The 113,449-nt window shown below is 65.1% G+C and carries 101 protein-coding genes and 8 tRNA genes (2 of these 109 only partly in view); 80 read left to right on the top strand and 29 right to left on the bottom strand.

From position 1 onward, the window contains the following. Positions 1-192: the end of a dihydrolipoyl dehydrogenase gene (gene lpdA / locus AB3X99_RS18175; protein WP_368617685.1), read on the top strand. It extends 1,590 nt beyond the left edge of the window; the window shows 192 of its 1,782 coding nt (coding positions 1,591-1,782); its start codon lies beyond the left edge, outside the window; it ends in the stop codon at positions 190-192. Between the two features lie 231 nt (positions 193-423). Here the strand turns inward: lpdA and AB3X99_RS18170 are convergent, their stop codons facing one another. Further along, positions 424-1,002, bottom strand: coding sequence for a phasin family protein (locus AB3X99_RS18170; protein WP_069265519.1), 579 nt, complete (start codon positions 1,000-1,002; stop codon positions 424-426). A 714-nt stretch (positions 1,003-1,716) separates the two neighbouring features. On the opposite strand from AB3X99_RS18170, the gene pbpG reads away from it, so the two are divergent. Continuing rightward, positions 1,717-2,901 carry a D-alanyl-D-alanine endopeptidase gene (pbpG, locus tag AB3X99_RS18165; RefSeq protein WP_069265520.1) on the top strand — a complete coding sequence of 395 codons (1,185 nt, stop codon included), beginning with the start codon at positions 1,717-1,719 and terminating at the stop codon, positions 2,899-2,901. A 163-nt stretch (positions 2,902-3,064) separates the two neighbouring features. Here the strand turns inward: pbpG and AB3X99_RS18160 are convergent, their stop codons facing one another. Further along, positions 3,065-3,865: an IclR family transcriptional regulator gene (locus AB3X99_RS18160; protein WP_028210073.1), complete on the bottom strand. Its 801-nt coding sequence runs from the start codon at positions 3,863-3,865 to the stop codon at positions 3,065-3,067. 191 nt (positions 3,866-4,056) lie between these two features. Here AB3X99_RS18160 and AB3X99_RS18155 point away from each other — a divergent pair, with 191 nt between their 5' ends. The 12 genes from AB3X99_RS18155 (at position 4,057) to iscX (ending at position 13,611) form a co-directional block, all read left to right on the top strand. Next, positions 4,057-4,779, top strand: a complete 723-nt coding sequence (locus AB3X99_RS18155; RefSeq protein ID WP_368617684.1) for a (Fe-S)-binding protein — start codon at positions 4,057-4,059, stop codon at positions 4,777-4,779. A 102-nt stretch (positions 4,780-4,881) separates the two neighbouring features. Further along, a complete protein-coding gene (locus AB3X99_RS18150) occupies positions 4,882-6,318 on the top strand; it encodes a lactate utilization protein B (protein ID WP_368617683.1) in 1,437 nt (478 codons plus the stop codon). Between the two features lie 159 nt (positions 6,319-6,477). Beyond that, on the top strand, positions 6,478-6,708 hold the full coding sequence (locus tag AB3X99_RS18145) for a hypothetical protein (protein ID WP_069265523.1): 231 nt from the start codon (positions 6,478-6,480) through the stop codon (positions 6,706-6,708). A gap of 107 nt (positions 6,709-6,815) precedes the next feature. Beyond that, positions 6,816-7,298 carry a low molecular weight protein-tyrosine-phosphatase gene (locus AB3X99_RS18140; protein WP_368617682.1) on the top strand — a complete coding sequence of 161 codons (483 nt, stop codon included), beginning with the start codon at positions 6,816-6,818 and terminating at the stop codon, positions 7,296-7,298. Positions 7,299-7,453: 155 nt separating this feature from the next. Next, entirely contained in the window at positions 7,454-7,987 is a 534-nt protein-coding gene (gene iscR, locus AB3X99_RS18135; protein WP_069265525.1) for a Fe-S cluster assembly transcriptional regulator IscR, read from the top strand. Positions 7,988-8,065: 78 nt separating this feature from the next. Further along, positions 8,066-9,289 carry an IscS subfamily cysteine desulfurase gene (locus tag AB3X99_RS18130; protein WP_069265526.1) on the top strand — a complete coding sequence of 408 codons (1,224 nt, stop codon included), beginning with the start codon at positions 8,066-8,068 and terminating at the stop codon, positions 9,287-9,289. 98 nt (positions 9,290-9,387) lie between these two features. Continuing rightward, positions 9,388-9,792, top strand: a complete 405-nt coding sequence (iscU, locus tag AB3X99_RS18125; RefSeq protein WP_028216879.1) for a Fe-S cluster assembly scaffold IscU — start codon at positions 9,388-9,390, stop codon at positions 9,790-9,792. 150 nt (positions 9,793-9,942) lie between these two features. Then, positions 9,943-10,266, top strand: a complete 324-nt coding sequence (gene iscA / locus AB3X99_RS18120; RefSeq protein WP_028210067.1) for an iron-sulfur cluster assembly protein IscA — start codon at positions 9,943-9,945, stop codon at positions 10,264-10,266. A gap of 106 nt (positions 10,267-10,372) precedes the next feature. After that, on the top strand, positions 10,373-10,921 hold the full coding sequence (gene hscB / locus AB3X99_RS18115; RefSeq protein ID WP_368617681.1) for a Fe-S protein assembly co-chaperone HscB: 549 nt from the start codon (positions 10,373-10,375) through the stop codon (positions 10,919-10,921). 64 nt (positions 10,922-10,985) lie between these two features. Continuing rightward, positions 10,986-12,857 (top strand): Fe-S protein assembly chaperone HscA, encoded by a 1,872-nt coding sequence (gene hscA, locus AB3X99_RS18110; RefSeq protein ID WP_368617680.1) that lies wholly within the window; start codon positions 10,986-10,988, stop codon positions 12,855-12,857. Positions 12,858-13,041: 184 nt separating this feature from the next. Next, positions 13,042-13,383, top strand: a complete 342-nt coding sequence (fdx, locus tag AB3X99_RS18105; RefSeq protein ID WP_069265529.1) for an ISC system 2Fe-2S type ferredoxin — start codon at positions 13,042-13,044, stop codon at positions 13,381-13,383. Positions 13,384-13,413: 30 nt separating this feature from the next. Beyond that, positions 13,414-13,611, top strand: coding sequence for a Fe-S cluster assembly protein IscX (gene iscX, locus AB3X99_RS18100; RefSeq protein WP_028204168.1), 198 nt, complete (start codon positions 13,414-13,416; stop codon positions 13,609-13,611). 90 nt (positions 13,612-13,701) lie between these two features. Here iscX and AB3X99_RS18095 read toward each other — a convergent pair whose 3' ends face one another. The 5 genes from AB3X99_RS18095 to AB3X99_RS18075 all read right to left on the bottom strand — a co-directional run bounded on the left by AB3X99_RS18095 (position 13,702) and on the right by AB3X99_RS18075 (position 20,593). Then, a complete protein-coding gene (locus AB3X99_RS18095; RefSeq protein WP_368617679.1) occupies positions 13,702-14,451 on the bottom strand; it encodes a glycine zipper 2TM domain-containing protein in 750 nt (249 codons plus the stop codon). 305 nt (positions 14,452-14,756) lie between these two features. Continuing rightward, complete coding sequence (gene lysS, locus AB3X99_RS18090) at positions 14,757-16,292, bottom strand: lysine--tRNA ligase (RefSeq protein ID WP_069265728.1); 1,536 nt, start codon at positions 16,290-16,292, stop codon at positions 14,757-14,759. A 209-nt stretch (positions 16,293-16,501) separates the two neighbouring features. Then, positions 16,502-17,606 (bottom strand): peptide chain release factor 2 gene (gene prfB, locus AB3X99_RS18085; protein WP_342925367.1). Its coding sequence is split into 2 segments (ribosomal slippage): positions 16,502-17,524 and positions 17,526-17,606, totalling 1,104 coding nucleotides; the frame shifts between segments, so codons are not numbered across the junction. Between the two features lie 119 nt (positions 17,607-17,725). Beyond that, positions 17,726-19,432, bottom strand: a complete 1,707-nt coding sequence (recJ, locus tag AB3X99_RS18080; RefSeq protein WP_368617678.1) for a single-stranded-DNA-specific exonuclease RecJ — start codon at positions 19,430-19,432, stop codon at positions 17,726-17,728. A gap of 33 nt (positions 19,433-19,465) precedes the next feature. Continuing rightward, on the bottom strand, positions 19,466-20,593 hold the full coding sequence (locus AB3X99_RS18075) for a regulator (RefSeq protein WP_368617677.1): 1,128 nt from the start codon (positions 20,591-20,593) through the stop codon (positions 19,466-19,468). A gap of 319 nt (positions 20,594-20,912) precedes the next feature. On the opposite strand from AB3X99_RS18075, the gene AB3X99_RS18070 reads away from it, so the two are divergent. From AB3X99_RS18070 to ftsB, 9 genes are all read left to right on the top strand, one after another. Beyond that, positions 20,913-22,166, top strand: a complete 1,254-nt coding sequence (locus AB3X99_RS18070) for a lipoprotein-releasing ABC transporter permease subunit (RefSeq protein WP_069265533.1) — start codon at positions 20,913-20,915, stop codon at positions 22,164-22,166. Then, entirely contained in the window at positions 22,159-22,890 is a 732-nt protein-coding gene (gene lolD / locus AB3X99_RS18065; protein WP_368617676.1) for a lipoprotein-releasing ABC transporter ATP-binding protein LolD, read from the top strand. Before AB3X99_RS18070 ends, lolD begins: the two co-directional genes overlap by 8 nt. A 21-nt stretch (positions 22,891-22,911) precedes the next feature. Beyond that, positions 22,912-23,700 (top strand): TatD family hydrolase, encoded by a 789-nt coding sequence (locus AB3X99_RS18060; protein WP_368617675.1) that lies wholly within the window; start codon positions 22,912-22,914, stop codon positions 23,698-23,700. Positions 23,701-23,790: 90 nt separating this feature from the next. Beyond that, the gene (locus AB3X99_RS18055; protein WP_368617674.1) at positions 23,791-26,409 is read left to right on the top strand and encodes a ComEC/Rec2 family competence protein; all 2,619 of its coding nucleotides are present in this window, start codon (positions 23,791-23,793) and stop codon (positions 26,407-26,409) included. Between the two features lie 71 nt (positions 26,410-26,480). Then, positions 26,481-27,284 (top strand): alpha/beta fold hydrolase, encoded by an 804-nt coding sequence (locus tag AB3X99_RS18050; protein ID WP_069265537.1) that lies wholly within the window; start codon positions 26,481-26,483, stop codon positions 27,282-27,284. A 139-nt stretch (positions 27,285-27,423) separates the two neighbouring features. Then, positions 27,424-29,085 carry a CTP synthase gene (locus AB3X99_RS18045; protein WP_069265538.1) on the top strand — a complete coding sequence of 554 codons (1,662 nt, stop codon included), beginning with the start codon at positions 27,424-27,426 and terminating at the stop codon, positions 29,083-29,085. Further along, on the top strand, positions 29,082-29,936 hold the full coding sequence (kdsA, locus tag AB3X99_RS18040) for a 3-deoxy-8-phosphooctulonate synthase (RefSeq protein ID WP_069265539.1): 855 nt from the start codon (positions 29,082-29,084) through the stop codon (positions 29,934-29,936). The genes AB3X99_RS18045 and kdsA overlap by 4 nt, the downstream gene beginning before the upstream one ends. A gap of 279 nt (positions 29,937-30,215) precedes the next feature. Then, the gene (eno, locus tag AB3X99_RS18035; RefSeq protein WP_028216897.1) at positions 30,216-31,499 is read left to right on the top strand and encodes a phosphopyruvate hydratase; all 1,284 of its coding nucleotides are present in this window, start codon (positions 30,216-30,218) and stop codon (positions 31,497-31,499) included. 101 nt (positions 31,500-31,600) lie between these two features. After that, on the top strand, positions 31,601-32,023 hold the full coding sequence (gene ftsB / locus AB3X99_RS18030; RefSeq protein ID WP_069265540.1) for a cell division protein FtsB: 423 nt from the start codon (positions 31,601-31,603) through the stop codon (positions 32,021-32,023). A gap of 96 nt (positions 32,024-32,119) precedes the next feature. Here ftsB and AB3X99_RS18025 read toward each other — a convergent pair whose 3' ends face one another. The 3 genes from AB3X99_RS18025 to AB3X99_RS18015 form a co-directional block, all read right to left on the bottom strand. Next, positions 32,120-32,479, bottom strand: a complete 360-nt coding sequence (locus AB3X99_RS18025; protein WP_368617772.1) for a hypothetical protein — start codon at positions 32,477-32,479, stop codon at positions 32,120-32,122. Positions 32,480-32,674: 195 nt separating this feature from the next. Further along, the gene (gene hslO / locus AB3X99_RS18020) at positions 32,675-33,637 is read right to left on the bottom strand and encodes an Hsp33 family molecular chaperone HslO (RefSeq protein WP_368617673.1); all 963 of its coding nucleotides are present in this window, start codon (positions 33,635-33,637) and stop codon (positions 32,675-32,677) included. Positions 33,638-33,703: 66 nt separating this feature from the next. Next, a complete protein-coding gene (locus AB3X99_RS18015; protein WP_069265541.1) occupies positions 33,704-34,228 on the bottom strand; it encodes a gamma carbonic anhydrase family protein in 525 nt (174 codons plus the stop codon). 188 nt (positions 34,229-34,416) lie between these two features. On the opposite strand from AB3X99_RS18015, the gene AB3X99_RS18010 reads away from it, so the two are divergent. From AB3X99_RS18010 to AB3X99_RS17965, 10 genes are all read left to right on the top strand, one after another. Further along, complete coding sequence (locus AB3X99_RS18010) at positions 34,417-35,337, top strand: ferritin-like domain-containing protein (RefSeq protein ID WP_368617672.1); 921 nt, start codon at positions 34,417-34,419, stop codon at positions 35,335-35,337. 60 nt (positions 35,338-35,397) lie between these two features. Continuing rightward, positions 35,398-36,297, top strand: a complete 900-nt coding sequence (locus AB3X99_RS18005) for an alpha/beta fold hydrolase (RefSeq protein WP_368617671.1) — start codon at positions 35,398-35,400, stop codon at positions 36,295-36,297. Between the two features lie 103 nt (positions 36,298-36,400). Beyond that, on the top strand, positions 36,401-37,231 hold the full coding sequence (locus AB3X99_RS18000; protein ID WP_342945880.1) for a 3',5'-nucleoside bisphosphate phosphatase: 831 nt from the start codon (positions 36,401-36,403) through the stop codon (positions 37,229-37,231). A 178-nt stretch (positions 37,232-37,409) separates the two neighbouring features. Beyond that, positions 37,410-38,048: an L-threonylcarbamoyladenylate synthase gene (locus AB3X99_RS17995; RefSeq protein WP_254315176.1), complete on the top strand. Its 639-nt coding sequence runs from the start codon at positions 37,410-37,412 to the stop codon at positions 38,046-38,048. 71 nt (positions 38,049-38,119) lie between these two features. Next, positions 38,120-38,785, top strand: coding sequence for a site-2 protease family protein (locus tag AB3X99_RS17990; protein ID WP_069265545.1), 666 nt, complete (start codon positions 38,120-38,122; stop codon positions 38,783-38,785). A gap of 4 nt (positions 38,786-38,789) precedes the next feature. Then, the gene (locus AB3X99_RS17985; RefSeq protein ID WP_069265546.1) at positions 38,790-39,992 is read left to right on the top strand and encodes a tryptophan--tRNA ligase; all 1,203 of its coding nucleotides are present in this window, start codon (positions 38,790-38,792) and stop codon (positions 39,990-39,992) included. Between the two features lie 8 nt (positions 39,993-40,000). Next, positions 40,001-40,633 carry a class I SAM-dependent methyltransferase gene (locus tag AB3X99_RS17980; protein ID WP_368617670.1) on the top strand — a complete coding sequence of 211 codons (633 nt, stop codon included), beginning with the start codon at positions 40,001-40,003 and terminating at the stop codon, positions 40,631-40,633. 44 nt (positions 40,634-40,677) lie between these two features. Beyond that, positions 40,678-41,583: a 4-hydroxy-tetrahydrodipicolinate synthase gene (dapA, locus tag AB3X99_RS17975; RefSeq protein WP_368617669.1), complete on the top strand. Its 906-nt coding sequence runs from the start codon at positions 40,678-40,680 to the stop codon at positions 41,581-41,583. 135 nt (positions 41,584-41,718) lie between these two features. Continuing rightward, complete coding sequence (gene bamC / locus AB3X99_RS17970) at positions 41,719-42,858, top strand: outer membrane protein assembly factor BamC (RefSeq protein WP_069265548.1); 1,140 nt, start codon at positions 41,719-41,721, stop codon at positions 42,856-42,858. Between the two features lie 11 nt (positions 42,859-42,869). Next, complete coding sequence (locus AB3X99_RS17965; protein WP_069265549.1) at positions 42,870-43,646, top strand: MBL fold metallo-hydrolase; 777 nt, start codon at positions 42,870-42,872, stop codon at positions 43,644-43,646. A 121-nt stretch (positions 43,647-43,767) separates the two neighbouring features. Here the strand turns inward: AB3X99_RS17965 and AB3X99_RS17960 are convergent, their stop codons facing one another. After that, a complete protein-coding gene (locus AB3X99_RS17960; RefSeq protein ID WP_042264929.1) occupies positions 43,768-44,466 on the bottom strand; it encodes a Bax inhibitor-1/YccA family protein in 699 nt (232 codons plus the stop codon). 303 nt (positions 44,467-44,769) lie between these two features. Between AB3X99_RS17960 and ndk the strand changes: the two genes are divergently transcribed. The 17 genes from ndk (at position 44,770) to AB3X99_RS17875 (ending at position 64,294) form a co-directional block, all read left to right on the top strand. Beyond that, positions 44,770-45,195, top strand: a complete 426-nt coding sequence (ndk, locus tag AB3X99_RS17955) for a nucleoside-diphosphate kinase (RefSeq protein ID WP_069265550.1) — start codon at positions 44,770-44,772, stop codon at positions 45,193-45,195. A gap of 147 nt (positions 45,196-45,342) precedes the next feature. Further along, positions 45,343-46,506: a 23S rRNA (adenine(2503)-C(2))-methyltransferase RlmN gene (gene rlmN, locus AB3X99_RS17950; protein ID WP_342925028.1), complete on the top strand. Its 1,164-nt coding sequence runs from the start codon at positions 45,343-45,345 to the stop codon at positions 46,504-46,506. A 200-nt stretch (positions 46,507-46,706) separates the two neighbouring features. Then, positions 46,707-47,897 carry a helix-turn-helix domain-containing protein gene (locus AB3X99_RS17945; protein ID WP_069265551.1) on the top strand — a complete coding sequence of 397 codons (1,191 nt, stop codon included), beginning with the start codon at positions 46,707-46,709 and terminating at the stop codon, positions 47,895-47,897. A gap of 112 nt (positions 47,898-48,009) precedes the next feature. Then, positions 48,010-49,329 (top strand): flavodoxin-dependent (E)-4-hydroxy-3-methylbut-2-enyl-diphosphate synthase, encoded by a 1,320-nt coding sequence (gene ispG, locus AB3X99_RS17940; protein WP_368617668.1) that lies wholly within the window; start codon positions 48,010-48,012, stop codon positions 49,327-49,329. A gap of 85 nt (positions 49,330-49,414) precedes the next feature. After that, the gene (gene hisS, locus AB3X99_RS17935) at positions 49,415-50,752 is read left to right on the top strand and encodes a histidine--tRNA ligase (protein WP_368617667.1); all 1,338 of its coding nucleotides are present in this window, start codon (positions 49,415-49,417) and stop codon (positions 50,750-50,752) included. Positions 50,753-50,831: 79 nt separating this feature from the next. Further along, positions 50,832-51,461 carry a tetratricopeptide repeat protein gene (locus AB3X99_RS17930; protein WP_342925031.1) on the top strand — a complete coding sequence of 210 codons (630 nt, stop codon included), beginning with the start codon at positions 50,832-50,834 and terminating at the stop codon, positions 51,459-51,461. An 87-nt stretch (positions 51,462-51,548) separates the two neighbouring features. Continuing rightward, positions 51,549-52,694, top strand: coding sequence for an outer membrane protein assembly factor BamB (bamB, locus tag AB3X99_RS17925; protein ID WP_069265554.1), 1,146 nt, complete (start codon positions 51,549-51,551; stop codon positions 52,692-52,694). 332 nt (positions 52,695-53,026) lie between these two features. Further along, complete coding sequence (der, locus tag AB3X99_RS17920) at positions 53,027-54,364, top strand: ribosome biogenesis GTPase Der (protein WP_324160615.1); 1,338 nt, start codon at positions 53,027-53,029, stop codon at positions 54,362-54,364. 162 nt (positions 54,365-54,526) lie between these two features. Further along, on the top strand, positions 54,527-54,763 hold the full coding sequence (gene hfq / locus AB3X99_RS17915) for an RNA chaperone Hfq (RefSeq protein WP_027793540.1): 237 nt from the start codon (positions 54,527-54,529) through the stop codon (positions 54,761-54,763). Between the two features lie 59 nt (positions 54,764-54,822). Further along, the gene (gene hflX, locus AB3X99_RS17910; RefSeq protein WP_083245311.1) at positions 54,823-56,007 is read left to right on the top strand and encodes a GTPase HflX; all 1,185 of its coding nucleotides are present in this window, start codon (positions 54,823-54,825) and stop codon (positions 56,005-56,007) included. Positions 56,008-56,105: 98 nt separating this feature from the next. Then, entirely contained in the window at positions 56,106-57,587 is a 1,482-nt protein-coding gene (gene hflK, locus AB3X99_RS17905) for an FtsH protease activity modulator HflK (protein ID WP_368617666.1), read from the top strand. A 13-nt stretch (positions 57,588-57,600) separates the two neighbouring features. Continuing rightward, positions 57,601-58,515 carry a protease modulator HflC gene (gene hflC, locus AB3X99_RS17900; protein WP_069265735.1) on the top strand — a complete coding sequence of 305 codons (915 nt, stop codon included), beginning with the start codon at positions 57,601-57,603 and terminating at the stop codon, positions 58,513-58,515. A 47-nt stretch (positions 58,516-58,562) separates the two neighbouring features. Beyond that, positions 58,563-58,754: a DUF2065 domain-containing protein gene (locus AB3X99_RS17895; RefSeq protein WP_368605037.1), complete on the top strand. Its 192-nt coding sequence runs from the start codon at positions 58,563-58,565 to the stop codon at positions 58,752-58,754. Between the two features lie 121 nt (positions 58,755-58,875). Then, the gene (locus AB3X99_RS17890) at positions 58,876-60,027 is read left to right on the top strand and encodes an ATP phosphoribosyltransferase regulatory subunit (RefSeq protein WP_368617665.1); all 1,152 of its coding nucleotides are present in this window, start codon (positions 58,876-58,878) and stop codon (positions 60,025-60,027) included. 179 nt (positions 60,028-60,206) lie between these two features. After that, complete coding sequence (locus AB3X99_RS17885; RefSeq protein ID WP_368617664.1) at positions 60,207-61,553, top strand: adenylosuccinate synthase; 1,347 nt, start codon at positions 60,207-60,209, stop codon at positions 61,551-61,553. Positions 61,554-61,576: 23 nt separating this feature from the next. Beyond that, a complete protein-coding gene (locus tag AB3X99_RS17880) occupies positions 61,577-62,146 on the top strand; it encodes a phosphoribosyltransferase (protein WP_028204126.1) in 570 nt (189 codons plus the stop codon). Positions 62,147-62,407: 261 nt separating this feature from the next. Next, entirely contained in the window at positions 62,408-64,294 is a 1,887-nt protein-coding gene (locus AB3X99_RS17875) for a potassium transporter Kup (protein ID WP_368617663.1), read from the top strand. A 96-nt stretch (positions 64,295-64,390) separates the two neighbouring features. Here the strand turns inward: AB3X99_RS17875 and AB3X99_RS17870 are convergent, their stop codons facing one another. Next, positions 64,391-66,742 (bottom strand): Tex family protein, encoded by a 2,352-nt coding sequence (locus AB3X99_RS17870; RefSeq protein WP_342945872.1) that lies wholly within the window; start codon positions 66,740-66,742, stop codon positions 64,391-64,393. A 366-nt stretch (positions 66,743-67,108) separates the two neighbouring features. Between AB3X99_RS17870 and AB3X99_RS17865 the strand changes: the two genes are divergently transcribed. The 3 genes from AB3X99_RS17865 to AB3X99_RS17855 all read left to right on the top strand — a co-directional run bounded on the left by AB3X99_RS17865 (position 67,109) and on the right by AB3X99_RS17855 (position 70,613). After that, complete coding sequence (locus AB3X99_RS17865) at positions 67,109-67,945, top strand: colicin transporter (protein WP_368617662.1); 837 nt, start codon at positions 67,109-67,111, stop codon at positions 67,943-67,945. An 87-nt stretch (positions 67,946-68,032) separates the two neighbouring features. Continuing rightward, positions 68,033-68,266 carry a DUF465 domain-containing protein gene (locus AB3X99_RS17860; RefSeq protein ID WP_028204122.1) on the top strand — a complete coding sequence of 78 codons (234 nt, stop codon included), beginning with the start codon at positions 68,033-68,035 and terminating at the stop codon, positions 68,264-68,266. A gap of 76 nt (positions 68,267-68,342) precedes the next feature. Beyond that, entirely contained in the window at positions 68,343-70,613 is a 2,271-nt protein-coding gene (locus AB3X99_RS17855) for an ATP-dependent DNA helicase (protein ID WP_069265563.1), read from the top strand. 166 nt (positions 70,614-70,779) lie between these two features. Here the strand turns inward: AB3X99_RS17855 and AB3X99_RS17850 are convergent, their stop codons facing one another. Continuing rightward, complete coding sequence (locus AB3X99_RS17850) at positions 70,780-71,055, bottom strand: hypothetical protein (RefSeq protein WP_081771656.1); 276 nt, start codon at positions 71,053-71,055, stop codon at positions 70,780-70,782. A 232-nt stretch (positions 71,056-71,287) separates the two neighbouring features. Further along, complete coding sequence (locus tag AB3X99_RS17845; protein WP_368617661.1) at positions 71,288-72,520, bottom strand: cupin domain-containing protein; 1,233 nt, start codon at positions 72,518-72,520, stop codon at positions 71,288-71,290. Between the two features lie 32 nt (positions 72,521-72,552). Between AB3X99_RS17845 and AB3X99_RS17840 the strand changes: the two genes are divergently transcribed. Beyond that, positions 72,553-73,098, top strand: a complete 546-nt coding sequence (locus tag AB3X99_RS17840) for a peptidylprolyl isomerase (protein WP_069265565.1) — start codon at positions 72,553-72,555, stop codon at positions 73,096-73,098. A gap of 7 nt (positions 73,099-73,105) precedes the next feature. On the opposite strand, the gene AB3X99_RS17835 is transcribed toward AB3X99_RS17840, so the two are convergent. The 4 genes from AB3X99_RS17835 to AB3X99_RS17820 all read right to left on the bottom strand — a co-directional run bounded on the left by AB3X99_RS17835 (position 73,106) and on the right by AB3X99_RS17820 (position 79,591). After that, complete coding sequence (locus tag AB3X99_RS17835; protein WP_368617660.1) at positions 73,106-74,590, bottom strand: hypothetical protein; 1,485 nt, start codon at positions 74,588-74,590, stop codon at positions 73,106-73,108. After that, positions 74,556-77,240: a DNA mismatch repair protein MutS gene (gene mutS / locus AB3X99_RS17830; protein WP_069265567.1), complete on the bottom strand. Its 2,685-nt coding sequence runs from the start codon at positions 77,238-77,240 to the stop codon at positions 74,556-74,558. The genes AB3X99_RS17835 and mutS overlap by 35 nt, the downstream gene beginning before the upstream one ends. A 96-nt stretch (positions 77,241-77,336) precedes the next feature. Next, entirely contained in the window at positions 77,337-78,635 is a 1,299-nt protein-coding gene (gene lplT, locus AB3X99_RS17825) for a lysophospholipid transporter LplT (protein WP_368617659.1), read from the bottom strand. Positions 78,636-78,790: 155 nt separating this feature from the next. Next, entirely contained in the window at positions 78,791-79,591 is an 801-nt protein-coding gene (locus AB3X99_RS17820) for an inositol monophosphatase family protein (protein WP_266227414.1), read from the bottom strand. Positions 79,592-80,073: 482 nt separating this feature from the next. Here AB3X99_RS17820 and AB3X99_RS17815 point away from each other — a divergent pair, with 482 nt between their 5' ends. Further along, positions 80,074-80,880 (top strand): RNA methyltransferase, encoded by an 807-nt coding sequence (locus tag AB3X99_RS17815; protein WP_141710715.1) that lies wholly within the window; start codon positions 80,074-80,076, stop codon positions 80,878-80,880. Between the two features lie 218 nt (positions 80,881-81,098). Next, the gene (gene cysE, locus AB3X99_RS17810; protein ID WP_368617658.1) at positions 81,099-81,923 is read left to right on the top strand and encodes a serine O-acetyltransferase; all 825 of its coding nucleotides are present in this window, start codon (positions 81,099-81,101) and stop codon (positions 81,921-81,923) included. A gap of 55 nt (positions 81,924-81,978) precedes the next feature. On the opposite strand, the gene AB3X99_RS17805 is transcribed toward cysE, so the two are convergent. From AB3X99_RS17805 to AB3X99_RS17790, 4 genes are all read right to left on the bottom strand, one after another. Further along, positions 81,979-82,776 (bottom strand): UDP-2,3-diacylglucosamine diphosphatase, encoded by a 798-nt coding sequence (locus tag AB3X99_RS17805; RefSeq protein WP_069265572.1) that lies wholly within the window; start codon positions 82,774-82,776, stop codon positions 81,979-81,981. A 33-nt stretch (positions 82,777-82,809) separates the two neighbouring features. Further along, a complete protein-coding gene (locus tag AB3X99_RS17800) occupies positions 82,810-83,304 on the bottom strand; it encodes a peptidylprolyl isomerase (RefSeq protein WP_069265573.1) in 495 nt (164 codons plus the stop codon). A 160-nt stretch (positions 83,305-83,464) separates the two neighbouring features. Further along, positions 83,465-84,049, bottom strand: coding sequence for a peptidylprolyl isomerase (locus AB3X99_RS17795; RefSeq protein ID WP_069265574.1), 585 nt, complete (start codon positions 84,047-84,049; stop codon positions 83,465-83,467). A 58-nt stretch (positions 84,050-84,107) separates the two neighbouring features. After that, positions 84,108-84,818 carry a M48 family metallopeptidase gene (locus tag AB3X99_RS17790; RefSeq protein WP_069265575.1) on the bottom strand — a complete coding sequence of 237 codons (711 nt, stop codon included), beginning with the start codon at positions 84,816-84,818 and terminating at the stop codon, positions 84,108-84,110. A gap of 274 nt (positions 84,819-85,092) precedes the next feature. Between AB3X99_RS17790 and cysS the strand changes: the two genes are divergently transcribed. The 7 genes from cysS to AB3X99_RS17755 all read left to right on the top strand — a co-directional run bounded on the left by cysS (position 85,093) and on the right by AB3X99_RS17755 (position 92,775). Continuing rightward, positions 85,093-86,490 carry a cysteine--tRNA ligase gene (cysS, locus tag AB3X99_RS17785; RefSeq protein ID WP_069265576.1) on the top strand — a complete coding sequence of 466 codons (1,398 nt, stop codon included), beginning with the start codon at positions 85,093-85,095 and terminating at the stop codon, positions 86,488-86,490. A 47-nt stretch (positions 86,491-86,537) separates the two neighbouring features. Next, a complete protein-coding gene (locus tag AB3X99_RS17780; protein ID WP_069265577.1) occupies positions 86,538-87,422 on the top strand; it encodes a DNA-3-methyladenine glycosylase in 885 nt (294 codons plus the stop codon). 128 nt (positions 87,423-87,550) lie between these two features. Then, complete coding sequence (locus AB3X99_RS17775) at positions 87,551-88,522, top strand: acetyl-CoA carboxylase carboxyltransferase subunit alpha (protein ID WP_028204107.1); 972 nt, start codon at positions 87,551-87,553, stop codon at positions 88,520-88,522. A 41-nt stretch (positions 88,523-88,563) separates the two neighbouring features. After that, positions 88,564-89,994: a tRNA lysidine(34) synthetase TilS gene (gene tilS, locus AB3X99_RS17770; protein WP_368617657.1), complete on the top strand. Its 1,431-nt coding sequence runs from the start codon at positions 88,564-88,566 to the stop codon at positions 89,992-89,994. Between the two features lie 436 nt (positions 89,995-90,430). Further along, complete coding sequence (locus AB3X99_RS17765; RefSeq protein WP_069265579.1) at positions 90,431-91,681, top strand: aspartate kinase; 1,251 nt, start codon at positions 90,431-90,433, stop codon at positions 91,679-91,681. Positions 91,682-91,904: 223 nt separating this feature from the next. Next, a tRNA-Ser gene (locus AB3X99_RS17760) sits at positions 91,905-91,998 on the top strand. Between the two features lie 414 nt (positions 91,999-92,412). Then, complete coding sequence (locus AB3X99_RS17755; RefSeq protein WP_342945862.1) at positions 92,413-92,775, top strand: hypothetical protein; 363 nt, start codon at positions 92,413-92,415, stop codon at positions 92,773-92,775. 146 nt (positions 92,776-92,921) lie between these two features. Here AB3X99_RS17755 and fabI read toward each other — a convergent pair whose 3' ends face one another. Then, on the bottom strand, positions 92,922-93,710 hold the full coding sequence (fabI, locus tag AB3X99_RS17750; protein ID WP_368617656.1) for an enoyl-ACP reductase FabI: 789 nt from the start codon (positions 93,708-93,710) through the stop codon (positions 92,922-92,924). A 201-nt stretch (positions 93,711-93,911) separates the two neighbouring features. Here fabI and AB3X99_RS17745 point away from each other — a divergent pair, with 201 nt between their 5' ends. The 5 genes from AB3X99_RS17745 to AB3X99_RS17725 all read left to right on the top strand — a co-directional run bounded on the left by AB3X99_RS17745 (position 93,912) and on the right by AB3X99_RS17725 (position 100,403). Beyond that, positions 93,912-95,741, top strand: coding sequence for an extracellular solute-binding protein (locus tag AB3X99_RS17745; RefSeq protein WP_368617655.1), 1,830 nt, complete (start codon positions 93,912-93,914; stop codon positions 95,739-95,741). Positions 95,742-95,770: 29 nt separating this feature from the next. Next, complete coding sequence (locus AB3X99_RS17740) at positions 95,771-96,808, top strand: microcin C ABC transporter permease YejB (protein ID WP_028204101.1); 1,038 nt, start codon at positions 95,771-95,773, stop codon at positions 96,806-96,808. Between the two features lie 34 nt (positions 96,809-96,842). After that, complete coding sequence (locus tag AB3X99_RS17735) at positions 96,843-97,916, top strand: ABC transporter permease (protein ID WP_368617771.1); 1,074 nt, start codon at positions 96,843-96,845, stop codon at positions 97,914-97,916. Further along, positions 97,913-99,532 (top strand): ABC transporter ATP-binding protein, encoded by a 1,620-nt coding sequence (locus AB3X99_RS17730; RefSeq protein ID WP_368617654.1) that lies wholly within the window; start codon positions 97,913-97,915, stop codon positions 99,530-99,532. The genes AB3X99_RS17735 and AB3X99_RS17730 overlap by 4 nt, the downstream gene beginning before the upstream one ends. 160 nt (positions 99,533-99,692) lie before the next feature. After that, positions 99,693-100,403 (top strand): C40 family peptidase, encoded by a 711-nt coding sequence (locus AB3X99_RS17725; protein ID WP_342945859.1) that lies wholly within the window; start codon positions 99,693-99,695, stop codon positions 100,401-100,403. Positions 100,404-100,502: 99 nt separating this feature from the next. Here AB3X99_RS17725 and AB3X99_RS17720 read toward each other — a convergent pair whose 3' ends face one another. Beyond that, a complete protein-coding gene (locus tag AB3X99_RS17720; protein ID WP_342945858.1) occupies positions 100,503-101,447 on the bottom strand; it encodes a patatin-like phospholipase family protein in 945 nt (314 codons plus the stop codon). A 477-nt stretch (positions 101,448-101,924) separates the two neighbouring features. Between AB3X99_RS17720 and gltX the strand changes: the two genes are divergently transcribed. The 9 genes from gltX (at position 101,925) to AB3X99_RS17675 (ending at position 105,219) form a co-directional block, all read left to right on the top strand. After that, on the top strand, positions 101,925-103,346 hold the full coding sequence (gene gltX / locus AB3X99_RS17715; protein ID WP_368617653.1) for a glutamate--tRNA ligase: 1,422 nt from the start codon (positions 101,925-101,927) through the stop codon (positions 103,344-103,346). A 245-nt stretch (positions 103,347-103,591) separates the two neighbouring features. Further along, positions 103,592-103,667 (top strand) — tRNA-Ala (locus AB3X99_RS17710). 55 nt (positions 103,668-103,722) lie between these two features. Beyond that, positions 103,723-103,798 (top strand) — tRNA-Glu (locus AB3X99_RS17705). A gap of 75 nt (positions 103,799-103,873) precedes the next feature. Further along, positions 103,874-103,950, top strand: a tRNA-Asp gene (locus tag AB3X99_RS17700). A gap of 71 nt (positions 103,951-104,021) precedes the next feature. Further along, positions 104,022-104,097 (top strand) — tRNA-Glu (locus AB3X99_RS17695). A gap of 99 nt (positions 104,098-104,196) precedes the next feature. Further along, positions 104,197-104,273, top strand: a tRNA-Asp gene (locus tag AB3X99_RS17690). Between the two features lie 82 nt (positions 104,274-104,355). Further along, a tRNA-Glu gene (locus AB3X99_RS17685) sits at positions 104,356-104,431 on the top strand. Between the two features lie 80 nt (positions 104,432-104,511). Then, positions 104,512-104,588: transfer RNA gene (locus AB3X99_RS17680), tRNA-Asp, on the top strand. A gap of 166 nt (positions 104,589-104,754) precedes the next feature. Continuing rightward, positions 104,755-105,219 carry a GNAT family N-acetyltransferase gene (locus tag AB3X99_RS17675; protein ID WP_028204095.1) on the top strand — a complete coding sequence of 155 codons (465 nt, stop codon included), beginning with the start codon at positions 104,755-104,757 and terminating at the stop codon, positions 105,217-105,219. A gap of 18 nt (positions 105,220-105,237) precedes the next feature. On the opposite strand, the gene AB3X99_RS17670 is transcribed toward AB3X99_RS17675, so the two are convergent. Continuing rightward, complete coding sequence (locus AB3X99_RS17670; protein ID WP_342945855.1) at positions 105,238-106,170, bottom strand: helix-turn-helix transcriptional regulator; 933 nt, start codon at positions 106,168-106,170, stop codon at positions 105,238-105,240. 115 nt (positions 106,171-106,285) lie between these two features. Here AB3X99_RS17670 and AB3X99_RS17665 point away from each other — a divergent pair, with 115 nt between their 5' ends. After that, positions 106,286-106,693: a gamma-glutamylcyclotransferase gene (locus tag AB3X99_RS17665; protein ID WP_069265589.1), complete on the top strand. Its 408-nt coding sequence runs from the start codon at positions 106,286-106,288 to the stop codon at positions 106,691-106,693. A 94-nt stretch (positions 106,694-106,787) separates the two neighbouring features. On the opposite strand, the gene aceB is transcribed toward AB3X99_RS17665, so the two are convergent. Further along, the gene (aceB, locus tag AB3X99_RS17660; protein WP_368617652.1) at positions 106,788-108,380 is read right to left on the bottom strand and encodes a malate synthase A; all 1,593 of its coding nucleotides are present in this window, start codon (positions 108,378-108,380) and stop codon (positions 106,788-106,790) included. A gap of 68 nt (positions 108,381-108,448) precedes the next feature. Beyond that, positions 108,449-109,222, bottom strand: coding sequence for a haloacid dehalogenase type II (locus AB3X99_RS17655; RefSeq protein WP_069265591.1), 774 nt, complete (start codon positions 109,220-109,222; stop codon positions 108,449-108,451). Between the two features lie 165 nt (positions 109,223-109,387). Here AB3X99_RS17655 and AB3X99_RS17650 point away from each other — a divergent pair, with 165 nt between their 5' ends. Next, positions 109,388-110,290, top strand: coding sequence for a LysR family transcriptional regulator (locus AB3X99_RS17650; RefSeq protein WP_069265592.1), 903 nt, complete (start codon positions 109,388-109,390; stop codon positions 110,288-110,290). Positions 110,291-110,482: 192 nt separating this feature from the next. Continuing rightward, positions 110,483-110,917: a universal stress protein gene (locus tag AB3X99_RS17645; protein WP_069265593.1), complete on the top strand. Its 435-nt coding sequence runs from the start codon at positions 110,483-110,485 to the stop codon at positions 110,915-110,917. 244 nt (positions 110,918-111,161) lie between these two features. Here the strand turns inward: AB3X99_RS17645 and aceA are convergent, their stop codons facing one another. Together aceA and AB3X99_RS17635 are read right to left on the bottom strand one after the other, a co-directional pair. Then, a complete protein-coding gene (gene aceA / locus AB3X99_RS17640; protein WP_342945852.1) occupies positions 111,162-112,469 on the bottom strand; it encodes an isocitrate lyase in 1,308 nt (435 codons plus the stop codon). 410 nt (positions 112,470-112,879) lie between these two features. Next, on the bottom strand, positions 112,880-113,449 hold the 3' end of the coding sequence (locus AB3X99_RS17635) for a DEAD/DEAH box helicase (RefSeq protein ID WP_368617651.1). 1,143 nt of this gene lie beyond the right edge of the window; 570 of the gene's 1,713 nt are visible here — the last part of the coding sequence; its start codon lies beyond the right edge, outside the window; it ends in the stop codon at positions 112,880-112,882.

Below are 113,449 nucleotides of genomic sequence, written 5' to 3'. Positions count from 1 at the left end.
GGCGGCGGCATCGTCGGCCTGAACGCGGGCGACCTCATCAGCGAAGTCTGCCTCGCGGTGGAAATGGGCGCGGATGCGACCGACATCGGCAAGACGATTCACCCGCACCCGACGCTGGGCGAGTCGATCGGCATGGCCGCCGAGCTGTACGAAGGCGTTTGTACCGACCTGCCGCCGCAGAAGAAGAAGTAAGTTCGTGCCGCGCGGCTCGTTGCGGCGCGCATGAAGAAACGGCGCACTCCGTGAGGGGTGCGCCGTTTGCTTTTGGGTCCTGCGGTATGTGCTACGAGAGGCGCCGGAGCGTAAAAAAGATTCCCGGTCGGCGACCGGGTAAGTGACATGCCGGGCGGCATGCCGGAGCGTTCAGGCCCGGCGCCCGGTGCGCCGCTGCTTCAGCGCACGCACCGGATCAAGCTACAACCTTCAGACCGTCTTCTTGGCCGAGGCCGAAGCGGCAGCCGAGCGCGACGCCTGGGCCGCAGCCTTGCTCGCAGCAGCGGTGGCGGCGTTGAAGTTGCTTTCCGCCATTTCCACGGCTTGCTTCGTCGCCTTGTGGACCGTTTCGTAGGTCGTGTTGGCGGCGTTGATGGCCGACTTGATCACGGCGACTGCGGTTTCCGAGCCGGCCGGCGCATTCTTCGCGACGTTGTCGACGAGCGATTGAACCTTGCGGTTCTGCTCTTCGTAGTGGGCTTCGGCGACCTTCGCGAACTCAGCCTGGGTGGCCGAGGCGATTTCATACACATGACGGCCGTACGACAGCAGCTTTTCGGTCAGCGGCTGGGCATAGCTCGTTTGCAGGGCCAGGAATTCCTGCGCGTCCTTCACCGACAGTGCGCGCTGGGCCTGTTCCTGCGATTCCGCCAGATTCGAGCGGACGGCCTGAAGATTCAATTCGACGAGCTTTTCCACGCCTTCGAATGCCTTGCCGGTGAGGCCGAACAGCGTTTCGAGGTTGGCTTTCTGGGCAGCGGCGAATTGCTCAGGGGTCAGCAGACTCATGTTTACGCTCCTGTATGTCGGCGGCCTTCGTGGGTCGCCTGAAGTAAGTGGCACGGCGCTGGTGCTCTGTCACTCGCTTTGTGCGTCGCAACATTGATTCGATTTTAGGATGCCCCAGAAGAAAGTCAAGGCTTTTTGGTGCGTCGCACAATGTCGATAATTTATTATTAAACAATCACTTATGCCCCACGCATGGCGCAACCGCGACAACGCGCCAATGCCCCGTTGCGCGGGGTTCGCCGCGAGTTGGAGGAGGCTGCGCGAAGGGTGGGGCAAGCGCGCAAAGGCGGGTTCTGGCAAGATGCGGCATGGATCGCGTGAGAGCGCCTATAGGATTTCACCTGGGTGCGTCCACCGAATTCCTGGATGGAACGTTAATGATCCATTGCGGTCGAACGCGCGTCGCGCGGCACGGCGGCACTGGTAGTCAGACAAATCTCACCTGTTTTTTCCTCAGTTCAAGTTCCTACGACGAACGCCGTTAACGCAGCAAGCGCATTTTGCGTGTGCCGCAAACGTTTTCAGCAAGCGGCGTCGCGGCGAGAGGAGTGGCTTGGCAATTGTCTGACTCCATCGAATGCGGGAAGTGCATTGGCCTGCTCAATCGAAGGTCATACTTCGGTTTAATGAGCGCCTATAAGTGCTTCAATTTGCGAATTTTTCGTGGTTTTACTACACTTGGCGAACGATCCCGCCGCTCCATCAAGAACACCAATGAAATCCGACAAGCTCCTGTCGTTCTCACTGATGCCGTCGTCGGTTATCAGCACCGCATTGTCGGTTGCTGTATCCGTCGCGATCGGTGCGACGCTCGTGGCGCCTGAGGGCGCCTTTGCTGCGTCGCAAGACGCTGCACCGGCCAAAACGGCCAAGGTGAATAAAGCCAGCAAGAAGGTTGCGAAGGCCGAGCCGGAAACGGCCAGGGCCAGCAAGAAGGCGGGCGCAACCCGTACCGTCGCCGCCAAGGAAGACGATGCGCGTCCGGTGGCCAGGAAACGCCGCGTCACTTATACGATGAACGGTCGCCACCACTCGGCGGTGCGCCGTGTCGCGTTCGAACCGCGCCAGCCGAGCGTCGGTCAGGCGTTCGGTTTGCACGATTCGCCCGACTCGCTGATGCTGCGCTCGGGCGTGGGGTACGTGGTCGACCAGAACACCCTCGAGCCGCTGTTCGACAAGAACTCGCACGCCGTCGTGCCGATCGCCTCGATCTCGAAGCTCATGACCGCGATGGTCGTGCTCGACTCGAAGGCGTCGCTCTCGGAACCGATCGAAGTCACGGACGAAGACCGCGACTACGAGAAGAACACGGGCTCGCGTCTTTCGGTGGGCTCGGTGCTCTCGCGCGAGGACATGCTGCATATCGCGCTGATGGCGTCGGAAAACCGCGCGGCAGCGGCTCTCTCGCGCTATTACCCGGGCGGTCGTCCGGCATTCATCGCGGCAATGAACGCGAAGGCGAAGCAACTCGGCATGACCGATACGCACTTCGAGAATTCGACGGGGCTTACGAGCCGCAACGTCTCGACCGCGCGTGACCTCGTGAAGATGGTGAACGCGGCGTACCAGTACCCGATGATTCGCCAGTTCTCGACCGATCGCAGCTACGACGTGTTCACGGGCAAGCGCAATCTTGCCTACAACAGCACGAATGCGCTGGTGCGCAATGCATCGTGGGACATCGGCCTGCAGAAGACGGGCTTCATCAACGAAGCGGGTGAGTGCCTAGTCATGCAGACGACGATTCACAACCGTCCGGTGATCATGGTCCTGCTCGATTCGAGCGGCAAGTACTCGCGCTTCGCGGATGCAACGCGCGTGCGCACGTGGCTCGACAATGGCGGCGCCGACCAGCAGCCGCGCATTACGAGCGCCGACGCAGGCGGCGCTGGGACCTAGATCTCAGCTTTTTCGGAATTACCCGACAAACGCCCCGCAACTGCGGGGCGTTTTGCTTTCTGGTGAGTGCCGTTCGTCCGATGTCGATACGTGAGGCACGCGGCAAGCCAAAAAAAAGCGGAGGGCACGCCTGCGCTCTTCCCGATTCTGCTGCGCCCTGCCTTCAGGCGGGCTGCGCGTTGCCTTCAGCAGGCTCCGGGTGATAGCCGAGCGACTCTGAAATCGTCAGCGCCGTCTTGCTCAACTGGCCGAGCCACGAATCCTGCAGGCGGTCGGCGGGCGCCGAGAGCGAAAGACCTGCCACCAGCTTGCCGGTGTCGTCGTAGATGCCGGCAGCGATGCAGCGCACGCCCAGTTCGAGCTCTTCGTTATCACGTGCGCAGAATTGCTGGCGTACGTGAGCGAGTTCGCGCTCGAGGCGTCCGAGGTCGGTAATGCTGTTGCGCGTGTGGCCCGACAGGCCGGTGCGTGTGGCGTACGCGCGCACGCGGTTCGCTTCGTCGGCGGCAAGAAAGAGCTTGCCGACCGAAGTGAGGTGCAGCGGAGCCCGGCCGCCAATGGCGCGCACCACCTGCATGCCCGAACGCTCCGAATAGGCGCGTTCGATATAGACGATCTCGTCGCCCTGACGCACGGAGAGGTTGACGGTCTGGCCCGTGAGACGGTGCAGTTCGCGCATCGGCGTAAGCGCCGCGTCACGTACCGAAAGCCGCGCTTTCACGAGGTTGCCGAGTTCGAGCAACCGCATGCCGAGCCGGTAAGTGCCGGGATCGGAGCGGTCGACGAGACGGCAACTCACCATATCGTTCAGGATGCGGTGCGCAGTCGAAGGATGCAGTTCGGTGCGCTGCGCAAGCTCCTTCAGGCTGACAGGGTCGCTGTGCGCGGCCAGCGCGTCCAGCAGGCGCATCATGCGCTCGATCACCTGAATCGAGGTCTTCGGATCTGGATGGGTGTCGCTCATGAGTTCAGATTCGTTTGACGCGTGAGGCGGAAAATGCATTGTATCTCGTATTGTGAAAGAAGTAAGCGCCAGGACCAAGGCTCGCGCTGCACTGCGGCATCGCGGGCGGCCGGCGAGGGCGATGCCGACCGGCGTTGGTCCCCGGCGGCGAAACAGCGGATAATCGGGGACGGTTTTCACGAGGAGTCCCCATGCGAGTCGGCTTGTTCGTCACCTGCCTCATCGACACGATGCGTCCGGAAATTGGTTTTTCGACGCTCAAATTGCTCGAAGAGGCGGGCTATGAAGTGGTCGTGCCGTCCGCGCAAACCTGCTGCGGCCAGCCGGCCTACAACTCCGGCGAGCGCGCCATTGCGCGCGATCTCGCGGAAAAGACGCTGCGCGAATTCGAGCAGTTCGACTATCTCGTCGTCCCTTCGGGTTCGTGCGGCGGGATGATCCGCGTGCACTACGGCGATCTGTTTCGCGACGACCCGGAATTGATGGCGCGCTATGGCAAGTTGCGCGAGCGCGTCTACGAACTCACGGATTTCCTCGTGAACGTCGCAAAGATCACGCTGCCGCAAGGGGAGTTCAGCGGGCCGGTGACGTATCACGACTCGTGTTCGGGGCTGCGTGAACTTGGGGTCAAGGCGCAGCCGCGCGCGCTGCTCGCCCAGCGCGGCATCGAAGTGCGCGAGATGAAGGACTGCGAGCACTGCTGCGGCTTCGGCGGCACCTTTGCGGTGAAGTATGGCGACATCTCGACGGCCATTGCAGACGAGAAATGCGCGAATGTTCAGGCGAGCGGCACCGGCGCGGTGGTGCTCGGCGATCTCGGCTGCATGTTGAATATCGAAGGGCGTTTGCGCCGCACCGGCGACACCGCCACGCGCGTGCTGCACATTGCGCAAGTACTGGCCGGCGACGTGTGACGCGCCGCCGGCTGCCGCCGCTCGTTTCGCACGGCAAGTGCATCTAGACGCAAAACTCAGCCCCAGACCTCGCCGAACATCGCTCAACCTCGCCCTCACGCCATGCAAGTCCAATCGATGCAGTTCAAGGCGCGCGCCGGTCAGAAGCTGGCCGATCAGCGTCTGCAGCACAACCTCAAGAAGCTCTCGACCAAGTTCGTCTCGGCGCGCGCCGAGGCGATCACCGCGATCGATTTCCCCGCCACGCGCGCGGCACTCAAGGCGCGGCGCAACCGTGCACTCGAAAATCTCGACGTCTGGCTCGAGCAGTTCGAGACCGAGGCGACGCGGCGCGGCGTGACCGTCCTGTACGCGGAAACGGCGCAAGATGCGGCGAAGCTGGTCGCGGACATCGCGCGGCGCCACGACGTGCGCAAGGTCATCAAGACCAAGTCGATGGTCTCGGAGGAGATGCGGCTCAATACGGTGCTCGCGGAGATGGGTGTGCAGTCCATCGAGACCGATCTGGGCGAGTACATCCTGCAGATCAACGACAACGAGCCGCCGAGCCACATCATTGCGCCGGTCGTCCACAAGGACAAGGACGAGATCGCCGATCTCTTCGCGAAGACGCACGACAAGCCGCGCCTGACCGAAATCCCCGACATGACCCGCGAGGCGCGCGAAGTCCTGCGCCCGCATTTTCTTTCGGCGGACATGGGCGTGACGGGCGGCAACTTCCTCGTCGCGGAAACCGGCTCGGTCGTGCTGGTCACCAACGAGGGCAACGAGGGCATGTGCACCGTGATGCCGCGCGTGCATGTGGCGGTGACGGGCATCGAGAAGGTGCTGCCTACGCTCGAAGACCTCGCCACCGCGATGCGTCTGTTGCCGCGTTCGGCAACGGGGCAGGCCACGTCGAACTACTTCTCGGTTCTCACGGGCCCGCGCGGACCCGAGGACCAGGACGGCCCCGAGCACATGTACGTCGTGCTCGTGGACGGCGGCCGCACCGGCCTGATCGGCGGCGAATTTCAGGAGATGCTGCGCTGCATCCGTTGCGGGGCGTGTATGAACCACTGCCCGGTCTATCAGAAGGTGGGCGGCCACGCGTATGGCTGGGTCTACCCCGGTCCGATGGGCTCTGTGCTCACGCCAGGCTACGTCGGCATCGAAAAGACACTCGATCTGCCGCAGGCCGCTACGCTGTGTGGCGAATGCAATAGCGTCTGCCCGGTGGGCATCCCGCTTTCGGACCTGCTGCGCAAACTGCGCGAGAAGCAGACGGAGCGGCATCTGCGTCCGTGGCGCGAGCGCGCGGCGCTGGCAGCCTGGGGCTGGCTCGCGCTACACCCAACCGCGTACGCGCTGCTCACCAAACTCGGGGTGCGGATACTCGAGCGCATGGGCGGGCAGACAAGGCTCATTCGCAAGCTGCCATTCGCGCGCGGCTGGACCAACGGACGCGACATGCCCGCACCGGTCGGGCGCACGTTTCGCGAGTTGTACGCGGCACGGCACACGCATCTGGACACGACAAGGCGCCCCGAACAGGCCTGACACTCCCAGATCGGTCAAGTCCAGGTTGCCGACTATTTAAGCTGGCGCAACAGTGTGTTCGTCCGGACCGGGTTTTTCCTGATTGCGACTCTCTATATCATCTCGACTGGCGATAGTGCGTCCGCACCTGTCGCTTCACAGTCGATAGAGAGTCGCATCATGAGAAAGAAAATAACGGTGTACTGGCCGCTGGCGCTGATCGTGCCGCTCGCGGTGATCGCATGGATCCATGCATGGAAGACCGCCGAGCAGCAAATGCCGCTCGCCGCCGATCAGGTTACGGCAGAACTCGCGCGCGCCGTGTCTTATGGTCTCGTGGGCAGCGAAGGCAAGACGCCGGTGAAGGCGATGAACGGCATCGCGACGCTGCCGCGCTCGAACGCGATCTGAGGATCGCGCTGGCGCCAACGCGCCGCGCAGCGTGTACCTCGTGCGCTTTGTATAATTTGAGATTCGCCCTCGCGCGCTGAACGCCTCTCGCTGCCCAGCCCCCACGAATGAAAAAGGTTTCCGTCTGCTTCGTTTGTCTTGGCAATATCTGCCGCTCGCCCACGGCCGAGGCCGTGATGCTGCGTCTCGTCGACGAGGCGGGGCTGGCCGGGCGCGTCGAGATCGATTCGGCAGGCACGGGTGACTGGCATATCGGCGAGGCGCCGGACGAGCGCGCCCAGCGCGCGGGCGGTCTGCGCGGCTACGCGCTCGCGGCGTTGCGCGCCAGGCAGATCGCCGCCGACGATTTTCGCCGTTTCGACCTGATCGTGGCGATGGACGACGCCAACGTCACCGCGCTTCAGGGCGTCTGCCCGGCGGGCGAGCGCGACAAGATCCGCCTGCTGATGGAATTCGCGCCGCAGGCCGAAACGCGCGTGGTGGTCGATCCCTATTTCGGCGGCGACGCGGGCTTCGAAACGGTGCTCGATCAATGCGAGGCCGCCTGCGCGGGCCTGCTTGCCGCGTTGCGTCCGCAACTGGCGGATTGAGATGTGCGGCGCGAATCCGCCGAACGTGGAAATCTCGCCGTTTTTTGCGATTCGCTGCGCACCTAATAACCCAGATCGCGACGTTGATACTTGACTAAACTAGTCATGTATTTATACTTGACGAAAATTGTCGAGAATTGCGGTTCCCATACATCATGAGACTCACCACCAAAGGCCGTTTCGCCGTCACGGCGATGATTGACCTGGCACTGCGCCAGGAGCAGGGTCCGGTGACGCTTGCGGGTATCAGCCAGCGGCAGCACATCTCGCTGTCGTACCTCGAACAGCTGTTCGGCAAGCTGCGCCGTCATGAAATCGTCGAATCGGTCCGTGGGCCGGGCGGCGGGTACAACCTCGCGCGCCGCGCGGAGGACGTCACGGTCGCGGACATCATCATCGCCGTGGACGAGCCGCTCGACGCCACCCAGTGCGGCGGCAAGGGCGCCTGCGAGGGCACCAAGCAGCACGACGGCCACTGCATGACGCACGAACTCTGGTCGACGCTGAACCAGAAAATGGTCGAGTACCTCGATTCGGTGTCGCTCAAGGATCTGGTGGACAAGCAGCGCGCCCGCGAAGGCGCCGCGCCCGCCGTCCTGCGCGATCGCCGCACCGAGGCGCCGGCGGTGGAGCCGGTCAGGGCGATGCCGCTGGGTCCGAACTCGATCTTCAACATGGCTGGCTCGTAAGTCCTTCGAGCGCCGCCAGAAAGCCGCAGTTGGCAATACACAGTACAGCGCAGCACACAAGATTCCCCGGAGCGATAGATGAATAACGACATTCCCCACCTGCCCATTTACATGGACTACAGCGCGACGACCCCCGTCGACCCGCGCGTGGTGGACAAGATGATTCCGTATCTGCGCGAGCAGTTCGGCAATCCGGCGTCGCGCAGCCACGCCTATGGCTGGGATGCGGAGCGCGCCGTCGAGGAAGCGCGCGAGCAGGTCGCCGCGCTCGTCAACGCCGACCCGCGCGAAATCATCTGGACCTCCGGCGCGACCGAATCGGACAACCTCGCGATCAAGGGTGCCGCGCACTTCTACAAGAGCAAGGGTAAGCACATCATCACGGTGAAGACCGAGCACAAGGCCGTGCTCGACACCTGCCGCGAACTCGAGCGCGAAGGCTACGAAGTCACGTATCTGGACGTCAAGGACGACGGCCTGATCGACCTCGAAGCGTTCAAGGCCGCACTGCGCCCCGACACGATCCTCGTTTCCGTCATGCACGTGAACAACGAGATCGGCGTGATCCAGGACATCGCGACGATCGGCGAAATCTGCCGCGAAAAGGGCATCATTTTCCACGTCGACGCTGCGCAATCGACGGGCAAGGCGCCCATCGACCTGCAAAAGCTCAAGGTCGACCTGATGTCGTTCTCGGCGCACAAGACCTACGGCCCGAAGGGCATCGGCGCGCTGTACGTGCGCCGCAAGCCGCGCGTGCGCATCGAAGCGCAGATGCACGGCGGCGGCCATGAGCGCGGCATGCGCTCGGGCACGCTGGCCACGCACCAGATCGTCGGCATGGGCGAAGCGTTCCGCATCGCGCGTGAAGAGATGGCCACGGAAAACGAGCGCGTGCGCATGCTGCGCGACAAGCTCCTGCGCGGCCTGAAGGAAATCGAAGAAACCTACGTGAACGGCGACATGGAACAGCGTGTCCCGCACAACCTGAACATCAGCTTCAACTTCGTCGAAGGCGAGTCGCTGATCATGGCGGTGAAGGACGTGGCGGTGTCGTCGGGTTCGGCGTGCACGTCCGCATCGCTCGAGCCGTCGTACGTGCTGCGCGCGCTCGGCCGCAACGACGAACTGGCGCACAGCTCGATCCGCTTCACGGTGGGCCGCTTCACGACGGAGCAGGACGTGGATTACGTGATCAACCTGCTGAAGACGAAGATCGCCAAGCTGCGCGAGCTTTCGCCGCTGTGGGAAATGCATCAGGACGGCATCGATCTGTCGACCATCCAGTGGGCAGCGCACTGAGCCAGGCGGCGAAGTCAGCAGCGAACAACGACCCGGCCGCAGCGCAAGAGCAGTCAACTGCGTGCAGCGCGGCAAACACGAATTGAAGGAGTGTGATCATGGCATATAGCGACAAGGTTCTGGACCACTACGAAAACCCGCGTAACGTCGGCTCGTTCGCCAAGGACGACGACGCAGTGGGCACCGGCATGGTCGGCGCGCCGGCGTGCGGCGACGTGATGAAGCTGCAGATCCGCGTGGGCGCGGACGGCGTGATCGAAGACGCGAAGTTCAAGACCTACGGCTGCGGCTCGGCGATCGCGTCGAGTTCGCTCGTGACCGAGTGGGTGAAGGGCAAGACGCTCGACCAGGCGCTCGACATCAAGAACACGCAGATCGCCGAAGAACTGGCGCTGCCGCCGGTGAAGATCCACTGCTCGATTCTCGCGGAAGACGCGATCAAGGCAGCGGTTGCGGACTATCGCCAGCGTCACACGACCGAAGCGAAGGCCGACGCGGCGTAAAGCGCAGCGCTGCGGCGTAGTAGATGCAGGACGGCGCCGGGCCGGAAAGTTCGGTGCTCTGGACTAACGATTCTGGATGCAGCAGGGTTGCGTCGCGACGCGAGGGAAGGCGAGAGCCCAACTGGCGGCGCGAGGCGCGGCGAAGATGCTATGGCAATTACGTTGACTGAAAAAGCGGCACAGCACGTGCAAAAGTACCTGACCCGTCGCGGCAAGGGCGTGGGCCTGCGTCTTGGCGTGCGCACGACGGGCTGCTCGGGCCTCGCGTACAAGCTCGAGTACGTCGACGAACTCGCGCCCGAGGACAACGTCTTCGAGAGCCACGGCGTGAAGGTCATCGTCGACCCGAAGAGTCTCGCCTATATCGACGGCACGCAGCTCGACTTCGTGCGTGAAGGCCTGAACGAGGGCTTCCGGTTCAACAACCCGAACGTGAAGGACGAGTGCGGCTGCGGCGAGTCCTTCCGCGTTTGAGCCCGCGTCGAGCGGTGAAAAGGCGGCCTGTGCCGCCTTTTTGATTTTGACGGCCCGCTGGTTGGCCCTCTCAGCCCTTCACAGCTCCACAAGAACGTTCCAGCCGATGAACACGCCTTCCACGCCTTCCCGGTCGCTCTCCGACAGCCACTTCGTGCTGTTCGGCCTGCCCGAGCAGTTCGCGATCGATGCGAACGCGCTCGACCATGCCTACCGCACGGTGCAGGCGCAGGTGCATCCCGACCGCTTCGCCGCGGCCGGCGAAGCGCAAAAGCGCATCGCCATGCAATGGGCCACGCGTACGAACGAGGCGTATCAGACGCTGCGCGATCCGCTCAAGCGCGCGAAGTATCTGCTGCATCTGCGCGGCATCGACGTTGGCGCGGAGAACAATACCGCGATGGAGCCCGCGTTCCTCATGCAGCAGATGGAGTGGCGCGAGGCGATCGAAGACGCGGTCGGCGCGAAGAACGTCGATGCGCTCGACGCACTCGCGGGCGAGCTGCGCGACGACGAACGCGTGCGCTTCACGAAGCTCGCGGCGCTGCTCGACAGCGGCTCGAATCAGCCCGCAGCCGAGGCGGTGCGCCAGCTCATGTTCATCGAGCGCGTGGCGGGCGAAATCGACTCGCAGATCGAGCGGCTCGAAGGCTGAAACCGGGCGCGCAAACGCATATCGGGCGCCTGGCGCCCATCAGGTTAAAAAGCAGATCACACAGATGGCCTTACTGCAAATCTCCGAACCCGGCATGGCGCCGGCGCCGCATCAGCGGCGACTCGCCGTCGGCATCGACCTCGGCACGACGAACTCGCTGGTCGCCGCGGTGCGCAGCGGCGTGCCCGACGTGCTGCCCGACGAAGACGGGCACGTGCTGCTGCCCTCCGTCGTGCGCTATCTCGCGAACGGCGGCCGCCGCATCGGCCGCACGGCGAAGGCGCAAGCCGCGACCGACCCGCGTAACACGATCGTGTCGGTCAAGCGCTTCATGGGCCGCGGCAAGTCCGAGGTCGAAGGCGCGGCCAACGCGCCGTACGACTTCGTCGACGCGCCGGGCATGGTGCAAATCCAGACGATCGACGGCGTGAAGAGCCCCGTCGAAGTCTCGGCGGAAATTCTCGCGACGCTGCGCCAGCGCGCCGAAGACACGCTCGGCGACGAACTCGTCGGCGCCGTCATCACGGTGCCGGCGTATTTCGACGAAGCGCAGCGCCAGGCGACCAAGGACGCCGCGCGTCTCGCCGGCCTGAACGTGCTGCGTCTGCTCAACGAGCCGACCGCGGCGGCGATCGCGTACGGGCTCGACAACGGCGCCGAAGGCCTCTACGCGGTCTACGACCTCGGCGGCGGCACCTTCGACCTGTCGATCCTCAAGCTCACGAAGGGCGTGTTCGAAGTGCTGGCGGCCGGCGGCGATTCGGCGCTCGGCGGCGACGATTTCGACCATGCGCTCTTTGCCTGGGCGCTGGAGCAGTCCGGCATCGAGCGCGCGGCGCTCGCGCCCGAAGACGTGCGCCTGTTGCTCGACCGCGTGCGCGATGCGAAGGAAGCGCTCTCGTCGGCGCCCGAAGCGCGCATCGAGGCAACGCTGTCGAGCGGCCGGCAGATCGCGCTGACGATCGACGAGCCGCGCTTCGAAGCGCTCACGCAAGCGCTCGTGCAGCGCACGCTCACGCCGACGAAGAAGGCGCTGCGCGACGCGAAGGTGGCGGCGAAGGACGTGAAGGGCGTGGTGCTGGTCGGCGGCGCGACGCGCATGCCCGTGATTCGCCGCGCCGTGGAGCAGCACTTCGGCCAGGCGCCGCTCACGAATCTGGACCCCGATCAGGTCGTCGCGCTGGGCGCTGCGATCCAGGCCGACCTGCTGGCGGGCAACCGCGGCGGCGAAGACGACTGGCTGCTGCTCGACGTCATTCCGCTGTCGCTCGGCGTGGAGACGATGGGTGGCCTCGTCGAGAAGATCATCCCGCGCAATTCGACCATTCCGGTCGCGCGTGCGCAGGACTTCACGACCTTCAAGGACGGCCAGACGGCCATGGCGATTCACGTCGTGCAGGGCGAGCGCGAGCTCGTCGCCGACTGCCGCTCGCTCGCCCGTTTCGAGCTGCGCGGCATTCCGCCGATGGCGGCGGGCGCGGCGCGCATTCGCGTGACTTACCAGGTGGATGCGGACGGTCTCTTGTCCGTGTTCGCGCGCGAGCAGCTCTCGGGCGTGGAAGCCTCGGTGGTGGTGAAGCCGTCGTACGGCCTTGCCGACGACGACGTGGCCCGCATGCTCGAAGACAGCTTCAAGACCGCCGAGGTCGACATGCGCGCCCGCGCGCTGCGCGAGGCACAGGTCGAGGCGCAACGCATCATCGAAGCGACGAACGCCGCTTTGGGCGCCGATGGCGAATTGCTCGACGACGCCGAGCGCGCGCAAGTCGATGCGCTGATCGCCGCGCTCGCACAAGTGGCGCAGGGCGAGGACGCTGGTGCGATCGAAGCCGCCACCAAGGCATTGTCCGAAGGCACCGACGAGTTTGCCGCGCGCCGGATGGACAAGGGCATCAAGCGCGCGCTGGCGGGCAAGAAGCTCGACGAGATCGGCTAAAAGCTCGGCCAGGAGCGCGCCTGCAGCCTCAACAGCTTAAAGGCGAATGCGTCGTTAGCAAACGGCGCACGCGTGCGTGCTTTCCCGATGTGGCTGAGCGCGCACCGACAGTAGAATGGGCACATGCCGCCGTCGGAGGCGGGGCATGCGCCCGATATGAAAGTTATTGGATACGGAAATCACAATGCCTCAAATCGTGGTGCTGCCCCATGTCGAACTGTGCCCTGAAGGCGCGGTCATCGACGCCAAACCGGGCGAGAGCGTGTGCGACGCGCTGCTCGAACACGGTATCGAAATCGAGCACGCATGCGAAAAGTCGTGCGCCTGCACGACCTGCCACGTGATCGTGCGCGAAGGTTTCGATGCGCTCGTGCCTTCCGAGGAAGACGAAGACGATCTCCTCGACAAGGCGTGGGGCCTCGAGCCGACGTCGCGGCTGTCGTGTCAGGCCATCGTGCCGGAGAACGACGACCTGGTGGTCGAGATTCCGCGTTACTCGATCAACCACGCGAAAGAAAACCACTGAGCCACTGAACACCAGGAGGAGCGCGCAGCCATGAAATGGACCGATACGCAGGACATCGCGATGGCCTTGACGGACACCCATCCCGAAGTGGATCCGCAGTACGTGCGCTTCACCGATCTGCACCGCTGGATCACCCAGCTCGACGGTTTCGACGACGACCCCGAGCGCTCGAACGAGAAGATTCTCGAAGCGATCCAGGCCGCGTGGATCGAAGACGCGGACTACTGATTCCCGGTACGCCCGGCAGGCAGACGAGAAAAAGGCGATTTGCCAGTGCGGCAAATCGCCTTTTTTATTGCGCGGCCAGCGTGAGTGCAATCATCCCGCGACGAGCGTGCCGTTCTCGACACGCACGCGCTCGCCTTGCTGGAACGGCGGCGCTTCGTGATACGTGAAGTAGCGCATCTTGCCGTTCTCCATGCGCACGCGCACCGAATAACTGGTCGTGCTGCGCAGGTGTTTTTCGACCGAGTTGCCGGCGAAGCCGCCACCCAGTGCGCCGAGCAGCGTCATGGCCGTACGGCCGTTACCCGAGCCGAACTGGTTGCCGACCACGCCACCGGCTACCGCGCCGCCGACTGCGCCGATACCGGTGCCGTGGCCTTCATGCTTGACCTCGGAAATCGCGACGACCGTGCCACAAGTCGAACAAGCGGGGTGGGCCGGCGGCGCTTCCTGGGCGTATTGCTGCTGCGCAGGTTGCGCCGGCTGGACAGGCTGCTGACCATACTGTTGCTGCGCCGGGGCGACGGGCACGGCCGCCTGCTGTTCAGGCTGTGCCGGCGCCTCTTGCGGCTCGGCGGGCGCATTCTGCCCGTTCTGCGCATATTGCGAGGCCTGCACCGGCTTCGTCGAGTCGACCACCTGCGGCTGTGAAGCCGTCATGGCCGTCATGGCCGTCTGACCCGTCTGAACCTGGGCGCTCTGTTCGGCGGTGCTGGAAGCTTTCGGGAAAACGCCGGTGATGGCCGCTGTGGCCGCAAGGCTCGCGACGATGACGGCTGCCGCCGCGGTTGCGATCAGCGGATGGAGGCGGCGTTTCGGTGTGGTCGGATCGGTTGTGTTCATGACAGGCTCCGTCTTTGGCAGAGTTGGCTCTCTTGTGAGACCCAGTTTGAGCCAATCCAGGTCTCTGAGCGTTTCATTTTGTAACCCCGCGCGATGGGTGCGGGCAGACGCCGAGGGCGTGATCGTCGGGCAGCGTTGCACAGCGCGGTTTTCCACGAGGGCGCAATCGACGTACCCGTCCCGGCCGCTGCGCTCGCCGGCAGATTTTACCGATGGTTACAAACGCATGCGCTGAAAGGCCCCAAAGAAAGGGGGCGCATACGGTGTCAACCGCATGCGCCCCGTCATGTCAGGCAGGGGTCTGCTCAGTCTTCGCGGCGCAGGTGCGGGAACAGGATCACGTCGCGGATGCTTGCGCTGTCCGTGAGCAGCATGATCAGACGGTCGATGCCGATGCCGCAGCCGCCCGTCGGAGGCATGCCGTATTCGAGCGCGCGGATGTAATCGGCGTCATAGAACATCGCTTCTTCGTCGCCGGCGTCCTTTTGCTCGACCTGCTTCTTGAAGCGCGCGGCCTGGTCTTCCGGATCGTTCAGCTCCGAGAAGCCGTTGGCGATCTCGCGGCCCGTGATGAACAGTTCGAAGCGCTCGGTGATGCCCGGCAGCGTGTCCGAGGCGCGCGCGAGCGGCGAGACTTCGACGGGGTAGTCGATGATGTAGGTCGGTTCCCACAGCTGCGACTCGGCCGTCTCTTCGAAGAGCGCCAGTTGCAGCGAGCCCACGCCTGCGTTCAGGAAGGCCGGCTGGTTCGCGTCCACGCCGAACTTCTTGAGTTCCGTGCGCAGGAAAACGGCGTCGGCAAGCTGCTCGTTCGTGTATTGCGGCGCGTACTTCTGGATCGCCTGCACGATCGTCAAGCGATGGAACGGCTTCGAGAGGTCGAGTTCACGGCCCTGATACGTCAGCACGGCGGTGCCGCTCGCGTCGATGGCGGCTTGGCGGATCAGCTGCTCGGTGAAGTCCATGAGCCATGCGTAGTCGGTGTACGCAGCGTAGAACTCCATCATCGTGAATTCCGGATTGTGACGCGGCGAAACGCCTTCGTTACGGAAGTTCCGGTTGATCTCGAACACGCGTTCGAAGCCGCCCACGATCAGGCGCTTCAGATACAGCTCGGGCGCGATGCGCATGAACATCTGCATGTCGAGCGCGTTGTGGTGCGTGACGAACGGCTTGGCGGCCGCGCCGCCCGGGATTGGGTGCAGCATCGGCGTTTCGACTTCCATGAAGCCCGAGTCGGCCATGAAGCGGCGCACCGAGGAAATCGCCTTGGTGCGCGCCTGGAAGGTCTGACGCGCTTCCGGCGTGACGATCAGGTCGACATAGCGCTGGCGATAGCGCATTTCCTGGTCGGCGAGGCCGTGGAACTTGTCGGGCAGCGGGCGCAGCGCCTTCGAGAGCAGACGCAATTCCGTGCAGCGCACCGAAAGCTCGCCCTTGTTGGTGCGGAACAGCACGCCCTTGGCCGCGACGATGTCACCGAGGTCCCACTTCTTGAACGCGTCGTAGGTGGCCTCGCCCACGTCGGCGGGCGTGATGAAGAACTGGATCTGGCCCGAGCCGTCGCGCACCGTGGCAAAGCTCGCCTTGCCCATCACGCGCTTGAGCATCATGCGGCCGGCGATCGCCACTTCGAGCGGATTGGCCTCGAGCGCGTCCTTGTCGGTGTCGGCGTAATCGCGCGCCAGGTCGGCGGCGTGGTGGGTGGGGCGGAAGTCGTTCGGATAGGCGACGCCTGCCTCGCGCAGCGCGCGCAGTTTCTCGCGGCGCTCGGCGATGATCTGGTTGTCGTCGAGTTCGGGCGCGGCGCTGGGCGCGTTCTGCTGGGTCGGTTCGGTCATGATGGCTCGGAGTTCTTTGATTCGCAGGTGTTTCGGCGAGTTTTCGGGGCTGCGGCCCCGGCATGGTCCTTCGCGGGACACCGCGCGCATCGCGCGCAGATAAGTGGACTTCGGTTCCTGCTGCGCGTCGCGCGCCTCGCTCGAAGCGGGCGGCGCAGCAGGAGAGGGCGGCATGCGGTTAACTGCTGCGCCCGTGGCGTGCGGCAAGCTTACACGCCCTGTTTCAGGCTCGCGCTGATGAAGGCGTCGAGATCGCCGTCGAGCACGGCCTTGGTGTTGCTGATTTCGACGTTGGTGCGCAGGTCCTTGATGCGGCTGTTGTCGAGCACGTAGGAGCGGATCTGGTGGCCCCAGCCCACGTCCGACTTGCCCGCTTCGAGCTTGTCCTGTTCCGACTGGCGCTTGCGCATCTCGGCTTCGTACAGGCGCGACTTCAGCATGGCCATGGCTTCGGCGCGGTTGCGGTGCTGCGAGCGGTCGTTCTGGCACTGCACGACGATGCCCGACGGGACGTGCGTGATACGCACGGCGGAGTCGGTCTTGTTGATGTGCTGACCGCCCGCGCCCGAAGCGCGGTACGTGTCGATGCGCAGATCGGCCGGATTGACTTCGATCTCGAACGAGTCGTCGATCTCCGGATACACGAACACCGACGAGAACGACGTATGACGCCCGCCCGACGAGTCGAACGGCGACTTGCGCACGAGGCGGTGAATGCCGGTTTCGGTCCGCAGGAAGCCGTAGGCGTATTCGCCTTCGACCTTGATCGTCGCGCTCTTGATGCCGGCCACGTCGCCTTCGGACTCTTCGAGCACTTCGGTCTTGAAGCCCTTGCGTTCGCAGTAGCGCACGTACTGGCGCAGCAGCATGGACGCCCAGTCGCAGGCCTCGGTGCCGCCGGCGCCGGCCTGGATGTCGATGAACGCGTTGTTCGGATCGGCCGGATTCGCGAACATGCGGCGGAATTCGACGTCGGCTACGCGCGCTTCGATCGCGTGAGCGTCGGACTCGATGGCGACGAGCGTGTCCTCATCGCCTTCTTCGCGCGCCATTTCGAAGAGATCCTGGGTGTCGCGCGTGTCGTTCTCGATGCCGTCGAGCACGTGCACCACGCCCTCGAGCAGTTTCTTTTCCTTGCCGAGACCCTGGGCGTGCTTGGAGTCGTTCCAGACGTTGGGGTCTTCGAGTTCGCTGTTGACTTCGACGAGCCGTCGGGCTTTTACGTCGTAGTCAAAGATACCCCCGTAGCTCGCCCGCGCGCGTGCGCAGGTCCGCCAAAAGGGCTTCGATCGCGTTGAGACGTTCCGCTTCCATTTGTATCGTGATCCGGCGTGTAAAACATTGAATTATAGCCGATTGGACCCGGATCAAGGGCGGCGCGGGCGCTTCCGGCGGCCCGCGCTTTTCAGTGCAACGTGCAGTTCAAGGCGCGCTTAGAGCGCAGCGTGCTCAACCACGAGCTGCACGCGCGACACGCCATTCCAGGTGTCGCGCACGAGCCGGTAGGCGACCGTGGTGTGCTGCGGCAGCGATTCGGTGTGGTTGAACCAGATCGCGTTGAAGCGCTGGCGCCCGCGCAGCAGTTGCAGTTTGAGGTGCTTGTCCTTCACGAGCGCCTGCGAGGCCACCTCGAATTCCCCCGAAAACACGGGCGCCGGGAAGCCCTGGCCCCACACGGCGGCATCGAGCATCTCGACGAAATCGGGCGTGAAGTAGGCGTCTTCGAGATCGCCGTCAGTTTCGACGGTGCGCGCGAGCGCCTCTTCGGTGAGCCACTCGCGGCCCACGCGCTCGAAGGCGGCGGCAAAGCGCGGCACGTCGGCGGCGGCGATCGTCATGCCCGCGGCCATCGCGTGGCCGCCGAACTTCTGGATCAGACCGGGCTCGCGCTTGCTGATCAGATCGACCGCGTCGCGCAGATGGAAACCGGGGATCGAACGGCCCGAGCCCTTCACGAGCTCGCCGTCGTCGTCGGCAGGCGCGAAGGTGAACGAGGGGCGGTGAAAGCGCTCCTTGAGCCGTCCCGCGACGATGCCGATCACACCCTGGTGCCAGCTTTCGTTGAACAGCGTGAGCGTGGCCTTGCCTTGCGGATCGACGTCGGCGAGATCGGCGAGCGCCTGCTGCTGCATGCCGGCTTCGATCTCGCGGCGTTCGCGGTTCATGCCGTCGAGCTGCTGCGCAAGCTCCCAGGCGCGGCCCACGTCGTCGGTGGTCAGGCACTCGATGCCGAGCGACATGTCCGAGAGCCGGCCGGCCGCATTCAGGCGGGGGCCGAGCGCGAAGCCGAAGTCGAAGCCCGACGCGGTTTTCGCGTCGCGGCCCGCCGCGCGAAAGAGCGCGGCGATCCCCGGCTGCATGCGGCCGTTGCGCACGCGCTGCAAGCCTTGCGCGACGAGCACGCGGTTATTGCAGTCGAGCTTCACGACGTCGGCGACGGTGCCGAGCGCGACGAGATCGAGCAGGCCGTCGAGACGCGGCTCGGGCTTGCCGTCGCTGAACGCGCCGCGCCTGCGCAGCTCCGCACGCAGCGCGAGCAACGTGTAGAACATCACGCCCACGCCCGCGATGCACTTGCTCGGAAACTCGCAGCCCGGCTGGTTCGGATTGACGATGGCGCGCGCGTCGGGGAGCGTCTCGCCGGGCAAGTGGTGGTCGGTGACGAGCACCTCGATGCCGAGTTCGTTCGCGGCTTCGACGCCTTCCACGCTGGCGATGCCGTTGTCCACCGTGATCAGGACGTCGGGTGGACCGCCCTTGCGTTGCGCGGCGAGTGCGACGATCTCGGGCGTGAGGCCGTAGCCATACTCGAAACGGTTCGGCACCAAGTAGTCGATCTGCGCGCCGAACATGCGCAGGCCGCGCACGGCCACGGCGCAGGCCGTCGCGCCGTCGCAATCGTAGTCGGCGACCACGAGCATGCGGCACTCGGCTTCGAGCGCGTCGGCGAGCAGTTCGGCGGCCTCGTCGAGGCCCTTCATGCCGGTGGGCGGAATGAGGCGCGCGAGGCCGGTTTCGATCTCGTCGGGCTGGCAAACGCCGCGCGAGGCGTAGAGGCGCGCGAGCACCGGATGCAGGCCGTGGCGCACGAGCGCTTCGGTGTCGGCGGGCGAGCAGGCACGGGTGACGATTCGGGTCATGCGTGAGCGCGGAAAAAAGAAGTCATTCGGGAATCATTCGATAAAAAGCGACGCGAACAGGCGGCGTCGCCAGAACTTGCGCAAATCGCCGCGCGTGATGGACAGCGTGACCGAGCCCGTGTCGCCGCATAGCGTGAGATCGAGCGCGGCGAGCGCGCCCGTTTGCAGCGCCGTGAGCGCCGGCGCGAACCAGTCGCGCTCAAGTTGAGCGAACGCGGCGTTCCAGCGACCCCAGTCCTGCTGGATGAAGGCCGCCGAGAACGGATCGAGCTCGACGAGCGTCGCGCCCGTGCCCGAACCGTTGTTGAGCGCGGCTGCGAGCGCGGCAAAGTTCGCGGGCGCGGCATCGACTTGCGCCTTCGCGGCGAGCGCCAGGCCGCGCGTGGCGGCCGCATCGGAGCGCACGCGCGCATAGGGGCTCGTGACGGTGCGCAGCGCGCCCTGGGCGTGGAACCAGATCGAATTGACGGCGGGCAGACCGCGCGCTTCGCGGGCCTCGTTCACGGGATGCTCGAACCACGCCATCTGCACTTCGTTCTGCACCTTCATCCAGGCGCGCGAACGCTGGCCCGAATGGGCCTCGCGCGGCAGCCAGATCTCGATGTTGCGGCCGCTCGCGCGCAAGGGCGACGCGCCCGCGAGCGTGCCGAACGCTTCCGACGAGAGATACCAGCGCTGCGGCGTCGGCGCCTCGATGCGCACGCCCAGTTCTTCGATCAGCGGGCGGGCGACAGTGTAGAGCGTGGCGGCGTCGGCGTCGGCGAGTTCGAGCGAGGCGGGGTCGATCAGCACCAGATGATCGTGCGCGATGCGCACGTGCACGGGCTGCACGCACGCCCAGGTGGCGTCGCCGGGCGTGCCGCCATCGGCGAGCAGCATGTAAGGCGCAAGCGGCGCTTCGTCGTCGGCGGCCGGCGCGGAGTTTGCGCGGTTCGCGCTCGCCGGACCGAGCGCGCCGAACTGGCGCGCGACCCAGCGCTCGTGCGGCAGCGTACGCTGGAAGTCCTCGCCGATCACCTGCTCGCCGAGTGTCGCGCGCGCAACCAGTTTCGCGAGCGCCGGGTATTCGAGGCCCGCGAGCGCGGTGGAGGCGGCCGCGGCGGACGGCAAGGCAAAGGGGACGAGGAAATGGAGTCGGTCGGCGGGCATGATGGTGCGCATTGTACTTCGGCGCTACGTGCGCCGGGCGGCCCTCGGGCGTGCCGCAACGGCATCGCCTCGACCCGTTATGCTGGTGCTGCGGCACTTGTGGGCGAATTGCGGCTCGAAGCAGAGGGCGGGCAAACGCCTCCCGGGGGCTGCGGTTCTCACGCGGGAAAGTTCACGGGGAACTCCGTCGAATATCCGTGACCCGCCGCCAGTGTGGCAAACTTCGCGGTTGATCGCCGCCCAACCCGGCACGATATTCTCCGGCCGTCCGGCGCACTGGCCCCAGGGTCGATACGGCGCCGGAGCGCAACGAAGACGCAAAAGGATTCGCTTGAAACTTCCCTACGAATGGCAGATAGGCTGGCGCTACACCCGCGCCGGCAAACGCACGACCGGCAACGGGTTCATCTCGTTCATCGCGCTCATATCGATGTCGGGCATCGCGCTCGGCGTCGCGGCGCTGATCGTCGTGCTTTCGGTGATGAACGGCTTCCAGCGCGACGTGCGCGACCGCATGCTTTCCGTGCTTGCGCACATCGAGATTTTTTCGCCGACGGGCACGATGCCCGACTGGCAGCTCACCGCGAAAGAAGCGAAGACCAATCCTGAAGTCATTGGCGCGGCGCCTTACGTGGACGCCCAGGCGCTGCTCACGCGCGGCGACAGCGTGAACGGCGTTGCGCTGCGCGGCATCGAACCTTCCGAGGAGCCGCAGGTTTCGGACATCGGCCGGGAAATGAAGGCGGGCAGCCTGAACGACCTCACGCCCGGCAGCTTCGGCATCGTGCTCGGCGCCGATCTCGCTGTGAACCTGGGCGTGACGGTGGGCGACAAGGTCACGCTGGTCGCGCCCGAGGGTTCGATCACGCCGGCCGGCATGCTGCCGCGCTTGAAGCAGTTCACGGTGATGGGCGTATTCGAGTCGGGCCATTACGAGTACGACAGCACGCTCGCACTCACCAACATCCGCGACGCCGAAGTGCTTTATCGCTTAGGCGCGCCAAGCGGCGTGCGTCTGCGCTTGAAGGACATGCAGCGCGCGCCGGCGGTGGCGCGCCAGCTCGTGCATACGCTCTCGGGCGACCTCTATATCCGCGACTGGACGCAGCAGAACAAGACCTGGTTCTCGGCCGTGCAGATCGAAAAACGCATGATGTTCATCATTCTCACGCTCATCATCGCGGTCGCGGCGTTCAACCTCGTTTCGTCTCTCGTCATGACCGTCACCAACAAGCAGGCCGATATCGCGATCCTGCGCACGCTCGGCGCGCAGCCGGGCTCGATCATGAAGATCTTCGTCGTGCAGGGCGTGACGATCGGCTTCGTGGGCACGGCCATCGGCATTGCGCTCGGCTGCCTGATCGCGTGGAGCATTCCATGGAGCGTGCCGGCGATCGAGCATCTGCTCGGCATTCAGTTCCTGCCGCCTTCGGTTTATTTCATCAGCGAGCTGCCTTCCGAACTCGTGGCTTCCGACGTGATCCGCATCGGCGTGATCGCCTTCGTGCTGTCCGCGCTCGCCACGCTCTATCCGAGCTGGCGCGCGGCCAAGGTTCGTCCCGCGGAGGCGCTGCGCTATGAATGACCGTCAATCGCTGATCGCCGCGGCTGGCGATTATCCGTACGTGCTCGAAGCGCACGGTGTCTCGAAGGTGTTTGGCCAGGGCCAGCTTGCTGTGCAGGTGCTGCACGACACCGATCTGAAAGTGAAGCGCGGCGAGAAGCTCGCTGTGGTGGGCGCGTCGGGCTCGGGCAAGAGCACGCTGCTGCACGTGCTCGGCGGACTCGACGAGCCGGGCGCGGGCAAGGTCTCGGTGCTCGGCAAGCCGTTCACCGAGCTGTCAGAGCGCGAGCGCAACGAACTGCGCAATCGGACGCTGGGCTTCGTCTATCAGTTCCACCATCTGCTGCCGGAGTTTTCGGCGCTCGACAACGTGGCGATGCCGTTGCGTATTCGCCGCATGACGCAGGAAGACGCGCGTGCCGAGGCGATGCAGATCCTCGATCGCGTGGGCCTCTCGCATCGCGCGCGCAACCGGCCGGGCGAACTGTCGGGCGGCGAGCGCCAGCGCGTGGCCATTGCGCGTGCGCTCGTGACGAAGCCCGCATGCGTGCTCGCCGACGAGCCCACGGGCAACCTCGACGGCGCGACAGCGGATAACGTCTTCAATCTGATGCTCGAACTCTCCGACCAGTTCGATACGAGTTTCGTGATCGTCACGCATGATCCCGACCTCGCGGCGCGCTGCGACCGCATCGTGCGCCTGCGCGACGGCATGCTGCACGAGGAACCGGTCGTACCGGTCTGAGCCTTCCCGCGAGCGAGCGCCATGTGGATCGACACGCACTGCCATCTCGATGCCGCCGAGTTCGACGCGGACCGCGACGCGGTCGCGTCGGCGGCGCGCGCGGCGGGTGTGTCGCGCATCGTGATCCCGGCGGTGGCGCGCGAGAACTTCGACGTGGTGCGCGCGCTCGCGTACCGCACCGAGGGCGCCGTCTACGCGCTCGGCATTCATCCGCTCTATACGCCGCAGGCGCATGACGAAGACCTTGAAGTGCTGCGCCGCGAGATCGAGGCGAGTCTCGATGATCCGCGCTTCGTCGGCATCGGCGAGATCGGGCTCGATTACTTCGTGCCGGGCCTCGACGAGGCCCGGCAACAGCACTTCTACGATGCCCAGTTGCGCCTTGCGCGCGAGTTCGGCTTGCCGGCGATCTGCCATGTGCGCAAGTCGCAGGACCAGGTGCTCAAGGGGCTGCGCCGCAACGGCGTGAAAAGCGGCATCGCGCATGCGTTCAACGGCAGCTTCCAGCAGGCGCGTGCGTTCATCGATCAAGGGATGCATCTGGGCTTCGGCGGCAATGTGACGTTCGAGCGCGCGCTGCAGATCCGCAGACTCGCGCAGCAACTGCCGCTCGAGGCCATCGTCATGGAAACCGATGCGCCGGACATCTCGCCCGCTTGGCTTTATCGCGCGCGCAACACGCCTGACCAGGTGCCTCGCATCGGCGCCGTGCTCGCAGGCTTGCGGGGCTTGAGTCCCGACGAACTCGCCCTTGGCACGACGGCTAACGCGGCGGCTGCGCTGCCGCGGCTCGCACTTTCGTCTGCATAATCGTTTCCAGGGTGGCGTGCACAGCGTGCATTTTGCGCGGCGCGACTGACGCGGTTTGTGCATTCAGCCCCCTCGTTGCGAGGAGGCGGGATGCGGGCGATGTGGTGCGGGTTTGCGCTGGGCGTGATTGTCTTGCAGCGACAGGCGGCGTTGCCGGGGTGGGGGGCGTGGGTCGCGCTGGTTCTGGCAACCGGGCTCGGGGCCACGTGGGCGGCATGGGCGTTGGGCGGCGCGCCACCGGTGGATGAATCTCATGTCGGGCTGTCTTGCGGGCGACGCTGGCGCATGGTCAGCGGCTGGGCGGCGGTGTGGTTTGCGGCCGCATGCGCGGGCTTTGGCTATGCGGCGTGGCGTGCAGAAACACGGCTTGCTGAGGCGCTTCCCGCTGCCTGGGAGGCGCGCAACATCGCCATCAGCGGCTATATCTCCAGCTTGCCTTCCTACGGAGCGAACGGCGCAAGCTTCCTCTTTCGTGTCGAATCCTGGGAAACGCACAAGGCTGCCACGGCGCTGCCGCATTTGATTCAACTATCGTGGGTGGCGCGCGAGGCGCCGCTGCCGCCGCTCGTGCCCGGCGCACGCTGGCGCCTTGCCGTGCGGCTCAAACGCCCGCACGGCAACGGCAACTTCCGCCTGCGCGACACGCAGGCCGCGCTGCTCGCGCGCGGCGTTCGCGCCACCGGGTACGTGAGCGATCCCGGGCATGTGGTGCGTCTGCCCGTCGACGCCACCGGCGTAGGCGTGCGCATCGAGCGGGCGCGCGCCGCGCTGCGTGCGCGCATCGACGCAGTGCTCGGCGACGCGCCGCATCGCGGCATCGTCATTGCGCTCGCCACCGGCGCACAGGACGCGGTCAGCGACGCGGACAGGCGGCTCATGCGCAATACGGGCACGAGCCACCTGGTGGCGATCTCCGGGCTGCATCTCGCGTTCGTCGCGGGGCTCGCCGGGTGGGTCGCGGGCGCACTGTGGCGGCGCGCGCGCTGGCGCGGCGTCGATGCGCCACTCATCGTGCCGGCGCAAAAGGTTGCGGTGGCGGGAGCGCTGCTCGCGGCAGGAGTCTACGCCGCGCTCGCCGGCTTCAATGTGCCGGTGCAGCGCGCGCTCTGGATGCTGGCGGTCGTTGCGCTCGCGCTGTTCGCCGGGCGCGAGGTCGCGCGCTCGCACGTGCTGGCGTGGGCGCTCGGGCTCGTGCTGCTGCGCGATCCGTGGGCGGTGACGGCCGCAGGCTTCTGGCTTTCGTTTTGCGCGGTCGCGGCGATCCTCTTTGCGGCGAGCGGCGTGCCACGCTTGCACAGGGACGCGCCGCAGAATGCTGCCGCGGACGCCGCCGATCCGCTGCATGACCGAACCGATCCATTCGCAGGGCCTGCTGTGCGTGCAGGCGCGGTTCGACGTCTTGCCGCCATGGCGCTTCCGCCTGATGACTGGCGTGGGGCGATGCGACGTCTTGCGTCACGCCTTGGCGATAGCGCCCGCGTGCAGTGGGCCGTGACCCTGGCGCTCGCGCCCCTCACTGCGTACTGGTTCGCGCAAATACCGCTCATCGGCCCACTGGCCAATGCCTTTGCGATTCCCTGGGTGAGCATGCTCGTCGCGCCGCTCGTGATCGCGAGCGCCGCGATGCCCGCGCCGGTCGACGCCCTCGCGCTGCGCGCGGCGCATACCTGCCTCGACTGGCTGGTTGTGGCGCTGAGCGCGCTGGAGGGCCTGCCGTGGGCGGTTTTACGGCTGCCGCAACCCGGAGCGTGGCCGCTCGCGTGCGCTGCAGTGGGCGTCGTCTGGTGGCTTGCGCCACGCGGTTGGCCAATGCGCTGGATCGCACCGTTCACATGGCTGCCGTTACTGGTGCCTGCGCCCACGGGGCCGCCGCCGGGCGCTTTCCGGCTCACGGCGCTCGACATCGGCCAAGGCACCTCGGTGCTGGTCGAGACGGCCCGGCATCGCCTGCTGTTCGACGCGGGCCCGGGCCCCGAGTCGACGCAGGCGGGCGAGCGCATTGTCGTGCCGTATCTGCAGGCGCATGGCATAGGGCGCCTCGATGCGCTGATGATCAGCCACGACGACTCCGATCATTCGGGCGGCGCGCAAGCCGTGTTCGACGGTGTCGACGTCGAGGCATTTGTGGCGGGCATCCTGCCCGCGCATCCGCTGTGGGCGAGCGCACGCACAAGGGGCGCGCAGACCGTGCGGTGCGCCGCCGGCCAGCGCTGGCGGTGGGACGGCGTCGACTTCGAGGTGCTCTGGCCCGACCCCGGGCCGCTCGCGGGCAAACCCAATGCGCATTGCTGCGTCCTGCGGGTGACGACGGCGGCAAGCGTTGCGCCCGAGGCACAAGACGGTCCGGTCTCTGCGCTGATCGCCGCCGACATCGAAGCGGGCGTCGAGCGCACGCTGGTCGCGCGCGACCCCGAGCGGCTGCGCGCCCAGGTGCTGGTCGTGCCGCATCACGGCAGCCGCTCCTCGTCGACTGAACCGTTCCTCGATTCTGTCTGGCCGCTCGTCGCGATATTTCAGGTAGGCTATCTGAACCGCTTTCATCACCCGCATCCGGGCGTCTACGCGCGCTACGCGGCCCGCGACATCGTGCTCGCGCGCAGCGACGCGGACGGCGCCGCGCGCGTCGAGGCGCGGCCCGGCGCACTTGCCGTCGAGCGCTTTCGCGACACGCAGCGGCGCTACTGGATGGACCCGCCGACGCAGGACTGACGCGCCGATAGCAGGGTGAACGAAAGCGCGAATGACGAGAGAGATCAACAAAATAGAGAGACACGCCGCCTTTGAAAAACGTCATCCATTTCTCGCACGCGAACGGCTTTCCGGCCTCGACGTATCGCACGTTCTTCGCCGAACTGGGCGACAACTACGAGTTGCGCTACATCGAGCGCATCGGGCACGACGCGCGCTTTCCCGTCACCCGCGACTGGCCGCATCTCGTCGAGCAACTGCTCGACGACATCGGCCGCACCTACGAGGAGCCCGTGTGGCTCGTCGGCCATTCGCTCGGCGGCTATCTCTCGCTGATGGCCGCGCTGAAAAAGCCGCAATGGGTCAAGGGCGTCGTGATGCTCGATTCGCCGGTGATCGCGGGCTGGCGCAGCAGCATGTTGCGGGTCTCGCAGTGGACCGGGCTCGACGAGCGCCTGTCGCCTGCCGTCGCCACGCGCACGCGCCGCACGAACTGGGCGAGCCGCGACGAGGCCTGGCGGCATTTCCATTCGAAGGCGGCATTCGCGCGCTGGGACGAGCGCGTGCTTTCCGACTATGTCGACTTCGGCATTCCTCAGACCTCGGTCGACGGCGGTCGCACGCTCGCCTTCGACCGCCAGACCGAGTACATGATTTACCGCACGCTGCCTCACACCTTAGGCCCGAGGCTCGTGCACGGCTCGCCCGTGCCGGTGAGCTTCGTCGCGGGCACGCAGTCGCGTGAAGTGCGCCAGGTCGGGCTTGCGGCAACACGGCGCATCGCCGGCGAGCGCTTCGAGTGGATCGAGGGCAGTCATCTGTATCCGATGGAGCGTCCGATCGAGACCGCGCGCGCGGTACAGCGCATGCTTTACGCCATGGAAAACGGAGCCTGAGCGGCCGGTTTTCAGCGCGGTTGCTCGCAGGGCAGGGTAGAGCGTGGGGCTACGTGTCGCGCATCGTTTCCGCTCGCTCAAAATTCAGGGTTAGCCCTTGCTTTCAGGTATAATCCGTTTTTCCCGCGAGCATCCAGCGATGACCAAATATGTTTTCGTCACCGGCGGCGTAGTTTCCTCCCTTGGCAAGGGTATTGCCGCCGCCTCCCTCGCCGCGATCCTCGAATCGCGCGGTCTGAAAGTCACCCTCCTCAAGCTCGATCCCTACATCAACGTCGACCCCGGCACGATGAGCCCGTTTCAGCACGGCGAAGTGTTCGTGACGGAAGACGGAGCGGAAACCGACCTCGACCTTGGCCACTATGAGCGCTTCATTACCACGAAGATGCGCAAGGCCAACAACTTCACCACTGGCCAGATCTACGAATCGGTGATCCGCAAGGAACGCCGCGGCGACTATCTGGGCAAGACCGTGCAGGTCATTCCGCACATCACGAACGAAATCCAGGCATTCATCGAACGCGGCGCCGCATCGGCGACGTGCGGCGAGCCGGATGTCGCGATCGTCGAAGTGGGCGGCACGGTGGGCGACATCGAGTCGCTGCCGTTCCTCGAGGCCGCGCGCCAGATGAGCCTGCGCCTTGGCCGCAATAGCGCGTGCTTCGTGCACCTCACGCTGGTGCCGTTCATCGCCACGGCGGGTGAGCTCAAGACCAAGCCCACGCAGCACAGCGTGCAGAAGCTGCGCGAAATCGGTATCTATCCGAACGTGCTGCTGTGCCGCGCCGACCGCCGCATTCCGGACGACGAGCGCTCGAAGATCTCGATGTTCTCGAACGTACCCGAAGACGCCGTGATCTCGGTGTGGGACGCCGACAGCATCTACAAGATCCCGCAGATGCTGCACGACCAGGGCCTCGACTCGATCGTCTGCGACGAACTGAAGCTCTCCGCCAAGCCCGCCGATCTGTCGATCTGGGCGGAAATGGTCGAAAAGCTCGAGCATCCGAAGCACGAAGTCACGATCGGCATGGTCGGCAAGTACGTCGACCTGACCGAGTCGTACAAGTCGCTCATCGAAGCGCTGCGCCACGCGTCGATCAAGACCTCGGCGAAGGTGAACATCGAGTACATCGACTCCGAGCAGATCGACGAAGAAGGTGTCGAGAGCCTCAAGCATCTCGACGCGATCCTCGTGCCGGGCGGCTTCGGCCGTCGCGGCACCGAAGGCAAGATCAAGGCCATCCAGTACGCCCGCGAAGCGAAGGTGCCGTACCTCGGCATCTGCCTCGGCATGCAGCTCGCCGTCATCGAATTCGCGCGCGACGTGGTGGGCCTGAAGCACGCGAACAGCACGGAATTCGATCCGGACACGCCCGACCGCGTCGTCGCGCTCATCACCGAATGGGCCGATCGCGAAGGCAAGGTCGAGAAGCGCACCGAAGACTCGGACCTCGGCGGCACGATGCGCCTCGGTTCGCAGCGTTGCCCGATCAAGCCCGGCACGCTCGCGGCAGAAATCTACGGCAAGGACGTGAACGAGCGTCACCGTCACCGTTATGAAGTCAATAACGGCTACGTGCCCAAGCTCGAAGCCGGCGGCCTTATCATCAGCGCCCGTACGCCGACTGAAGACCTGCCGGAAATGATGGAACTGCCGCGCGACATGCACCCGTGGTTCGTCGGCGTCCAGTTCCACCCGGAATTCACGTCCACGCCGCGTGACGGCCATCCGCTCTTCAAGGCGTATGTCGAAGCGGCAGTCGCGCACCACGAGGCGCGCGCCGAGGAGAAAGCATGAATCTGTGCGGTTTCGAGGTAGGCCTCGATAAGCCGTTCTTCCTGATCGCAGGCACCTGTGTCGTCGAGTCCGAACAGATGACGATCGACACGGCAGGGCGCCTGAAGGAAATCACGTCGAAGCTCGGCATTCCGTTCATCTACAAGTCGTCTTACGACAAGGCCAATCGTTCGAGCGGCAAGTCGTTTCGCGGCCTCGGGATGGACGAGGGCCTGCGCATCCTTTCCGAAGTGAAGCGTCAGCTCGGCTTGCCGGTGCTGACCGATGTGCACACCGAAGAAGAGATCGGACCCGTGGCTTCGGTCGTGGACGTGCTGCAAACGCCCGCGTTCCTGTGCCGCCAGACCGACTTCATCCACGCGTGCGCGCGCTCGGGCAAGCCTGTGAACATCAAGAAAGGCCAGTTCCTCGCGCCGCACGACATGAAGAACGTGATCGACAAGGCTCGCGAAGCCGCGCGTGAGGCGGGTCTTTCCGAAGACCGCTTCTTCGCGTGCGAGCGCGGTGTTTCGTTCGGTTACAACAACCTCGTCTCGGACATGCGCTCGCTCGCTATCATGCGCGAGACGGGTGCGCCGGTCGTGATGGACGTGACCCACTCGGTGCAGCTGCCGGGCGGGCAGGGCACGAGCTCGGGTGGGCAGCGCGAATTCGTGCCGGTGCTCGCTCGCGCGGCCGTGGCCACGGGCGTGGCGGGTCTCTTCATGGAGACGCACCCGAACCCCGCGCAGGCGAAGTCCGACGGCCCGAACGCCGTGCCGCTGAACCGCATGGCCGACCTGCTCGAAACCCTCGTGACGCTCGACCAGGCGGTCAAGCGCACGCCGTTCCTCGAGAACGACTTCAGCTGAGCTGGAAACTACGTAGTACGGCGCGCCGCTTCGATTGCATGAGCGGCGCGATGGAGGAGCAGCGCGGCGCACCGCACCGCGCTCGATGTACAAGGCAGCGTGGCAGCGCATCCGTCACGGGAACGTGAGCGTTGCGCTGCGGCAAGTTGAACCTGGCGAGCGCGCAGCCTGTCCCATGTGACGGTGTGCCCCCGAACGAGCATGGAAACTGTGCCTCGCGGGGCGATGCAGCAGGCGGCGCAGCTCGCGCAAGAATTACTGTCATTTCCTGAGGAAACCATGAGTGCAATCGTAGATATCATCGGTCGCGAGATTCTGGATTCGCGCGGCAATCCCACCGTCGAATGCGACGTGCTGCTCGAATCGGGCACGATGGGCCGCGCGGCAGTGCCGTCGGGCGCATCCACGGGCTCGCGCGAAGCGATCGAACTGCGCGACGGCGAAGCCGGCCGCTACAACGGCAAGGGCGTGCTGAAGGCCGTCGAGCACATCAACACCGAAATCTCCGAGGCGATCATGGGCCTCGACGCGTCGGAACAAGCCTTCCTCGACAAGACCCTGCTCGAGCTCGACGGCACCGACAACAAGTCGCGCCTCGGCGCGAACGCCATGCTGGCCGTGTCGATGGCCGTCGCGAAGGCCGCCGCTGAGGAAGCCGGCCTGCCGCTGTACCGCTACTTCGGCGGCTCGGGCGCAATGCAACTGCCGGTCCCGATGATGAACATCGTCAACGGCGGCGCGCACGCGAACAACAGCCTCGACATCCAGGAATTCATGATCGTGCCGGTGAGCCAGCCGACCTTCCGCGAAGCGCTGCGTTGCGGCGCGGAAGTGTTCCACGCGCTCAAGAAGATCCTCTCGGATCGCGGCATGAGCACGGCAGTGGGCGACGAAGGTGGCTTCGCACCGAACTTCGGCAGCAACGACGAGTGCCTTTCGACCATCCTGCAAGCCATCGAGAAGGCCGGCTACCGCGCCGGTGAAGACGTCCTGCTCGCGCTCGACTGCGCAGCGAGCGAGTTCTACCACGACGGCAAGTACCAGCTCGCGGGCGAAGGCCTGCAACTGTCGTCGGCCGAATTCGCCGACTACCTCGCGACGCTCGCCGACAAGTTCCCGATCGTCTCGATCGAAGACGGCATGCACGAGTCCGACTGGGCCGGCTGGAAGCTCCTGACCGACAAGCTCGGCAAGAAGGTCCAACTCGTGGGCGACGACCTGTTCGTGACCAACACGCGCATCCTGAAGGAAGGCATCGAGAAGGGCATCGCCAACTCGATCCTCATCAAGATCAACCAGATCGGCACGCTGACGGAAACCTTCGCGGCAATCGAAATGGCCAAGCGCGCCGGCTACACGGCCGTGATCTCGCACCGTTCGGGCGAAACCGAAGACTCGACGATCGCCGACATCGCCGTGGGCCTGAACGCGGGTCAGATCAAGACCGGTTCGCTCTCGCGCAGCGACCGCATCTCGAAGTACAACCAGCTGCTGCGCATCGAGGAAGATCTCGGTGATATCGCCAGCTACCCGGGCAAGTCGGCGTTCTATAACCTCCGCTGAGCGGACCCAGCGCCGGCAGCAGCCTTGCTGTCACCCTTCGTCATCTCTCTCCGCCGCCCTGCGTATAGCGCAGGGCGGCGTGTATTTATCCGGCACCTTTCATGCGGCTTGTCACTGTCGTTCTGATCATCCTGCTCGTGCTGATCCAGTATCCGCTCTGGTGGGGCCATGGTGGTTGGCTGCGTGTCCACGAACTGCAGCAGCAACTCGCGCAGCAGCAAAAGCAGAACGACGACGAGAAACTGCGCAACGAACGCATTGCGGGCGAAGTGCAGGATCTGCAGAACGGCACGGCTGCCGTCGAGGAGCGTGCTCGCTATGAGATGGGCATGGTGAAGGACAGCGAGGTGTTCGTGCAGTTCGTCTCGCCGAACCAGTCGCCGCCGGTTACGCCGAGCGGTTCGTCGAACACCTCGACGCGCGGCGAGATGTCGGCGGCGCCGGTGAGGGTGGTGCCGAACCCCGTTTCGCGTGTGCCCGAGAAGAAGCACGGGCATGGGAAGGAAGCGAAGAAGGCGGGTTGAGCGGTTCGCTTGCGATGAGCAGATAAGACAAGCAAAAGGCGCGGCATTGAGCCGCGCCTTTTTTCGTTCTGAGCGTTCACGTCGCGAAGCCCGCGATTACCAGCCCCAGCCCGGATAGCCGTAGCCAATCCCCGTACCCCAGCCGTGCCCCCAACCGCCGCCGTAATAGCTGCCGTAGACGGTGACCGGCGGCGCGTACGCGCGCGACCAGGCTTGTGCGGCAGCTTCCGCGGCCATGGCGTTGTCCTGTTCGGCGAGCGCCTGACGGTCGATCGCGTCGTAGCGCGCTTTCTCGTCGGGCGTGAGCACGGGCGCGGCGGCCGGGATGCCCGACTGCGCCGGGGGCAGCCGGCTGTAGATCGGCGACGGGCCCGGCGGGTCCATCATGCAGCCGCTCGTCGACGCAACGGCCGCGCCGAGCGTCGTGAGTAAGAACAACGCGCTCACGCGCGGCATGCGCTCGCGTAACGGAGATACGATGGGACGTACGAAGCGTTTGTTCTTGATCATGCTTCTCTCCATCTGTCGGACGCCTAAGTAACTTGAGATGAGGGCAGGTCCGCATTTCGATCCGGTCCCCGCGCCTGTCATGTGCCGCTACGCAGGGCGGCGACGCAACACGCGTTGCGCCGCAGTTTGCACCCGTTTGCCTTAGTGGCGACGCTCCGCAGCGGGGCTCACGCTTTCTGAGAGCCCAGTCACGGCAAAAAGTTGCGCGACATCCACAGGGTCGAACTCATAGCGCTGATTGCAGTAGTCGCAATGAATCTCGACATGACCGCGTTCCTCGATCACGCCGTCGACTTCCTCGCGGCCCAGCATCTTGAGCATCGCGCCCACTTTCTCGCGCGAGCACGAACACTGGAAGCGCGGCGCCAGCGGCTCGAAGTGACGCACGTTCTCCTGCCAGAAGAGGCGGCGGAACAATGTCTCGCCGTCTTCCTTGAGCATTTCGTCGCGCGTGAGCGTGCCGCCGAGCGTGCAGACGCGCTCCCACGTATCGAGGTCGTGCTCGCCCTGGTGCGGCACGATCCCGCCGTCGCCCGGCAGCTTCTGGAGCAGCATGCCGACTGCACGGTCGTCGTTGGCGGCGAGCCAAAGGCGCGAGTCGAGCTGTTCCGAGTGATGCATGTAATGCTCGAGCACGGCGGCAATGGACTTGAGCGGGCCGTCTTCGCCATTCAGCGGCACGATGCCCTGGTAGGGCTGCTGGCCCGGCTGCTTTTTCGCGGGGTCGAGCGTGATCACGCAGCGGCCCTGGCCGTCCGGATTCACGAGGTCGGCGAACGTGAGTTCTTCGCCGAGCGGCAGGGCATTTTCGCCCATGAAGTCTTCGCCGAGGCGCGCGGTCGCGCGCATCGTCAGATCCGAGCCGCACTGTACGACCAGCATCTTCACGGGGCCGTCGCCGAAGATCTGCATGATCAGCGTGCCGTCGAACTTGAGATTCGCCGAGAGCAGCGCGCACGCTGCCATCATCTCGCCGAGCACGGTGCGCACGGGCGTCGGATACTGGCGGCGCTTGAGCACTTCCTGCCACGTGTTGTTCAGCGAGACGATCTCGCCGCGTACCGGCGCGGCGCTGAACATGAATTTTTGCAACTGGTCGTTCACAATCTTTTCCTTCGTTTCAATCGGGGCGGCGCGGCCCGCGCCGCACACGGCAAGAGCTTGTCGCTCTCAGCCGATGCGCACGAGCTGCGCCTTGAAATATTCGCGGCGCTGCGCGTAGACATCCGCGTTGCGCTTGAGGCCGGCAATGTCGGCCTCGGTCAGCTCACGCACGACTTTGGCCGGCGCGCCGAGAATCAGCGAGTTGTCGGGGAACACCTTGCCTTCGGTGACCACCGCACCCGCGCCAACCAGACAGTTGCGGCCGATCACCGCGCCATTCAAGACCACGGCCTGAATGCCGATCAGTGCGCCTTCCTTCACGGTGCAGCCGTGCAGCATGGCCTGATGGCCCACGGTCACGTTCGCTTCGAGCGTGAGCGGGTAGCCGGGGTCCGTGTGGAGCACCGCGCCTTCCTGAACGTTGCTGCGCGCGCCGACGGTGATCGGCTCGTTGTCGCCGCGCAGCGTCGCGCCGAACCAGACGCTCGCGTCTTCGGCCAGTTCGACCTTGCCGATGACGGTCGCGTTGTCCGCGACGAACACGCTTTCGTGAATGGTCGGTGCAGCTTCGCCAAGCTTGTAGATGGCCACGGTGTTGAGTCTCCTATGTCTTTCGGGGCTGCTGCCGGTCTGCGGGCGACGCGCAACGGGTGCGGACGACGCCAGGCAGGTGAATCGCGTATTGTAAACGGTTGCGTGCGCGGTCCGCTCGGGGCGCTTTTCGGGCGCCCGCGCCCGCGTCTTGTATTTCCGCTTTTCGGTCCCTGTTTCTTCTGCCGATGAATTCCGCTTTTTCCGCCGTCAGCGCAAGTGCTGATCTCCCAGGACCAACCGATGCCGAGCCCGACTGCTGGCGCCTCGCCGCGCTCGCCGCGCTGCGCGAATGCGACCCGATCGCCAAGGTCGATGCGGTGCGCGCGCTGCACGCGCAGAGTCAGGCGCAGGCCGCTGCGCCTCGCTGGGAGCCGCAGCGCGTCATCCCGACGCCGGACGGCTTGCCTGGCCGCCCGGCCGAGCCGCCGCTCGTCGAACCGCGCGAACTGCAGCGCCGCAGCATGAGCACGCCACAGGGCCGCGTCGTGCTGCTGCACGCGCTGGCCCACATCGAATTCAACGCGATCAATCTCGCGCTCGACGCGGTCTGGCGCTTCCCCGCCATGCCCGACGCGTTCTACGCCGACTGGCTCAGGGTCGCGGCGGAAGAGGCGTATCACTTCTCGCTGCTGCGTGCGCGGCTCGCCGACTATGGCCACGCATACGGCGACTTCCCCGCGCACAACGGCCTGTGGGAGATGTGCGAGCGCACCAGCGCCGACGTGCTCGCGCGCATGGCGCTCGTGCCGCGTGTGCTGGAGGCGCGCGGGCTCGACGCCTCGCCGCCCATCCGCGCGCGCCTGAAGCAGGCTGGCGACGACGAATCGGCCGCTATCCTCGACATCATCCTGCGCGACGAAGTGGGACACGTGCGCATCGGCAACCATTGGTTCCGCCACCTTTGCGAGGCACGCGCGCTCGACCCGCACGCGGCATGGCTCGCGCTCGCGCAGCAGTACCACGCGCCGCGCATGCGCGGTCCGTTCAACTTCGAGGCGCGCCGCTCGGCGGGTTTCGACGACGCCGAACTGGACACGCTGGCGGCCCAGGACGCCGCGGCACAGTCCGCCTCGAAGCAGTCAGCGGGGCGTCACTCGAGCGAATGACGTACCGCGAACGCCCGGCGGCTATATAATCGAACGACCATTCTTTTTGCGGCAACGCAGATGAATCAATCCCGGTCCGAATTCGTCAACGTCAATGGCATCCGGCTGCACGTGCGCCGCTGGGGCGCCGAGAGCGCGCCCGTGCTGTTCATGCTGCACGGCTGGATGGACGTGGCGGCGTCGTTCCAGTTCGTCGTCGATGCGCTCGATGAACGCGGCGGTGACTGGCAGGTCATCGCTCCCGACCTGCGCGGCTTCGGCCTCTCCGACTGGCCCGTTGCGCAAGGACAGGGCAGCAACTACTGGTTCCCCGACTACCTCGCCGATCTCGACGCGCTGCTCGCCCATTACGCGCCCGAGGGGCAGGTGGATCTCGTGGGGCACAGTCTCGGCGCGAACATCGTGTGCCTCTATGCGGGCGTGCGGCCCGAGCGTGTGCGCCGCGTGGTCGACCTGGAGGGTTTCGGCATGCCGGCGCCGTCACCGAGACAGGCGCCGGGCCGCATGCGCGAGTGGCTCGACGAAGTGCGCACGCCGCCGCAACTGCGCACGTACGCGTCGCTCGACGAGGTGGCCGCGCGGCTCGTGAAGACCAATCCGCGTCTGATCGCACCGCGTGCGCGCTTTCTCGCGGAACACTGGTCGAAGCCGGACGGCGAGGGCGGTTATGTGCTGCTCGGCGATCCGGCGCACAAGATGCGCGGTCCGCTGCTGTACCAGCTCGACGAGGTGATGGCGATCTGGTCGCAGGTGAGCGCAAGGGTGCTGCACGTCGAAGCGGCCAGTTCCGAAACGCTTGTGCGGCTCGCGGGGGCGGTGCCCATCGGCGAATTCAAGAAGCGCTTCGAGGCATTTCCCGACTGGCGCGAGCGTATCGTCGACGGGGCGGGGCACATGGTGCATCACGACCAGCCGGAAGAGGTCGCGCGCCTGATCGAGGCGTTCTGCGCGGGAGCGTAAAGCACATCGCGCGCTTATTCGGGCGGCCCGCCAGGCGCGAGGCGCCGCCCGACGACTTCACTGCGTTGCAGTAAAATGGACGTTCATCCTTTTCCCGCATCCAATGAACGCCGATCTCCACTGTCACTCCACTGTCTCCGACGGGCAACTGGCCCCAGCCGCCGTCGCGCAGCTGGCGAAAGCGGGTGGCGTGGGCTTGTGGGCGCTCACCGATCACGACGTGCTCGGCGGCCAGCGCGAAGCGCGCGAAGCGGCCGAGGCGCTCGGCATGCGCTATCTGAGCGGCGTCGAGATTTCGGTCACCTGGGCGTCGCGCACGGTGCACGTCGTCGGCTTGCATGTGGATCCGGAGTGCGCCGCGCTCGTCGACGGCCTCGCGCGCACGCGTGACGGCCGCGCGGCACGCGCCGAAGCCATTGGCGAGCGGCTCGGCGAACTCGGCATTCCCGACGCGTACGAAGGCGCGTTCCAGTACGTCTCGAATCCAGACCTCGTCTCGCGGACTCACTTCGCGCGCTTTCTCGTCGAAAGCGGCCGTGCGCAGAACACCCAGGACGCGTTTTCGCGCTGGCTCGGCGAAGGCAAGCCCGGTTACATCGCGCACCGCTGGGCCAGGCTCGCCGACGCCGTAGCGTGGATCAAGGCGGCGGGCGGCGAGGCGATCATCGCCCATCCGGGCCGCTACGCTTACACGCAACTCGAATTCGACACGCTCTTCGGCGAATTCATCGATCTGGGCGGCAAGGCCATCGAAGTCGTTACCGGCAGCCATACGCCCGACCAGTACGCCGAGTACGCGGCCGTTGCGAGGCGCTTTGGCTTCGAGGCGTCGCGCGGCTCGGACTTCCATGCGCCCGGGCCCGACGCGATCAAGCCGGGCACGCTGCCGCCTTTGCCTTCCGGTCTCAAGCCTGTCTGGGAGCGATGGCTGTAGGCCGCGCACGGCGCGCGGCCCACTGACTCCGCCCATTTGCTGCAAGGCGTTTCGCGCCGGTCAATCCCGCCTTGTCGTCGCTTTGTGGTACTACGTGCAGTCGTCCGCCGTTTTCGCGCACCGTCCCGCTGTTTTCATCGCCCGCTGTTTTCATTGCATTCGTCAGCTGATTACTGCCATGTCCCAGTTCTTTCGGCTTCACCCGGAAAACCCGCAGCCGCGTCTCGTCAAGCAGGCGGTGGAGATCATCCGTGACGGCGGTGTGATCGCATTGCCGACCGATTCGAGCTACGCGCTCGCCGCCCGCATCGACGACAAGCACGCCGCCGAGCGCCTGCGCCGCATCCGCGGGCTCGACGAAAAGGCGCTGCTCTCGCTGATGGTGCGGGACCTGTCCGAACTCGCGAACTTCGCCATGGTGGACAACCGCCAATACCGGCTCATCAAATCGGTGACGCCGGGGCCGTATGTGTTCGTGCTGGTGGCGACGAAGGAAGTGCCCCGGCGCCTTTCGCATCCGTCGCGCAAGACGATCGGCCTGCGTGTGCCCGGTCATCCGATTCCGCTGGCGATCCTCGAAGAACTGGGCGAGCCGCTGCTTGCCACCACGCTGATCCTGCCGCCCGACACCGAACCGCTCAACGACCCCGAGGAGATTCGGGAGCGTCTCGAGAAACAGCTCGATCTCGTGATCGACGGCGGGGCGTGCCCGTGCGAGCCGTCCACCGTGATCGATCTCACTGGCGAGGAGCCTGTGCTCGTGCGGCCGGGGCGGGGTTCGCTGGCGCCGTTCGGCATCGAAGAAGAAGAGGCGTGATGAGACAGGCGCGGATGAACGCGGCATGACCGTGGCCTGAGCGCATTGACGCATTGATACAATAGCCCGCCATGGAAGCCAATCTGATTCAGACGATCGTCGTCTACGCCTTGCCCGTGATCTTCGCGATCACGCTGCACGAGGCCGCGCACGGTTACGTCGCGCGCATGCTCGGCGACAACACCGCGTATGTGCTCGGCCGCGTTTCGTTCAACCCGATGCGCCACATCGATCCGATCGGTACGATCGCGATGCCGCTCGTGCTCTATTTCCTGACCAACGGCGCGTTCGTATTCGGTTACGCGAAGCCGGTCCCGATCGCGTTCAGCAATCTGCGCAATCCGCGCTGGGGCACGCTGTGGGTCGCGGCGGCCGGGCCGCTGTGCAACTTCGTGCAGGCCATCGTATGGGGCGTGTTCGGCGTGGGACTCGCGGTGCTCGGCGTGAACGAGCCGTTCTTCACGCGCATGGCCGCCGCCGGCGTGGGCGTGAATCTCGTGCTCGGCGTGCTGAACCTCTTTCCGCTGCCGCCGCTCGACGGCGGCCGCGTGCTCGGGGCACTCCTGCCCACTCGCGCGAGCATTGCGCTCGCCCGTATCGAGCCCTATGGTTTCATCATCGTGATGGGGTTGCTCGTGAGTGGCATCTTCACGCGATTCTGGCTGCGCCCGCTCGTAAGTCTAGGTTACGACGCGGTCACAGCCATCCTTACCCCTCTTGTGTCGCTCTTTTCATAACATCATGTTCCCAGACCGTATCTTCTCCGGCATGCGGCCCACCGGGTCGCTGCACCTCGGCCACTATCACGGCGTGCTGAAAAACTGGGTGCGCCTGCAGTCCGAGTATCCGTGCTTCTTCTGCGTGGTCGACTGGCATGCGCTCACCACGCACTATGAAACGCCGGATGTCATCGAGAAGAACGTCTGGGACGTGCTGATCGACTGGCTCGCCTCGGGCATCGACCCGAACCAGGCCACGCTCTTCATCCAGAGCCGTGTGCCCGAGCACGCCGAGCTCTCGCTGCTGCTCGGCATGAGCACGCCGCTGTCGTGGCTCGAACGCGTGCCGACCTACAAGGAACAGATCGAGAAGCTGCGCGACAAAGACCTCGGTACTTATGGCTTCCTCGGCTACCCGGTGCTGATGGCGGCCGACATCCTGCTGTACCGCGCGTCGCTCGTGCCGGTGGGCGAGGACCAGGTGCCGCACGTCGAGATGGCGCGAGAAATGGCGCGCCGCTTCAACTACATGTACGGCCGCGAACCGGGCTTCGAAGAGAAGGCCAACGATGCGGCGAAGAAGCTGGGCGGCAAGCGCTCGAAGCTCTACCACGAGCTGCGCAACGCCTATCAGCAGGAAGGCAATGAAGAGGCGCTCGAACAGGCCCGCGCGATGCTCTCGGAGTCGCAAAGCCTCTCGATGAGCGATCGCGAGCGTCTTTTTGGCTACCTCGAAGGCTCGCGCAAGATCATCCTGCCGGAGCCGCAGGTGCTGCTCACGGAAGCCTCGCGCATGCCGGGTCTCGACGGCCAGAAGATGTCGAAGTCGTACGGCAACACCATTGGCCTGCGCGAAGACGCCGAGTCGATCACGAAGAAGGTCCGCACCATGCCGACCGACCCCGCGCGCGTGCGCCGCACCGATCCGGGCGATCCGGACAAGTGCCCGGTGTGGCAGCTCCACCAGGTCTACACGGACGAGCAGACGCACGACTGGGTGCAGAAGGGCTGCCGTTCGGCCGGCATCGGTTGTCTGGAGTGCAAGCAGCCCGTGATCGAGGGCATCCTGCGCGAGCAGCAGCCCATGCTCGAGCGCGCGCAGAAGTACATGGACGATCCGTCGCTGCTGCGTGCAATCGTCGCGGACGGCTGCGACAAGGCGCGCAAGTTTGCCAACGAGACGATGCGCGACGTGCGTGAGGCCATGGGCCTCTCGTACAGCTGATCGAGCCGATGACGTCGACGCCTGCCGCCGGTGCGCCGGCCCACGGGCTCTCCGAGCCCTCGCGCTGGGTGCGCCGCTGGGCGCATCTCATCGCGCCCGGTGGCACCGTGCTCGACGTCGCCTCCGGCGCCGGGCGGCACACGCGCTGGCTGGCTGGTCAGGGCCACCCGGTGACGGCGCTCGATCGCGACGCCGCCGCGCTTGCCATGCTGCAGGACGTAGCGGGCGTCGCGACGCTAGAGTGCGACCTCGAAGGCGCGCCATGGCCGCTCGCGCCGGACGCCCGCTTTGCCGCCGTGGTCGTCACGAACTACCTGCATCGCCCGCTCATGCCCCGTCTCATCGAGGCACTGGCGCCGGGCGGCATCCTGATCTACGAAACCTTCGCTCAGGGCAACGAGACGGTGGGAAAGCCATCGAACCCCGCTTTCCTGCTCGCGCCCGGCGAGTTATTGGCCGTCTGTGCGCCTGCGCTGCGGGTCGTCGCCTATCAGGACGGATTTCTTTCGCAGCCGCGTGAGGCGTATGTTCAGCGCATCTGCGCGGTACGGGAAAAAACGACCTCAGTGTCCCCCGAAAGCGCTGGTAATGTGCCTGAGAACCAGGGGCTACCCGTAACGCGTTACGATCTGACCGGCTAATCCGCTACAATCGCGGTTTAACCGACTCATTTTTCTGGCGTTTCATGGCTAACGGCACTCAGGACGGCATTACGCTGCAAGGCAGCATTCCCGCGATCGTCACCCCCATGCACGAGGATGGCAGTCTCGACCTGCCGGCATTCCGCAAACTGATCGACTGGCACGTGGAAGAGGGGACGGATGCCCTCGTCGTCGTCGGTACGAGCGGGGAGTCCGCCACGCTGGACGTCGAAGAACACATCCTGATGATCAAGACGGCGGTCGAGCACGCTGCCGGCCGTATGCCGATCATCGCGGGCGCCGGCGGCAATTCCACCGCCGAGGCCGTCGAACTCACGAGGCACGCGAAGGAAGTGGGCGCACAGGCGTCGCTCCAGGTCGTGCCCTATTACAACAAGCCGACCCAGGAAGGCATGTACCGCCACTTCGCGAAAATCGCGGAGGACGTGGACCTGCCGGTCATCCTCTACAACGTGCCGGGCCGTACGGTCGCGGACATGGCGAGCGAAACCATCCTGCGTCTGGCCGAAGTGCCGGGCATCATCGCGGTGAAGGAAGCGACGGGTAACATCGACCGCGCCGCGCACCTCATCAAGCATGCGCCGAAAGGCTTCAAGATCTTCAGCGGCGACGATCCCACGGCGATCGCGCTGATGCTGCTTGGCGGCCACGGCAATATTTCGGTGACCGCGAACGTCGCGCCGCGCCAGATGAGCGACCTGTGCAAGGCTGCGCTCGCCGGCGACGCGAAAGCGGCGCGTGAGATCCATATGAAGTTGTTGTCGCTTCACAAGAACCTGTTCATCGAATCGAATCCGATTCCGGTGAAGTGGGCGCTGCAGGAACTCGGCCGCATCGAAGGCGGCATCCGACTGCCGCTCACGCCGCTCGACGCGCGCTACCACGACGTGGTGCGTGCCGCGCTGCGCGAAGCCGGTCTGGCTGGCTGATCCGATCAGCCAGCCGCCGATTTATCAACCGACGCCGCCACGGCCCAGCCGCCCAATCACTGAAAGACTTCGGACCGACCTCGGCCCACCGTCTCGCAGAGCAAGGCTTAGCGTTCCCGTATCACGAAGGCCCACATGAAACGTTCCGCTTTTTCCCTCCACGCAACCCGCATGGCGGTGCTGGCGCTTGCCCTCGGCTCGCTCGCAGGCTGCGAGTCGCTGAACGACATGTTCGCGTCCGATCGCGTCAACTACAAGGACACGCCGACCGCGCCGCCGCTGAATGTGCCGCAGGATCTGTCGTCGGCGCCAAACGACCAGAAGTACGTCGCGCCGCCGCCCACGATCACGCTGGGCGGCTCAGCTCAGCGCACGGTCATGCCGGCCGGCAACGCCACGCTCGGCGTGCCGGATGCGCAGGACCCGTTCGGTATGCACGTGGAGCGCGACGGCGACCGCCGCTGGCTCGTGGTGGACGGCCGCTCGCCTGACGACGTCTGGCCGCAGCTGCAGGAATTCTGGACGGAAAATGGCTTCACGCTGACGACCGATTCGCCGTCCACGGGCATCATGACGACCGACTGGGCCGAGAACCGCGCCAACATTCCGGACGACTGGTTCCGCCGTACGATCGGCCGCGTGATCGACTTCGCGTACTCGTCGGGCACGCGCGACCGCTTCCGCGTGCTGGTTTCGCGTGGCCCGGACGGTCAAACGGACATTTCCGTCACGCATAACGCGATGGAAGAAGTGCTGACGGGGCAGGACAAGACGGGGTCGAAATGGGTCGAGCGTCCGCGCGACCCGGCGCTCGAAGCCGCTTTCCTCGCCAAGATCATGCAGAAGTTCGGCCTGACCGACGCGCAGTCCAAGCAACTGCTGACCGACGCGCGCCCGTCGACGGCTGGCGTCAAGATCGCCGCCGGTCCTGACGGCACGACGCTCGATCTGCCCGAAGCGTTCGACACCGCATGGCTGCGCGTGGGCCTCGCGCTCGACCGCACGAACTTCACAGTCGACAACCGCGACCGCGAGAAGGGCCTCTACTACGTGCGCTACGCCGATTCGATGCAGGAGCTCAAGGGTGATGGCCTCCTCGGCAAGCTTTTCTACAACCCGAAGAAGGCCACGAAGGATCAGGGGCCGGAATACCGCGTGGCCGTACGCTCGTCGGGTAATTCGACCCAGGTCGCCGTGGTCGATCAGACCGGCCGTATCGACACCTCGTCGGACGCCCAGCGTATCGTCTCCGCGCTCCACGCGCAGCTGAACTGACGTGCGCTGAGATGCGATTTGCGAGCCTCGGCAGCGGCAGCGAGGGCAACGCACTGGTCGTAGAAGCAGGCAGCGGCACGACGCCCACGCGCGTGCTGCTCGACTGCGGATTCTCAGCGAAAGAAGTCGAGCGGCGCCTCGCCCGCGCGGGCCTCGCCGCCGACTCGCTTACCGCGATTCTCATCACCCACGAACACAGCGATCACATCGGCAGCGCGCTCACGCTGGCGCGCCGCTGGTCGATTCCGCTCTACATGAGTTGGGGCACGGCGCAGGCCGTGGGCGCCGACGACGCCGCAGGCATCGAACTCAACGTGTTGTGGGGCGACGAAACAGTCGAGATCGGCGAACTCGGCGTGTTGCCCTACACGGTGCCGCACGACGCGCGCGAGCCGCTCCAGTTCGTGTTCAGCGACGGCGCGAGCCGGCTTGGTGTGCTGACCGACGTCGGCGAGTCGACCTCGCATATCGGCAATGTGCTGAGCGGTTGTGACGCACTGGTGCTCGAATGCAACCACGACCTCGAAATGCTCGCGACGAGCCGCTATCCGGCTTCGCTCAAGGCGCGTATCGGTGGGTCGCATGGTCACCTGAACAACGAGGCGGCTGGCGGCATCCTCGCGGGGCTCGACCGCGCGAAGCTGCGCCATTTGATCGCTGCGCACCTGAGCCAGCAAAACAACACACCGGAGCTTGCGCGTGCGGCGATGGCCGCGGTTCTGGGAAATGCCGCGACTCAAATCGGGGTCGCTTCGCAAGCCGAGGGTTTCGACTGGATCGCGCTCTGAATTCCGCGCCCGAGAGGCAGCCAGAACGCATAGACGAAAAAAAGCCCATGACGAAACTCATGGGCTTTTGCTTTCTGCGGCCGGAATCTTTCGATCCGGCCGCGTCGGAGCTAGTTGCGCTTTAGTTACGGTTGCCGCCGAAGATGCCGAGGATGGCGAGCAGGTTCGTGAACACGTTGTAGAGGTCCAGATAGATCGCGAGCGTGGCCGAGATGTAGTTCGTCTCGCCGCCGTTCACGACGCGCTGTACGTCGAACAGCATATAGGCGGAGAAGATCGCGATGGCGAGCACCGAAACCGTGAGCATCAGCGCGGGCAGCTGCAGGAACATGTTCGCGACGCCGGCCAGCAGGATCACGATCACGCCCATGAAGAGCCACTTGCCGAGGCCCGAGAAGTCGCGCTTGCTCACCGTGGCGATGGTGGCCATGGCGGTGAAAATGATGCCGGTGCCGCCGAACGCGAGCATGATGAGCTGCGGGCCGTTCGAAAAGCCGAGGACGAACGACAGCAGGCGCGAGAGCATCAGGCCCATGAAGAACGTGAAGCCGAGCAGCACGAACACGCCCACCGAGCTGTTCTTGGTGCGCTCTATGGCGAACATGAAGCCGAAGGCGATCGCGAAGAACGCGAGCAGGCTCATGGCCGGGCTGGTAGCCGCAAAAAGCGAGAAGCCGGTCGCGACGCCCACCCACGCCCCGAGCACCGTCGGCACCATCGACAGCGCGAGCAGCCAGTAGGTGTTGCGCAGTACGCGGTTGCGGGTCTCCGCCGAGGTGACGCTGCCGCCGCGGCCGAAGTTATAGGGATACTCGTTCATGCTTTCTCCTTGCGTGAGACGCGTGGGTGAGGGCGCGCAGATGCGCGGTCCGCTCCCCCATAAGATAAGTGCGCCGACCCAGAGTTTCAACGGGTTGCCACACAGTTTCCGTTATCTTTGCACAGCGTATGCCGCCAATCTTAAGCCTTTCTGAATGGTACGGCAGCGCAGTGAATGTGACCGGCTTGCGCTCATTTGCCTCGGTTTGCCGGGGTATGAGGGTTCAATCGCAATCATACATGGGAACATGCTACAATTGCGGATTCATTTGAATCTGTAACCTCTTAATTTTCTGGAGTTTTTATGGCGATCGAACGCACCCTGTCGATTATCAAGCCGGACGCAGTGGCGAAGAACGTGATCGGCCAGATCTACAGCCGCTTCGAAAACGCTGGCCTGAAGATCATTGCCTCCCGCATGGTTCACCTCTCGCGCGCCGACGCTGAGAAGTTCTATGCTGTTCACGCAGCGCGCCCGTTCTTCAAGGACCTCGTCGATTTCATGATCTCGGGTCCGGTCGTGATCCAGGTTCTGGAAGGCGAGAACGCTATCCTGAAGCACCGCGATCTGATGGGCGCAACCGATCCGAAGAAGGCTGAGAAGGGCACGATCCGCGCCGACTTCGCCGACAGCATCGACGCGAACGCCGTGCACGGCTCGGACGCCGCTGAAACGGCAGCCGTGGAAATCGCGTTCTTCTTCCCGCAAGTCAACGTCTACTCGCGCTAAGCACGGCGCGAGCTGACTGCAGTAGTAGCATAGGGTCGCGAACGGCGATGACGCTCACCGTCCAGTTCCCGATGCCGCGCAAATGCGCAGGCACCCGGGCAGCGCGGGCGGTGAGCGCGCTCTCGCACTGAAATGGCAGGATTCGACATGACGAGCAGTTCCACCGTCAACCTTCTCGATCTCGACGCCCAAGGGCTCGTCGCCTATTGCGAGAGCCTGGGCGAGAAGCCGTTTCGCGCCAAACAGCTTCAGCGCTGGATCCATCAGTACAACGCCGCCGACTTCGACGGCATGACGGATCTGGCCAAATCGCTGCGCGAGAAGCTCAAAGGGCGCGCCACCATCGGCATGCCCGGCATCATCAGCGACAACGTTTCCTCCGACGGCACACGCAAGTGGCTCGTGGACGTCGGCAACGGCAACGCGGTCGAAACCGTGTTCATCCCCGAAGACAACCGCGGCACGCTGTGCGTGTCCTCGCAGGCGGGATGCGCGGTCAATTGCCGGTTTTGCTCCACCGGCAAGCAAGGTTTTTCACGCAATCTCACCACCGCCGAGATCATCGGCCAGCTGCGCATGGCGGAATTCGCCCTGCGCGCCTCGCTTCTGGGCGAGGCTGGAGGCCGGGCGACCGGCGGTGACGGCAAGGGCGAGCGCGTCATCACGAATGTCGTGATGATGGGTATGGGCGAGCCGCTCCTGAACTACGACGCGGTCGTGCCCGCCATGCGCCTGATGCTCGACGACAACGCCTACGGCCTGTCGCGCCGGCGCGTCACGCTTTCCACGTCGGGCGTCGTGCCGATGATGGATCGTCTCGGGGCCGAACTGCCCGTGGCGCTCGCCGTTTCCTTGCATGCACCGAACGACGCGCTGCGTGACGAACTGGTGCCGCTCAACCGCAAGTACCCGCTTCGTGAGTTGATGGCGGCCTGCCAGCGTTATCTGGAGGTCGCGCCGCGCGATTTCATCACGTTCGAGTACTGCATGCTCGACGGCGTCAACGACACGGAAGAGCACGCACGCCAGTTGCTCGCCGTGACGCGTGACGTGCCGTGCAAATTCAATCTGATCCCGTTCAATCCGTTCCCCGAGTCGGGCTTGCTGCGCTCGAAATCGGACCAGATCAAGCGCTTCGCGCAGATTCTGATGGATGCGGGCGTCGTCACGACCGTGCGCAAGACGCGCGGCGACGACATCGACGCGGCCTGCGGGCAGCTTGCCGGCGAGGTGAAGGACCGCACGCGCCTTGCTGAGCGCACGGGCCGGGCCGCGGGCAAGGTCATCGAAGTACGGCCGGTTCAGCACTGAACCGGCATCAGGAGGGCAGACGGCGGCGTGCGGGGGAAACGCGCGGCTGTAGGCAGTAGTAAAAGAAACGTTGCAGAAGCGATCGGAAGCGGCACACTGGCCGCGCATTTTGTTATAAACGGTCTGCGAATCGGGTAGAGGCGGGGCGGGACGCGCCAACCGGTTGCAGTATTGAAAAGAATCGACGCAAGGACTTTGGGATGAGCGAGCCGCAGCACCCTTTCGGGACAGACGGAACTGACAGCAACGCAGGTCGTTCGGCGCCGGGCGCCACACCTTCGCCGGTGCAGGCAGTGCCCGACACGCTGGCCGCAGCCGGCGCGCGTCTTGCGCAACTGCGCGAGGCCAAGGGTTGGGCGATCGAAGACGTCTCGGCGCGCCTGAAGGTGTCGGTGTCGAAGCTGCGCGAACTCGAAGCGGGCGATATCAGCCATCTGCCGGACACGACGTTCGCGCTCGGCGTGGTGCGCGCCTACGCGAAGCTGCTCGGTACCGATTCCGCGCCGTTCACGCAGGCGCTGCGCCGCGAGCGCGGCATGGCGCAGCCGGATCTGTCGATGCCGGCTTCGGCGGGCTCCGATCTGCCGCGCGGCCGCGTTTCGCTCTCGCTCGGCGGCAGCGGCGCACGGGCTCCGCGCCGCCGCGCCTCGTGGTTGTGGGGCGTGGCGATCATCGTGATCGCGGTGCTTGCCATCTCCATGTGGCACACGAACAGCGGCGAATCGTCGGCGTGGTTTGCGCGCCTGAAGGCGATGGCCAACGGCGCGAGCGTGCAGACGGGCGCATCGTCGCCGACGGTCCAGCAGGGCGTTGCAACCGGCAGCGCAGATGCATCGGACGCGCAGGGCGCGGATCAGTCCGCAGCGCCGCAGACGGCTGACGCAAACGATGCGGGCGACAACGCCAACGCGGCGCCCGATCAAGGCGCTGCGGCGAGCGCACCGCAAGCTGCGCAACCGGCGCCTCAAGCTGCGCAACCCGCGCCGCAAGCGACGCCACCGGCACCGCAGGCCGCGAAGCCCGCGGCCGCAAGCGCTGCGCCGGCGGCGGCCGTTGCCAACGCGGCCAGCGCTGCGCGCGCCCAGGCGGCGAGCGCGCCGGCCGCAGCGGCAGCGCAGAGCGCGGCAGTCGACAACGGCGCTGACACCTCGACGTTCGCGATCCGCGTGACGCAGGACACCTGGGTCAGCGTGCGCCAGAAGGATGGTAAGGAAGTATTCTCGGGCATGATCCACGGCAGCGACGCGCGTGAGATCAGCGGCACCGAGCCGCTCAAGGTCACCGTGGGCAACAAGGCCGGCATCGAGTCGATGACCATCGACGGCCAGCCGGTCGACACGTCGAAATACGCGTCGGCGCGTGGCAATGTCGCGCGCTTCGTGCTGCCCTGATCAGGACATGGCATGCGTCGCGGCCTGGCAAGTCTCATTGCCGGCCGCGACGCTTTTTCAATTCACGCAGTGCCGCCGCCGGCTAGCCGGCGCTAGTGCGCGTGAGGCGTAAATGGGTTTTTCGATGCAAAGCGAAACGCAATCCTCGACCAGCAACAGTCAGATCTGCTCGAACGAGCCGGTTCTCGGCGGCCACGCGCCGCGCCGCAAGTCGCATGCCGTGCATGTGCGCTGGGGCGGCCAGCTGGTGACGATCGGCGGCGACGCGCCGGTGCGCGTGCAGTCGATGACCAACACCGACACTGCGGATCCCATCGGCACCGCGATCCAGATCAAGGAACTCGCGCAGGCGGGTTCGGAGCTCGTGCGTATCACGGTCAACACGCCGGAAGCGGCGGCGGCCGTCCCGTATATCCGCGAACAGCTCGACCGCATGGGCGTGATGGTGCCGCTCGTCGGCGACTTCCATTACAACGGCCATCTGCTGCTGCGCGACTATCCCGCCTGCGCAGAGTCGCTGTCGAAGTACCGCATCAACCCGGGCAACGTGGGCCAGGGCGCGAAGCGCGACACGCAGTACGCGCAGATGATCGAAGCGGCCATCAAGTACGACAAGCCGGTGCGTATCGGCGTGAACTGGGGCAGCCTCGACCAGGACCTGCTCGCGCGCATGATGGACGAGAACGGCGCGCGCAAGGAGCCGTGGGAAGCGCAAAGCGTGATGTACGAAGCGCTCATCCAGTCGGCCATCGGCTCGGCGGAACGCGCGGTCGAACTCGGCCTCGGTCGCGACAAGATCATCCTGTCGTGCAAGGTGAGCGGCGTGCAGGACCTGATCGCCGTCTACCAGGAACTCGCGAAGCGTTGCGATTTCGCGCTGCACCTGGGCCTCACGGAAGCGGGCATGGGCTCGAAGGGCATCGTCGCTTCGACGGCGGCGCTTTCCGTGCTGCTCCAGCAGGGCATCGGCGACACCATCCGTATCTCGCTCACGCCGGAACCGGGCGGTGCGCGTACGGGCGAAGTCGTGGTCGGCCAGGAAATCCTGCAGACCATGGGCCTGCGCTCGTTCACGCCGATGGTCATCGCATGCCCCGGCTGCGGCCGCACGACCAGCACGCTGTTCCAGGAGCTGGCTTCGCAGATCCAGGGCTATCTGCGTGCGCAGATGCCGCTGTGGCGCGACGAGTATCCTGGCGTCGAGACGATGAACGTCGCCGTGATGGGCTGCATCGTGAACGGCCCGGGCGAGTCGAAGCACGCGAACATCGGCATCAGCCTGCCGGGCTCGGGCGAGAACCCCGCGGCGCCGGTTTTCATCGACGGCGAGAAGGTGAAGACGCTGCGCGGCGAGCACATCGCCGAAGAATTCCAGCAGATCGTGAGCGACTACGTCGCGCGCAAGTACGGCAAGGCCGAGGCGACGAACTGAGCAAGCCGGTCGATCCGCTTGTAGTTCGCATGTAGCCCGCTCGTCGCTCGATACGCACAACCGCATAAAGCCAATTCGCAACGCAATGACTGAACAAAAACGCAAGCCCGAAAAGCTCACGGGCGTGAAGGGCATGAACGACATCCTGCCGCAGGAGGCAGGCCTGTGGGAATTCTTCGAAACCACGGTGAAGTCGCTGCTTCGTTCGTACGGCTATCAAAATATCCGCACGCCGATCGTCGAACATACGCAACTCTTCACGCGCGGCATCGGCGAAGTGACCGACATCGTCGAGAAGGAGATGTACAGCTTCACCGACGCGCTCAACGGCGAGAACCTCACGCTGCGTCCGGAAGGCACGGCGGCTGCCGTGCGCGCGTCGATCGAGCACAACATGCTCTACGACGGTCCGAAGCGCCTGTGGTACATCGGCCCGATGTTCCGTCACGAGCGTCCGCAGCGCGGCCGCTATCGCCAGTTCCATCAGGTGGGCGTCGAGGCGCTCGGTTTCGCGGGCCCCGATGCGGACGCTGAAATCATCCTGATGTGCCAACGCCTCTGGGACGATCTCGGCCTGACCGGCATCAAGCTCGAGATCAACTCGCTCGGCGTGGCCGAAGAGCGTGCGGCGCATCGCGTCGAGCTCATCAAGTATCTCGAGCAGCACGTCGATCTGCTCGACGAAGACGGCAAGCGCCGCCTTTACACGAACCCGCTGCGCGTGCTCGACACGAAGAATCCCGCGCTGCAGGAGATCGCGGACAAGGCGCCGAAGTTGATCGACTTCCTCGGCGAAGACTCGCTCGCGCACTTCGAAGGGCTGCAGCGCATTCTCAAGTCGAACAACATTCCGTTCAAGATCAACCCGCGTCTCGTTCGTGGTCTCGATTACTACAATCTGACCGTGTTCGAGTGGGTGACCGACAAGCTCGGCGCGCAGGGCACCGTCGCGGCGGGCGGCCGTTACGATCCGCTGATCGAGCAGCTGGGCGGCAAGCCGACGGCGGCTTGCGGCTGGGCGATGGGCATCGAGCGCATTCTCGAACTGCTCAAGGAAGAAGACCTCGTGCCGGAAGAAGATGGTTGCGATGTCTACGTTGTCCACCAGGGCGAAGCTGCGCGTGAGAAGGCGTTCATCGTGGCGGAGCGTCTGCGCGATACGGGCCTCGACGTTATCTTGCATTGCAGCGCCGACGGTCAGAGCGCGAGCTTCAAGTCGCAGATGAAGCGCGCGGATGCCAGCGGCGCGGCCTTTGCCGTGGTACTCGGCGAGGACGAAGTGGCGAGAGGCGAGGCCGGTGTGAAGGCGCTGCGCGGCACGGCCGCGGAGGCCCGCAGCGAGCAACAAACGGTAGCGCTTGAGGACTTGACCGAATATCTGATCAATGCGATGGTTGCATCCGCCGAAGACGGCGACGATTAACAGGGCCGCCCCGGTGGGGCTGCCGAGGTCGCTGCGCATTCGAAAACAGGCTTCAGAATAAACGAGGAATCGCTACGCGATGAGTTACCACGACGAACAGGAATCGATCGAGAGCTTCAAGGCATGGTGGGGGCAGTGGGGTAACGCCACTACGTGGGTCGTGCTGATCGTTCTGCTCGCGCTCGCAGCGTGGAACGGCTGGAACTTCTGGCAGCGCCGCCAGGCGGCCGAAGCCGCCGTGCTGTACGACCAGGTGCAGCAGGCCGCGAACAGCAGCGACAAGGCCATGCTCACGCGCGTGGCGTCGGACATGGAAGATCGCTTCGGCGGCACGGCGTACGCGCAGATGACGGCGCTCGGCGTGGCCAAGGCGCTCTATATGGCGGGCGACACGGCTGGCGCGAAGGCGCAGCTGCAATGGGCCGCCGACCACGCGAAGGACGACGAATTCCGCCAGATCGCGAAGCTGCGTCTCGCATCGCTCCTGCTCGACGAAAAGGCCTACGATCAGGGCCTCGCGCTGATTCCGCAACCCGATTCGGGTCCGTTCAAGGGCATCGTGGCCGACGGCCGCGGCGATCTGCTGGCTGCGGCCGGCAAGCGTGACGACGCGCGCGCGGCCTACAAGCTGGCCCTCGACAGCCTGCCGAAGAGCGACGCTTCCGAGCGTCAGCTGATCCAGTTCAAGCTGGATGCGCTCGGCGGCTGAGTCGCTGGCTAAATTGCGAAGCGTGCCGGGCTTGCGCGCAGCGTTGCGAAACCATTCAAACCAACTTCATTCATGCGTCGTTCACCGATGAATCTGCTGAAACGAACCGTTGTGCCCGTCGCTCTGGCGATGACCGTCCTGGCTCTCGCAGCCTGCTCATCGACGAAAGACGTGCGCCGCGTGCCGGTGCCGCTGACCGAATTCAAGCCGGCGCTGGACGTCCAGCAGGTGTGGAAGTCGAGTGTCGGCAAGGCGGGGCGCTATCTGTTCGCGCCGGTCGCCGTGGGCGACGCCGTCTACGCGGCGGGCGAAAACGGCTCGGTCGCGAAAATCGACGCCGCATCGGGCAAGGACGTCTGGCGCACCAAGCTCAAGGACGACCTCTCGGCGGGCGTGGGCAGCGACGGCAATCTCACGGCCGTCGGCGGCCTGAAGGGAGACGTCTACGTGCTCGACGCGAACGGCAAGCTCTCGTGGCAAGCCAAGGCGCCGGGCGAAATCATCTCGCCGCCGCTCGTCGGCAACGGCCTCGTGGTCGTGCGCACGATCGACGGCCAGATCGTCGCCTTCAACGGCCAGACGGGCGAGCAGAAGTGGATCTACCGCAACCGCGCCGTGCCGCTGAACCTGCGCGTTTCGGCGGGCATGACGTTCGCGGGCGAACAGGCCGTGCTGGCCGGTTTCCCGGGCGGCTCGTTCGCGGCGATCAACCTGCAAAGCGGGGACGCTTTCTGGGAAACGCCGGTTTCGTATCCGAAGGGCGTGACGGAAGTCGAGCGCATCAATGACGTGAGCGGTCCGCCCACGCTGGTCGGCGCGACGACCTGCGCAGTCACGTTCCAGGGTCAGCTGGGTTGCTTCGACGCCAATTCGGGTCGTCCGATGTGGCAAAAGCCGTTCTCGAGCACGACCGGCATCGCTCAGGATGAAAGCACGGTGGTGGGCGGCGACGACTGGTCGGTCGTGAGGGCCTTCAGCGTGTCGACGGGCGAGCCGACCTGGACGAACGAAAAGCTCAAGAGCCGCGATGTGAGCGTGCCCGCATTGCTGGGCCATGCGGTCGTGCTCGGCGACTATCAGGGCTACGTGCATTTCCTCTCGCTCGACGACGGCAGCTTCGTCTCGCGCGTGAAGACCGACGGCAGCCCGATCATGGCCGCGCCGGTGCTTGCTGGCAATACGCTGGTTGTCCAGACGAAGGACGGCGACCTGTACGGTCTGCGTCCGCATTAAGCGTCGTCTGCGGCGGTGCGCCTCACGAGCGGCGCACCGAGCAGACGCAAGAGGCGCTGGAGCCGCCGGGTTCCGATGCCTCGCCCGCTGGCCGGCTCAAGCCGGCCATGCGCATTTTGGGACAGCGGCGTACACGACCCCGCCGTTCACCGTTGCGCCACCCGGCGTTCGCGCGGCGTCCCGCCCCGGCCGCACCGCGCTTTCGGCGCTGGGCCGCGGCCCGGCTCGTGAATTTCGTGATAATTTGCAACTGATGCAGCCCCGCAGGCGCGGGACTTGCCGCGCAGCGCGCCGGACTCTCCGGCGCTGCGCCTTACTGTAGAAAAGATCAGATGAAACCCGTAATCGCCCTCGTTGGGCGCCCCAATGTGGGGAAATCCACGCTGTTCAACCGGCTCACGCGCTCGCGCGATGCGCTGGTGGCCGACCTGCCCGGCCTCACGCGCGACCGTCACTACGGTGAAGGGCGCACGGGCGATCGCCCGTATCTCGTGGTCGATACCGGCGGCTTCGAGCCTGTTGCGAAGGACGGCATCCTGCACGAGATGGCGCGCCAGACGCGCCAGGCCGTGGAAGAGGCCGATATCGTCGTGTTCATCTGCGACGGCCGCAATGGCCTCGCGCCGCAGGACAAGCACATCGCCGACTACCTGCGCAAGACCGGCCGGCCGATCTTCCTCGTCGTCAACAAGGCCGAAGGCATGAAGTACAGCGCTGTGGCCGCCGACTTCTACGAACTCGGTCTCGGCGACCCGCGCGCGATTTCCGCGGCGCACGGCGACGGCGTGACGGAAATGATCAACGAGGCGCTCGAAAAAGCGTACGCCGACCAGCCCGAGGAGAGCGAAGAGGACGCCGCGAAGCACGGCGTCAAGATCGCGATTGTCGGCCGCCCGAACGTGGGCAAGTCGACGCTCGTCAACACGCTGATCGGCGAAGACCGCGTAATCGCGTTCGACATGCCGGGCACGACGCGCGATTCGATCTATGTGGACTTCGAGCGCAACGGCAAGAAGTACACGCTGATCGACACGGCGGGTCTACGCCGCCGCGGCAAGGTGTTCGAAGCGATCGAAAAGTTCTCGGTGGTGAAGACGCTGCAGTCGATCGCCGATGCCAACGTGGTGATTCTGCTGCTCGATGCGCAGCAGGAAATCTCCGACCAGGACGCGCATATCGCGGGCTTCGTGGTGGAACAGGGCCGCGCGCTCGTGGTGGGCGTAAACAAGTGGGACGGCATGGACGACCACGCGCGCGAGCGCACCAAGCACCACCTTCAGCGCAAGCTGAAGTTCCTCGACTTTGCGGAAATGCGCTTCATCTCGGCGACTGAAAAGTTCGGCATCGGCCCGCTGATGCGCTCGGTAGACGACGCGTACGCCGCCGCCATGGCGAAACTGCCGACGCCGAAGCTCACGCGCGCACTCATCGAAGCTGTGGAGTTCCAGCAGCCGCGCCGCCGCGGCCCGGTGCGTCCGAAGCTGCGCTACGCGCACCAAGGGGGACAGAACCCGCCCATCATCGTCATTCACGGCAACGCACTCGACGCCGTGACGGAGACCTACAAGCGCTATCTGGAGAACCGCTTCCGGGAAACTTTCTCGCTCACCGGCACTCCATTGCGCATAGAGTTTCGCTCCTCGACGAATCCCTATACAGAGAAAAACTAGGCTGTTGCTGAATAGCGTTCGCTACCCCGCAAAGGCCTCCTGGCCGAACCGCCAGGAACCGCGCGGGGGAACGAGAATCGGCTATAGTGTAGCGATTGGTGGTGGATTTCTTTTTCTTCATCCCAATATAAGTTAAACCTGCAAAAAAATACGGAGTTTGCTATGAGCAACAAAGGGCAATTGTTACAAGACCCGTTTCTGAACGCGCTGCGCAAGGAGCACGTGCCTGTTTCGATCTATCTGGTCAACGGCATCAAGCTTCAAGGGAACATCGAATCGTTCGACCAGTACGTCGTGTTGCTCCGTAATACGGTTACGCAAATGGTTTACAAGCACGCCATCTCCACGGTGGTTCCGGCCCGTCCGGTGAACTTCCACCCGGATACGGAAGCGTCCTGACCCATGACGCGGCCGGCCCGGGGCGCCTCGCAGGCTGCTCTGGTCCGGCCGCTTTCATTTTGACATCCTCTAATTTGATCAACGCCGCACTCGTCGGCATCGACTTCGGCAAGACCGAGTTCGAAGCCAGTCTCGAAGAACTCAGCCTGCTCGCCAAAAGCGCGGGCGCCACTCCCGCTGTCACGCTCACCGGGCGACGCTCCAGCCCCGACGCCGCCATGTTCATCGGCAGCGGCAAGGCCGAGGAACTGCGTCTCGCCTGTGAGGCGAACGACATCGAAATCGTCATCTTCAATCACGCGCTGTCGCCCGCCCAGCAACGTAATCTGGAGCGCGCGCTCAATCGCCGCGTGGTCGATCGCACGAGCCTCATTCTAGATATCTTCGCCCAGCGCGCCCGCAGCCACGAAGGCAAGCTGCAGGTCGAACTCGCGCAGCTGCAATACCTCGCCACGCGCCTCGTGCGCGCCTGGACTCACCTCGAGCGCCAGAAGGGCGGTATCGGCCTGCGCGGTCCGGGTGAAACGCAGCTCGAAACCGACCGCCGGCTCATCGGCGAACGCATCAAGATGCTGCAAGGCAAGCTTGCGAAGCTGCGTCGCCAGCACGGCACGCAGCGGCGTCAGCGCGAGCGCAACCGCACGATGTCGGTGTCGCTCGTAGGCTATACGAACGCGGGCAAGTCCACGCTCTTCAATGCGCTCACGAAGGCGCAGGCCTACGCCGCCGACCAGCTGTTTGCGACGCTCGACACGACTTCGCGGCGCGTCTGGCTCGGCGACGCAGTGGGGCAGATCGTGCTGTCCGATACGGTCGGGTTCATCCGCGAACTGCCTCACCAGCTCGTCGCCGCGTTTCGCGCGACGCTGCAGGAAACGGTGCAGGCCGATCTGCTTCTGCACGTGGTGGACGCGTCGAGCGCCGTGCGCCTCGATCAGATCGATCAGGTGAACGGCGTGCTGCACGATATCGGCGCGGACACGATCCGTCAGGTGCTGGTCTTCAACAAGATCGACGCCGTGCCGGAACTGGCGGCCCGCGGCGGAACGGTCGAGCGTGATGAATATGGTAATATTTCGCGCGTCTTTTTGAGCGCCCGCACAGGTGTCGGACTGGATGCGCTGCGCTCCGTCATCGCCGAAATCGCGACTGCCGAGCCGCTTGCCGATGCGCCGCAGTCCCTGGCCGCAGACTGGAGCGCGGTACAGGAAGAACCTCACTGGGAACCTGAACACGAGCGCTGAGGCGCGCCCGGCACTGTCTTGCATGCAAGGCCGGCCCAGCGGCCCCGACGGAATTCGCACGCAATTGACCCGCTGTCTACTCTGGTGAACGAACACAGGTGAACGATTACAACAAGCGGACTGGCTGGCAGCGCGCGCGCGCCATTTTCTCGTTGAACGACCCGCGTTGGGGTCGAGGCGACGGCAATGGCCAGCGTTCTGACGACGGGCGCCGCCCGCCGGGCAATAACGGCAACAAGGGTGGCAACGGCGACAAGGGCGACGGTCCGCCGGATCTCGACGAAATGTGGCGCGACTTCAACCGCCGCGTGTCCGCTTTCTTCGGCCGCAAGGGCAAGGGCCCGGGCGGCTTCGGACCGCGCCCGGACAATGGTCATGGCGCGCGCATCGGCGTGGGTATCGTTCTCGGCGTGCTCATTGCGATCTACGTGGGCAGCGGCGTCTTCGTCGTGCAGGAAGGCCAGGCCGGCGTCGTGCTGCAGTTCGGCCAGTATCGCCACACGGTTGGCCAGGGCGTCCACTGGCGTATGCCGTATCCGTTCCAGACTCACGAAATCGTCAATGTCGGGCAGATCCGCACCGTCGAGATCGGCCGCAGCAACCTCGTGCGTCCGGCAAACGTGAAGGACGCCGCAGTCATCACGCACGACGGCGACATTCTCAACGTGCGCCTGACCGTGCAGTACCAGGTCAAGCAGCCGACCGACTATCTGTTCCGCAGCGTCGATCCCGACCTCACCGTCACGCAGGCTGCTCAGGCGGCGGTGCGCACCGTGGTGGGCGCGCGCAGCACGAACGACATGCTGTACGCGGACCGCGAGCCGATTCGCGCCCAGCTTGCCGACACGATCCAGCACTCGCTCGACGAGTACAAGACGGGCCTCGGCGTGACCGGCGTCGCGATCCAGAGCGTCTCGGCGCCCGATCAGGTGCAGGCCGCGCTCGACGACGAAGCCAAGGCGCGCCAGGACCGCGACCGCGCGAAGCGCGACGCGCAGGCCTATGCCGACCAGCTCCTGCCGCGCGCGCAGACCGAGGCGGCGCGTCTCGTCGACGACGCGAAGGCTTATAGCGAGCGCGTGGTTTCGCAGGCGCAGGGCGACGCGCAACGCTTCACGCAGGTCTACGAACAGTATGCGAAGGCGCCGGCTGTGATTCGCGAGCGCATGTATCTCGAGACGATGCAACACATCTATTCGAATGCGACGAAGGTGTTCGTCGACAGCAAGTCGGGCAACAACGTGATTTATCTGCCGCTCGACAAGCTCGTCGATACGACGCGTCAGCGCGCCGCCGTGGCGGCGGGCGCAACGGGTGCGGCTGCGGCTGCGGCCTCGGGCGCCGGTGCGGCAACGGCAGGCGCGGCTTCGGACGCCAATGCGGCTTCCGCGCCGGCAGCCGGCAGCGAGCCACAGCAGGGTGCACAGGCAGGGCCTCAACCCGGTGCCCAGCAGCAAGACGCGCAGCAGCAGGGCGCGGCTCCCGCAACTACGGCCAGCGACGCGGCAGCCGCCGCGAGCGACGCCTTCCGTTCGCGCGATGCGTTCCGCTCGCGCGGCCGCGAAAGCGACGTGCAATAAGGGGCGCGCCAATATGAACAAGATCATTGCGCTCGTCGTTGCCGTCGTGGTTGTCGTGCTGGTTGCGTCGTCGGCCGTCTTCATGGTCGATCCGCGCCACGTCGCCATCATTTCTTCGTCGGGCGGGGCCAATGCCACGCTCGCCGGTCCGGGGCTGCATGTGAAGCTGCCGCCGCCGTTCCAGACCGTCACGTTCATCGACACGCGCATTCAGGCGTTCGATGCGCCCGACGCCGACCGCTACACGACCTCGGACAAGACCGAGCTGCTCGTGAACCCGGTCGTGCGCTATCGCATTTCCGATCCAATCAAGCTCTTCGCGGCGACCAGGGGCGATGCGCAGACGCTTTCCGATCGTCTCGCCTCGCTGTCGCGCGACGCGCTTGGCGACGCGATTTCGAAAGTCACGCTCACCGAGGCGCTCGCGCAGCAGGAAGCCATCGCCAGCGGCGCGCGCGACGCGCTGAGGCAAACCGCGGCGCCGCTCGGCATCGACGTGATCGCCATCGAACTCACGCGCGTCGATTACCCGCCGGAGCTGGCGCAGACGGTCTTCAAGCGCATGAGCGCCGCACGCGAGCAGGCTGCTGCCGAGATTCGCGAGAAGGGCGCGGCCGAAGCGCAGCAGATCAAGGACGACGCGCAGCGCAAGCAGCAGGGCGTGCTGGCCGATGCCTACGCTCAGGCGCAAGCGATCAAGGGCGAAGGTGACGGCCGGGCCGCCGCGATTGCCGCGGAGGCGTTCGGGCGCGACCCGGACTTCTACCGGTTCTATCAGAGCATGCTCGCGTACCGCGAGAGCTTCCGGCCCGGCGACGTCATCGTGGTCGATTCGTCGAGCGACTTCTTCCGCTTCATGCGTGGTCCGAACGGCGGCGCGAATAGCGGGGATAACGCTCCCGCTTCCGCCACCCCGCGCAAACACTAGACAAAACGAGACACACGCGCCGCGCACTGCGCGGCGTATTTCTTCGCATGGACATAGCTGGCTCCTTCTTGCTCGCGATCGCGCTGATGCTGATTATCGAGGGCATGTTCCCGTTCGTCTTTCCGACGGCGTGGCGTGACACATTCCGTAAAATCGCGGAGCGGCCGCCGCATCACATCAGGATCGGCGGGCTCATCGTGATGGGGCTCGGCCTCGTCCTGCTGATGCTGGCGACCTGACGGCCTCGTGCCGCAGTCGCCGTCAGAGCCGGTGTGCGATTGGCGTTTTTGACGGATTCCGAAATATCGGGCCGCGTGGCGTTTGGCCGCGCGCGGCCCTCATTGTGGTAGGACTCAACCGATGTCGACCTGGTTACTCCCCGAGAATATTGCGGACGTGCTGCCGTCCGAAGCGCGCAAGATCGAAGAGCTGCGCCGTCGCCTGCTGGACCGTTTCCGCGCCTATGGCTACGAGATGGTCATGCCGCCGTTGCTCGAGTATCTCGAGTCGCTGCTCGTGGGCAGCGGGCGCGACCTGAACCTGCGCACGTTCAAGCTCGTCGATCAGCTCTCGGGCCGCACGCTCGGCCTGCGCGCCGACATGACGCCGCAGGTCGCGCGCATCGACGCGCACCTCCTGAACCGCCAGGGCGTGACGCGCCTGTGCTACGCCGGCAACGTGCTGCATACGCTGCCGCGCGGTCTGCACGCCACGCGCGAACAGATCCAGACCGGCGCGGAAATCTACGGCCACGCGGGCCTCGAAGCGGACCTCGAAATCCAGCAGCTGATGCTCGATGCGCTGCGCCTCGCGGGCCTCGCGAAGGTTCGCCTCGACCTGTCGCACGCAGGTGTGCTCGCGGCGATCTTCGAAGCGGATCCCGCTGCGGCCGCGCTTGGCGATGCTTTGTATGAAGCGCTCGCTGGCAAGGACGTGCCGCGTCTCGCGGAACTCACGCAAAATCTCGGCGCTGCCACGCGCGACGCCTTGCGTGCGCTGCCGTCGCTTTACGGCGACGAGAGCGTGATCGACGAGGCGCGCACGCGTCTGCCGGCGCTGCCGGGCATTGCTCGTGCGCTCGACGACCTCGCGTTCCTCGTGCGCGAGATCGAGGGTGCGGAGCTGATGATCGACCTTGCGGATCTCGGCGGCTACGCGTACCACAGCGGCGTGATGTTCTCGGCCTACGTGGACGGCGTGCCGAACGCCGTCGCCCGCGGCGGCCGTTACGACAAGGTGGGCGAAGTGTATGGGCGTGCCCGCGCGGCAACCGGCTTCTCACTTGATTTGCGCGAAGTGGCGCGTATTTCACCGATCGAGGCGCGCAGCAGCGCGATCCTCGCGCCGTGGCGCCATGACGAGGCGCTGCGCAGCGCGGTCGCCGCGCTGCGCGATGCAGGCGAGGTCGTGATCCAGGCGCTGCCGGGTCACGAGCATGACATGGACGAGTTCGCCTGCGACCGCGTGCTGGTCGAGCGCGACGGCGTCTGGGTCGTCGAAAAGCACGCCTGATACCGCATTCGGGCGGCCATTCGCGCCGCCCAGCAAGCCTCCGCGCAAGCGTGCCAAAGCACGCTTCGGATCGCGCATGCCGTTGAGTGCAAAAGGAAATTCCGCGAATTTCGGGAAAAAAAGGCGGCCTTGCCGCTGAACCCAGGTAGAATACGTTTTTAACCAGCTAACGAAACACCATGTCTGCCAGCGCAGTGAATGTAACCCCGGGGCGCAATGTCGTCGTCGTGGGCACCCAATGGGGCGATGAGGGCAAGGGCAAGATCGTCGACTGGCTGACGGACCACGCGCAAGGCGTGGTGCGTTTCCAGGGCGGTCACAACGCCGGCCATACGCTCATCATCGGCGGCAAGAAGACCATTCTCCGACTGATCCCGTCGGGCATCATGCGTGCCGGCACCGCCTGCTACATCGGCAACGGCGTGGTGCTTTCGCCCGAGGCCCTGTTCAAGGAAATCGGCGAGCTCGAAGATGCGGGCATCGACGTCCAGAAGCGTCTGTTCATCTCCGAAGCCACCACGCTCATCCTGCCGTACCACATCGCCATCGACCAGGCGCGCGAAGCCAGGCGCGGCGCCGCGAAGATCGGTACGACGGGTCGCGGCATCGGTCCGGCCTACGAAGACAAGGTGGCACGCCGCGGCCTGCGCGTGCAGGACCTGTTCGAGCCGGAAACTTTCGCCGAGCGCCTGCGCGAGAACCTCGACTACCACAACTTCGTGCTGACGCAGTACCTGGGTGCGCCGGCTGTCGATTATCAGCAAACGCTCGACACGATGCTCTCGTACGCCGATCGTCTGAAGCCGATGGTCACGGACGTTTCGCGTCGTCTGTATGACGTGAACCACGAAGGCGGCAACCTCCTGTTCGAAGGCGCGCAAGGCACGCTGCTCGACATCGACCACGGCACCTATCCGTTCGTCACGTCGAGCAACTGCGTCGCGGGCGCGGCGTCCGCTGGCGCGGGCGTGGGTCCGCAAAAGCTCAACTACGTGCTCGGCATCACCAAGGCGTACTGCACGCGCGTCGGTTCGGGCCCGTTCCCGAGCGAACTGTACGACGCCGACAACGCCGATCGCCAGGAAGAAGTGGGCCTCACGCTCGCGAAGGTCGGCAAGGAATTCGGTTCGGTCACCGGCCGTCCGCGCCGCACCGGCTGGCTCGACGCCGCCGCGCTGCGCCGCTCGATCCAGATCAACGGCGTGACGGGTCTGTGCATCACGAAGCTCGACGTGCTCGACGGTCTCGACGAAGTGAAGCTCTGCGTCGGCTACAAGGTGGCTGGCCAGGACGTGGACATTCTCCCGCGCGGCGCCTCGCAAGTGGCCGCATGCGAGCCGGTCTACGAAACGTTTGAAGGCTGGAACGAAAGCACCATCGGCATCACGCAGTTCGACGCGCTGCCGAAGAGCGCGCAGGCGTATCTCACACGCGTGCAGGAAGTCGCCGGTGTGCCGATCGACATGGTTTCGACCGGCCCGGATCGCGACGAAACGATCCTGCTGCGTCATCCGTTCAAGGTCTAAGTGGTAAGAAGGCAGAAGCAAAAATGATTCAAATGATGGACCCGCGCAACGACGAAAAGAACCTGTGGGTCGGCTGGGACGAGTATCACCGGCTGATCGAACTGCTCGCGCTCAAGGTGCACGAGTCGCGCTGGAAGTTCGACCAGATCCTGTGTCTCGCACGCGGCGGTCTGCGCGTGGGCGACCAGCTCTCGCGCATCTATGACCTGCCGCTGGCAATCCTCGCGACCAGCTCGTACCGCGAAGCCGCCGGCACGGAGCAGGGCGAGCTCGACATCGCGCAGTACATCACGATGACGCGCGGCCACCTGGAAGGCAACGTGCTGCTCGTCGACGATCTCGTCGACTCGGGCGTCACGCTCGCACGCGTGCAGGAGCACCTCAAGGAGCGCTACCCGGCTGTGACCGGCGTGCGCTCGGCGGTGCTCTGGTACAAGGGCTGCTCGAAGGTGACGCCGGACTATTTCGTCCAGCATCTGCCGACCAATCCGTGGATCCACCAGCCGTTCGAGGAATGGGATACGGTGCGCCCTCACAATCTCAGTGCGTGGATCAAGCGTGGTCTGCAGCGAGCGCAAGACGCGCAGAAGTAAAGCAGGGGTTGTGCCGCAGCCAGGGTTCCCATACCCGCGGCGGCCAGATCCAACGACGGAGCCTTCATGGCTCCGTTTTTTTTGTGCGTCGCCCACCGATTCGCCTGCGGCGGCGCAGGCGGGCAGACGGCATCTGGGGCCGGTGCTAAACTGCGCGGGGATCGGGGGATGTCGCAGTGCCGCGACGACCGCTCGGTTTCCGCCGCAGCCCGGTTTAGAATAGCGCTCGTTTTTTCCGCCTCGCAACGGATTACCGCGTATATGACAACTAGCACACACGTGGCCAAGCAGCCGCTACCTACTCTCGCCGTAGCGGCCATCGGCGTGGTGTTCGGCGACATCGGCACGAGCCCGCTGTATTCGCTGAAAGAGGCGTTCAGCCCATCGCACGGCATTCCGCTCAACGACACTTCCATTCTCGGCGTCATTTCCCTGCTGTTCTGGGCGATCGTGATCGTCGTGAGCGTCAAATATGTCCTTTTTGTGATGCGCGCCGACAACAACGGCGAGGGCGGCGTGCTCGCGCTCATGGCGCTCGCCATGCGCTCGTTCAGCCGCAAGAGCAGGTCCGCTGCGCTGCTCACGGCCTTGGGGATCTTCGGCGCGTGCATGTTCTACGGCGATGCCGTCATCACGCCGGCCATCTCGGTCATGTCGGCGGTGGAAGGCCTGGAAATCGCCGCGCCCAAGCTCTCGCATCTGGTGCTGCCGCTCACGATGGTGATCCTGATCCTGCTGTTCTGGATCCAGCGGCACGGCACTGCGCTGGTGGGCCGCCTGTTCGGCCCGATCATGGTGCTCTGGTTCATCACCATCGGTGTGCTCGGCGTCTCGCGCATCGTCCAGGCGCCTGGCGTCATCGCGGCGCTCAGCCCTTATTACGCGGTCAGTTTCATGGGCGCGCACATGCTGCAGGCCTACGTGGTGCTCGGCTCGGTCGTGCTGGTGCTGACCGGCGCGGAAGCGCTCTACGCCGACATGGGCCACTTCGGCGCGAAGCCGATTCGCTTTGCCTGGTACGCGCTCGTGATGCCCTCGCTCGTGCTCAACTACTTTGGGCAGGGCGCGCTGCTGATGCAGGACCATCGCGCGATCGCGAATCCGTTCTTCCTGCTCGCGCCGCAATGGGCCTTGCTGCCGCTCGTCGTGCTTTCCACGGTGGCGACCGTGATCGCTTCGCAGGCCGTGATCTCCGGCGCGTATTCCCTGACGAGCCAGGCCATTCTGCTTGGCTACGTGCCGCGCATGAAAGTGCTGCACACGTCGGACCTCGCCATCGGCCAGATCTACGTGCCGGTCGTGAACTGGATGCTGCTCTTCATCATTCTGTGCATCGTGGTCGCCTTCAAGAGTTCGGACAATCTGGCGGCCGCATACGGTATCGCCGTGACCGCGACGATGGTGATCACCACGGTGCTCGTTGCCGTCGTGATGACGAAAGTGTGGAAGTGGAACAAGGCGCTCGTCACCTGCATCATCACGGTGCTGCTGGCCGTCGATCTGGGCTTCTTCGGCGCGAACCTGCTGAAGGTCGAGGAGGGCGGCTGGCTGCCGCTCGGCATCGGCGCGCTGCTGTTCTTCCTGCTGATGACCTGGTTCAAGGGCCGCATGATCGTGAAGGATCGCACGGCCGCCGACGGCATTCCGCTCATGCCTTTCCTGCAGGGGCTGCTCGCGCATCCGCCGCATCGCGTTTCGGGCACGGCGATCTATCTCACGGGCAGCGAATCGCTCGTGCCGGTGAGCCTGCTGCACAACCTCAAGCACAACAAGGTGCTGCACGAACGCACGATCTTCCTCACGTTCGTGATTCGCGACATTCCGTATGTGGGCGACGCAGAGCGCGTGACGGTCAAGGATATCGGCGGCGGGCTCTATCTCGTGAAGGCCGATTACGGCTTCAACGAAACGCCGGACGTGCAGGCCGTGCTCGACGAAATTTCGCGCACGCACAACATGATGTTCGAGATGATGGACACGTCGTTCTTCCTCGCACGCGAGACGGTCGTGCCGACGCAGCTTCCGGGCATGTCGATTTTCCGCGAGCGTGTCTTCGCGTGGATGCATCAGAACGCCGCGAAGCCCACCGACTTCTTCAGTATTCCTGCGAACCGCGTGGTCGAACTCGGGACGAAGATCGAAATCTGACCGCGTCGATTCGACCAGTAAAAAAGGCACCCGGGGTGCCTTTTTTGTTGCGCACGCAACGTGAGCCGTTGCGGCCCACGTTGCGTCATGCGGACATCAGCGTTGCTTGAGCTTCGCGAATGCCGCCGCCATTGCGCCTGCCGGTTCCGCATCGCGCGAACGCTGGCCGCCGCGGTTATCGCGATTGCCACCGCCGCGATTGTCGCGGTTGCCCGACTGGCCCGCGCTGCCGCCGCTGCGCGACGCGCCGGCGCTCGCGGGGTCGTCGTCCAGACGCATCGTGAGCGCGATACGCTGACGCTTCACGTCGACGTCGAGCACCTTCACCTTCACGACCTGGCCGGCCTTGACGACTTCGTGCGGGTCCTTGATGAACTTCGTCGACATGGCCGAGACGTGCACGAGCCCGTCCTGATGCACGCCCACGTCGATGAATGCGCCGAACGCGGCCACATTCGTCACGACGCCTTCGAGCAGCATGCCCGGCACGAGGTCGGACACCTTTTCGACGCCGTCGCGGAACGTCGCCGTCTTGAACTCGGGGCGCGGATCGCGGCCCGGCTTTTCCAGCTCGCTCAGGATGTCGCGCACCGTCGGCAGACCGAAACGTTCATCCACGAACTCGGTGGGCGCGAGGCCCGAAAGCGCTTCGCGGCTGCCGAGCACGTCGCCGATCGTACGCTTGATCTTCGCGAGCATGCGTTCGACGACGGGGTACGCTTCCGGGTGCACCGACGAGCGATCGAGCGGATTGTCGCCGCCGTTGATGCGCAGGAAACCGGCGGCCTGCTCGAAGGTCTTGTCGCCCAGACGCGGCACCTTCTTCAGATGCTCGCGCGAGGGGAACGGGCCGTTCGCATCGCGGTAATCGACGATATTGCGCGCGAGCGTCGAGTTCAGGCCCGACACGCGCGCGAGCAGGGCGACGGAGGCCGTGTTCGCGTCGACGCCCACAGCGTTCACGCAGTCCTCGACCACGGCGTCGAGCGAGCGTGCGAGTTCGCGCTGGTTCACGTCGTGCTGGTACTGCCCCACGCCAATCGCTTTCGGCTCGATCTTCACGAGTTCGGCGAGCGGGTCCTGCAGACGGCGCGCGATGGAAACCGCCCCGCGCAGCGACACGTCGAGCTCGGGGAATTCCTTCGCAGCCAGTTCGGATGCCGAATAAACCGAAGCACCGGCTTCGGAAACCACGATCTTCTGCAGCTTCAGTTCGGGATGCTTCGAAATCAGCTCGCTCGCGAGCTTGTCGGTTTCACGCGAGGCCGTGCCGTTGCCGATGCTGATGAGTTCCGCTTGCGTCTGCGCGGCGATGCGCGCGAGCTTAGCGAGCGAGCCGTCCCAGTCGCGGCGCGGCTCGTGCGGGTAGATCGTGTCGGTGGCGAGCAGCTTGCCCGTGCGGTCGACCACTGCGACCTTCACGCCCGTGCGCAAGCCCGGATCGAGGCCGATCACGGCCTTGGGGCCGGCCGGCGCGGCAAGCAGCAGATCCTTGAGATTGCGCGCGAACACGCGAATCGCTTCGTTTTCCGCCTGCTCGCGCAGGTGGGTGAGCAGCTCGTTTTCGATATGCGGCTGCACCTTCACGCGCCAGCACCAGCGGCAGACATCGGATAGCCATTTGTCGGCCGGGCGATTCTGGTTCGCGATGCCGAAGTGGCGCGCGATCATCGCTTCGCCCGGATGCGGCACCTGCGCATCCAGCTCGCCGCCAAGGCCGAGCTTGACCATCAGCACACCGGCGTTGCGGCCGCGGAACAGCGCGAGCGCGCGGTGCGACGGCACGGTCTTGATGGTCTCGGAATAGTCGTAGTAGTCGCGGAACTTCTCGCCTTCCTCGTTTTCCTTGCCCTCGACCACGCTCGACATCACCACGCCCTGGTTGTGCAGCCAGTCACGCAGCTTGCCCAGCAGCTCGGCCGTTTCGCCGAACTGCTCGGAGAGGATGTCGCGCGCGCCGTCGAGCGCAGCCTTGACGTCGGCGACACCCTTTTCGGCGTCGACGTACTGTGCGGCTTCCGTTTGCGGGTCGAGCAGCGGGTTCGCGAGCAGCGCCTCGGCGAGCGGCTGCAGGCCGGCTTCGCGCGCTATCTGCGCGCGCGTGCGGCGCTTGGGCTTGTAGGGCAGATAGAGGTCTTCGAGCACCTGCTTGCTGTCGGCCGCTTCGATGGCGCTGCGCAATTCGTCGGTGAGCTTGCCTTGTTCCTCGATGCTCGCGAGGATCGCCGCGCGGCGGTCTTCGAGTTCGCGCAGATAAAGCAGGCGCTCTTCGAGCGTACGCAGTTGCGTATCGTCGAGATTGCCCGTGACTTCCTTGCGGTAACGGGCGATGAACGGAACGGTCGAGCCTTCGTCGAGAAGCTGCACGGCGGCTGCGACCTGGCGCGGCTGCACGCTCAGTTCAGTGGCGATACGCTGGACGATCTTGAGTGCTACGGTTTCCGTCATAGGGTCTGGATATTCCTGCGAGGATCGGATTGCGGTCCGGGTTTGCGGTCCGGCGGCCGGTGCGGGCTCGAGCGCCCGAGGCGCCCGGTGTGCGAAAAGGCACGTCGCCGGGTGCCTGCGCCGGCCGGTGGAGCGGGGCATTTTGCCATAAATGGCCGAGCGCTCAACCCGGGGGGTGTTAGAATTTCCCCCATGTTCCGCTGCCCACAGAAGACGTTGACGACCTCCCGCTTCTCCCCTGATTTGCCCCTTGCCCGGTTTCGCACGCCTCATGGCGTCATGCGGCGGTTCCCCGCTCTTGGGGCAATTTGTGCCGTCGCGTTGAGCCTCGGTGCGAGCGTTCCGGCCCTCGCGCAGGCGGTCGGGGTGACAGGGCCGCTGCAGCAGCAAGGTGCGGCAACGGCGCCGGTGCAGCCGGCGCCTTCGGGCGACGCGCCGCTCGCAGCGTCCGACGCGGCTGCGGCCGCCGGCGTGCAACAGTCGCAGCAGAGCGACTTCGACGCGCGGCAGCAGGTGCTGGACCGTCGTGCCGCGGAGAACGACTATCAGTTCGCAGTCGCGCAGCACAACTGCTACAGCACGTTCTTTGTGAATCATTGCATCGGCAAGGCGCGCGACAAGATGCGTGTCGTGCAGGCCGATATCCGCCGCGAGCAACTGGCGCTCGACGACGAAAAGCGTGCCGCGCATGCGGAGCAGCGCGACCAGCAGGCCGCCTTGCAGCGCGCGCAGGACGCAGCCAATGCGCCGCAGCGCGCCGCCAACGAAGCGGCCAGCGCGCAGGCGTACGAACAGAAGCAGCAGCAACACGCGCTCGATCAGGCGCAGCGCCAGGCCGAAGCGCCGCAGCGTGCGGCGAACGAGCAGGCGTATCAGGAAAAGCAGCGGCAGCATGCGCTGGCCCAGGCACAGCGTCAGGGCGAGCAATCGCAGCGCAACGCGAACCAGGCGGCGTACGACCAGAAGCAGGCGAACTACCAGAACCAGCTCGACGAAGCGCGCCGCCAGGGCGAACAAAAGGCTCAGGAGCGCGCCGACAAGGCCCAGCGCTACCAGCAGAAGCAGGAAGACGCGGCGAAGCACAAGGCCGATGTCGCCGAGCGTCAGAAACAGGCGGCCGAGAAGGCGCAGCAAAAGCAGCAACAAGAAGAACAGCAGAAGCAGCAGGAAAAACAGCAGCAGGAAGAACAGCAGGACCAGTAGCACGAGTAGCACGCTTTTTCAGCCGGACTGCAACCTCAGGCGCGTCGTCCTTCGCAAGCGCGCGCCGCATATGTCGAGGAGGCGAGCATGCGCGAGCATCGTGAAGTCAAGACCGAGGTCCTTCGTGACCGCATTCTGCAACTGGAATCGGAACATGGCGATCTGGACCGCCTGATAGACAGGATGTCCGACACCCCGGACTATGACGATCTCGAACTGCAGAGGCTGAAGAAGCGCAAGCTCAAGGTCAAGGACAACATCCTCCTGCTGCAACTGCAGCTGGACCCCGATTCAACGAAGACTTCGGACGGGCACGCCTGATTCCGGGTCCTGGCAGGCGCCGGGGCGCGGCAGTCGGCGCGTTGCGCCGTTCCGGACCGAGCAGGAACCGCTTGCCTTGAATTCAACGACCGTTTCCCGTTCCCGGCCCGCGCGCGAAGGCGGCGCGCCGGAGGCCGACGCGCGCGCGGCGCAAACAGCCGCTGCACCCATGTTGAGCGCACGCCGCGCCGCCGAGCTCGAGGAGCTCTTCGCGGCCGACGGCTTGCTCGCCCGCGAGATCGACGGCTATCGCCCACGCGCTGCGCAGATCGAAATGGCGCGCGCGGTCGCGGCCGCAATGGAAGCCGCCGCGCAATCCCTGCCCGATCCTGCGGCGTTCGAACTTCAGTCGCGCCCGGCGCGCCGGGTCGAACGTGGTGCGCCGGCGCAGCCCGCCGCCGGGGAAGCGGCGCGCGCCACAGCCGAAAACGGCGACAACACGCTGATCGTCGAGGCGGGCACGGGCACGGGCAAGACCTATGCGTACCTCGTGCCGGCCATGCTGTGGGGCGGCAAGGTGGTCGTCTCGACGGGCACGAAGCATTTGCAGGACCAGCTCTTCGCGCGCGACATCCCCACGGTGCGCGACGCCCTCGCGGTGCCCGTGAGCGTGGCGATGCTAAAGGGCCGCGCCAACTATCTGTGCCACTACTATCTGCAGCGCACGGCCGACAACGGCCGGCTGCCGTCGCGCCAGGAAACCGCGTATCTGCAGGAAATCGTGCGCTTCGCGAAGATCACGCGCTCGGGCGACAAGGCTGAGCTCGCGAGCGTGCCCGAGACGGCGGCCGTCTGGTCGATGGTCACATCGACGCGCGATAACTGTCTTGGCCAGGAGTGCCCGCATTACAAGGACTGCTTCGTGATGCAGGCGCGCCGCGAGGCGCAGCAGGCCGATATCGTGGTGGTGAATCACCATCTGTTCTTCGCCGACATCATGCTGCGCGACACCGGCATGGCCGAACTGCTGCCGAGCGCGAATACGATCATCTTCGACGAAGCGCACCAGCTGCCCGAAACGGCGACGCTCTTTTTCGGCGAAACGCTCTCGACGGCGCAGTTCCTCGAGCTCGCGCGCGATTGCGTGGCCGAAGGCCTGAGCCACGCGCGCGACGCGGTAGAGTGGGTCAAGCTCGGCGCGGCGCTGGAGCGTGCTGCGCGCGACGTGCGGCTCGCGTTCAAGGAAGACTCGCTGCGCCTGTCGATTACGCAGTTGCCCGAGGATCACCCGCTCTTCGATGCGCTCGACGCGCTGCAGACCGAACTGGGCACGCTTGCCACCGCACTCGCCGGGCAGGCCGAGCGCGCCGAATCGATTGGTGCCTGCCTGCGCCGCGCGCGGGAGCTGCAGGGCATCCTCGCGGGGTGGACCGCGCCGCAGGGCGTCCCGCCAGCGCGCGAAACACACGAGGCCGACGCGGACGGACAAGGCGATAACGCTCACGCGACCGACGACGCGGACGAGAAGGTCCGCTGGGTCGAGGTGTTCTCGCACACGGTGCAGTTGCACGAAACCCCGCTCTCCGTGGCGCCGATCTTCGCGAAGCAGCGCGCCGGTGTGCCGCGCACGTGGGTCTTCACGTCGGCCACGCTTTCGGTGCGTGGCGACTTTACGCACTACGCGGCGCAAATGGGCCTGAGTTCGCGCCGTTCGATGACGCTGCCGAGCCCGTTCGACTATCCCACACAAGGGCTGCTTTACGTGCCGCGCAACATGCCGCAGCCGTCGTCGCCGCAGTTCACCGACGCCGTGTTCGAGGCGGCGTTGCCGGCGATCGAGGCGTCGGGCGGCGGTGTCTTCATGCTATGCACGACGTTGCGTGCCGTCGACCGTATTGCCCAGAAGCTGCGCGACACGATCGAGGCGCGTGGATGGAATACGCCGCTGCTCGTGCAGGGCGACGCGAGCCGTACGGAGCTGCTCGAGCGCTTCCGCGCCTATGGCAATGCGATCCTCGTGGGCAGCCAGAGCTTCTGGGAAGGGGTGGACGTGCGCGGCGATGCGCTCTCGCTCGTGGTCATCGACAAGCTGCCGTTCGCGCCGCCCGACGATCCGGTGCTGGCGGCGCGCCTTGACGCGCTGGCGAAGAAAGGTCTGAGCCCGTTCGCGGTCCACCAGCTCCCGCAGGCGGTGATCACGCTCAAGCAGGGTGCGGGGCGACTGATTCGCGCGGAAACTGACCGCGGTGTGTTGATGATTTGCGACACCCGTCTCGTCGACAAGCCGTATGGGCGACGTATCTGGCAAAGTCTGCCGCCGTTCAAGCGGACCCGGGAGATCGAAGTCGTGCAGGCGTTCTTCGAAGAGAAGAACGAGCAGGCAGGGGAGCCTGGCGAAGCGCATTGAGCTTCATGCGCGCCGCATAACAAAAAGCCACGAACGTGAGTTCGTGGCTTTTTTGCTTGCCCGCCGTATGTCTGAAGCGCGTTTGACGCAAGCAGCAGACCGTACGGCGATTCGCTGCGGTGCCCACTGGGACCGAGGTCCCGGGTGAGCGTCGCGCGAACGCAACTTACTGGCTTGCGCCCGAAGCAGCAGCCGGAGCCGAAGCGCCTGCATCCGAAGCAGCAGCGCCAGCGTCCGAAGCAGCGGCGGTAGCCGAAGCAGCAGCGTCGCTCGCAGCAGCAGCAGCGCCCGAAGCAGCAGCTGCCGAATCCGAAGCAGCAGCAGCCGGTGCCGAAGCAGCAGCAGCATCGCTAGCCGGCGCAGCAGCTTGGTCGCTGCTCTTGTTGCACGCAGCGAGTGCAACAGCTGCCAGCAGGGATGCTACGAGGAGGGATTTCTTCATGATCACGTCCTTTTATGGTTAAAGGTAAGCAACAGCGCAAAATAATACCGGTAAATGTGCCCCAACACCGACCTGAGCCGCTGGTGGAGACGCACTGCAAGAGCGTGAATCTTCCCTACGGCCTGGCCGGAAATTATAGGCACTTTCGTATCGACCGTCGACAAATCCGGGGACAATACGTTGTCTTTCTCATACAAGCACTATTTTAGTACGGTATAACAGTCCGAAGCGCTTAGGCAAGCACCCCGGTCCGAATCCAGCCCGCACGATACCACTCGTGTAGCAACGCTGTCACACACGAATCGTGTGAGAGTGTTACAAAGCGTTTCCCGTCCATAGAGCGCCTGTCGGCCAGTGCCGGCAGCCACTTTCTCGCCTCTTTGAGCAAGTACTGTTCCCCATTCAGGTAATACGACCGCGAATCGTAAAGCAGGATTGTCCTGCGGTCGAGTGTTATCCCGTTTTTTGCCGCTTGCGCAACGAAACGGGCTTCGTCGAGCGGTCTTTCGGGGGTGTCGAATACTACATTGGCTTTCGGTTCCGACAGCCACGAGCCCACGAACGAGGAGACGTCGGCGTCGCTCCAGCGCACTTTAGCAAGCACGCCGCCAACTCGCTCTACGAGTGCCGCAGGAAGCTGCGCCGGGTGCGCCACGGCCGGCTGGTCGGGGTCGCGGTACAGCGTGTCCTTGCCGTTGCCGTTATCGGCGCCGCGCTCGGCAAGCCAGTAAAGAAACTGGCTCGTCAATTCGTTCGTGGAAGGAGAACGAAAGCCGATCGAGCAAGTCATGCATTCGCCTTCAGCGATGCCGTCGTGCGCGATGTGCGGCGGCAGGTAGAGCATGTCGCCCGGCTCCAGCACCCACTCCTCTTCAGGCTGGAAGTTCGCGAGAATCTTTAGCGGCAGGCCTTCCTGCAGCGAGAGGTCGCGCTGTGCGCCAATGCGCCAGCGGCGCTTGCCATGCACCTGCAGCAGGAAGACGTCATACGAATCGAAGTGCGGGCCGACACCGCCGCCGTCCGATGCGTACGAGATCATGAGGTCGTCGAGCCGCGCGTCGGGCGCGAAGCGAAAGCGCTCGAGGAGGGCACGCGCGCGGTCGTCGTGCAGGTCGGCGCCCTGCACGAGGAGCGTCCACTGGCGGGTCTTCGGAGTAGGCAGTTCGTCCGGCGAGAACGGGCCGTGTTCGAGCGCCCAGCGGCGACGAAAATGTGTGATGAGACGCGATTCGACATCGTCGTTGTCTGCCAGCGCGAAGAGGGCTTCGCGCGAGAGCGGCGCTTCGATGTCGGGAATCGCCTGGCGGATCAACAGTGGCTTTTTCTGCCAGTATTTGCGCATGAACTGCGCCGGTGTCAGGCCGCCCAGAAGCGGCGTGGCAACATCGGGCGCGGGGCATGCCGGGGGGAGGGAGGCGCGCCGCTTGCGCGCGTCCACCGGGTGGTCTGGGGACCGCTTCGGCATCGTATAATGTGGTCTGTAATCTGGAGGATCGAATGAAAATTGCAAAGGACACCGTCGTGTCGGTCGCTTACAAGCTATCGGATGCGCAGGGCAATCTGATCGAGGAAAGCGACGAGCCGATGGTCTATCTGCACGGCGGCTATGATGGCACGTTCCCCAAGATCGAGGAAGTGCTGGACGGGCAGGAGCCGGGCTTCGAGACCCAGATCCAGCTTGATCCGCAGGACGCTTTCGGGGAATACGATCCCGAGCTCGTGAAGATCGAGCCGCGCAACCGCTTCCCCGAGCCACTCGAAGTCGGCATGCAGTTCGAAGGTACGCCCGAAGAAGGCGACGAAGATCTCGACACGCTCATCTATACGGTCACGGATGTTGCCGAAGACAAGGTCGTGCTCGACGGCAACCATCCGCTAGCGGGCATGGCGCTGCGTTTCGCGCTGACGGTCAAGGAAGTGCGCACCGCCACCGAAGACGAAATCGAGCATGAGCACGCGCATGGCGCGGACGGCCTCGAAATCATCGACGAAGACGAAGAAGACGACGGCGACGAAGGCGCCTCGAAACCCACCCTGCACTAATCGCCGCTCAATGCGCGAAGCCGCCTGACGCCGGTGCGCCGGGCGGCTGCAGCTGGACTGGCGGCAGGCCATTGCCGCTGCTGTTTTCACCGCTGTTTGCACCATCCAGGCCGTTCTGGCCATTCGCATCATTCCGACCGTTTAAGCCATTCTGGCCACCCTGCGTGGGCCACGCCGGCACGAGCATGCCGTTTCCGGACGGCGGCAAGGCGGGAGGCACGGCAGTTCCCGATGCGCCAGGCGTGGCGGGCGCGACGTCAGGCGACTGCGGCATGCCGGGAATCTCGGTCACATCCGGCATCGACGACACTTCAGGCATTTCCGGCATCGCGGGCGACGAACCCGCGCCTGGCGTGAACGGCGACGGCTGCACGGGCAACAGCGGTAGATGCTTCGGCACATCGTGCACGCTCACCCGCAGCGGCGTGCGGCGCGCCATGTCGGCGTCCACCTGCAGCCATTGCGTAAGCGGATCGCGCAGTGAGAACGCGATGCGCGTGACGTTTTCTATCTTTGCGCCCTTGTCGTTGCGCAGCGGCTGATCGATCGTGAAGCCATGTGCGAGCTTCGAGTCGTCGGTATTCACGACGATGATCTGGCCGCGGAAAATCTCGGCGAGCTTCACGAGGCTGCGGCGCAGCTCGAGATAGCCGTCGCGCGGTGCGCGGTGAAAGCGCAGCCACGCGAAGCGGTCGGGACGCTCGTAATGCTCGGGCATCGCGTTGCCTTGCATGAAGATGACGATCGCGCGCGCGTTGCGGCGCTTCGCATACTCGGCTGCATGTTCGAGCCAGAAGCCGTTGGCGATCACGCGATCTTCGAACTCGCCGTTGCGTCCACCCGCATTGAGATAGTGATTGTTGCCGTCCGGCACGTTCAACCCGATGAACACGGTGTCGCCGAGCTGCCAGCGCACGTTTTCCCGGTACGGCCGGAAGCGCGAGACTTCGCTCTCGCGCGTGAGCGTCAAGGGAGTTTGGCCGAGCGCGTTGGGATCGGAGAAGAAGTTCTGGCGCAGGAAGTCGAGCCGCTCAGCGGGATCGTAGGCGCCCGAGCCGTTCATGCCGCAGGTGACCCAGTCGCGTTCGCCGGGTACGAACACGAGCGGCGCACGTGACGCATCGAGCAGGTCGTGACGCTGCTCGTAAAGATGGTCGGCACAGGTTTCGCGAGCGCCTTTGAGATTGCCGTCGTAGACCGTGAACGCGATTTGCGGATCGCGTCCGATGGCGTCGATGAGCCGCTGCGCCGACGCTTCCTCGGACTGCGAGGTGAGCGCGTTCGCCACGACCGCGAAGGCATAGCGCGGCGCTTGCGCGAACGCCGCGAGCGGCGAACCCAGCGACGCAGCCAGCATCAACGTGCACGACGCACGGCGCATGATTTTCAGATAGCGCGAGCGGGAACTGCCGCGGCCCGCCGGTTGCGGCGCCCGCGGCAGCGTCGCGAGGCGACGCTTAGCGCTTGGCGTCCGGCGCTGTGGCCAGCTCATGCAGTTCGTACAACAGGTCGAGCGCGTCGCGCGGGCGCAGTTCGTTCGGATCGAGTTCGCGCAGCCGCTGAGCGACGAGCGACGCGCCACGATCCTCTTCGACCGGCACGGCGCGATCCTCCACGAAGGGCGCCTCGTCGTCGTATTCGGCGGCGGGGGCGGCGAACAGGTCGAGTTGCGGCGTGGGCTGCCCCGCCGATTGCTGCTCGAGATGCACGAGATGTTTGCGCGCAGCTCGGATCACGGCGGCAGGCACCCCCGCGAGCTGTGCGACCTGCAGGCCGTAGCTCTGGTTCGCCGGGCCTTCCTGCACCGCGTGCAGGAACACGATGCCGTGGCCATGCTCGACTGCCGAAAGATGCACGTTCGCCGCCTGCGCAAATTCCGCCGGCAGTTGCGTGAGCTCGAAGTAGTGCGTGGCGAAGAGCGTGTGGCAACCGTTGTGCGCGAGCAGATGCCGCGCGATGGCCCACGCGAGCGCGAGGCCGTCGAACGTCGATGTGCCGCGCCCGATCTCGTCCATGAGCACGAGGCTTTGCGGCGTGGCGTCGTTGAGAATGGCCGCGGCTTCGGTCATCTCGACCATGAAGGTCGAGCGGCCGCCCGCGAGGTCGTCGGCGGCGCCGATGCGCGTGAAGATGCGGTCGATCGGCCCGAAGCTCGCGCGCTTTGCCGGCACGTAGCTGCCCACGTAAGCGAGCAGGGCGATGAGCGCGGTCTGTCGCATGAAAGTCGATTTACCGCCCATGTTCGGGCCGGTGATGAGCAGCAGCTTGCGCTCGGCCGAAAGCAGGCAGTCGTTGGCGATGAACTGCTCGACCTGCGCTTCGACCACGGGATGGCGGCCTTGCTCGATCTCGATGCCCGGCGCCTGCGCAAACGTGGGCGCATTCCAGTCCAGCGCGCGGGCGCGTTCCGCGAATGCAGCAAGCAGGTCGAGTTCCGCGAGTGCGGCAGCCACGCGCTGGCAATCGGGAATGAATGGCAGCAGCGACTGCAGCAGCGCGTCGTAGAGCGCCTTTTCGCGCGAAAGCGCGCGTTCCTGCGCCGACAGCGCCTTGTCTTCGAACGTCTTCAGTTCCGGCGTGATATAGCGCTCGGCGTTCTTGAGCGTCTGGCGACGGCGATAGTCGTCGGGAACCTTGTCGGTCTGGCCGCGTGTGACTTCGATATAGAAGCCGTGCACCTTGTTGTACTCGACGCGCAGATTGCCGATGCCGGTGCGCGTACGCTCGCGCGTTTCGAGGTCGAGCAGGAACTGACCGCAGTTCTCGGAGATGTCGCGCAGTTCGTCGAGATCCGCATCGTAGCCGCGTGCGATCACGCCGCCGTCGCGCACCATCGCCGCCGGTTCCGGCGCAACCGCGCGCTGCAGGAGCGCCGCGCACTCGGCGGGCGGTTCGAGCGCCTCGGCAATATGCGCGAGCGACGTGGCCGCGCCGCTTGCGGCTGCGACCTGTTCGCGCAGCGCGGGCAGTGCGGCAAAGGTGTCGCGCAGGCTGGACAGATCGCGCGGGCGCGCGGAAAGCAGCGCAAGGCGCCCGGTAATGCGCTCGACGTCGGCGATCTGGCGCAAGACGCTGCGCAAGGTATCGACGCTCGCGTGCGGCGGCGCCTCGAGCAAGGCGCCGATGGCCTGCTGGCGCATTTGCGCAATCGCGGCTTCGCGCGGCGGGTGATGCAGCCAGTGACGCAGCAAGCGGCTGCCCATGGCCGTGCTGCACGTGTCGAGCAGCGAGCAGAGCGTGGGCGATTCGGTGCCGCGCAGCGTTTCCGTGAGTTCGAGGTTGCGGCGCGTGGCCGGATCGAGTCCGATGTATTCCGATTCGGCTTCGACCTTCAGGCTGCGCACGTGGCGCAGTTGCTGGCCTTGTGTGGCCGCCGCGTAGAGCAGCAGCGCGCCCGCCGCGCCGCATGCGCTCGTGAGCGTTTGCGCGCCGAAGCCGTCGAGGCTTGCCACGTCGAGCTGGTCGCACAGGCGTTGCTTGCCCGAGCCGACGTCGAAGTGCCAGGCCGGCACGCGTGTGAGCGCGCCCGAACCGGCGGGCGGCGCCCAGGCAGCGGTTTCCGCCGGCATTTCCGCGACGAGGATTTCGGCAGGCCGAATGCGCTCGAACGCCGTGGCGACCTGTTCCGGCGCGACTTCCGCGAGACGCAAGGCGCCGCTGGCGAGATTGAGCCACGCGAGGCCCACGTTGACGGTCACGCCGCGCCGGTTGTGGCCGGGGCACACGGCCATCAGGTAGACGTCGTTCTTGTCGGAAAGGAGGGCGGCGTCGGTCAGCGTGCCGGGCGTCACCACGCGCACGACCTTGCGCTCGACCGGACCCTTGGAGGTGGCGGGGTCGCCGATCTGTTCGCAGATCGCCACCGACTCGCCCAGCTTCACGAGCTTCGCGAGATATTGCTCGACCGCGTGATGCGGCACGCCCGCCATCTTGATCGGATTGCCCGCAGATGCCCCGCGCTGCGTGAGCGTGAGGTCGAGCAGGCGCGCGGCCTTCTCGGCGTCTTCGAAGAAGAGCTCGTAGAAGTCGCCCATGCGGTAGAACACGAGCGTGCCCGGATGGTCGGCCTTGATGCGCAGATACTGCTGCATCATGGGGGTGTGTTGCGCGATGTCGGCTGCGCCTGCGGTGTGTGTAGCCATCCTCGGTGTCTTGCTAGGGGTTCAGGGCGTGAGTTTAACGCGCGCCGATTGCATGTAAAGCCAGCCTTTCGGCTAACGCCGTCACAGCGGTTCCCGTCATTCGTCGACCAGCGCCTGCATGTCCACGGTGCGCGCGTTTGCCGCACTGTGCCGCATGGCGAGCCAGATCATCGTGGAAACGAACAGGCCGAACACGACGATGATCCACTGCACGGGAACCTTCGCGGTGAGCAGCAGCGCATACGCGCCGAGCATGAGCAGCACCGCGAGATTCTGGTTGAAATTCTGCACCGCGATCGAGTGGCCCGCCGAAAGCAGCGTCGCGCCGCGATGCTGGAGCAGGGCGTTCATCGGCACGATGAAGAAACCGGCGAGCACGCCGAGCAGCACCATCAGCGGGTAGGCGAAAAGCAGGTAGAAGGGCACGATGAACGTGCCGAAGCGCACGCCAACGCCTTGCGGAAAGAGGCCTTTGCTGTAGAACGCCATGCCGATCGCCACCGCGCCGCACAGTACGCCTACGGGCAGCACGCGCAACGAGGCGCGCAGCGACACCCATGCGGCTGCCGCGCCCGCGCCGAGCGCGATGCCGAGTCCGGTCACGCCCTGCATCACGGCGGCTTTCGAGAGCGAGAGTCCGAGATTCGCGTCGGCCCACTTGAGCACGAGCAGTTGCAGCGTGACCGCCGCGCCCCACATCAGGGTCGTGACCCAGAGTGCGATCTGCGCGAGCTTGTCGGTCCAGAGCACATTGAAGCTATGCGTGAAATCGCCCATGAGACGAGCCGGTTCCCTGAGCCGGTTCTCGTATCGCGCGCCCGTGTCGGGAATGCCGATGTTGATGATCGCGGCGATCACATACGTGACCATGACGGCGAGCATCGCGAGGTCGGCGGCCGAATGGATCGCCGGCCACGGATGGCGCGTGACGAAACGGTCGGCGTAAGTGGAAACGAGTGCGCCGCCCATCATCGTGCCGACGATGGTGGAAAGCACCGTGGCCGATTCGAGCCACGCATTGGCGGCGATGAGCTTTTCGGCCGGCAGCAATTCCGTCAGGATTCCGTACTTTGCAGGTGAGTAAGCCGCCGCGCCGAAGCCGACCACGCCATACGCGATCATCGGATGCACGCCCGCGATCATCAGCAGACAGCCGCACGCCTTGAGCGCGTTCGAGACGAACATGACGTGGCGCTTTTGCAGGGCGTCGGCAAACGCGCCCACGAAAGGCGCGAGCAGTACGTACGAGATCGTGAAAAAGATCTGCAGCAGTGGCGTCACCCAGGCGGGCGAAGCAATCACCGTGAGCAGCGCAATCGCCGCGATGAGGAGCGCGTTGTCGGCGAGCGACGACACGAACTGCGCGGCGATGATCGTGTAGAAGCCTTTTTTCATCGGATGCGTGCGTGGTCCTCTTGCAGCAGGGCGGCGGACGAAACAAAAAAGCGGCCGAAGCCGCTCGATGCGCATGCGTGGGTCAGGCGTGACCTGGCGTGCGCTTTGCACGCATCGCGGGGGAGCCAGGCGTGCACCGCGACGCGCACGGGCGCTTACGCCGCCTTGGGCACGCGCGTGTACTTCGAGAGGATCGGCACCATCTGCGCGTAGATCTTCGGGTTGCCCGCGACGACTTCGCCCATGTGCAGGAAGTCCGAGTCGCCCGTGTAGTTGCCGATCAGGCCGCCGGCTTCCGTCACGAGCAGGCCGCCTGCGGCGACATCCCACGGGTTGAGGCCCTGCTCGAAGAAGCCGTCCATGCGGCCGGCGGCGACGTTGGCCAGATCGAGCGCGGCCGCGCCCGGGCGGCGCAGGCCCGCGCAGGCGTTGGTCATTTCGGCGAACAGTTCGCAGTAGCTGTCGAGGCCGTCCTTTTCGCGGAACGGGAAGCCGGTGCCGATCAGGCCGTCGGCGAGACGGTCGCGGCGGCCCACGCGGATGCGGCGGTCGTTCAGGAACGCGCCGCGGCCGCGCGATGCGGTGAAGAGATCGTTGCGCGTCGGGTCATAGACCACGGCCTGCGTGACGAGGCCCTTGTGTGCGAGCGCGATCGAGACGCAGTAGTACTGGAAGCCGTGGATGAAGTTGGTGGTGCCGTCGAGCGGATCGATGATCCACTGGTATTCGGACTCGTTCTCCGACTGCCCCGATTCCTCGGCAAGGATGGCGTGGTCGGGGTAGGCGGTCTTGAGCGTTTCGATGATGGCGGCTTCAGCCGCCTTGTCGACTTCCGTGACGAAATCGTTGTGCTGCTTCTTCGCGACCTGCACGAGGTCGAGGTCGAGCGACGCACGGTTGATGATCTGTCCGGCGCGGCGCGCGGCCTTGACAGCGATGTTGAGCATGGGATGCATGAGCCAGGATCCTTGTTGTCCGGCGCTCGCGAAGGCGGGACGCGCGCCGGTGGTGCAAAAGATAAAAGCGTCTAACGATTGGACAGGGCGCGGGCCTCGAATGGACCTGCGGAACCTGTCCCGTCAACGGAGACGAATTGGATAAGAGCGGGGCGCGGCGGCGCTGTTGGCCAGCGACTTGCCGGGCGCCTGGCGGTCAGCCACACGGCTGCACGATTCGCCCGACGCGCGCGAAACCGCCATTTTACCCGAGTATCGGCGATTCCATGGCTTCTCTCGGGCGGGATATCGGGATTTCTATGGATATGACGTTCGCGGCAGGAAGCGCATGAGCACACATCGCCGCGGCGCCGGGCGCGCTAACATAGACATTTCAATCTCCTTTTCGCGGTTAGAGAACCATCTTGGCGCACCCCGATTCACCCGATTCCCACGCAACTCCCCACGCTGCGGCGCCGGCTTGCGGCGACGCCCACGAGCCGCTGCGCGGCGGCTTCACGTCTACCCGCTTCGTGCTCGTCGAGCCGAGCCACCCCGGCAACGTCGGCGCGGCCGCGCGCGCGCTGAAGACCATGGGATTCTCGCGCCTCGTGCTGGTGGCGCCGCGCGTGCCGCAGGTCCACTGCGACCCGGAAGCCATTGCCATGGCGAGCGGCGCCGACGACGTGCTCGCGGCCGCCCACATCGTGCCGACGCTTGCCGATGCGCTGGCGGGCGTGCAATGGTCGCTCGCGCTCACAGCGCGCACGCGCGAGTACGGGCCGCCGCCCGCAGCGCCGCGCGAGGCGGTGCAGGACGCCTGCCGCCAGGCGGTGCACGGCGGCGACATCGCGCTCGTGTTCGGCAACGAACGCACGGGCCTGTCGAACGACGACGTCGAGCGCTGCAGCGCGCTTGCGCATATTCCGGCCAATCCCGCCTATAGCTCGCTCAATCTGGCCCAGGCGGTTCAGGTGCTCGCCTACGAGCTGCGCCTCGCGTACCTCGGGGAGAGCGCACCCGCCGCCGCGCTGCCGGCGGCTGGCGGTGCGGGCGGCGCCGCCCCGCTTCCGGCCGGGTCGCCGCTCGCGACGAGCGACGACATCGAGCGCATGTACGTGCACCTCGAGAACGCGCTCATCGCGCTCGAGTTTCTCGACCCCGCCAATCCGAAGAAGCTGATGTCGCGGCTGCGGCGGCTCTTCGCCCGCTCGGGGCTCGAGCGCGAGGAGGTCAATATCGTGCGTGGCATCGCCAAGCACATCCTCCTGCTCAAGGGCAAAGGCGACGGCAAGGGCGAGATCCGCTGATCCTCTGTGTCGGCGCGGCTGCGCGCGCCGGCGCAAACCTTGCCGCCGACGGGGGCTTCCGACCTCGAATCGGCTTTGCGCCTACAATCGGCTGAAAACCGGCGAAAAATTCATAAGCAAATGCGCGCGGCTGCAATAGCCGTTGCGTCGCTTGCACGCACGCTGCGGCGTCGCGCGGCCGCCATTCCCATGTTTCATCCGTTTTTAGCGTGACAGCCATGTTCAAGAGACTTCGCGAAGACATTGCCACGATCCGCGAGCGCGACCCCGCCGCCCGCAGCGCGTGGGAGGTCCTGACCTGTTATCCGGGTCTGCACGCGCTCGTGCTGCATCGCTTCGCGCATGCGTGCTGGCTCGCCAGGCGCCGCTGGCTCGCGCGCTACATTTCGCAGATCGCGCGTTTTCTGACGGGCATCGAGATCCATCCGGGCGCGACCGTCGGCAGGCGCGTGTTCATCGATCACGGCATGGGCGTGGTGATCGGCGAGACGGCCGAGGTCGGCGACGACTGCACGATCTACCAGGGCGTGACGCTCGGCGGCACGTCGCTCACGCGCGGCGCGAAGCGCCACCCGACGCTGGGGCCGGGCGTGATCGTCGGTGCGGGCGCAAAGGTGCTCGGCGGCTTCACGGTGGGCGCCGCGGCGAAAATCGGCTCGAACGCCGTGGTCGTGAAGCCGGTGCCGGAAGGGGCTACGGCGGTAGGCAACCCCGCACGCGTCGTCGCGCCCGCGAAGACCGCGCCGGTGCAGGCCAAACCGGCCTCGGCGCGAGAGGGCTTTTGCGCCTATGGCATCACGCCCAATGCCGACGACCCGGTTTCGCTCGCGATTCACGGCCTGATCGACCACGCGGCTACGCAGACGCAGCGCGTCGATGCGATCGTCGTCGCGCTCGAGCGGCTCGGCGCGCGACTCGAGGCGCTCCATGGCGCCGATGCGGCGCTCGCCGAATTGCGGCGTCTATCCGAGGGGCTCGAATGCGGCGGCCCGCAAGCCGAAGCGTCGAGCCGCGAAGAGGAGAAGGCGCCTGCGCGCGTTTGAGGCGTGGCGCCAGGAGGGCGCTAGAGCGAGGCGCTAAAAGTAAAGGCGGCGCACCTCAGTCCAGCGGCAAGACCCTGAAGCCTTCGGCATCCACGCGCAGATAGCCGCCACGCGGCTTGCCGTGATCGAGATCCCAGTCGGGCAAGACCCAACGCGTGCCGCCGGGCTCCTGGTGGCGCGCCGGCCGATGTGTGTGGCCGTGCACGATGGTGTTCGCGCGCGCACGCTTGAAGAGCGCCGCAACGCCTTTGACCGTGACGTCGTACTTCGGCAGGCGCGGGCCGCTGCGTTTGCTTTCGCTCGCGCGACGCGCGCGCTCGGCGATCGCTCGCCGCCAGCGAAACGGCCAGGCAAGAAACAGCAGCTGCACGAGCCGGTTGCGCGCGAGCTTGCGGAAGACCTGATAGCCGTGATCGTCGGTGCACATCGCGTCGCCGTGCGCGAGTGCGAGGCGCGTGCCGAACGCGGTGATCGCGATGGGGTCGGGCAGCCAGATCGCGCCCGCGGCTTTCATGAAGCGCTTGCCCATCAGAAAGTCGCGGTTGCCGTGCATGATGTAGAGCGCGATGCCGCGCTCGGAGAGCGTATGCATCAGCGCAGCCATGCGCGCGGGGAACGGATCGGTGAGCATGTCGTCACCGATCCAGTATTCGAAGAGGTCGCCGAGTATGAATACCGAGTCGGCCTGATCGGCCGTGACCCGGATGAAGCGCTCGAACGCGGCGACCGTACGCGGAATCCCTTCATTCAGATGCACATCGGAAATGAACAGAAACGGACGAGCCGCGTGGGGGCGCTTGCCCTCGCCGGGCACGCCCGCGGCAGCGTGTCGTAAAGCCTTTTCCTGCAGCATCGATGAAGGGTGTGCGTGAGAGTTGTACGAAGCTTATTCGACGACGACAGCCTTCTCGATCACGACGTCGTCGACCGGCACGTCCTGATGGAAGCCCTTCGAGCCCGTCTTGACCTTCTTGATCTTGTCGACCACTTCGAGGCCTTCCACGACCTTGCCGAACACGGCGTAGCCCCAGCCTTGCGGCGTCGGCGACGAGTGGTTCAGGAAGTCGTTGTCGGCGACGTTGATGAAGAACTGCGCCGACGCCGAGTGCGGGTCGTTGGTGCGCGCCATGGCGATGGAGCCGCGCTCGTTCTTCAGGCCGTTGTTCGCTTCGTTTTCGATCGGCGCTTCGGTCGGCTTTTGCTTCATGCCGGCGTCGAAGCCGCCGCCCTGGATCATGAACCCGTCGATGACGCGGTGAAACACCGTGCCGTCATAGTGGCCGCTCTTCACATAGTTGAGGAAGTTGGCGACCGTCTTCGGGGCCTTCTCGGCGTTCAGTTCGAGCTTGATGACGCCGTGGTTCGTGTGCAGTTCGACCATGATGGAATCCTTTGCCTGTGGCGGGGGGAATGAACGTCGCTGCATCGGCAAGAGGCGGGGCGTGTTGCCCAACGCGTGTGCCGGCGCCGCGACGTGCGACGGGTGAGGGCGGCGCTGCCGCCCGGTTAGTCGATGATTAACTGGCGTGTTGCCGGCGTGCTTACTTGCCGACGACGGTCGCCGACTCGATCACGATTTCCTTTTGCGGCACATCGGACATCGGGCCGCGCGAGGTGGTGGGCGCCGCTTCGATCTTCTTCACGACGTCCATGCCTTGCGTGACCTTGCCGAACACGGCATAGCCGTTGCCGTCCGGGTTCGGATAGTCGAGGCCGGCGTTATCCACCGTGTTGATGAAGAACTGAGCGGTGGCCGAATTCGGGTCGCTCGTGCGCGCCATCGCGATCGTGCCCGTGAGGTTCTTCAGGCCATTCCTGCTTTCGAGCGCGATCGGCGCGCGCGTGGGCTTCTCGACGAAGCTTTGCGTATAGCCGCCGCCCTGGATCATGAAGCCGCGAATGACGCGATGAAAGATCGTGCCGTTGTACTGGCCAGCCTTCACGTACTGCAGGAAATTGTCGACGGTCTTCGGCGCTTTCTCCGGATAGAGCTCGACGCGAATGTCGCCTTCACTGGTCTTGAAGAGCACTTGCGGATGCGCGGCGGCCGGCTGGCCGTTTTGTGCAAAGGCGGGTGCGTTCGCGATCAGGGCGGCGCTGCCGAGCGCCAACATCAACCATTTCATGAGTATCCTCGGAAGTGCGGGAAAAACGTGTCGCGGCGCGCACGCTGCGCGCCAGATGTTAGTTCGACGGCGCCACGAAAGGCGGCATCGCGAGCGATCCCGTCGAGCCGCCGAACTGGTACGCCGGGTTGCTGAGCGCGGGCACGATGGCCGACGGGCTCGCTGCCGATGCGCTTTCTGCCGCTGCCGCGGCCGACTTCTTTTGCGCGGGCGGCGGCGAGATGATCTTCGCGATGTCGGCCTGGCGCTGCTGCGTGGTGCCGCTTGCATGGCCAAGCGTTTGCGCGCGGCGGTATGACGCGTCGGCCAGACGCAGGTAAAGGTCGCCGAGATTTTCCCAAGCGAGTCCGTACGACGGGTTCGCCTTCACCGCGGTTTCGAGCGCGACGCGCGCCTCGTCGTAGCGGCCATGCTTCGCGTAAAGCGCCGCGAGATTGTTGTAAGGCTCGGGCAATTCGGGGTAGAGCTGCGTGAGTTCGGTGAACGCCTCGATCGCGTCGTCGTCGCGGTTCAGGCGCGCGAGAATGGTCGCGCGCTTGAACTTCGCCTGCACGTCGCGCGGGTTCGTCTTGATGCGCGCGTCGAGCTGGCTGAGCGCGCCAGCCCAGTCGTGCTGGCTGATCGCGGCGTCGGCGCCGGGTGTGGCGTCGGAGGTCGCCGGAGGCGCGGCATGCGCGATGCTGACACTGCACAGCACGATCGCGACGCTCGAGAGAGCCGACGCGGCAAGGGTCGCAGCACGGGGCGCGCGGCCGCTGGAAGGTTTCATAGGGTGAGGTCGCGGTGTTATACTCCGAGCCATTCTAACAAAAGGTCTGTGCGTTTCGTCGCGCGCTTTGTCCCTCGCCCGTTTCATTCGTATTCCGGGCGCGCTGCGCGAGTCGCCAGGCTTTCTAACGCCACTCGTGGTCGTCTCCGCCCCGATAGCAACCTGGTTGCAGTCCGGTCGCCGACAGACAGCAGCCTGAGCAATGCGGGCATCACCCGCTGGCTGCGGTCGGCGCCGCCGCGGATTTCTTTCGACCCACGTATCCATCGCCTTTATGGAATCACTGCGCATCTACAACACGCTCGCGCGTGACAAGCAAAATTTCGTGCCACTCGAGCCCGGCGTCGTGCGTATGTACGTCTGCGGGATGACGGTGTACGACTATTGTCATGTCGGGCATGCGCGTGTGATGGTGGTGTTCGATATCGTGCAACGCTGGCTGCGCGCGCTCGGCTACAACGTGACCTATGTGCGCAACATTACCGATATCGACGACAAGATCATTCGTCGTGCGGTAGAAAACGGCGAGACGATCAAGCAGCTCACCGACCGTTTCATCGCAGCGCTGCACGAAGACGCGGACGCGCTCGGCATCGAGCGTCCCGATCACGAGCCGCGCGCGACGCAGTACATTCCGCAGATGCTCGACATGATCGGCAAGCTCGAGCGCAACGGCTACGCGTACCAGGGCGCGGACGGCGACGTGAACTACGCGGTGCGCAAGTTCGCGAACTATGGCGCGCTCTCCGGCAAGTCGATCGAAGACCTGCGCGCGGGCGAACGTGTGGCGACGAACGATGCCAAGCAGGATCCGCTTGACTTCGTGCTCTGGAAACAGGCAAAACCGCAAGAGCCGGCCGACACGAGCTGGGATTCGAAATATGGACGCGGGCGTCCGGGCTGGCATATCGAATGCTCGGCGATGGGCTGCACGTTGCTCGGCGAGCACTTCGACATTCACGGCGGCGGTCAGGATCTGCAGTTTCCGCACCATGAGAACGAGATTGCGCAGAGCGAAGGCGCGACCGGCAAGACGTTCGTCAATACGTGGATGCATAACGGCTTCGTGAATATCGACAACGAGAAGATGTCGAAGTCGCTCGGCAACTTCTTCACGATCCGCGAAGTGCTGGCGAAGTACGATGCCGAAGTGGTGCGCTTCTTCATGGCGCGCGCGCATTACCGCTCGCCGCTGAATCACAGCGACGCGCATCTCGACGACGCGCGCAACGCGCTCACCCGTCTTTACACGGCGTTGAAAGACGTGACGCCGGACGCGGGCGAGCTTGACTGGAACGAGCCGTACGCGCAACGTTTTCGTGCGGCAATGAACGACGATTTCAACACGCCGGTGGCGATCGCCGTGCTGTTCGAACTCGCGAGCGAGGTGAACCGTACGCGCGACGCCATGCTCGCGCGTCAGTTGCAACGTCTCGCACGTGTGATCGGGCTGCTCGTGCGCGAGCCGCGCGTGTTCCTGCAACAGGCCGCGGGCGCACAAGATGCAGGCGCGCTCGACGTGGCAGCGATCGAAGCGAAGATCGCGGCGCGCACGGCGGCCAAGCAGGCGAAGCAATATGCGGAGGCGGACCGGATTCGGGCCGAACTGCTCGAAGCCGGTGTCGCGCTCGAAGACAAACCGGGCGGGTTGACCGAGTGGCGCCGCGTGTAAGCGGGCTGTCCAGTTTCCACTGATCGATTCGCGAGGCAGGAGGCAGGATGGCAACGGCCACGAAGACGCAGACCAGGCGGTCTGCGTCGCTAACGGGCGGAACTGCGGGCGCACCCGCAGGTGCAAAGCGTGCGCTCAATGGAGCGGGCGGCAAGGCGGCGACAAGGCCGGCTGCGAAGACGGCGCGCGGGAAAACCAACGGCGCGTCCGGCTCGCACGAAGTGCTCGACGGCGCGGCAATCGAGGCTGCGCTCTCCAATGGTCCGGCGGCACTCGAAGCCGTGGAGCCTGCGGCGAACGCGCTGGGCGATCTCGAATTCGAAGTGCAGCGTCCCGACTATTGGGACAAGGCGTGCGCGGACCTCGTCAAGCGTGACCGCATTCTCAAGAAGCTGATTCCGAAGTTCGGTCCCGTGCATTTGTTGAGCCGCGACGATCCGTTCGTCACGCTCGCACGTTCGGTGGTCGGCCAGCAGATTTCGACGGCGGCGGCGCAGGCGCTGTGGCAGCGTGTGGAAGCCGCATGCCCGAAGCTCATGCCGCAGCAGTTCCTGAAACTCGGTCACGAGAAGCTCGCCGCGTGTGGCCTCTCGAAACGCAAGACGGAATACATCCTCGATCTCGCGCAGCATTTCGTCTCGGGTGCGCTGCACGTCGGCAAGTGGACGTCGATGGACGACGAAGACGTGATCGCGGAGCTCACGGCGATTCGCGGCATTGGCCGCTGGACCGCCGAGATGTTCCTGATCTTCAATCTCGCACGCCCGAATGTGCTGCCGCTCGACGATCTGGGCCTGATCCGCGCGATCAGCGTCAACTATTTCAGTGGCGAGCCGGTCACGCGCAGCGAAGCGCGCGAAGTCGCGGCCAACTGGGAGCCGTGGCGTACCGTCGCGACCTGGTATATGTGGCGCAGCCTCGAGCCGTCGTGAGGCCCGGGGCTGTCGTCAGCGTCTGAGAAAAATGCTATCGATCGAAGAAATCGATAGTTCTGAGCCGATTTCGGCGCGGGCTGGCGCGGTTAGAATACGCGCTGCCGCAAAGTGAAGGATTCCCACACATGAAGACCACGTTTCTGGATTTCGAACAGCCGATCGCTGAACTGGAAGCGAAGATCGAAGAACTGCGCTTCGTTCAGGACGATTCGGCCGTCGATATTTCGGAAGAAATCGAGCGGCTGTCGAAGAAGAGCCAGCAACTCACGAAGGACCTCTATGCGAACCTGAGCCCGTGGCAGGTTTCGCAGATCGCGCGTCATCCGCAGCGTCCGTACACGCTCGATTACGTGCACGAGCTTTTTACCGATTTTCACGAACTCCATGGCGACCGCTCGTTCGCGGACGACCTTTCCGTCGTCGGCGGCCTCGCGCGCTTCAATGGCCAGGCCTGCATGGTGATCGGCCACCAGAAGGGCCGTGACACGAAGGAGCGCGCCGCGCGCAACTTCGGCATGCCGCGCCCAGAAGGCTATCGCAAGGCCGAACGCCTGATGCGTCTCGCCGAAAAATTTGGCCTGCCCATCTTCACGTTCGTCGACACGCCGGGCGCGTACCCGGGCATCGGCGCGGAAGAGCGCGGCCAGTCGGAAGCCATTGGCCGCAATCTCTATGTGATGGCCGAACTCAAGACGCCGATCATCACGACGATCATCGGCGAAGGCGGTTCGGGCGGCGCGCTCGCTGTGGCCGTGGCCGATACCGTCATGATGCTGCAGTTCTCGACCTACTCGGTGATTTCGCCGGAAGGCTGCGCGTCGATTCTCTGGAAGAGCGCCGCGAAGGCGCCGGAAGCTGCGGAAGCGCTGGGCCTCACGGCGCACCGTCTCAAGGCGCTGGGCCTCATCGACAAGATCGTGAACGAGCCGCTCGGCGGCGCGCATCGGGACCCGAAGGGCATGGCCGCGCTGCTGCGCCGCGCGCTCGCCGACTCGCTGCGCCAGTTCCAGGGCATGAGCATCGCCGATCTGAAGCAGCGCCGTTTCGAGCGCCTGATGGCCTACGGCAAGTTCAAGGAAACGACGCCGGGCGCATAAGGCGCGCGACGTCAACGTTCCTCGACGTCTGCGGTCGTGCTGTGACCGACCATCCCGAATCCGACGCCGGGCGCATCGTTCTCGATGCGCTCGGCGTTGTGCTTTCCACGCTTGCCGACGACGCACGCATCGCGATCGCGTATAGCGGCGGGCTCGACTCGTCCGTGCTGCTGGACGCCGCGGTGCGGGCGGCGGGCGCACAGCGTCTCGTCGCACTGCATGTGCATCACGGCCTGAGCCCGAACGCCGACGCATGGCTTTCCCATTGCGAGGTAACCGCGCGCGCGTACGGCGTGACGTTCGACGCGAGGCGCGTAGAGTTGGCGCGCGACGACGCGGCCGGCGTCGAGGCGGCTGCCCGCGACGCGCGCTACCGCGCGCTCGACGCGATGTGCGCGGCGCACGGCGTGCAGGCGCTCTGGCTCGCGCAGCATGCGGACGATCAGGCGGAGACGGTGCTGCTGCAGTTGCTGCGCGGCGCCGGGCTCGCGGGGCTCGCGGCGATGGCGCCGGCACGTGCGAGCGCGAATGGCGTGGCGCGCATGCGGCCACTGCTCGCGCTGTTGCGCATGCAACTGGAGCGCTATGCGCGCGCGCACGGCCTGCACTGGATCGACGACGAATCGAACGACGACACGCGCTACGCGCGCAACGCCTTGCGTCACGACGTGATGCCGGCGCTTTCGGCTCATTTTCCTGGCTATCGCGATGCGCTCGCGCGCACGGCGGCGCATGCAGCTGCTTCGCAGCGTCTGCTCGACGATCTCGCGCGCATCGATTTGCGCGACGTCGGACGCGAGGGCGACCGCGCGCTTTCACATGCCGCGCTGCTCGCGCTCGACGATACACGCGCCCTCAATGTGCTGCGTTACTGGATGCGCTCGCTTGGCCTGCCGGCGGCGTCGACCGCGCGGCTTGCGGATCTGTTGCGGCAGTTGCGCGACGTTGCGCGCGATGACCCGAATGGCCATGCGTTGCGCGTCGATCACGCCGGACATCGCTTGCGCGCGTATCGCGGCATCGTTTCGTGGGAAGCCATGCGGGCGCGCGACGAACGCGCAGGCGAGGGCGCCGCTCATGCACGCGCGCCCGTGTCGTTGAACTGGCGCGGCGAGGAAGTCTGGCGGCTGCCGTCATGGCGCGGGACCTACGTTTTCGCGCCCGCCGCTCCCGACGATGCCGACGCCGTTCCCGAGCACGTGCTCACGAGCGCGCCGCTCGTCGCGCGCGAGCGCAGCGGCGGCGAGCGCTTGCGCGACGAAGCCGCGCACGTGAGCCGCACGCTCAAGAACCTGTTCCAGACGCGCGGCGTGCCAGCATGGGAGCGCGACGTGCCGTTGCTCTATGTGGGCGAGACGCTGCTGTTCGTGCCCCGTATCGGCGTGAACCGGTCGGCGTTCGGCGCGACGCCCGGCGAGCCTGACGCGGCCTGGCGACGCATCGAATGGCGCAAGGATGTGCTGATCGCCTGAAGTCGCGTCGCCGTCATCGATCAATTCGCAGACTGGCATCGCGATCGTTCCCCCGCAAATCCTTGCCACACAAGCCTTTTTCGGCCTATGCGAGCGTGTTCTGTCTTGTAATTTCGGCGTCAATCGGGTAGTGTAAGTCGTTTGTCCAGCCCGCTTTTTCGCGTTCACGGACGCCGTCAAAAGCGGCGTGTCTCGTGAAGGCGCGATTTTTCCTTCGAGCGGTATCCGACGGTTGCAGGGACGTCGTAGCGGCATGCGGGCAGGGCGCGAGTGCAAGGCACCAGCGCGCGTCGACACGATGCGCCGGCCTTCGCGCCCCTGAGGCAAAACCCCGCGCGTGCTGCACGCGCTGAAGCCGCCGCCGTGGCCCCAAGGCGTCCGGGCGGCCCGGTTCTTCAGTGCGCCAGCGCGGTAACATCTCCAGTTCAGAACGACAATGGCACTCATCGTACACAAATACGGCGGCACCTCGATGGGCTCGGTCGAGCGCATCAAGAACGTCGCCAAGCGCGTCGCCAAATGGCACAAGGCCGGCCACAAGATGGTCGTCGTGCCTTCGGCGATGTCCGGCGAAACCAATCGTCTGCTCGGTCTCGCGAAAGAAATTTCGCCGCAGCCCAGCCCGCGCGAGCTCGACATGATTGCGTCGACCGGTGAGCAGGTGAGCGTCGGCCTTTTGTCGATCGCCCTGCAGGAAGCAGGCGTCGACGCCATCAGCTACACCGGCTGGCAAGTGCCGGTCAAAACCGACAGCTCGTTCACCAAGGCCCGCATCAACGACATCGACGGCGAGCGCGTGCTGGCCGATCTCGACGAAGGCAAGGTGGTCGTGATCACGGGCTTCCAGGGCATCGACCCGGAAGGCCACATCACCACGCTCGGGCGCGGCGGCTCGGACACGTCGGCAGTTGCAGTCGCAGCGGCGCTGAAGGCCGACGAATGCCTGATCTATACGGACGTCGACGGCGTCTACACGACCGACCCGCGTGTGGTCGACGACGCACGCCGTCTCGACCGCATTACGTTCGAAGAGATGCTGGAAATGGCCAGCCTCGGCTCGAAAGTGCTGCAGATCCGCTCGGTGGAATTCGCGGGCAAGTATCAGGTGAAGACGCGTGTGCTCTCCAGCCTGACCGACCCGATGATGAACCTCGACGAGGAGATGTCCTCGGGCACCCTGATTACTTTTGAAGAAGACGAGACCATGGAAAAAGCAGTCATCTCGGGTATCGCGTTCCAGCGCGACGAGGCCCGCATCATCGTGATGGGCGTGCCCGACAAGCCCGGTATCGCGTATCAGATCCTCGGCCCGGTGGCGGACGCTAACATCGACGTCGACATGATCATCCAGAACCAGAGCGTGGCCGGCAAGACCGACTTCACGTTCACGGTGCCGCGCGGCGACTATCAGCGCGCCATCGATGTGCTGAACAACCAGGTGAAGGGTCACGTGAGCGCGGAGCAGGTGCTCGGCGACGCGAAGGTGTCGAAGGTTTCGGTGGTCGGCGTGGGCATGCGTTCGCACGTGGGCGTGGCGAGCAAGATGTTCCGCACGCTTTCGGAAGAGGGCATCAACATCCAGATGATCTCGACCTCGGAGATCAAGATTTCGGTACTGATCGACGAGAAGTACATGGAGCTGGCAGTGCGCGCGCTGCACAAGGCGTTCGACCTCGAGCACGCGTAAACGTGCCGTGTTTGCGCGGCCGTTGCGCCGCGTTTGTGTTGTGTGACGAGGATGTGACGCGGTTTTTCCGCTCGATTCCGATGCACGATGCCGCGCCCGAGGTTCGTTGTGCGCTTGCAGAAAAAACTTTGCAAAAAAGCGTCGTATGAATTGACCGGAAGGCGCTAACCCGCTATTATCTTGGCTTCGTTGCGCTGCCTCCCTGGCGCGAACGAAGTTTTTGGGAGACGTGGCCGAGAGGTCGAAGGCACTCCCCTGCTAAGGGAGCATCTGGGCCAAAACCTGGATCGAGGGTTCGAATCCCTCCGTCTCCGCCAGTAATGGCGGTGGAAACCCCGCAAGTCTCGGCTTGCGGGGTTTTTGTTTTTTGGGTCGCAAATTACTCGATGTGAGGAGGCAATAAGTCGTCGCTCGAAGGCAGGGAAGAAGCACTGCGAGAATCGTCAGGAATGCCAGGCAAATTGCGGTGGCGCACCGGAGCGCAAAGGTTTCGCATTGAGGCGCCGATAAATGGACTGGGGTTCGCGAGTCGTGCGAAGTCTCCTGCACACCGGCGCAAGCGATGCTATTCTGCCCGGCGCTGTTGGCCATCCGCCGCCCAGTGTAACGAGACGTAACGACATCGAACGCAGGCCAGGTTCGTGCATCAGTTATTACAAGTTTGAAATACGCGGGCGAAAGCCGTGCGTTATATTGGCTTGAACAAAACATCAAATCCGAAAGGTGAGTCCATGAAGTTCCCACGTGTTGTTGCAATGCTGCTCGGGGGCGTGGCTATCGGCGCATCGAGCGTTGCTATGGCTGGCGTGAGCGTTGGTGTCAACATCGGTATTCCGGCCCCGGTTTATGTCGCTCCGCAACCGGTCTACGCGCCGCCTCCGCCGCCGGTCGTCTATCAGCCGGCTCCTGTTTATGCCGCGCCACCGGCCATCGTCATCGGCTGGCACGGTGACCGTTACTGGGACGGCCGCCGCTACTGGGGGCGCGACGACTGGTATCGCCACCACGGCGGCTATGACGGCCCGGGCCGCGGACACTACGACCGCGGCCACTACGACCGCGACCACGGCGGTCCTCCGGGACACTGGCACTAGCCGCGAGGCTCGTTGCCGGCGTGGTGCGCGTGACACGGCGCGCATGGCACATCGAACGCCACGCCAAAAGAAAAGCCGCCCAGTGGGCGGCTTTTGCATTCTTGCCGTTGCGCGCGCAACGATGCGCGCGCAACGCGAAGAGAGGCTTACTCGAGGCCGGCCATGCCGCCAACCACCGCGTTGAAGCCGGAGTCGACGTGCATGATCTCGGCGGTCACGCCGGCTGCCAGATCGGAGAGCAGGAACGCGGCGGAATTGCCGACCTGCTCGATGGTCACGTTACGCTGCAGCGGGGCGTTCTGTGCGACGAAGTCGAGAATCTTGCCAAAGCCCTTGATACCGCTTGCCGCGAGCGTCTTGATCGGGCCGGCGGAGATGCCGTTCACGCGCACGCCTTGCGTACCGAGCGCCACCGCGAGATAACGCACGCTCGCTTCGAGTGCGGCTTTCGCGACGCCCATGGTGTTGTAGTTCGGGATCGCGCGCTCTGCGCCGAGATAGGTCAGCGTCAGCAGCGAAGCGTTCTGGGCGAGCATCGGCTTGGCGGCCTTGGCGAGCGCCGGGAAGCTGTATGCCGAAATGTCGTGCGCAATGCGGAAGTTCTCGCGCGTCATGCCGTCGAGGAAGTCACCCGCGATCGCCTCGCGCGGCGCGAAGCCGATCGAGTGGACGAGGCCGTCGAGCGTATCCCAGTGTTGCTTGAGGTCCGTGAAGAGCGCTTCGATTTGCGCGTCGTCGGCCACATCGCAAGGGAACACCAGGTTGCTGCCAAATTCCTGTGCGAACTCGGTGATACGGTCCTTGAAGCGGTCGCCGACGTACGTGAACGCCAGTTCCGCGCCTTCGCGCTTGCATGCCTGCGCGATGCCGTACGCGATCGAACGGTTCGACAGCAGGCCGGTCAACAGGATACGTTTGCCAGCGAGGAAGCCCATGAATTCTCCTAAATCAGGTCAATGCGCCAGCGCCTGTGGGGGCGGCGCCGCGTGGTTTGGGTAGAATTCTCTCACAACTGACAAGGCAGCCTGGACAATTACCGATCTATGACGACAGGAACGCGAGGCAGGACGGCGCTCGGCGCGCTTGGGGCAACCGTTCCTGCGGTTCGGTTCGCACTTGCCAAAAGGCTGGCGGCGATGTGTCTTGCGCTCGGATGCGGGCTGCTGGCCATGCCGAGCGCGCACGCGGTCTACGCCATTGCGCAGTACGGCGAGCCCAAATATCCGCAAGGATTCCCGCACTTCGACTACGTGAATCCGGATGCGCCCAAGGGCGGCACGCTCGTCCTCGCCAATCCCGACCGCCTCACGAGTTTCGACAAGTTCAACCCGTTCACGCTACGCGGCAACGCGGCCCCGGGGCTCGGCATGCTGTTGGAGAGCCTCACGACGGGGAGCCTCGACGAAGTGGCCTCGGCCTATGGTTTGCTCGCCGACGACATCCGCATCGCGCCCGACGGGCTTTCGGTGACCTTCCACATCAACCCGAAGGCGCGCTTCTCGAACGGCGACCCGGTGACTGCCGAAGACGTGAAGTTCTCGCTCGACACGCTCAAGAGCCGCCAGGCCGCGCCCTCCATGCAGGCGTATTTCAGCGAGATCACGCGCGCGGTGGTGGTCGATCCCGCGACGATCCGCTTCGAGTTCCGCAGTAACAACCGCGAGCTGCCGCTCATCGCGGGTGGCATGCCGGTGTTCTCGCACAAGTGGGGCTTGCGCCCGGACGGCAGCCGCGTCGCCTTCGATCAGCTCGCGTTCGAGCAGCCGATCGGCAGCGGCCCGTATGTGATCGACCGCTACTCGAACGGTCGCACGATCACCTACAAGCTCGACCCCAACTACTGGGGCAAGGACCTGCCGGTGCGCCTGGGCACCAACAACTTCGAGCGCGTTACCTACAAGCTCTATTCGGATGACGTGGCCCGCCTCGAGGCCTTCAAGGCGGGCGAGTACGACGCGCTCGTCGAATACGTGGCGCGCAACTGGGTGCGGCGCGATGTCGGCAAGCGCTTCGACAGCGGCGAGCTCATCAAGCGCGAGTTCCCGCAGCACAACGGCACCGGCATGCAGGGCTTCGTCATGAATCTGCGCAGGCCCGTGTTCCAGGACGTGCGCGTGCGCCGCGCCCTCGATCTCGCGCTCGACTTCCCGTGGCTCAACCGCATGCTGTTCTATAGCCAGTACCGTCGCATCGACAGCTGGTTCGCGAACACGCAACTGCAGGCAAAGGGGCTGCCATCGCCTGGCGAACTTGCCTTGCTCGAGCCGTGGCGCAAGTCGCTCGATCCCGCCGTGTTCGGGCCGCCGCCCTCGCAGCCCGATACGACCCCGCCGGGCTCGCTGCGAGCAAATCTGCTCAAGGCGCGTGCGCTGCTCGCCGAAGCCGGTTGGACCTATCGCGACGGCGCGCTGCGCAACGCGAAGGGCGAGCCGTTCACGTTCGAGGTGCTCGACGACACGAGCGCTTCGGCGCAGTGGGCGCCGATCATGGCGCAGTACACGCAGGCGCTCAGGCGCCTTGGCATCCAGGTGAACTATCGCTCGGTCGATTTCGCGCTCTACCAGAAGCGGCTCGACGCCTTCGACTTCGACATGACGACCATCAAGTTCCCCGACGTCCAGGTGCCGGGCGCGGAGCAGGTCGATCGCTTCGGCAGCAAGGCCGCCGACGAGCCGGGCTCGGGCAATCTGCTGGGCCTGAAGTCGCCGGCCGTCGACGCGATCCTCAAGGCGCTCACGCGGGCGCAGACGCTCCAGCAACTGCTCGACGCCACGCATGCGCTCGACCGGGTGCTGATGCACGGCTACTATGTGGTGCCGCAGTGGTACGGCGCGACGCACCGGGTGGCGTTCAAGAACACGCTGGCCTATCCGGCGAAGTTGCCGCTGTACTATGGTGCGAACGACTGGATCATCTCGACGTGGTGGTTCAAGCCGCAGTCCGCGCCACAGGCGACGGGTCATTAACGACGGACACGACGGAAAGCATCGAAATCATGTGGAGCTACATCGTCAAACGCCTGCTGCTGATGATCCCGACGCTGCTCGGCGTGCTTACGCTGACCTTCGGCGTGATCCAGTTCGTGCCGGGCGGTCCCGTCGAACAGGCGGTGCGCGAATTGCGGCGGGGCGCGGAGCAGGGCATGCCGTTCGGCATGCGCGCGCATTCGGGCGTGGACGCGCAGCAGATCGCGCAGCTCAAGCAGCTTTACGGCTTCGACAAGCCGCCGCTGCAACGCTATTTCCTGATGCTCGGGCGCTTTGCGCGCTTCGATCTCGGACAGAGCTATTTCCATCACCAGAGCGTGTGGTCGCTGATCATTTCCAAGCTGCCGGTGTCGATCAGCATCGGCCTCTGGACCTTCTTTCTCACTTATCTGATATCGGTGCCGTTGGGCATCGCGAAGGCGGTGCGCAACGGCTCGCGGTTCGACCTCGTGACGAGTCTCGTCGTGCTCGTCGGTTACGCCATTCCGGGCTTCGTGCTGGGCGTGCTGTTGCTCGTGCTGTTCGGCGGCGGCTCGTTCCTGCAGCTTTTCCCGCTGCGCAATCTCACGTCTGACAACTGGGACACGCTCTCGCTCGGCGGCAAGATTCTCGACTATCTCTGGCACATCACGCTGCCCGTGACGGCGTCGGTCGTGGGCAGTTTCGCCGTCACGACCATGCTGACCAAGAACGCCTTTCTCGAAGAGATTCGCCGCCAATACGTGCTGACCGCGCGCGCGAAAGGGCTCTCGGAGCGCACCGTGCTCTGGAAGCACGTCTTTCGCAACGCGCTGCTGCCGCTCGTGGTGGGGTTCCCGGCGGCGTTCATCGGCGCGTTCTTCACCGGCAGCCTGCTGATCGAAACGCTTTTCTCGCTCGACGGGCTCGGCCTGCTTTCGTACGAATCCGTCGTGCGGCGCGACTATCCGGTCGTGCTGGGCACGCTGTACCTCTTCACGTTGATCGGACTGCTAACCAAACTGATTTCCGATCTGTGCTACGTGTGGGTCGATCCCCGCATCCAATTCGAACAACTGGAGCGCTGAGTTGAACCGAGTCCGCGCTGGCGCTGAACCCGAACTGCGTACCGAGAGCGTGCGCGCCTTCAAGTCGCCCACGCCCGCCCGTCGCGTGTGGCTGCGCTTCAAGCAGCAGCGCCTGGGCTACTGGAGCCTGATCGTGTTTCTTGTCGCGTTTGCGGCGAGTCTCGCGGGTCCGCTCTGGTGCAACGACAAGCCGCTTGTCGTGCGCTACGACGGGCACCTGTATTTCCCGCTGGTCAAGGACCATCCGGAAACCGCGTTCGGCGGCGATTTCCCGACGCCTGCCGACTACCTCGATCCGTACATTCGCCACCGCTTCGACGCGCCGGGCAACTTCGCGATCTATCCGCCGAATCCGTACTACTACGACACACTCAACTACTTCGCGAAAGTGCCGAACCCCGCGCCGCCGTCGCGCCAGAACTGGCTCGGCACCGACGAGAGCGGCCGCGACCTGTTCGCCCGCTTGCTGTACGGCTTTCGCGTGTCGGTTGAGTTCGCGCTCGTGCTGACTGCCATCGGCACGCTGCTCGGCGTGCTGGCGGGCGCGGTGCAAGGGTACTTCGGCGGCAAGGTCGATATCTTCGGACAGCGTCTCATCGAGATCTGGAGTTCGCTACCCGAGCTTTATCTGCTGATCATTTTCGCGGCGATCTTCGAGCCGGGCTTCGTGCTGCTGATCGTGCTGCTTTCGCTGTTCGGCTGGATCGGTTTGTCCGACTATGTGCGCGCGGAATTCCTGCGCAATCGCAACCAGGACTATGTGCTCGCCGCGCGCGCAATGGGCCTGTCGAACTGGCAGATCATCTGGCATCACGTGCTGCCCAACAGCCTCACGCCGGTCATCACGTTCCTGCCGTTTCGCATGAGCGGCGCGATTCTCGCACTCACGAGTCTCGACTTCCTGGGCCTTGGCGTGCCCGCACCCACGCCGAGCCTCGGCGAGTTGCTCGCACAGGGCAAGCGCAATCTCGACGCATGGTGGATCGCGCTCTCGACTTTCGGTGTGCTCGTGGCGACGCTGCTGCTGCTCACGTTCATCGGCGACGCGCTACGCAACGCGCTCGATACGCGTATTTCCGACGCCATGAAGGCCGGAGGCAACCAGTGAGCGCCGTGCCTCAGGACGCCGCCGCGCCGCTCCTCTCGATCGAGCACCTGAGCGTGCGCTTCGACGAGACGCTCGCCGTCGATGATGTCACGCTCGCGATCGGGCGCGGCGAGCGCGTGGCGCTCGTCGGCGAGTCGGGCTCGGGCAAGACCGTCACCGCGCTCGCGGTACTGCGCCTGCTGCAGGACGCGCAGATCAGTGGAAGCATCCGCCTCGACGGTGACGATCTGCTCGCGAAGAGCGAACGCGCGATGCGCGGTCTGCGCGGCAACGACGTCGCGATGATCTTCCAGGAACCGATGACGGCGCTCAATCCGCTCTACACGATCGGCGAACAGATCGCGGAAACCATCGTGCTGCACGACGGCGTCTCGAAGAAAGCGGCCTACGAGCAGGCGGTGGGACTGCTCGAGCGCACGGGCATTACCGAGGCGCGGCGGCGCGTGTCGAGTTATCCGCATCAGCTCTCGGGCGGCCAGCGCCAGCGCGTGATGATCGCGATGGCGCTCGCGTGCCGTCCGCGTCTGTTGCTCGCCGACGAGCCGACCACGGCGCTCGACGTGACGATCCGCGGCCAGATCGTCGATCTGCTGCTCGAGCTGCAGCGCGAGGAGGCGGCACGGCGCGGCATGTCGGTCTTGCTCATCACGCACGACCTGAACCTCGTGCGCCGCTTCGCGCAGCGCGTGGCCGTGATGGAGAAGGGCAGGCTCGTGGAGTCGGGCAGCGTCGAGCAGATTTTCGAGGCGCCGCAACATCCGTACACGCAACGGCTCATCGCGAGCCGTCCCGAGCGCCACGTGCTGCCCGTCCTGCCGATCGCGCCGGTTCTCCTGCAGGCGAAGGACGTGATCGTCGACTTCGCAACGAAGTTGCCGGGTTTTCGCGGCTGGTGGCAAAAGGGGCGTTATCGCGCCGTGAACGACGCGAACCTTGCGGTGCGCCAGGGTGAGACGCTTGGCATCGTCGGCGAGTCCGGATCGGGAAAAACGACGCTTGCGATGGCGATGTTGGGGCTGCAGCGAACGGCGAGCGGTATCGTCGAGTTCCAGGGGCGGCCCATCGCGAGATACACGGGCCGCGACAGGCTGTCGTTGCGCTCGCATCTGCAGGTTGTCTTTCAGGACCCGTTCAGTTCGCTTTCTCCGCGTCAAACCATCGAGCGCATCGTGGGGGAGGGGCTCGCGCTGCATCGGCCCGATCTTTCTATCGAGGAGCGGCGCAAGCGCGTTGTCGGCGTGCTGCGCGAAGTGGGCCTCGATCGCACCGCTTTGCACCGATACCCGCACGAGTTTTCGGGTGGCCAGCGCCAGCGTATCGCCATTGCGCGCACGCTGGTGCTGGAGCCTCGCGTGATCGTGCTCGACGAACCGACCAGCGCGCTCGACGTGTCAATCCAGCAACAGGTGTTGAGATTGTTGACGGATTTGCAACGCAAGTACAACCTGGGCTACGTGTTCATCAGCCACGACCTGGCGGTGATCGGCGCAATGGCGCACCGGGTGGTGGTGATGCAGGACGGGGCGATCGTCGAGTCGGGAGAGGTCGCGAATATCTTCGACAGACCCGCCCATCCTTACACCCGAAAATTGTTGAAAGCTGCATTCGATCGCTAGGCTTTGGCGGAACTTTAGAGCGAATTTCGGTGAAATTCACCAATGAGGTGAATGTCGCGATTGAATTTTTCTATTTGTTTTGACACACAAATACTTACTGGCTAGTATCGTCCAAACTTTTCCACTAACTCCCTGATTTACGGGCAATTTCTACCGACCAATGCAGCACCGATACTTGACCCAGGCTTGCACGCGCGTCGTCGCCGGGATGTTCATCGGCGTACTGATGGCCGCAGCTCCCGGCGCGTTCGCCGACGAAGTAAGCAGCTTTAGCCAGAATGCCTCATTTTCGCCGAGCAATTCGGCGAATCCGCAGTCCATCCCAGCAGTTCAGAACGCCCTCCAGAATGCCAACCAGGCGACCCCGGCGGCGGCTCCGGCCCCGACCGAAGGCGGCGCCAAGGCGTTCCTGTCCGGCATGGCCGGCAAAGCCGGCGACGTCGTTGTCGGCGCACTTAACATGATTGGTGTGCGTTACCGCTGGGGCGGCAACACGCCCGACTCCGGCCTCGACTGCAGCGGCTTCGTGCGCTACGTGTTCCAGGACACGCTCGGCATGTCGCTGCCGCGCCGCGCCGAGGAAATGAGCCGCGTGGGCGAGAAGGTCAGCATGAGCAACCTGAAGCCGGGCGACCTCGTGTTCTTCAACACGATGCGCCGCACGTTCTCCCACGTCGGCATCTACATCGGCGACAACAAGTTCGTGCATTCGCCGTCTACCGGCAGCACGATCCGCGTCGACGACCTCGACGACGGATACTGGGAAAAGCGCTTCACCGGTGCACGCCGCATCGAAACGTCGTTCACGGCGGATCAGCAGCAAAACCTCAAGCGCGTGAGCGCGCAGTTCGAGGGCAACGGCGGCAACTGATCGGGGTTTTGTAGCGAACAAAAAGCCTGCTTCTTGCGAAGCAGGCTTTTGCGTTTTTTGCGCCCGTGCGCCCGCTGAAGGGGCGCTCAGGTCAAGCGATCAGGCCGTCAGGCGCGCTGCAGCGAGCTTGCGCTCGAGTTCCGGCATAATGCGCGCCGCCGCTTCCTCGCCCGCGAGAATCGCCGCGTTGCGCTGAGTGAAGTCGCTGGACGACATCGCGTTGAGATTCGGGCGGATCACGATGTCGGCATACTTGTCGAGTTCGTAGGACTTGATCGTCTGGCCCATGATCGTGAAGGTCTGCATCAGCACGTCGAACTGGCTCAGCGTCGAGGCCGTTTCAGGGCGCGCCGAGATGTCCACGGCGATCACGAAGTCGGCGCCCATCTTGCGTGCGAACGAGGCCGGCACCGGGCTCACGAGGCCGCCGTCCACGTATTCGTGGCCCGCAATCTTCACCGGCTCGAAAATCGACGGAATGCTGCACGATGCGCGCACGGCAATGCCCGTGTTGCCGCGCTGGAACAGGATAGGCTGGCCAGTGCGCAGGTCGGTCGAGACGACGCCGAGCGGCTTCGCCATCTTCTCGATGGGCCGGTCGTGCAGCGTGGTGTTCAGATAGTTCTGGAGCGCCACGCCCTGCAGGAGGCCGCGCGTGCGAAACGGCATCGCCCAGTCGCTGATCGAGGCTTCGTCCATCGTCAGCGCGAGCTTGTTGAGCGCGAAACCGTTCATGCCCGAGGCGTAGAGCGCCGCGACGACTGAGCCCGCGCTCGTGCCGACCACGAAGTCGACTTGCACGTTGCGCGCCTCGAGCGCCTTGATCACGCCGATATGCGCAAAGCCACGCGCCGCGCCGCCGCCGAGCGCGAGGCCCACGCGAACCGGGCGCTGCGGCCTGGCGACGGGCGGCGGGGGCGCGGTGGTGACGGGCGGCGGGACACTGGCGGTTTGCGTGCCCGCGGTCGTGCAGGCGGCCAGGACGGAGGAGGCGGCCGCAAGCGAAAAGTGCCGGCGGCTCAATGAGGGCGATGACTGCTTCAAGAAGGTTCTCCATGCGGTCCGCGTGCGTGTCCGGCAAGGAACGACGCGGTACCCCGGTCTGCTCGCGCGGGCGGCCGAGTATCTGTGTTTGCGCGCGCGACGCCGCATCGTGGTGGCGGCGCGCCGACATCATAAGGCAAAGCGCGGCCGGTTTAGCAGGCGTGCATGTAACGCGATGTGACGCCAGATGACAACGCGCTCGACGGTTTGCGAGCGCATGCACGTTTGCATGAGAGAAACGGGCGCCCGCACGCGCACCCCGGGCCTCGCCCCCCAGGCCGAAGCGGTGCATGGCGGGTATAATCCCGTCTCTAATTTTCCGGATTCCCGTTCGTGTGCGCGAGGCTGCGCGCGCCCCCGGCGCTCCCGCGCTAGCCGCGCGGGCCGAACGCGCCGCGAACCCCGGCCGTCCGCCGCCGTCGCTGCTTTTGTTGCCAGCGCCGCGCTCCGGATGGCATCGTCTTCGAGTAATCGCCCATGACTACCTCTGTCGTCCGTACCCGCTTCGCGCCGAGCCCGACCGGCTTCATCCATCTCGGCAATATCCGTTCCGCGCTCTACCCGTGGGCGTTCGCGCGCCACAACAAGGGCGTCTTCGTGCTGCGGATCGAAGATACCGATCTCGAGCGTTCGACGTCGGAATCGGTCGATGCGATCCTCGAAGGCATGGAATGGCTCGGCCTGAATTTCGACGAAGGTCCGTTCTACCAGATGCAGCGCATGGACCGTTATCGCGAAGTGCTCAGGCAGATGCAGGAGCAGGGCCTCGTGTACCCGTGCTACATGTCGACCGAAGAGCTCGACGCGCTGCGCGAGCGTCAGCGCGCGGCCGGCGAGAAGCCGCGCTACGACGGCACGTGGCGCCCGGAGCCGGGCAAGGTGCTGCCCACGCCGCCGGCGGGGGTGCAGCCGGTGCTGCGCTTTCGCAACCCGCTCACGGGCGTGGTGGCATGGGACGACGCCGTCAAGGGCCGCGTGGAGATCTCGAACGAAGAGCTCGACGACCTCGTGATCGCGCGCCCGGACGGCACGCCGACCTACAACTTCTGCGTGGTCGTGGACGATCTCGACATGAAGATCACGCACGTGATTCGCGGCGACGATCACGTGAATAACACGCCGCGCCAGATCAACATCCTGCGCGCGCTCGGCGGCGAGCCGCCGGTCTACGCGCACCTGCCTACCGTGCTCAACGAGCAGGGCGAAAAGATGAGCAAGCGCCACGGCGCGATGAGCGTGATGGGTTATCGCGATGCGGGCTATCTGCCGGAAGCGGTCCTCAACTATCTCGCACGTCTGGGTTGGTCGCACGGCGACGCCGAAGTGTTCACGTGCGAGCAGTTCGTGGAGTGGTTCGATCTCGAGCATCTCGGCAAGTCGCCCGCGCAATACGACCACAACAAGCTCAACTGGCTCAACAACCACTACCTGAAGGAAGTGGACAACGTGCGCCTCGCCGCGCTCTCGAAGCCGTTCTTCGCTGCCCTCGGCGTGGACGAGGCGGCGCTCGCCAAGGGGCCGTCGCTCGAAGGCGTGGTCGCGCTTTTCAAGGACCGTGCGAACACGATCAAGGAGATCGCCGAGAGCGCGATGATGTTCTACCGCGAGCCGCAGCCGGAAGCCGAAGCGCTCGCACAGCACATCACGGAAGCCGTACGCCCCGCGCTCGCCGATCTCGTCGTCGCGCTCAAGGGCGCGGAGTGGACGAAGGAGGGCGTCTCGGCAGCGCTGAAGGCGACGCTCGCCACACACAAGCTCAAGATGCCCCAGCTCGCGATGCCGGCCCGCCTGCTCGTGGCAGGGACGACGCATACGCCTTCGGTCGATGCGGTGCTCGTGCTGTTCGGCCGCGATGCGGTGGTGAGCCGCCTCGAGAAGGGCATTTCGGCTGCAAAGTAAAAATTTTGAAGAATATTCGCCCGGACCCTAGCGCCCGGGCGGCAGTTCTTGTAGTATTCGGGCTCCGTTGAATACGGAGCGCGAGGGAGTCGCAAACAAGCGGCAAATAAGCAGCAAATCTCACGCAAAGAGCCGCAGAATCGGGCAACGATGTTTCAAGGAAACCTCGAAGCGCTTCAAAAAACGATTCAAAGGCTCTTGACGAAAGCGAAATTGATGTTTAAAATCTCGCTTCTGTTCTGCAAGGGGGTATAGCTCAGCTGGGAGAGCGCTTGCATGGCATGCAAGAGGTCAGCGGTTCGATCCCGCTTACCTCCACCAACAGAACATGCAGTAAGCAGTAGAGTGCGGTAAAGGCATTATCTGAAAAGATCATGTCCCCTTCGTCTAGAGGCCTAGGACATCACCCTTTCACGGTGAGTACAGGGGTTCGAATCCCCTAGGGGACGCCAGACATGAGCGTCGTCAATGAGATTGGCGTAGCATCAGGTGGAAATCAACCGACATCCATCTGACTGTGTCGAACTGGAGCGGTAGTTCAGTCGGTTAGAATACCGGCCTGTCACGCCGGGGGTCGCGGGTTCGAGTCCCGTCCGCTCCGCCAGATCGAGCCCGTTCAGAAACTGTGAGCGGGCTTTTTAGTTAAAGTGACGATTACAGGCGAAAGCCCGTGTTGTCCCCTTCGTCTAGAGGCCTAGGACATCACCCTTTCACGGTGAGTACAGGGGTTCGAATCCCCTAGGGGACGCCAAATCAAAATGCGGCGCCAGAGAAGTAGCACTGCGAGCGAGCAGTGTGGCGACGCCGCCAGCGGGAATCGACCGACGCCCGCCGGTGTGAGCAGTAAGCTGGAGCGGTAGTTCAGTCGGTTAGAATACCGGCCTGTCACGCCGGGGGTCGCGGGTTCGAGTCCCGTCCGCTCCGCCAGTTTCAAAGCTGTTCCGTCGTTGCTTCGGCAATGGCGAACCGCTGCAGTTCAAAGGTGTAAGCCTGCGCTTATACCCGTGTTGTCCCCTTCGTCTAGAGGCCTAGGACATCACCCTTTCACGGTGAGTACAGGGGTTCGAATCCCCTAGGGGACGCCAAATCAAAATGCGGCGCCAAAGAGTCATGCGGCGACGCCGCCAGCGGGAATCGACCGACGCCCGCCGGTGAGCAGCAAGCTGGAGCGGTAGTTCAGTCGGTTAGAATACCGGCCTGTCACGCCGGGGGTCGCGGGTTCGAGTCCCGTCCGCTCCGCCAGAACGAAGCCCGTTGGATACGTCCAACGGGCTTTTTCTTTTTCCACAGACGTTTCTCGCGCTTCCATCCCCATCCTTCATTTCGTTTGCCGTACGGACAATCTGCGATTGCCGGCGGCCGCGCGTTATCGTAGCGTTGTCGAAACCTGGTTTCCTCGCTTGCCGACATGTTCGCACCGAACGACATCCCGTCGCCGTTTCAGCTGCGCCGCGCCACCATGGACGATTTCGAGTTCGCGGAGACGCTCACGCGCAATAACATGGGTGGCTACTATCTGCGGCATCACCTCGTCTGGCGCGGCGATCTCTTTCTGGCGAGCTATCGCGAGTCGGAGAACTTCATTCTCGAACTCGATGGCGAGGCGATTGGCGTGCTGCGCGTGACGCAGGAGGGCGACTCGCTGCACATTCGCGATGTGCAGATCGCCCAGGGGTATCGCGGCAATGGCGCCGGCACGTTCCTGCTCGATATCTCGCACCAGTGGGCCCGCGAGCGCGGCCTGCGCGAGCTGCAACTGCGCGTGTTCGTCGACAATCCGGCCGCGCGACTTTACTTGCGCATGGGTTATCGCGTGGCGGGTCCGAGGCTTGCGCGCCTGGGCTCGATTCGCCATATGACGCGGCTCGTCTGAGCCTGGCCGCTTTCCCACTTAACGCGTGTCGTCGTCGCGCCCGGCGGCCACGGAATCTTCCGGTTCGTCCGCATCGCGGTCACCCGTGCCGCGCGCGATGAAGGCGCGCGGGCTCTCGCCGAAGGCACGGCGAAACATCGCCGAAAACGCACTCTGGCTCCGGTAGCCGAGTTCCTGCGCCACGACGGCCATCGGGCGTCCCTGATTGAGCAGTGGGATCGCGCGCGCGAGAATCGCCTGCTGGCGCCACTGCGAAAAGCTCACCCCCAGTTCCTGCCGGAAGAGCCGCGCGATCGTGCGCGTGCTCGCGCCCACGTGTGCGGCCCAGTATTCGAGCGAGCCGGGTCCCGCCGGATCGGCGATCAGCGCTTCGCATAACGCGCGCAGGCGCTTTTCCTCGGGCATCGGCACGGCGAGCGGCAGCGGCGCCGAGCGCGTGATCTCGTCGAGCGCCAGCGCGCCGAGCAGGCGCTCACGCGCGGTGGGAATGCCGCGCTCGTCGAGTGCTGCGATCGTCTCGCGCAGCAGGCCTGAGACTTCGACCACGCGACACGCGTCGAGGCCGGGCGGAATCACCGATTCGTCTACGTAGAGCGTGCGCAGGAACGCGTCCTCGACGATCGCCACTTCGTGTGTGATGTGAGGCGGCACCCAGATCGCGCGCGAGGGCGGCACCATCCACGTCGTGCCGGGCGTCGCCATACGCAGCACGCCGCGCGAGGAGTAGGCAAGCTGCGCCCACGCATGCGTGTGCTGCGCGATGCACACACCCGACGGCATGGGACGCGAGCGTACGCGGATCGGATGCGTGGGCGTCGGCGCGAACTCGGGCGGGATATCGACGAGTTCGGCGCGCGGCAGCGCATCGTTGCGTGCATCGCTGGATGCGAAGCGGGGCAGATCCTCTGGCATGACGGGCAGGGCGACGGGTTTGGCGACGAGTGCGCCCATTGTAGACGTCTCGCGCTCGAGGGCCTTGACCGCACGCCATTCGTGGCCGTGCATAATGTGGACGAATCGACGGCGTGCTCGTGTGGCGCGCGCCGTCCTGAAGGAGAGAAAAGCCATGAAATACGTGTTCGTCTACGGCACGCTGCGCGCGGGCGAGATCAACGACATCAACCTCGCGGCCGATCGCAACGCGATCGCGCGCCCGCGTCACCTCGGTCTCGCCACGCTCGCCGGCCGGCTCTTCGACTTCGGCAGTTATCCCGGGATGGTGGCCGGATCGGCGAATGCGCAATCGACGGTCGTCGGCGACGTCTACGAGATCGACGACGCGCTCCTCGCCGTGCTCGACGAAATCGAGCAGGTGTATCCGGGCGTCGACAACTTGTTCGTTTCGCAGGAAGTGGATATCGAGGTGCAGGGCGAACGCATCGCTTGCCTCTACTATCCGGTCGCGTCGGCCGCCATTGCCGGACGCCCCGAGATCGCAGGCGGCGACTGGGTCGCGCATCGGCGCGGGCGCTGACAACTCAAGACGCGGCGCGTGAAAACACCAAGGCCCGGCGGGCTCACACCCGCCGGGCCTTATTCGTCGGCGATTCGTTAGACGTACCGAACGATTAGATCTCTTCGTACAGCGGCAGCGTCAGGAACTCGACGAAGCTTTCCGACGTCGACATCTGTTCGAAGATCTGCGCTGCGCGCTCGTACGGCTTCGTGTCGCCGCCGACCGACGCCTTCACCTTGTCCAGCTCCTGCGGGATCAGTTCGCGCACGAGTTCGGCCGTGACCTTGCGGCCGTCTTCGAGCTTGCCCTTGGGCGAGCGGATCCACTGCCACACCTGCGAGCGCGAGATTTCGGCGGTCGCGGCGTCTTCCATCAGGTTGTGGATCGGCACGCAGCCATTGCCCGCGAGCCACGAGCCGAGGTAGTGGATGCCCACGTTGATGTTGTTGCGCAGGCCCGTCTCGGTGATCGGCGCTTCCGGACGGAAGTCGAGCAGATCCTTGCCCGTGACGTTCACGTCCGCGCGCTGCTTGCCGATCTGGTTCGGCTTGTCGCCGAGCACCTTCACGAACTCTTCCATCGCGATGGGCACGAGGCCCGGGTGCGCAACCCAGCCGCCGTCGTAGCCATCGGTCGCGTCACGCGCCTTGTCCGAACGCACGCCGCCCATGGCCTTGTCGTTGGCGGCTGCGTCGTTCTTGATCGGGATGAGTGCGCTCATGCCGCCGATCGCCGGTGCGTTGCGCTTATGGCAGGTCTTGAGCAGTTCGAGCGCGTAGGCGCGCATGAACGGCACGGTCATCGTGATCTGCGCGCGGTCGGCAAGACAGAAGTCCTTGTCGTTCTTGAACTTCTTGATCGCCGAGAAGATGTAGTCCCAGCGGCCGGCGTTCAGGCCCGAGCTGTGCTCGCGCAGTTCATAGAGGATTTCGTCCATCTCGAACGCGGCGAGGATCGTCTCGACCAGCACCGTCGCGCGGATCGTGCCGCGCGGGATGCCCACACCTTCCTGCGCCGCGACGAAGACGTCGTTCCACAGGCGCGCTTCGAGGTGGCTTTCCATCTTCGGCAGATAGAAGTACGGGCCGCTGCCGCGCGAAATCAGTTCCTTCGCGTTGTGGAAGAGATAGAGCGCGAAGTCGAAGATGCCGCCCGACACACGCTGACCGTCCACCGTCACGTGCTTCTCGTCGAGGTGCCAGCCGCGCGGACGCACGATCAGCGTGGCGGTCTTGTCGTTGAGCTGGTAGGTCTTGCCGTTCTGTTCGAGCGAAATCGTGCGGCGCACTGCGTCCTTCAGGTTGAGCTGGCCGACGATCTGGTTTTCCCAGTTCGGCGCGTTCGAGTCCTCGAAGTCAGTCATGTACGAGTCCGCGCCCGAGTTCAGCGCGTTGATGATCATCTTGCGTTCGACCGGGCCCGTGATTTCCACGCGGCGGCATTCGAGATCCTTCGGCAGCGCCGCGATCTTCCAGTCGCCTTCGCGGATCGATTTCGTGTCGGCAAGAAAGTCGGGGCGCTCGCCGGCGTCGAGGCGCTTGGTGCGCTCGACGCGTGCCTTCAGCAGTTCCTGGCGGCGCGGCTCGAATGCGCGGTGCAGCTTCGCGACGAGTTCGAGCGCTTCGGGCGTGAGGATCGTTTCGAAGCCGGGCCGGATGTCAGCCGTGATCTGCATGCCTTGCGGCAGTTGCAACGTGTTCGCCATTTGCTTGCTCCTTGGTCGGTCAGATTGTGAATGTGTGGTTGTTGTGGCTGCGGCGAGCGGCGTGTCTGTCACGCGCCCGGGCTGGGGCGAGGGCGGCTTTGCCGCTCGGGCGCAGCGGTTTCGAGAAAGGCGGCGAGTTCTGTCATGCCGCTGCCGGTGCCATGCGGCGCCACGCCGAGCTCTTCGGCGGGCAAGCGCTGGCGATTGATCCAGAACGTGGTGTAGCCGAACCAGCCGGCGCCCGCGGCGTCCCAGCCGTTCGACGACACGAACACGAGGTCGCGTGGCGCGGCGTCGAAGGCGGCCGAGCCGAGCGAATACGCGGCGGCGGCCGGCTTGTAGGCGCGCACGGCATCGACCGACAGCACGTGGTCGAAGAGGCCGCTCATGCCGGCGCTCTTCACCGCGATGTCGAGCATCTGCGGGTTGCCATTCGAGAGGATCGCCAGGCCCATGCGCGTGCCGTCTTCGCGTGGCTCACGCAGGCGGCGCAGCACGGGCAGCACGTCGGGGAAAGCCGACAGGCAGGCGTATTCGTCCATGAGGCGCTTTTCGCCCGCGCCCGTGAGCGACAGGTTCAGGCGGCGCGCGGCGTAGCGCAGGGCGTCGAGCGTGATGTCCCAGAACGGGCGATAGCGCGCGCCGGCCGGGTCGGAGAGCGTGCGCAACTGCGTGTACTCGATCTGCTTCAGGCGCCACAGCTGCGAGAGCGCCTCGCCCTGGCCGGGGAACATCTGCTCGGCGGCAGCGACGACCGAATGCACGTCGAAAAGCGTGCCGTACGCGTCGAAAACAACTGCCTTGGGAAATCGTGTCGTTGAGGGTGTCGTTGTGGCCGACATAGCCTTGCACTCCATCTTCAGAGGTCGAGGTCGATTGTATTCATGAGTCGTATCACTGAAAAAGGCGGGATTGATCACTTGATCTTTTACTTTTACCCACCTAATCTGTCGACCTGCGTTCTCTTTTCCACTGTTTCTGTCGCCCAGTGCGCGCAGCATCCACCGATGGACCGCTTCAAACAGATCGAGACTTTCGTCACCGTGGCCGCCAAGGGCAGCCTGTCCGCCGCCGCCCAGGCCGAGGGCGTGGCGCCCGCCATCATCGGCCGGCGCATCGATGCGCTGGAAGAGCGCCTCGGCGTGAAACTGCTCGTGCGCACCACGCGGCGCATTACGCTCACGTTCGAAGGATCGGCGTTTCTCGAGGACTGCCAGCGCATCATTCACGACATGCAGAACGCCGAGGCGAGTGTGTCCGAGGGCGGCGTGAAGGCGAGCGGGCACCTGCGCGTGTCCGCGCCGGCTGGTTTTGGGCGTCGCCATGTCGCGCCGCTCGTGCCCGATTTCACGGTTGCGCATCCGGACGTGAGCATCGCGCTCGATCTTTCGGACCGGCTCGTCGATCTCGTCAACGAAGGCTTCGACTGCGCCGTGCGCCTGGGCGAATTGCCCGATTCGTCTCTCGTGTCGCTCAAGCTCGGCGAGAACCGCCGCGTGTGCGTGGCGGCGCCCGCGTATCTGTCGCGCCGCGGCGAGCCCGAAACGCCCGCCGACCTCGCGCGCCATAACTGTCTCGCTTTCGGCGCGAGCCTGAACCAGCAGCGCGGCTGGGCGTTCCAGCAGGACGGCAAAGTGGTGTCGATCCGCGTGGCGGGCACGATGGAATGCTCGGACGGCGCCGTGCTGCATGAGTGGTGTCTCGCGGGCCACGGTCTGGCATGGCGCTCGTGGTGGGAAGTCGGCGAGGACATCGCGGCGGGCCGGCTCGTGAGCGTGCTCGACGCATTCGCCGCGCCGCCCATCGGCATTCACGCCGTGTTTCCGCAGCGCCGCCATCTGCCGCTGCGCGTGCGCCTCTTTCTCGACTATCTCAAGCATACCTACGGTCAACCCGGTTACTGGGGATAGGGCGCAGTGCGCGTTTCCGATATCCGGGATGACCCGCACGCATGGCTTGCAGCGATTTATCGCGCACTACAATCGACCCTGAGGGCCCAGGCGCTCGCCCGCGCGAGACGCCTGCTGAGTCTTTGCCCCCCGTTTCGAACCTTGACTTTGATTCTAGCCTTGCCCGTAATCCGATAGACCACGGAGGGCGCCATGTTCAAGCACATCCTCGTTCCGACGGACGGCTCGGAACTGTCGAAGAAAGCGATCAACGGCGCGATCGATCTCGCGCGCACAGTGGGCGCGCGCGTCACGGCCTACGCATGCCTGCCGCAATATCCGTACTCGCCTTACGCCGACGTGGTGATCGAGCCGCCCGGTGACTTCCAGACGCGCAGTGAGCGAGAGGCGCGAGTGCATCTGGACGAAATCGAGGCGGCGGCGCGTAGCGCGGGCGTGGTCTGCGACAGCCGCACGAGCGTGCATCCCTCGCCGTATCTCGGCATCATCGAAGCCGCCGAAGCGGGCGGCTGCGATGTCATCTTCATGGCCTCGCACGGGCGTCGCGGGCTGGGCAGCCTGCTGATCGGCAGCGAGACGCAGCGCGTGCTTACGCATACGAAGATTCCGGTGATCGTGTATCGCTAGCTGGCGCTTTTCCAGGTTTCGCGATGAAGCACGAGGCCATGCTCGCCCGCTGCGTTGGCTGAGCGAGCCACGGGCCGGATTCTGTCCAGCACGCGCGGCCGGTGTCCTCTACCGCTTCCTCCCTGAACGCCCTGCGGCATGCGCTCGTGCCGCGTCGCCAGGCGGCCGGCGCGCCCCGCCAAGGTACGCGTGCCGGCCGCCTGTTCGAGCGCGGCGGCTGGCGCCGCCGTTGCTGCCGGTGGTCTTACGCCACCTTCTTGTCGAAGAACTGTTCGTCTTCCGTCGAGCCGTGCAGCGCCGTGGTCGACGCTTCGCGCTCGACCGTCTGCGTCACGGCGTCGAAGTAGCCGGTGCCCACTTCGCGCTGATGCTTCACGGCGGTGAAGCCCTTCTCGGCGGCGGCGAACTCGGCCTGCTGGAGTTCCACGAACGCGCTCATGTTCTGGCGTGCGTAGCCGTGCGCGAGGTTGAACATCGAGTAGTTGAGCGAGTGGAAGCCCGCGAGCGTGATGAACTGGAATTTGTAGCCCATGGCGCCCAGCTCGCGCTGGAAGCGGGCGATCGTCGCGTCGTCGAGGTTCTTCTTCCAGTTGAACGACGGCGAGCAGTTGTACGAGAGCAGCTTGCCCGGGAACTGCTTGTGGATCGCTTCCGCGAACTTCTTCGCGAACTCCAGATCCGGCTTGCCCGTTTCGCACCAGATCATGTCGGCGTACGGCGCGTAGGCGAGACCGCGCGAGATGGCCTGCTCGAGGCCGTTCTTCGTGCGGAAGAAGCCTTCGACGGTGCGCTCGCCGGTGAGGAACGGGCGGTCGTTATCATCGATGTCCGAGGTCACGAGGTCGGCGGCTTCCGCGTCGGTGCGGGCGAGCAGCACGGTCGGCACGCCGCAGACGTCGGCGGCCAGACGCGCGGCGGTGAGCTTGGCGACGTTCTCGCGCGTCGGCACGAGCACCTTGCCGCCCATGTGGCCGCACTTCTTCACCGAGGCGAGCTGGTCTTCGAAGTGCACGCCCGCGGCGCCCGCTTCGATCATCGCCTTCATCAGTTCGAACGCGTTGAGCACGCCACCGAAGCCGGCTTCCGCGTCGGCCACGATCGGCTGGAAGTAATCCACGTAGCCTTCGTCGCCGGGGTTCTTGCCTTCGGACCACTGGATCTGGTCGGCGCGCGTGAGCGTGTTGTTGATGCGCTTGACCACCTGCGGCACCGAGTTGGCCGGGTAGAGCGACTGGTCCGGGTACATTTCGCCGGCGAGGTTGGCGTCGCCCGCGACCTGCCAGCCCGAGAGATAGATCGCCTTGAGACCGGCCTTCACTTGCTGCATGGCCTGGTTGCCCGTGAGCGCGCCCAGTGCGTTGATGAACGGCTCGGTGTTCACGCCTTTCCAGAGCTTTTCGGCGCCGTGCTTCGCGAGCGTGTGCTCCGGCTGGAGCGAGCCGCGCAGGCGCACCACGTCTTCCGCCGTGTAGTTGCGCTTGATGCCCTTCCAGCGCGGATCGGTTTCCCATTGCTGTTGGAGTTGCTGAGCTTGCTGTTGACGAGTCGACATGGTGGGCTCCTTCGTTTGCCTGATAAGGGGATCGCTGAAACGAAACTGCTGAACCGCTGAATCGCGAAACGCAAGCGCCGGTGTTCTGGTGTTTCGTTTCGCGAACTCTTATATAAGAGTCTAGGCAAATCGATCGACGGGCAACAGGCGGGCAATGGGCTTTTTGGAGGTTTTTTATTTAAACAAAATCAATGTGTTATGCAATTTGTTTTGTGATGTGAAACGCAATTTTCCATCTTGCAATGGGTCCCTTTGTGCCACGCAGCACGATTTTTTACGAAGCAAAAAAATTTTTCACATCGTGAAATCTGCGCGGAGATAAAAAAAGACCGGTGCCTAAGCACCGGTCCTGGGTATTTCGCTGTGGCGGCGGGGCGGCTCGAAGGCCGCGCCACGCCGTTTTAGGCGATTTAGCTGTCGCGACGCGCGCCACGCGGGCCGTCGTTACGGCGCGCGCCGTAACCGCCACCGCCTTCGCGCGAGCGGCCGTAGCCTTCGCGTTGCTGGCCGTAGCCGCCGCGGTTACCTTCGCCGCGCGAGCCGCCGCCGAAGCCGCCTTCACGCGAACCCGAGTTGTAGCCGCCTTCGCGGGCGCCGTAGCCGCCGCGCGAGCCTTCCGGCTTGTTGCCCCAGCTGTTGCCGTTGCGCTCGCCGCCGTTGCCGCCATTGCCGCCACGGGCGCCGTAGCCACCCGGCTTGCCGTTACCGTTGCCGAAGCGACGGCCACCGCCATTGCCGCCACCCGGGCGACCGCGGCCGCCAAAGCCACGGTTGGCCGGCGGCGCCTTGCGCGGCTCGAAGCCTTCCACGACGTTCACCGGCAGCGGCGAACGCACGAAGCGCTCGATACGCTTGAGGGCGCCTTGCTCGGCGTGATGCACGAGGCTCACCGCGGTGCCCGAGCGGCCGGCACGGCCGGTACGGCCGATACGGTGCACGTAGTCTTCGGCGAACTTCGGCAGGTCGTAGTTGAACACGTG

The organism is Paraburkholderia sp. BR10882, assembly GCF_040948855.1.
GTDB classification, from domain to species: Bacteria; Pseudomonadota; Gammaproteobacteria; order Burkholderiales; family Burkholderiaceae; genus Paraburkholderia; species Paraburkholderia nodosa_A.
This window is presented reverse-complemented; position numbering and strand designations above follow the sequence as displayed.

What these genes read in the sequence shown, in the direction of transcription:
- AB3X99_RS18170 (WP_069265519.1), bottom strand. Translation starts at nt 1,002, where the DNA reads ATGAGTCTGCTGACCCCTGAGCAATTCGCCGCTGCCCAGAAAGCCAAC.
- pbpG (WP_069265520.1), top strand. Translation starts at nt 1,717, where the DNA reads ATGAAATCCGACAAGCTCCTGTCGTTCTCACTGATGCCGTCGTCGGTT.
- AB3X99_RS18160 (WP_028210073.1), bottom strand. Translation starts at nt 3,865, where the DNA reads ATGAGCGACACCCATCCAGATCCGAAGACCTCGATTCAGGTGATCGAG.
- AB3X99_RS18155 (WP_368617684.1), top strand. Translation starts at nt 4,057, where the DNA reads ATGCGAGTCGGCTTGTTCGTCACCTGCCTCATCGACACGATGCGTCCG.
- AB3X99_RS18150 (WP_368617683.1), top strand. Translation starts at nt 4,882, where the DNA reads ATGCAAGTCCAATCGATGCAGTTCAAGGCGCGCGCCGGTCAGAAGCTG.
- AB3X99_RS18145 (WP_069265523.1), top strand. Translation starts at nt 6,478, where the DNA reads ATGAGAAAGAAAATAACGGTGTACTGGCCGCTGGCGCTGATCGTGCCG.
- AB3X99_RS18140 (WP_368617682.1), top strand. Translation starts at nt 6,816, where the DNA reads ATGAAAAAGGTTTCCGTCTGCTTCGTTTGTCTTGGCAATATCTGCCGC.
- iscR (WP_069265525.1), top strand. Translation starts at nt 7,454, where the DNA reads ATGAGACTCACCACCAAAGGCCGTTTCGCCGTCACGGCGATGATTGAC.
- AB3X99_RS18130 (WP_069265526.1), top strand. Translation starts at nt 8,066, where the DNA reads ATGAATAACGACATTCCCCACCTGCCCATTTACATGGACTACAGCGCG.
- iscU (WP_028216879.1), top strand. Translation starts at nt 9,388, where the DNA reads ATGGCATATAGCGACAAGGTTCTGGACCACTACGAAAACCCGCGTAAC.
- iscA (WP_028210067.1), top strand. Translation starts at nt 9,943, where the DNA reads ATGGCAATTACGTTGACTGAAAAAGCGGCACAGCACGTGCAAAAGTAC.
- hscB (WP_368617681.1), top strand. Translation starts at nt 10,373, where the DNA reads ATGAACACGCCTTCCACGCCTTCCCGGTCGCTCTCCGACAGCCACTTC.
- hscA (WP_368617680.1), top strand. Translation starts at nt 10,986, where the DNA reads ATGGCCTTACTGCAAATCTCCGAACCCGGCATGGCGCCGGCGCCGCAT.
- fdx (WP_069265529.1), top strand. Translation starts at nt 13,042, where the DNA reads ATGCCTCAAATCGTGGTGCTGCCCCATGTCGAACTGTGCCCTGAAGGC.
- iscX (WP_028204168.1), top strand. Translation starts at nt 13,414, where the DNA reads ATGAAATGGACCGATACGCAGGACATCGCGATGGCCTTGACGGACACC.
- AB3X99_RS18095 (WP_368617679.1), bottom strand. Translation starts at nt 14,451, where the DNA reads ATGAACACAACCGATCCGACCACACCGAAACGCCGCCTCCATCCGCTG.
- lysS (WP_069265728.1), bottom strand. Translation starts at nt 16,292, where the DNA reads ATGACCGAACCGACCCAGCAGAACGCGCCCAGCGCCGCGCCCGAACTC.
- recJ (WP_368617678.1), bottom strand. Translation starts at nt 19,432, where the DNA reads ATGACCCGAATCGTCACCCGTGCCTGCTCGCCCGCCGACACCGAAGCG.
- AB3X99_RS18075 (WP_368617677.1), bottom strand. Translation starts at nt 20,593, where the DNA reads ATGCGCACCATCATGCCCGCCGACCGACTCCATTTCCTCGTCCCCTTT.
- lolD (WP_368617676.1), top strand. Translation starts at nt 22,159, where the DNA reads ATGAATGACCGTCAATCGCTGATCGCCGCGGCTGGCGATTATCCGTAC.
- AB3X99_RS18060 (WP_368617675.1), top strand. Translation starts at nt 22,912, where the DNA reads ATGTGGATCGACACGCACTGCCATCTCGATGCCGCCGAGTTCGACGCG.
- AB3X99_RS18055 (WP_368617674.1), top strand. Translation starts at nt 23,791, where the DNA reads ATGCGGGCGATGTGGTGCGGGTTTGCGCTGGGCGTGATTGTCTTGCAG.
- AB3X99_RS18045 (WP_069265538.1), top strand. Translation starts at nt 27,424, where the DNA reads ATGACCAAATATGTTTTCGTCACCGGCGGCGTAGTTTCCTCCCTTGGC.
- kdsA (WP_069265539.1), top strand. Translation starts at nt 29,082, where the DNA reads ATGAATCTGTGCGGTTTCGAGGTAGGCCTCGATAAGCCGTTCTTCCTG.
- eno (WP_028216897.1), top strand. Translation starts at nt 30,216, where the DNA reads ATGAGTGCAATCGTAGATATCATCGGTCGCGAGATTCTGGATTCGCGC.
- ftsB (WP_069265540.1), top strand. Translation starts at nt 31,601, where the DNA reads ATGCGGCTTGTCACTGTCGTTCTGATCATCCTGCTCGTGCTGATCCAG.
- AB3X99_RS18025 (WP_368617772.1), bottom strand. Translation starts at nt 32,479, where the DNA reads ATGCCGCGCGTGAGCGCGTTGTTCTTACTCACGACGCTCGGCGCGGCC.
- AB3X99_RS18010 (WP_368617672.1), top strand. Translation starts at nt 34,417, where the DNA reads ATGAATTCCGCTTTTTCCGCCGTCAGCGCAAGTGCTGATCTCCCAGGA.
- AB3X99_RS18005 (WP_368617671.1), top strand. Translation starts at nt 35,398, where the DNA reads ATGAATCAATCCCGGTCCGAATTCGTCAACGTCAATGGCATCCGGCTG.
- AB3X99_RS18000 (WP_342945880.1), top strand. Translation starts at nt 36,401, where the DNA reads ATGAACGCCGATCTCCACTGTCACTCCACTGTCTCCGACGGGCAACTG.
- AB3X99_RS17995 (WP_254315176.1), top strand. Translation starts at nt 37,410, where the DNA reads ATGTCCCAGTTCTTTCGGCTTCACCCGGAAAACCCGCAGCCGCGTCTC.
- AB3X99_RS17990 (WP_069265545.1), top strand. Translation starts at nt 38,120, where the DNA reads ATGGAAGCCAATCTGATTCAGACGATCGTCGTCTACGCCTTGCCCGTG.
- AB3X99_RS17985 (WP_069265546.1), top strand. Translation starts at nt 38,790, where the DNA reads ATGTTCCCAGACCGTATCTTCTCCGGCATGCGGCCCACCGGGTCGCTG.
- AB3X99_RS17980 (WP_368617670.1), top strand. Translation starts at nt 40,001, where the DNA reads ATGACGTCGACGCCTGCCGCCGGTGCGCCGGCCCACGGGCTCTCCGAG.
- dapA (WP_368617669.1), top strand. Translation starts at nt 40,678, where the DNA reads ATGGCTAACGGCACTCAGGACGGCATTACGCTGCAAGGCAGCATTCCC.
- bamC (WP_069265548.1), top strand. Translation starts at nt 41,719, where the DNA reads ATGAAACGTTCCGCTTTTTCCCTCCACGCAACCCGCATGGCGGTGCTG.
- AB3X99_RS17965 (WP_069265549.1), top strand. Translation starts at nt 42,870, where the DNA reads ATGCGATTTGCGAGCCTCGGCAGCGGCAGCGAGGGCAACGCACTGGTC.
- AB3X99_RS17960 (WP_042264929.1), bottom strand. Translation starts at nt 44,466, where the DNA reads ATGAACGAGTATCCCTATAACTTCGGCCGCGGCGGCAGCGTCACCTCG.
- ndk (WP_069265550.1), top strand. Translation starts at nt 44,770, where the DNA reads ATGGCGATCGAACGCACCCTGTCGATTATCAAGCCGGACGCAGTGGCG.
- rlmN (WP_342925028.1), top strand. Translation starts at nt 45,343, where the DNA reads ATGACGAGCAGTTCCACCGTCAACCTTCTCGATCTCGACGCCCAAGGG.
- AB3X99_RS17945 (WP_069265551.1), top strand. Translation starts at nt 46,707, where the DNA reads ATGAGCGAGCCGCAGCACCCTTTCGGGACAGACGGAACTGACAGCAAC.
- ispG (WP_368617668.1), top strand. Translation starts at nt 48,010, where the DNA reads ATGGGTTTTTCGATGCAAAGCGAAACGCAATCCTCGACCAGCAACAGT.
- hisS (WP_368617667.1), top strand. Translation starts at nt 49,415, where the DNA reads ATGACTGAACAAAAACGCAAGCCCGAAAAGCTCACGGGCGTGAAGGGC.
- AB3X99_RS17930 (WP_342925031.1), top strand. Translation starts at nt 50,832, where the DNA reads ATGAGTTACCACGACGAACAGGAATCGATCGAGAGCTTCAAGGCATGG.
- bamB (WP_069265554.1), top strand. Translation starts at nt 51,549, where the DNA reads ATGAATCTGCTGAAACGAACCGTTGTGCCCGTCGCTCTGGCGATGACC.
- der (WP_324160615.1), top strand. Translation starts at nt 53,027, where the DNA reads ATGAAACCCGTAATCGCCCTCGTTGGGCGCCCCAATGTGGGGAAATCC.
- hfq (WP_027793540.1), top strand. Translation starts at nt 54,527, where the DNA reads ATGAGCAACAAAGGGCAATTGTTACAAGACCCGTTTCTGAACGCGCTG.
- hflC (WP_069265735.1), top strand. Translation starts at nt 57,601, where the DNA reads ATGAACAAGATCATTGCGCTCGTCGTTGCCGTCGTGGTTGTCGTGCTG.
- AB3X99_RS17895 (WP_368605037.1), top strand. Translation starts at nt 58,563, where the DNA reads ATGGACATAGCTGGCTCCTTCTTGCTCGCGATCGCGCTGATGCTGATT.
- AB3X99_RS17890 (WP_368617665.1), top strand. Translation starts at nt 58,876, where the DNA reads ATGTCGACCTGGTTACTCCCCGAGAATATTGCGGACGTGCTGCCGTCC.
- AB3X99_RS17885 (WP_368617664.1), top strand. Translation starts at nt 60,207, where the DNA reads ATGTCTGCCAGCGCAGTGAATGTAACCCCGGGGCGCAATGTCGTCGTC.
- AB3X99_RS17880 (WP_028204126.1), top strand. Translation starts at nt 61,577, where the DNA reads ATGATTCAAATGATGGACCCGCGCAACGACGAAAAGAACCTGTGGGTC.
- AB3X99_RS17875 (WP_368617663.1), top strand. Translation starts at nt 62,408, where the DNA reads ATGACAACTAGCACACACGTGGCCAAGCAGCCGCTACCTACTCTCGCC.
- AB3X99_RS17870 (WP_342945872.1), bottom strand. Translation starts at nt 66,742, where the DNA reads ATGACGGAAACCGTAGCACTCAAGATCGTCCAGCGTATCGCCACTGAA.
- AB3X99_RS17860 (WP_028204122.1), top strand. Translation starts at nt 68,033, where the DNA reads ATGCGCGAGCATCGTGAAGTCAAGACCGAGGTCCTTCGTGACCGCATT.
- AB3X99_RS17850 (WP_081771656.1), bottom strand. Translation starts at nt 71,055, where the DNA reads ATGAAGAAATCCCTCCTCGTAGCATCCCTGCTGGCAGCTGTTGCACTC.
- AB3X99_RS17845 (WP_368617661.1), bottom strand. Translation starts at nt 72,520, where the DNA reads ATGCCGAAGCGGTCCCCAGACCACCCGGTGGACGCGCGCAAGCGGCGC.
- AB3X99_RS17840 (WP_069265565.1), top strand. Translation starts at nt 72,553, where the DNA reads ATGAAAATTGCAAAGGACACCGTCGTGTCGGTCGCTTACAAGCTATCG.
- AB3X99_RS17835 (WP_368617660.1), bottom strand. Translation starts at nt 74,590, where the DNA reads ATGAGCTGGCCACAGCGCCGGACGCCAAGCGCTAAGCGTCGCCTCGCG.
- mutS (WP_069265567.1), bottom strand. Translation starts at nt 77,240, where the DNA reads ATGGCTACACACACCGCAGGCGCAGCCGACATCGCGCAACACACCCCC.
- lplT (WP_368617659.1), bottom strand. Translation starts at nt 78,635, where the DNA reads ATGAAAAAAGGCTTCTACACGATCATCGCCGCGCAGTTCGTGTCGTCG.
- AB3X99_RS17820 (WP_266227414.1), bottom strand. Translation starts at nt 79,591, where the DNA reads ATGCATCCCATGCTCAACATCGCTGTCAAGGCCGCGCGCCGCGCCGGA.
- cysE (WP_368617658.1), top strand. Translation starts at nt 81,099, where the DNA reads ATGTTCAAGAGACTTCGCGAAGACATTGCCACGATCCGCGAGCGCGAC.
- AB3X99_RS17805 (WP_069265572.1), bottom strand. Translation starts at nt 82,776, where the DNA reads ATGCTGCAGGAAAAGGCTTTACGACACGCTGCCGCGGGCGTGCCCGGC.
- AB3X99_RS17800 (WP_069265573.1), bottom strand. Translation starts at nt 83,304, where the DNA reads ATGGTCGAACTGCACACGAACCACGGCGTCATCAAGCTCGAACTGAAC.
- AB3X99_RS17795 (WP_069265574.1), bottom strand. Translation starts at nt 84,049, where the DNA reads ATGAAATGGTTGATGTTGGCGCTCGGCAGCGCCGCCCTGATCGCGAAC.
- AB3X99_RS17790 (WP_069265575.1), bottom strand. Translation starts at nt 84,818, where the DNA reads ATGAAACCTTCCAGCGGCCGCGCGCCCCGTGCTGCGACCCTTGCCGCG.
- cysS (WP_069265576.1), top strand. Translation starts at nt 85,093, where the DNA reads ATGGAATCACTGCGCATCTACAACACGCTCGCGCGTGACAAGCAAAAT.
- AB3X99_RS17780 (WP_069265577.1), top strand. Translation starts at nt 86,538, where the DNA reads ATGGCAACGGCCACGAAGACGCAGACCAGGCGGTCTGCGTCGCTAACG.
- AB3X99_RS17775 (WP_028204107.1), top strand. Translation starts at nt 87,551, where the DNA reads ATGAAGACCACGTTTCTGGATTTCGAACAGCCGATCGCTGAACTGGAA.
- AB3X99_RS17765 (WP_069265579.1), top strand. Translation starts at nt 90,431, where the DNA reads ATGGCACTCATCGTACACAAATACGGCGGCACCTCGATGGGCTCGGTC.
- AB3X99_RS17755 (WP_342945862.1), top strand. Translation starts at nt 92,413, where the DNA reads ATGAAGTTCCCACGTGTTGTTGCAATGCTGCTCGGGGGCGTGGCTATC.
- fabI (WP_368617656.1), bottom strand. Translation starts at nt 93,710, where the DNA reads ATGGGCTTCCTCGCTGGCAAACGTATCCTGTTGACCGGCCTGCTGTCG.
- AB3X99_RS17745 (WP_368617655.1), top strand. Translation starts at nt 93,912, where the DNA reads ATGTGTCTTGCGCTCGGATGCGGGCTGCTGGCCATGCCGAGCGCGCAC.
- AB3X99_RS17740 (WP_028204101.1), top strand. Translation starts at nt 95,771, where the DNA reads ATGTGGAGCTACATCGTCAAACGCCTGCTGCTGATGATCCCGACGCTG.
- AB3X99_RS17725 (WP_342945859.1), top strand. Translation starts at nt 99,693, where the DNA reads ATGCAGCACCGATACTTGACCCAGGCTTGCACGCGCGTCGTCGCCGGG.
- gltX (WP_368617653.1), top strand. Translation starts at nt 101,925, where the DNA reads ATGACTACCTCTGTCGTCCGTACCCGCTTCGCGCCGAGCCCGACCGGC.
- AB3X99_RS17675 (WP_028204095.1), top strand. Translation starts at nt 104,755, where the DNA reads ATGTTCGCACCGAACGACATCCCGTCGCCGTTTCAGCTGCGCCGCGCC.
- AB3X99_RS17670 (WP_342945855.1), bottom strand. Translation starts at nt 106,170, where the DNA reads ATGGGCGCACTCGTCGCCAAACCCGTCGCCCTGCCCGTCATGCCAGAG.
- AB3X99_RS17665 (WP_069265589.1), top strand. Translation starts at nt 106,286, where the DNA reads ATGAAATACGTGTTCGTCTACGGCACGCTGCGCGCGGGCGAGATCAAC.
- aceB (WP_368617652.1), bottom strand. Translation starts at nt 108,380, where the DNA reads ATGGCGAACACGTTGCAACTGCCGCAAGGCATGCAGATCACGGCTGAC.
- AB3X99_RS17655 (WP_069265591.1), bottom strand. Translation starts at nt 109,222, where the DNA reads ATGTCGGCCACAACGACACCCTCAACGACACGATTTCCCAAGGCAGTT.
- AB3X99_RS17650 (WP_069265592.1), top strand. Translation starts at nt 109,388, where the DNA reads ATGGACCGCTTCAAACAGATCGAGACTTTCGTCACCGTGGCCGCCAAG.
- AB3X99_RS17645 (WP_069265593.1), top strand. Translation starts at nt 110,483, where the DNA reads ATGTTCAAGCACATCCTCGTTCCGACGGACGGCTCGGAACTGTCGAAG.
- aceA (WP_342945852.1), bottom strand. Translation starts at nt 112,469, where the DNA reads ATGTCGACTCGTCAACAGCAAGCTCAGCAACTCCAACAGCAATGGGAA.